The 114,049-nt window shown below is 71.3% G+C and carries 101 protein-coding genes and 2 pseudogenes (2 of these 103 only partly in view); 58 read left to right on the top strand and 45 right to left on the bottom strand.

Going from position 1 to position 114,049, the window contains the following annotated elements:
- The 7 genes from ACGFYY_RS16120 to ACGFYY_RS16090 form a co-directional block, all read left to right on the top strand.
- A protein-coding gene (locus tag ACGFYY_RS16120; protein WP_393709838.1) for an MFS transporter crosses the window boundary here: on the top strand, positions 1-627 show its 3' portion. 726 nt of this gene lie to the left of the window's left edge; 627 of the gene's 1,353 nt are visible here — the last part of the coding sequence; its start codon lies beyond the left edge, outside the window; it ends in the stop codon at positions 625-627.
- A 64-nt stretch (positions 628-691) separates the two neighbouring features.
- A complete protein-coding gene (locus tag ACGFYY_RS16115; protein WP_393709836.1) occupies positions 692-1,999 on the top strand; it encodes a condensation domain-containing protein in 1,308 nt (435 codons plus the stop codon).
- 214 nt (positions 2,000-2,213) lie between these two features.
- The gene (locus tag ACGFYY_RS16110; protein ID WP_393709834.1) at positions 2,214-5,402 is read left to right on the top strand and encodes an amino acid adenylation domain-containing protein; all 3,189 of its coding nucleotides are present in this window, start codon (positions 2,214-2,216) and stop codon (positions 5,400-5,402) included.
- Positions 5,402-7,408 carry a non-ribosomal peptide synthetase gene (locus tag ACGFYY_RS16105; protein WP_393709832.1) on the top strand — a complete coding sequence of 669 codons (2,007 nt, stop codon included), beginning with the start codon at positions 5,402-5,404 and terminating at the stop codon, positions 7,406-7,408. Before ACGFYY_RS16110 ends, ACGFYY_RS16105 begins: the two co-directional genes overlap by 1 nt.
- A 1-nt stretch (position 7,409) precedes the next feature.
- Positions 7,410-9,338, top strand: coding sequence for a non-ribosomal peptide synthetase (locus ACGFYY_RS16100; RefSeq protein ID WP_393709830.1), 1,929 nt, complete (start codon positions 7,410-7,412; stop codon positions 9,336-9,338).
- Positions 9,328-12,444 carry a condensation domain-containing protein gene (locus ACGFYY_RS16095; protein WP_393709828.1) on the top strand — a complete coding sequence of 1,039 codons (3,117 nt, stop codon included), beginning with the start codon at positions 9,328-9,330 and terminating at the stop codon, positions 12,442-12,444. The genes ACGFYY_RS16100 and ACGFYY_RS16095 overlap by 11 nt, the downstream gene beginning before the upstream one ends.
- A gap of 242 nt (positions 12,445-12,686) precedes the next feature.
- Positions 12,687-12,986 (top strand): DUF6342 family protein, encoded by a 300-nt coding sequence (locus ACGFYY_RS16090; protein WP_365280063.1) that lies wholly within the window; start codon positions 12,687-12,689, stop codon positions 12,984-12,986.
- Between the two features lie 548 nt (positions 12,987-13,534).
- Here ACGFYY_RS16090 and ACGFYY_RS16085 read toward each other — a convergent pair.
- From ACGFYY_RS16085 to ACGFYY_RS16065, 5 genes are all read right to left on the bottom strand, one after another.
- On the bottom strand, positions 13,535-13,786 hold the full coding sequence (locus tag ACGFYY_RS16085) for a hypothetical protein (RefSeq protein WP_393709826.1): 252 nt from the start codon (positions 13,784-13,786) through the stop codon (positions 13,535-13,537).
- Between the two features lie 160 nt (positions 13,787-13,946).
- On the bottom strand, positions 13,947-14,543 hold the full coding sequence (locus ACGFYY_RS16080) for an SMI1/KNR4 family protein (protein ID WP_393709824.1): 597 nt from the start codon (positions 14,541-14,543) through the stop codon (positions 13,947-13,949).
- Positions 14,544-14,817: 274 nt separating this feature from the next.
- The gene (locus ACGFYY_RS16075; protein ID WP_393709822.1) at positions 14,818-15,264 is read right to left on the bottom strand and encodes a DUF732 domain-containing protein; all 447 of its coding nucleotides are present in this window, start codon (positions 15,262-15,264) and stop codon (positions 14,818-14,820) included.
- 140 nt (positions 15,265-15,404) lie between these two features.
- Complete coding sequence (locus tag ACGFYY_RS16070; protein ID WP_393709820.1) at positions 15,405-15,896, bottom strand: hypothetical protein; 492 nt, start codon at positions 15,894-15,896, stop codon at positions 15,405-15,407.
- A 151-nt stretch (positions 15,897-16,047) separates the two neighbouring features.
- Complete coding sequence (locus ACGFYY_RS16065) at positions 16,048-16,713, bottom strand: hypothetical protein (RefSeq protein WP_393709818.1); 666 nt, start codon at positions 16,711-16,713, stop codon at positions 16,048-16,050.
- A gap of 404 nt (positions 16,714-17,117) precedes the next feature.
- Between ACGFYY_RS16065 and ACGFYY_RS16060 the strand changes: the two genes are divergently transcribed.
- Complete coding sequence (locus ACGFYY_RS16060; protein ID WP_393709815.1) at positions 17,118-17,930, top strand: PIG-L family deacetylase; 813 nt, start codon at positions 17,118-17,120, stop codon at positions 17,928-17,930.
- Between the two features lie 72 nt (positions 17,931-18,002).
- On the opposite strand, the gene ACGFYY_RS16055 is transcribed toward ACGFYY_RS16060, so the two are convergent.
- A complete protein-coding gene (locus tag ACGFYY_RS16055; protein ID WP_393709813.1) occupies positions 18,003-18,401 on the bottom strand; it encodes a VOC family protein in 399 nt (132 codons plus the stop codon).
- A gap of 93 nt (positions 18,402-18,494) precedes the next feature.
- Here ACGFYY_RS16055 and ACGFYY_RS16050 point away from each other — a divergent pair, with 93 nt between their 5' ends.
- Positions 18,495-19,490 (top strand): helix-turn-helix transcriptional regulator, encoded by a 996-nt coding sequence (locus tag ACGFYY_RS16050; RefSeq protein ID WP_393709811.1) that lies wholly within the window; start codon positions 18,495-18,497, stop codon positions 19,488-19,490.
- Positions 19,491-19,791: 301 nt separating this feature from the next.
- On the top strand, positions 19,792-20,598 hold the full coding sequence (locus tag ACGFYY_RS16045; RefSeq protein ID WP_393709967.1) for a methyltransferase domain-containing protein: 807 nt from the start codon (positions 19,792-19,794) through the stop codon (positions 20,596-20,598).
- A 122-nt stretch (positions 20,599-20,720) separates the two neighbouring features.
- On the opposite strand, the gene ACGFYY_RS16040 is transcribed toward ACGFYY_RS16045, so the two are convergent.
- Positions 20,721-20,909: a DUF4236 domain-containing protein gene (locus tag ACGFYY_RS16040; RefSeq protein WP_030390221.1), complete on the bottom strand. Its 189-nt coding sequence runs from the start codon at positions 20,907-20,909 to the stop codon at positions 20,721-20,723.
- Positions 20,910-21,187: 278 nt separating this feature from the next.
- On the opposite strand from ACGFYY_RS16040, the gene ACGFYY_RS16035 reads away from it, so the two are divergent.
- The 3 genes from ACGFYY_RS16035 (at position 21,188) to ACGFYY_RS16025 (ending at position 28,789) form a co-directional block, all read left to right on the top strand.
- Positions 21,188-21,643, top strand: a complete 456-nt coding sequence (locus ACGFYY_RS16035; RefSeq protein WP_393709809.1) for a hypothetical protein — start codon at positions 21,188-21,190, stop codon at positions 21,641-21,643.
- A 975-nt stretch (positions 21,644-22,618) separates the two neighbouring features.
- Positions 22,619-26,920 carry a hypothetical protein gene (locus ACGFYY_RS16030; RefSeq protein WP_393709807.1) on the top strand — a complete coding sequence of 1,434 codons (4,302 nt, stop codon included), beginning with the start codon at positions 22,619-22,621 and terminating at the stop codon, positions 26,918-26,920.
- 279 nt (positions 26,921-27,199) lie between these two features.
- Positions 27,200-28,789 (top strand): alpha/beta hydrolase, encoded by a 1,590-nt coding sequence (locus tag ACGFYY_RS16025; protein WP_393709805.1) that lies wholly within the window; start codon positions 27,200-27,202, stop codon positions 28,787-28,789.
- Between the two features lie 140 nt (positions 28,790-28,929).
- Here the strand turns inward: ACGFYY_RS16025 and ACGFYY_RS16020 are convergent, their stop codons facing one another.
- Complete coding sequence (locus tag ACGFYY_RS16020; RefSeq protein WP_393709803.1) at positions 28,930-29,376, bottom strand: anthrone oxygenase family protein; 447 nt, start codon at positions 29,374-29,376, stop codon at positions 28,930-28,932.
- 90 nt (positions 29,377-29,466) lie between these two features.
- Here ACGFYY_RS16020 and ACGFYY_RS16015 point away from each other — a divergent pair, with 90 nt between their 5' ends.
- The 9 genes from ACGFYY_RS16015 (at position 29,467) to ACGFYY_RS15975 (ending at position 38,801) form a co-directional block, all read left to right on the top strand.
- Positions 29,467-30,045 (top strand): TetR/AcrR family transcriptional regulator, encoded by a 579-nt coding sequence (locus ACGFYY_RS16015; RefSeq protein WP_393709801.1) that lies wholly within the window; start codon positions 29,467-29,469, stop codon positions 30,043-30,045.
- A 282-nt stretch (positions 30,046-30,327) separates the two neighbouring features.
- On the top strand, positions 30,328-31,521 hold the full coding sequence (locus ACGFYY_RS16010; protein ID WP_393709799.1) for a cytochrome P450: 1,194 nt from the start codon (positions 30,328-30,330) through the stop codon (positions 31,519-31,521).
- Positions 31,518-31,763, top strand: a complete 246-nt coding sequence (locus ACGFYY_RS16005) for a ferredoxin (protein ID WP_365271367.1) — start codon at positions 31,518-31,520, stop codon at positions 31,761-31,763. The genes ACGFYY_RS16010 and ACGFYY_RS16005 overlap by 4 nt, the downstream gene beginning before the upstream one ends.
- Positions 31,764-31,942: 179 nt before the next feature.
- Positions 31,943-33,172, top strand: a complete 1,230-nt coding sequence (locus ACGFYY_RS16000; RefSeq protein WP_393709797.1) for a hypothetical protein — start codon at positions 31,943-31,945, stop codon at positions 33,170-33,172.
- Between the two features lie 203 nt (positions 33,173-33,375).
- Positions 33,376-33,963, top strand: coding sequence for an Imm21 family immunity protein (locus ACGFYY_RS15995; protein ID WP_393709795.1), 588 nt, complete (start codon positions 33,376-33,378; stop codon positions 33,961-33,963).
- Positions 33,964-34,122: 159 nt separating this feature from the next.
- Entirely contained in the window at positions 34,123-34,374 is a 252-nt protein-coding gene (locus ACGFYY_RS15990; RefSeq protein WP_393709793.1) for a hypothetical protein, read from the top strand.
- 244 nt (positions 34,375-34,618) lie between these two features.
- Positions 34,619-35,788 (top strand): tyrosine-type recombinase/integrase, encoded by a 1,170-nt coding sequence (locus tag ACGFYY_RS15985; RefSeq protein ID WP_393709791.1) that lies wholly within the window; start codon positions 34,619-34,621, stop codon positions 35,786-35,788.
- A complete protein-coding gene (locus ACGFYY_RS15980; RefSeq protein WP_393709789.1) occupies positions 35,785-38,283 on the top strand; it encodes a hypothetical protein in 2,499 nt (832 codons plus the stop codon). Before ACGFYY_RS15985 ends, ACGFYY_RS15980 begins: the two co-directional genes overlap by 4 nt.
- Entirely contained in the window at positions 38,280-38,801 is a 522-nt protein-coding gene (locus ACGFYY_RS15975; RefSeq protein WP_393709787.1) for a hypothetical protein, read from the top strand. The genes ACGFYY_RS15980 and ACGFYY_RS15975 overlap by 4 nt, the downstream gene beginning before the upstream one ends.
- 80 nt (positions 38,802-38,881) lie before the next feature.
- On the opposite strand, the gene ACGFYY_RS15970 is transcribed toward ACGFYY_RS15975, so the two are convergent.
- The 10 genes from ACGFYY_RS15970 to ACGFYY_RS15925 form a co-directional block, all read right to left on the bottom strand.
- Positions 38,882-39,742: a 4'-phosphopantetheinyl transferase family protein gene (locus tag ACGFYY_RS15970; RefSeq protein ID WP_393709785.1), complete on the bottom strand. Its 861-nt coding sequence runs from the start codon at positions 39,740-39,742 to the stop codon at positions 38,882-38,884.
- Positions 39,743-39,812: 70 nt separating this feature from the next.
- Positions 39,813-40,328: a flavin reductase family protein gene (locus ACGFYY_RS15965; RefSeq protein ID WP_393709783.1), complete on the bottom strand. Its 516-nt coding sequence runs from the start codon at positions 40,326-40,328 to the stop codon at positions 39,813-39,815.
- Positions 40,328-41,998, bottom strand: a complete 1,671-nt coding sequence (locus ACGFYY_RS15960; RefSeq protein WP_393709781.1) for an AMP-binding protein — start codon at positions 41,996-41,998, stop codon at positions 40,328-40,330. Before ACGFYY_RS15960 ends, ACGFYY_RS15965 begins: the two co-directional genes overlap by 1 nt.
- A 10-nt stretch (positions 41,999-42,008) precedes the next feature.
- Positions 42,009-42,305: an acyl carrier protein gene (locus ACGFYY_RS15955; RefSeq protein ID WP_393709779.1), complete on the bottom strand. Its 297-nt coding sequence runs from the start codon at positions 42,303-42,305 to the stop codon at positions 42,009-42,011.
- Entirely contained in the window at positions 42,302-43,501 is a 1,200-nt protein-coding gene (locus ACGFYY_RS15950) for an acyl-CoA dehydrogenase family protein (protein ID WP_393709777.1), read from the bottom strand. Before ACGFYY_RS15950 ends, ACGFYY_RS15955 begins: the two co-directional genes overlap by 4 nt.
- Positions 43,502-43,510: 9 nt before the next feature.
- Entirely contained in the window at positions 43,511-44,350 is an 840-nt protein-coding gene (locus ACGFYY_RS15945; RefSeq protein ID WP_393709775.1) for a hypothetical protein, read from the bottom strand.
- 17 nt (positions 44,351-44,367) lie between these two features.
- Positions 44,368-45,411 carry a U32 family peptidase gene (locus ACGFYY_RS15940; RefSeq protein WP_393709773.1) on the bottom strand — a complete coding sequence of 348 codons (1,044 nt, stop codon included), beginning with the start codon at positions 45,409-45,411 and terminating at the stop codon, positions 44,368-44,370.
- On the bottom strand, positions 45,404-46,612 hold the full coding sequence (locus tag ACGFYY_RS15935) for a cysteine desulfurase family protein (protein WP_393709771.1): 1,209 nt from the start codon (positions 46,610-46,612) through the stop codon (positions 45,404-45,406). Before ACGFYY_RS15935 ends, ACGFYY_RS15940 begins: the two co-directional genes overlap by 8 nt.
- A complete protein-coding gene (locus tag ACGFYY_RS15930; RefSeq protein WP_393709769.1) occupies positions 46,587-46,985 on the bottom strand; it encodes an iron-sulfur cluster assembly scaffold protein in 399 nt (132 codons plus the stop codon). Before ACGFYY_RS15930 ends, ACGFYY_RS15935 begins: the two co-directional genes overlap by 26 nt.
- A 5-nt stretch (positions 46,986-46,990) precedes the next feature.
- Positions 46,991-48,142 carry a hypothetical protein gene (locus tag ACGFYY_RS15925; RefSeq protein WP_393709767.1) on the bottom strand — a complete coding sequence of 384 codons (1,152 nt, stop codon included), beginning with the start codon at positions 48,140-48,142 and terminating at the stop codon, positions 46,991-46,993.
- Positions 48,143-48,283: 141 nt separating this feature from the next.
- Between ACGFYY_RS15925 and ACGFYY_RS15920 the strand changes: the two genes are divergently transcribed.
- From ACGFYY_RS15920 to ACGFYY_RS15910, 3 genes are all read left to right on the top strand, one after another.
- The gene (locus tag ACGFYY_RS15920) at positions 48,284-48,655 is read left to right on the top strand and encodes a BlaI/MecI/CopY family transcriptional regulator (protein ID WP_393709765.1); all 372 of its coding nucleotides are present in this window, start codon (positions 48,284-48,286) and stop codon (positions 48,653-48,655) included.
- Positions 48,656-48,815: 160 nt separating this feature from the next.
- Positions 48,816-49,673 (top strand): M56 family metallopeptidase, encoded by an 858-nt coding sequence (locus ACGFYY_RS15915; RefSeq protein WP_393709763.1) that lies wholly within the window; start codon positions 48,816-48,818, stop codon positions 49,671-49,673.
- A gap of 100 nt (positions 49,674-49,773) precedes the next feature.
- Positions 49,774-50,253 (top strand): SRPBCC family protein, encoded by a 480-nt coding sequence (locus ACGFYY_RS15910; RefSeq protein WP_393709761.1) that lies wholly within the window; start codon positions 49,774-49,776, stop codon positions 50,251-50,253.
- A gap of 35 nt (positions 50,254-50,288) precedes the next feature.
- Here the strand turns inward: ACGFYY_RS15910 and ACGFYY_RS15905 are convergent, their stop codons facing one another.
- Positions 50,289-50,624 carry a metalloregulator ArsR/SmtB family transcription factor gene (locus ACGFYY_RS15905; protein WP_366694758.1) on the bottom strand — a complete coding sequence of 112 codons (336 nt, stop codon included), beginning with the start codon at positions 50,622-50,624 and terminating at the stop codon, positions 50,289-50,291.
- Positions 50,625-50,905: 281 nt separating this feature from the next.
- On the opposite strand from ACGFYY_RS15905, the gene ACGFYY_RS15900 reads away from it, so the two are divergent.
- The 3 genes from ACGFYY_RS15900 (at position 50,906) to ACGFYY_RS15890 (ending at position 54,065) form a co-directional block, all read left to right on the top strand.
- Entirely contained in the window at positions 50,906-51,628 is a 723-nt protein-coding gene (locus tag ACGFYY_RS15900; RefSeq protein WP_393709758.1) for a cation transporter, read from the top strand.
- Positions 51,629-51,766: 138 nt separating this feature from the next.
- Positions 51,767-53,344 (top strand): DHA2 family efflux MFS transporter permease subunit, encoded by a 1,578-nt coding sequence (locus tag ACGFYY_RS15895; protein WP_393709755.1) that lies wholly within the window; start codon positions 51,767-51,769, stop codon positions 53,342-53,344.
- A 226-nt stretch (positions 53,345-53,570) separates the two neighbouring features.
- Positions 53,571-54,065 (top strand): DUF6233 domain-containing protein, encoded by a 495-nt coding sequence (locus ACGFYY_RS15890; RefSeq protein ID WP_393709753.1) that lies wholly within the window; start codon positions 53,571-53,573, stop codon positions 54,063-54,065.
- A 78-nt stretch (positions 54,066-54,143) separates the two neighbouring features.
- Here the strand turns inward: ACGFYY_RS15890 and ACGFYY_RS15885 are convergent, their stop codons facing one another.
- A complete protein-coding gene (locus tag ACGFYY_RS15885) occupies positions 54,144-54,278 on the bottom strand; it encodes a hypothetical protein (protein ID WP_393709751.1) in 135 nt (44 codons plus the stop codon).
- On the opposite strand from ACGFYY_RS15885, the gene ACGFYY_RS15880 reads away from it, so the two are divergent.
- Positions 54,259-54,681: a hypothetical protein gene (locus ACGFYY_RS15880; RefSeq protein ID WP_393709749.1), complete on the top strand. Its 423-nt coding sequence runs from the start codon at positions 54,259-54,261 to the stop codon at positions 54,679-54,681. The genes ACGFYY_RS15885 and ACGFYY_RS15880 overlap by 20 nt on opposite strands.
- A gap of 836 nt (positions 54,682-55,517) precedes the next feature.
- Entirely contained in the window at positions 55,518-56,054 is a 537-nt protein-coding gene (locus tag ACGFYY_RS15875) for an EF-hand domain-containing protein (RefSeq protein ID WP_393709747.1), read from the top strand.
- Between the two features lie 171 nt (positions 56,055-56,225).
- On the opposite strand, the gene ACGFYY_RS15870 is transcribed toward ACGFYY_RS15875, so the two are convergent.
- The 3 genes from ACGFYY_RS15870 to ACGFYY_RS15860 all read right to left on the bottom strand — a co-directional run bounded on the left by ACGFYY_RS15870 (position 56,226) and on the right by ACGFYY_RS15860 (position 60,399).
- Entirely contained in the window at positions 56,226-58,724 is a 2,499-nt protein-coding gene (locus ACGFYY_RS15870; protein WP_393709745.1) for a WD40 repeat domain-containing protein, read from the bottom strand.
- A 182-nt stretch (positions 58,725-58,906) separates the two neighbouring features.
- The gene (locus ACGFYY_RS15865; RefSeq protein ID WP_393709743.1) at positions 58,907-59,428 is read right to left on the bottom strand and encodes a putative immunity protein; all 522 of its coding nucleotides are present in this window, start codon (positions 59,426-59,428) and stop codon (positions 58,907-58,909) included.
- A 122-nt stretch (positions 59,429-59,550) separates the two neighbouring features.
- Positions 59,551-60,399 (bottom strand): SDR family NAD(P)-dependent oxidoreductase, encoded by an 849-nt coding sequence (locus ACGFYY_RS15860; protein WP_393709741.1) that lies wholly within the window; start codon positions 60,397-60,399, stop codon positions 59,551-59,553.
- A 103-nt stretch (positions 60,400-60,502) separates the two neighbouring features.
- Between ACGFYY_RS15860 and ACGFYY_RS15855 the strand changes: the two genes are divergently transcribed.
- A complete protein-coding gene (locus ACGFYY_RS15855; RefSeq protein ID WP_393709739.1) occupies positions 60,503-61,114 on the top strand; it encodes a CGNR zinc finger domain-containing protein in 612 nt (203 codons plus the stop codon).
- 100 nt (positions 61,115-61,214) lie between these two features.
- Here the strand turns inward: ACGFYY_RS15855 and ACGFYY_RS15850 are convergent, their stop codons facing one another.
- The 4 genes from ACGFYY_RS15850 to soxR form a co-directional block, all read right to left on the bottom strand.
- Positions 61,215-62,489 (bottom strand): sensor histidine kinase, encoded by a 1,275-nt coding sequence (locus ACGFYY_RS15850; RefSeq protein WP_393709737.1) that lies wholly within the window; start codon positions 62,487-62,489, stop codon positions 61,215-61,217.
- A 17-nt stretch (positions 62,490-62,506) separates the two neighbouring features.
- Positions 62,507-63,295, bottom strand: coding sequence for a two-component system response regulator CseB (gene cseB / locus ACGFYY_RS15845; RefSeq protein WP_393709735.1), 789 nt, complete (start codon positions 63,293-63,295; stop codon positions 62,507-62,509).
- Positions 63,296-63,333: 38 nt separating this feature from the next.
- Positions 63,334-64,251 carry an endonuclease/exonuclease/phosphatase family protein gene (locus ACGFYY_RS15840; protein WP_393709965.1) on the bottom strand — a complete coding sequence of 306 codons (918 nt, stop codon included), beginning with the start codon at positions 64,249-64,251 and terminating at the stop codon, positions 63,334-63,336.
- Positions 64,252-65,102: 851 nt separating this feature from the next.
- Positions 65,103-65,567, bottom strand: coding sequence for a redox-sensitive transcriptional activator SoxR (gene soxR, locus ACGFYY_RS15835; protein WP_393709733.1), 465 nt, complete (start codon positions 65,565-65,567; stop codon positions 65,103-65,105).
- 95 nt (positions 65,568-65,662) lie between these two features.
- Between soxR and fdxA the strand changes: the two genes are divergently transcribed.
- Positions 65,663-65,986: a ferredoxin gene (fdxA, locus tag ACGFYY_RS15830; RefSeq protein WP_393709731.1), complete on the top strand. Its 324-nt coding sequence runs from the start codon at positions 65,663-65,665 to the stop codon at positions 65,984-65,986.
- A 672-nt stretch (positions 65,987-66,658) separates the two neighbouring features.
- Here fdxA and ACGFYY_RS15825 read toward each other — a convergent pair.
- Complete coding sequence (locus ACGFYY_RS15825; protein ID WP_393709729.1) at positions 66,659-68,659, bottom strand: trypsin-like serine protease; 2,001 nt, start codon at positions 68,657-68,659, stop codon at positions 66,659-66,661.
- A gap of 596 nt (positions 68,660-69,255) precedes the next feature.
- On the opposite strand from ACGFYY_RS15825, the gene ACGFYY_RS15820 reads away from it, so the two are divergent.
- Entirely contained in the window at positions 69,256-73,248 is a 3,993-nt protein-coding gene (locus ACGFYY_RS15820) for a polymorphic toxin-type HINT domain-containing protein (RefSeq protein ID WP_393709727.1), read from the top strand.
- A gap of 3 nt (positions 73,249-73,251) precedes the next feature.
- Complete coding sequence (locus tag ACGFYY_RS15815) at positions 73,252-73,665, top strand: hypothetical protein (protein WP_393709725.1); 414 nt, start codon at positions 73,252-73,254, stop codon at positions 73,663-73,665.
- Positions 73,666-74,087: 422 nt separating this feature from the next.
- Here the strand turns inward: ACGFYY_RS15815 and ACGFYY_RS15810 are convergent, their stop codons facing one another.
- A complete protein-coding gene (locus ACGFYY_RS15810) occupies positions 74,088-75,821 on the bottom strand; it encodes an immunity 49 family protein (RefSeq protein ID WP_393709963.1) in 1,734 nt (577 codons plus the stop codon).
- Between the two features lie 109 nt (positions 75,822-75,930).
- On the opposite strand from ACGFYY_RS15810, the gene ACGFYY_RS15805 reads away from it, so the two are divergent.
- From ACGFYY_RS15805 to ACGFYY_RS15795, 3 genes are read left to right on the top strand one after another with little or no spacing between them, the layout of a single operon-like run.
- On the top strand, positions 75,931-76,515 hold the full coding sequence (locus ACGFYY_RS15805) for a hypothetical protein (RefSeq protein WP_393709723.1): 585 nt from the start codon (positions 75,931-75,933) through the stop codon (positions 76,513-76,515).
- 17 nt (positions 76,516-76,532) lie between these two features.
- Complete coding sequence (locus ACGFYY_RS15800) at positions 76,533-76,865, top strand: hypothetical protein (protein WP_393709721.1); 333 nt, start codon at positions 76,533-76,535, stop codon at positions 76,863-76,865.
- A gap of 36 nt (positions 76,866-76,901) precedes the next feature.
- On the top strand, positions 76,902-77,207 hold the full coding sequence (locus ACGFYY_RS15795) for a MerR family DNA-binding protein (RefSeq protein ID WP_393709719.1): 306 nt from the start codon (positions 76,902-76,904) through the stop codon (positions 77,205-77,207).
- Between the two features lie 283 nt (positions 77,208-77,490).
- On the opposite strand, the gene ACGFYY_RS15790 is transcribed toward ACGFYY_RS15795, so the two are convergent.
- From ACGFYY_RS15790 to ACGFYY_RS15775, 4 genes are all read right to left on the bottom strand, one after another.
- On the bottom strand, positions 77,491-78,075 hold the full coding sequence (locus tag ACGFYY_RS15790) for a DUF4396 domain-containing protein (RefSeq protein WP_393709961.1): 585 nt from the start codon (positions 78,073-78,075) through the stop codon (positions 77,491-77,493).
- Positions 78,076-78,491: 416 nt separating this feature from the next.
- Positions 78,492-79,145: a DUF305 domain-containing protein gene (locus tag ACGFYY_RS15785; RefSeq protein WP_393709717.1), complete on the bottom strand. Its 654-nt coding sequence runs from the start codon at positions 79,143-79,145 to the stop codon at positions 78,492-78,494.
- Between the two features lie 117 nt (positions 79,146-79,262).
- Positions 79,263-79,700, bottom strand: a complete 438-nt coding sequence (locus ACGFYY_RS15780; RefSeq protein WP_393709715.1) for a DUF6153 family protein — start codon at positions 79,698-79,700, stop codon at positions 79,263-79,265.
- A gap of 105 nt (positions 79,701-79,805) precedes the next feature.
- Positions 79,806-80,393, bottom strand: coding sequence for a TetR family transcriptional regulator (locus ACGFYY_RS15775; RefSeq protein ID WP_393709713.1), 588 nt, complete (start codon positions 80,391-80,393; stop codon positions 79,806-79,808).
- Positions 80,394-80,509: 116 nt separating this feature from the next.
- Between ACGFYY_RS15775 and ACGFYY_RS15770 the strand changes: the two genes are divergently transcribed.
- From ACGFYY_RS15770 to ACGFYY_RS15760, 3 genes are all read left to right on the top strand, one after another.
- Positions 80,510-81,367 (top strand): class I SAM-dependent methyltransferase, encoded by an 858-nt coding sequence (locus ACGFYY_RS15770; protein WP_393709711.1) that lies wholly within the window; start codon positions 80,510-80,512, stop codon positions 81,365-81,367.
- A gap of 245 nt (positions 81,368-81,612) precedes the next feature.
- A complete protein-coding gene (locus ACGFYY_RS15765) occupies positions 81,613-82,251 on the top strand; it encodes an ATP-dependent Clp protease proteolytic subunit (RefSeq protein WP_365267185.1) in 639 nt (212 codons plus the stop codon).
- Between the two features lies 1 nt (position 82,252).
- Positions 82,253-82,855 (top strand): ATP-dependent Clp protease proteolytic subunit, encoded by a 603-nt coding sequence (locus ACGFYY_RS15760; RefSeq protein WP_365267183.1) that lies wholly within the window; start codon positions 82,253-82,255, stop codon positions 82,853-82,855.
- A 130-nt stretch (positions 82,856-82,985) separates the two neighbouring features.
- On the opposite strand, the gene ACGFYY_RS15755 is transcribed toward ACGFYY_RS15760, so the two are convergent.
- Positions 82,986-83,426, bottom strand: coding sequence for a helix-turn-helix domain-containing protein (locus tag ACGFYY_RS15755; protein WP_393709708.1), 441 nt, complete (start codon positions 83,424-83,426; stop codon positions 82,986-82,988).
- A 382-nt stretch (positions 83,427-83,808) separates the two neighbouring features.
- Positions 83,809-84,453 carry a LysE family translocator gene (locus ACGFYY_RS15750; RefSeq protein WP_393709706.1) on the bottom strand — a complete coding sequence of 215 codons (645 nt, stop codon included), beginning with the start codon at positions 84,451-84,453 and terminating at the stop codon, positions 83,809-83,811.
- Between the two features lie 446 nt (positions 84,454-84,899).
- On the opposite strand from ACGFYY_RS15750, the gene ACGFYY_RS15745 reads away from it, so the two are divergent.
- Both ACGFYY_RS15745 and ACGFYY_RS15740 read left to right on the top strand, forming a co-directional pair.
- A complete protein-coding gene (locus tag ACGFYY_RS15745; protein WP_393709704.1) occupies positions 84,900-85,049 on the top strand; it encodes a hypothetical protein in 150 nt (49 codons plus the stop codon).
- 161 nt (positions 85,050-85,210) lie between these two features.
- Complete coding sequence (locus ACGFYY_RS15740) at positions 85,211-87,211, top strand: calcium-binding protein (protein WP_393709702.1); 2,001 nt, start codon at positions 85,211-85,213, stop codon at positions 87,209-87,211.
- Positions 87,212-87,958: 747 nt separating this feature from the next.
- On the opposite strand, the gene ACGFYY_RS15735 is transcribed toward ACGFYY_RS15740, so the two are convergent.
- The gene (locus tag ACGFYY_RS15735; RefSeq protein ID WP_365267175.1) at positions 87,959-88,462 is read right to left on the bottom strand and encodes an N-acetyltransferase; all 504 of its coding nucleotides are present in this window, start codon (positions 88,460-88,462) and stop codon (positions 87,959-87,961) included.
- 73 nt (positions 88,463-88,535) lie between these two features.
- On the opposite strand from ACGFYY_RS15735, the gene ACGFYY_RS15730 reads away from it, so the two are divergent.
- Positions 88,536-88,679, top strand: coding sequence for a hypothetical protein (locus tag ACGFYY_RS15730; protein WP_393709699.1), 144 nt, complete (start codon positions 88,536-88,538; stop codon positions 88,677-88,679).
- Positions 88,680-88,725: 46 nt separating this feature from the next.
- On the opposite strand, the pseudogene ACGFYY_RS15725 reads toward ACGFYY_RS15730, so the two are convergent.
- Positions 88,726-89,535: pseudogene (locus tag ACGFYY_RS15725) on the bottom strand (hypothetical protein); the annotation flags it as partial.
- Here ACGFYY_RS15725 and ACGFYY_RS15720 point away from each other — a divergent pair.
- From ACGFYY_RS15720 to ACGFYY_RS15710, 3 genes are all read left to right on the top strand, one after another.
- Positions 89,418-90,590, top strand: coding sequence for a S1 family peptidase (locus ACGFYY_RS15720; protein WP_393709697.1), 1,173 nt, complete (start codon positions 89,418-89,420; stop codon positions 90,588-90,590). The pseudogene ACGFYY_RS15725 and the gene ACGFYY_RS15720 overlap by 118 nt on opposite strands.
- Before the next feature lie 524 nt (positions 90,591-91,114).
- Positions 91,115-92,377 carry a family 16 glycosylhydrolase gene (locus tag ACGFYY_RS15715; RefSeq protein ID WP_393709695.1) on the top strand — a complete coding sequence of 421 codons (1,263 nt, stop codon included), beginning with the start codon at positions 91,115-91,117 and terminating at the stop codon, positions 92,375-92,377.
- Between the two features lie 129 nt (positions 92,378-92,506).
- On the top strand, positions 92,507-94,171 hold the full coding sequence (locus ACGFYY_RS15710) for a beta-1,3-glucanase family protein (RefSeq protein ID WP_393709693.1): 1,665 nt from the start codon (positions 92,507-92,509) through the stop codon (positions 94,169-94,171).
- A 108-nt stretch (positions 94,172-94,279) separates the two neighbouring features.
- On the opposite strand, the gene ACGFYY_RS15705 is transcribed toward ACGFYY_RS15710, so the two are convergent.
- The 3 genes from ACGFYY_RS15705 to ACGFYY_RS15695 form a co-directional block, all read right to left on the bottom strand.
- The gene (locus ACGFYY_RS15705) at positions 94,280-94,543 is read right to left on the bottom strand and encodes a hypothetical protein (protein ID WP_393709691.1); all 264 of its coding nucleotides are present in this window, start codon (positions 94,541-94,543) and stop codon (positions 94,280-94,282) included.
- Between the two features lie 132 nt (positions 94,544-94,675).
- Positions 94,676-95,416 (bottom strand): maleylpyruvate isomerase N-terminal domain-containing protein, encoded by a 741-nt coding sequence (locus ACGFYY_RS15700; RefSeq protein ID WP_393709689.1) that lies wholly within the window; start codon positions 95,414-95,416, stop codon positions 94,676-94,678.
- A 49-nt stretch (positions 95,417-95,465) separates the two neighbouring features.
- On the bottom strand, positions 95,466-95,963 hold the full coding sequence (locus ACGFYY_RS15695; RefSeq protein WP_393709687.1) for a MarR family winged helix-turn-helix transcriptional regulator: 498 nt from the start codon (positions 95,961-95,963) through the stop codon (positions 95,466-95,468).
- Positions 95,964-96,072: 109 nt separating this feature from the next.
- Between ACGFYY_RS15695 and ACGFYY_RS15690 the strand changes: the two genes are divergently transcribed.
- The gene (locus tag ACGFYY_RS15690) at positions 96,073-98,220 is read left to right on the top strand and encodes an MMPL family transporter (protein WP_393709685.1); all 2,148 of its coding nucleotides are present in this window, start codon (positions 96,073-96,075) and stop codon (positions 98,218-98,220) included.
- A 222-nt stretch (positions 98,221-98,442) separates the two neighbouring features.
- Positions 98,443-100,263, top strand: coding sequence for an FG-GAP-like repeat-containing protein (locus ACGFYY_RS15685; protein ID WP_393709683.1), 1,821 nt, complete (start codon positions 98,443-98,445; stop codon positions 100,261-100,263).
- A 230-nt stretch (positions 100,264-100,493) separates the two neighbouring features.
- Here the strand turns inward: ACGFYY_RS15685 and ACGFYY_RS15680 are convergent, their stop codons facing one another.
- A complete protein-coding gene (locus ACGFYY_RS15680) occupies positions 100,494-100,904 on the bottom strand; it encodes a RidA family protein (protein ID WP_229315252.1) in 411 nt (136 codons plus the stop codon).
- Positions 100,905-101,406: 502 nt separating this feature from the next.
- On the opposite strand from ACGFYY_RS15680, the gene ACGFYY_RS15675 reads away from it, so the two are divergent.
- From ACGFYY_RS15675 to ACGFYY_RS15650, 6 genes are all read left to right on the top strand, one after another.
- Entirely contained in the window at positions 101,407-103,104 is a 1,698-nt protein-coding gene (locus tag ACGFYY_RS15675; RefSeq protein ID WP_393709680.1) for a right-handed parallel beta-helix repeat-containing protein, read from the top strand.
- A 403-nt stretch (positions 103,105-103,507) separates the two neighbouring features.
- Positions 103,508-103,924, top strand: coding sequence for a hypothetical protein (locus ACGFYY_RS15670; protein ID WP_393709678.1), 417 nt, complete (start codon positions 103,508-103,510; stop codon positions 103,922-103,924).
- Positions 103,925-104,145: 221 nt separating this feature from the next.
- A complete protein-coding gene (locus ACGFYY_RS15665) occupies positions 104,146-104,583 on the top strand; it encodes a DUF4259 domain-containing protein (protein WP_365267147.1) in 438 nt (145 codons plus the stop codon).
- Positions 104,584-104,586: 3 nt separating this feature from the next.
- Complete coding sequence (locus ACGFYY_RS15660) at positions 104,587-104,739, top strand: hypothetical protein (protein WP_393709676.1); 153 nt, start codon at positions 104,587-104,589, stop codon at positions 104,737-104,739.
- Between the two features lie 374 nt (positions 104,740-105,113).
- Complete coding sequence (locus ACGFYY_RS15655) at positions 105,114-105,503, top strand: hypothetical protein (protein WP_393709674.1); 390 nt, start codon at positions 105,114-105,116, stop codon at positions 105,501-105,503.
- 180 nt (positions 105,504-105,683) lie between these two features.
- On the top strand, positions 105,684-106,229 hold the full coding sequence (locus ACGFYY_RS15650) for a hypothetical protein (protein ID WP_393709672.1): 546 nt from the start codon (positions 105,684-105,686) through the stop codon (positions 106,227-106,229).
- 287 nt (positions 106,230-106,516) lie between these two features.
- On the opposite strand, the gene ACGFYY_RS15645 is transcribed toward ACGFYY_RS15650, so the two are convergent.
- Complete coding sequence (locus ACGFYY_RS15645; RefSeq protein ID WP_393709959.1) at positions 106,517-107,620, bottom strand: pentapeptide repeat-containing protein; 1,104 nt, start codon at positions 107,618-107,620, stop codon at positions 106,517-106,519.
- Positions 107,621-107,869: 249 nt separating this feature from the next.
- Between ACGFYY_RS15645 and ACGFYY_RS15640 the strand changes: the two genes are divergently transcribed.
- The 4 genes from ACGFYY_RS15640 (at position 107,870) to ACGFYY_RS15625 (ending at position 112,132) form a co-directional block, all read left to right on the top strand.
- Positions 107,870-108,319: a spore-associated protein gene (locus ACGFYY_RS15640; protein ID WP_365267135.1), complete on the top strand. Its 450-nt coding sequence runs from the start codon at positions 107,870-107,872 to the stop codon at positions 108,317-108,319.
- Positions 108,320-108,669: 350 nt separating this feature from the next.
- The gene (locus ACGFYY_RS15635) at positions 108,670-109,584 is read left to right on the top strand and encodes a SigB/SigF/SigG family RNA polymerase sigma factor (protein ID WP_393709669.1); all 915 of its coding nucleotides are present in this window, start codon (positions 108,670-108,672) and stop codon (positions 109,582-109,584) included.
- Between the two features lie 369 nt (positions 109,585-109,953).
- Positions 109,954-110,322 (top strand): ATP-binding protein, encoded by a 369-nt coding sequence (locus ACGFYY_RS15630; RefSeq protein WP_393709667.1) that lies wholly within the window; start codon positions 109,954-109,956, stop codon positions 110,320-110,322.
- A gap of 262 nt (positions 110,323-110,584) precedes the next feature.
- Entirely contained in the window at positions 110,585-112,132 is a 1,548-nt protein-coding gene (locus ACGFYY_RS15625) for an alpha/beta hydrolase (RefSeq protein WP_393709665.1), read from the top strand.
- 457 nt (positions 112,133-112,589) lie between these two features.
- Here ACGFYY_RS15625 and ACGFYY_RS15620 read toward each other — a convergent pair.
- From ACGFYY_RS15620 to ACGFYY_RS15610, 3 genes and pseudogenes are all read right to left on the bottom strand, one after another.
- Positions 112,590-113,099: pseudogene (locus ACGFYY_RS15620) on the bottom strand (GNAT family N-acetyltransferase).
- A complete protein-coding gene (locus ACGFYY_RS15615) occupies positions 113,096-113,452 on the bottom strand; it encodes an arsenate reductase ArsC (protein WP_393709663.1) in 357 nt (118 codons plus the stop codon). The pseudogene ACGFYY_RS15620 and the gene ACGFYY_RS15615 overlap by 4 nt, the downstream one beginning before the upstream one ends.
- On the bottom strand, positions 113,371-114,049 hold the 3' portion of the coding sequence (locus tag ACGFYY_RS15610; RefSeq protein WP_393709661.1) for an aquaporin. Its footprint extends 101 nt past the window's final position; 679 of the gene's 780 nt are visible here — the last part of the coding sequence; the start codon falls outside the window, past its right edge; its stop codon occupies positions 113,371-113,373. Before ACGFYY_RS15610 ends, ACGFYY_RS15615 begins: the two co-directional genes overlap by 82 nt.

The raw sequence follows: 114,049 nt of genomic DNA, 5'->3' as shown, positions 1-114,049 counted from the left end.
ACGGCCGTCCTCATGGCGACCCAGACCGTGCACCTCGTCCGTGTCGTCGGACTGCGGGCCGGCGGGCTCGGACTGGTGCTGTCCGCGTCGGCCGTGGGAGGTCTCCTGGGCGCCGTGTGCGCCGGACGCCTCGCGGCCGGCCTGGGGCAGGCCCGGGTCATGCTCCTGTCCGTTCTCGTGACCGGCCCGTTCGCGCTGCTGTGGCCCCTGTCCGGGCACGGGCTGCTCGGAGCCGTCCTGTTCGCCGCCGGATCGGCGGTCGTCTCCTTCGGCGCGGTCGTCTACAACGTCACCCAGGTCAGCTTCCGCCAGGGCATGTGCCCGCCGCGGCTGCTCGGCCGGATGAACGCCACCCTGCGCTTCCTCATGTGGGGCACCCTGCCGCTGGGCGCCCTCCTCGGCGGAGCCCTCGCCCAGTCCTACGGATCGCGCACGGCCCTCGCCTGGTGCGCCGTCGGCATCCTCGCCGTACCCCTGCCGCTGCTGTTCTCCCCGCTGCGCCGCATGCGGGACCTGCCCGGACCGCACGACGACGGGGACGCCGGCGCCGAACCCGGGGGACCGCGCGCCACCGCCACCGCCACCGCCGACGGTGACGAACGTCCCACCCCCGCGCCCACCCCCTGACCGCTCCGTCCGCAGGGGCCGCGCCACCCGTCCGCGCGACTGCGGCAACGACGAAGAGGACCACGTGCTCAGCATCACGAGTCAGTACCTCGCCCGCTACCGGCGCCTCACCGGCGACCGGTCCGACACCGTACTACCGGTCACCGGAGCGCAGCGCCGCTTCCTGCTGGTGCGTTCGCTGGACCCGTCCGGACGCCCCGACCTGGTGCCGATGTTCTTCGCGTTCCCGTACGGAACCGTCGACCCCGAACGCCTGCGGGCAGCGGCGTCCAGGCTCGCCGCACGGCACACGGCCCTGCGCTCACGGCCCGCCGTCACCCGCGGCACACCCGTCCTGCGCGTCGCCGACCCGGACGTCGACCTGGCGCGCCCGGCCCTCCTGCCGGGCGAGTCGGCCGCCGACGCGCTGCGTCGCGCGCTGGACTCCTGGGACGGCCAGGGTCCCCCCTTGAGGCTCTTCCTCGTACGCGACGAGGAGCACGAGGAGGAGATCCTCGCCGTCGCCCTGGACCACGCCGTCTGCGACGGCCGCTCCCTGGCGCGGATCGTCGACGAACTCGGCGCCTCCTACAGCGAGGAGGCCATCGGTTCCCCCGTCGCACCGGCGGAGACGGACGCCGAACTCATGGCCTACCGCGTCGCGGTCCTGAGCCAACTCGCCGCCGAGGAAAGGGCGGATACGCCCGAGGCGGCCGCCTACTGGGCCGGCCGACTGCGCGCGCTGCGGGTCCACGCCCCGGCGCGCGTCCCGGCCCGCGTCCCCGAGGGCGCCCGGCCCAGCGGCGCCGCGCAGGCCCGGCTGCCCGCGCACGACGGCGGCGTGTCCTTCCCCGCACTGCTCGACGCCTGCCGCTCCGCGGCCCGCGAACTGTACGGCCCCGGCCGCACGGTCCCGCTGGGCTACCCCTGGGGCGGCCGGCCCCCGGGCGCGGAGCCGGTCGTCGGCTGCTTCCTGAACACGCTCGTCTTCCCGGCCGACACCGGGCAGGCGGAGGGACCGGGCAGCGGCACCGACCGGGAGGCGACGGCCGACGCCTGGTGGGACGACCTCGACCGGGCCGACGTACCGTTCGACGCCGTCGTGACCGCCGCGCGGGCCGCCGGCTCGGCCTGGACCGGAGGGCTCGACGGACTGCTCACCGTGGACGACGACAGCCGTCGTCCGCCGCTCGTACTGGCCGGTGTCGAGGGCCGGGAGGTCCATGTCGACGGCAGACCCGTCCGCGGCCCCTTCGCCGTCTCCGTCACCCAGGGGGCGGAGATCCGCCTGCGGATGGTGTGGGACCGGGCCGTGCTCGACGACGAGAGCGCGCACCGCGCGTTCGACGCGCTCACCCACGCGCTGCGCCCCTCGGAGCGCCCCATGCGGTGACCGCGCCACGCCGCCGCCCCCAGGCGTTGCCGACCCACGGACGCCGCGGCGAGGCGACCCGGCCTCCCGCGCCACCGCGTACCCCACGACTTCCCCCCATGGCATCCCCCCACGCAGAAAGCGGCACCGCGCGACCCGCGACGCCGTCCGCACGACCGCCGGACACGACCGTGACCCGGCACCGGTCACCGACCCACAACCTCAGGGATCGCCCATGCTTCCCCTCTCCTCCTCGCAGGAGATCGTCTGGCTGCACGAGCAGATGCAGCCCGGCAGTCGCGCCTACAACTTCACCGCCTCACTGGACCTGTGGGGCACGCTCGACACCGACGCGTTGCGCCTGGGTCTCGAAGCCACCCTCGCCCGCCACCCCGGCCTGCGGCTCGAACTCGTCGCCTCCGCCGGTTCCGTACCGGCGCAGCGGGTCGCCCGAGCGTGTGCGCCGAGGCTGCGCACGACCGACCTCGGCACGGAAGCGGATCCCGAGGCGGCCTTCGCGCGCCTCCTGCGCACCGAGGCCGAGACACCGCTCGACACGTTCGAGGCGCCGCTGATCCGCTGGACGCTCGTGCGCCTGGCCGAGCGCCACCACCGGCTGATCCACGTCGAGCACCACCTGATCCACGACGGGCACTCCTTCGCGATCCTGCTCGACGACGTCTTCCGCGTCTACCGCGCCCACGTCCTCGGCGAGACCCTCCAGCTCCCGCCCGCCTCCTCGTACGCGGACCACGTCCAGGAGCGCGCCGAGGCCGCGTACGCCCCCGGATCCCTCGACTTCTGGCGGGCCGAACTGCGCGACCAGCAGCACGACCTGCCGCTGCCCGGCCTGACCCGCCCCGGTGCCCGCCGCAAGCACCACGGCGGACAGCTGCGCCAGACGATCGGCGCCGATCTCGCCGAACGCCTGCGCGGGCACGCCCGTTCACGCGGTCTCACCCCCTTCTCCACGCTCCTGGGGCTGTTCGCCGAGCTCCTGCGCCGGCACAGCGGCCGCTCCCGGATGGTCATCGGCACCGCCGTCGGCAACCGCCCCCTCGGCTACGAGGACGCCGTGGGCATGTTCGTCAACACCATCCCGCTGCCGCTCGTCCTGGACGGCGCGGCACCCGCCCAGGACACCATGGACGAGGTCACCGACACCCTCATCCGGGCGCTTCCGCACCAGGACGTACCGGTCCAGGAGCTGACCCGGGCCCTGGGCATGCACACCTCCGGCGCCGACAACCCCCTCTTCTCGGTCATGTTCAGCGCCCACGACGCGCCGCTGCCCGAGATCGACGTACCCGGCCTCGACATCACCCTCTTCGAGGGCTTCAACACCGGCACCACCCGCTTCGACCTCGACGTGGTCCTGCTCCCGGACGACCGGCGCGGCGTCACCACGCGCCACGGCTCGCCCGGTATGACCCTGGTCTGGGACTACGACATGGACCTGTTCGGCGAGGACGTCGCCCGCTTGCTGTCCGGCCGCTTCCTGGACCTGCTGCGCGCCTACCTCGAGAGCCCCGAGACCCCGCTGGCCGACCTGGATCCCACCGTCGTCGAGCCGGCCGCCGAGCCCGTGCCCGTCCCCGCCGACCGTGATCCGCTGGATCCCGTCGCCGGGCGGCACCCGTCACAGCCGGCGCTGCTGTGCGGCGCCCGCCGGCTCACCTACGGCGAACTGGACGAGCGCGTAGGCTCCCTCGCCGAGCGGCTGCGCACCGCCGGCGTCACGCCCGGCCGTCCGGTGGCCGTCGTACTGCCCCGGGGCACCGACTCCCTCGTCGCCCTGCTCGCGTGCCTGCGGACCGGCGCCGTCTACTGCCCGCTCTCCCCGTCCGATCCGCCGGCCCGGCTCGGCCTGCTGCTGGAGCGGCTCGCCCCGGCGCTGGTCCTCACCGGTGACGGCACCCCGGCCCTGCCGCAAGGACTGCCGACCGCCCGGATCGACGCCCCGGTCCTGCCCCCGGCCCACGGAACCACCGAACTCCCCGGTACCGCGTACGTCATCCACACCTCCGGCTCCACCGGCACGCCCAAGCCGGTCGCCGTCGGCCACGCGGCGCTGGTGCACCACCTGACGGCGACCGCCGACCGCTTCGGCCTCACCACCTCGGACCGGGTGCTGATGTTCGCCCAGCCGTCCTTCGACGTCGCGCTCGAAGAGGTGCTGCCGGCCCTGTACGCCGGTGCGTGCCTGGTCCTGCCCGAGTACGAGGTGCCCACGGGCGCGGAGCTCGCCGAGGCGCTGGTGTCCGCCCGGGTCACCGTCGCCAACCTGCCCACCAGCTACTTCCTCGCCACCCGCGAGGACCTCCGCCCCGTACTGCGGGACGAGAGCTGGGCGCCCCGGCTCGTCGTCCTCGGCGGGGAGCGCCTCCCCGTCGAGGCACTGCGCGGCGTCCTCGCCGACACCGACGCCACCGTGCTCAACGTGTACGGCGTCACGGAGGCGGCCATCAGCTCGACCGTCCACGAGGTCTCCCGCGACGCCCTCGCCGCGGGCGCCGAGATCCCCCTGGGCACCGAGCTCCCGGGCGAGCGGATCCACGTCCTCGACGCCCACCACCGTCCTCTGCCGTCCGGCGCGGTCGGTGAACTCGCCGTCGCCGGCCCCGGTCTCGCCGAGGGCTACGCGGGCAACGCGGAGGCGACGGCCGCCCGGTTCGTCACCCTCGACGCGGCCGGCGGACAGCGCGTCTACCTCACCGGCGACCTCGGATACCGCGGCCTCGACGGCCTGCTCCACTTCCTCGGGCGCCGCGACAACCAGATCAAGCTGCGCGGCCACCGCATCGAGCTGGAGGAGATCGAGGCGGCCGCGTCCGCGGTCCTGGGCGGTCGGTCCTGCGCCGTCGTACTGGACCGGGAGGGCTCCGGCGGGCCCCGGCTCGTCGGGTTCCTCGAAGCCGGGGCCGACGACGCGGACTTCGACGAGAAGGCGCTGCACGCCGAGCTGAGCGGCCGGCTGCCCGGCCCCCTCGTGCCCGCCCGCTGGGTACGGCTGGACGTCATGCCGACCCTCGCCGGCGGCAAGCCCGACCGTACGGCTCTGTCCCGGTGTGCGGCGGCGCTCGACGCCGACACGGCTGCCGGGCCCGGCACCGGCACCGAAGGCGCCCCCGGCGCCCGGACCGACGCCGACCCCGAGCCCGAGCCCGCGGCCACCACCGGGTCCGACGACCCCATGACGGCGCTGCTCACCGAAGGCTGGCGCGAGGTCCTCGGCCACAGCCGTTTCGACGCCCGCTCCCACTTCTTCCACAGCGGGGGCCACTCCCTGCTGGCCGCCGAGCTGGCCGCCTGGCTCGAGCCCCGGCTGGGAACCCGGCCGCCGCTGCGGATCCTCTTCCGCAACCCCGTGCTCGCCGACCAGGCCGATGCCCTCGCCACCACCGCCCCCTCCACGGAGTCGTGATGATCCAGTCCCCGGCCGCGCCCGCCGCCCCCGCCCTGCCCCTCGACCCCGCCCTCGACCCCGCCCACGGCACCGCCCGCGCCACCGGCGTCGACTCCGCCCCCGCCGGCTCCGCGCCGAGCGTCGCCCACGGCCCCTGCGCCGAACCGACCCGGGTCCTCGCCCGCTTCGAGGACTGGGCCCGGAACACCCCGCAGGCCCCGGCCGTGATCGACGGCACGCGGATCTGGACCTACCGGGACCTCGACGCGGCGGCCGCGCTGGTCGCCGCCGACCTGGCGGACCGGGTCCGGCCCGGCGACCTCGTCGGCGTCTGCCTCGACCGGTCCACCGCCCTGGTGGTGACCGCCGTCGCGCTCGCCCGGCTCGGCGCCGTCTACCTGCCCCTCGGCCCCCGGCCCGGCGAACGCCGTATCCAGGCCGTCACCGAGGACCTCGACGTCGCCTGCCTCATCGGCGACCCCGGTGTGCTGCCCGAGGAGCACCGCGGCGGGCAACACCTCCCGCTCGCGCTGCCCACGGACGGAGTCAACGCCCCCGCCGTCGCCGTGGCGGCCGTCGCGGACTCCGTCCCCGGCACCCGGCGCGCCCCCGAAGGCGCCCTGTACGCCGTCCTCACCTCCGGTTCCACCGGCCGCCCCAAGGCGGTCGCCGTGGCCGAGTCCTCGCTCTCCGTCGCCCTCGACTGGTACCGCTCCGAGACCGGCCTCGCCCCCGGCGACCGCCAGTCCCTGCTCATCGGCGTCGCGTTCGACCCGCACCTGCTGGAACTGTGGGCGGCCCTCACCTCCGGCGCCGCCCTCGTCCCCGCACCGGACGACACCCGCTGGGACAGCCGCGTCCTCACCGACTGGTGGCGCGACACCGCCCTCACCCACGCCGTGGCGGCCACCCCCACCGTCGAGCCGCTCCTGGACCGCCCGTGGCCGCAGGACCTGAAGCTGCGGCATCTCGTCGTCGGCGGCGACCGCATGCGCCGCCGCCCCGGAGCCGATGTCACCGCCACCGTCCACAACGCCTACGGCCCCGCGGAAGCCACCGTCGTCACCACCACCCACACCATGCGCGGCACCGATCCGGAGGCCGGGGACCGGACCCCGCCGCCCATCGGCACCGCGCTGCCGGGCGTCACCCTCGTCGTCACGGACGAAGAGGGCCGCCCCGTCGCCCGCGGGCAGGAGGGCGAACTGCGCGTCGGAGGCCACTGCCTGGCACTGGGGTATCTCGACCCCGAGCTCACCGCACGCCGGTTCACCGCGCCGGTGCCGGACGCGGAGCTGACCGCCGTCGAGCGGCTCTACCGCACCGGCGACCGGGTACGGATGAACACCGACGGCAGCCTGGACTTCCTCGGCCGCCTCGACGACCAGGTGAAGATCAGCGGAGTCCGGATCGAACCGGCCGAGGTGGAGGCCGCCTTCGAGCAGGATCCCCGGGTACGCACCGCTGTCGTCACCGTCCTGCGCGACAGCTCCGGCCACGGCCGCCTCGTCGCCCACGTACGGCCCACCGACGGCGCCGAACCCGCGGCCGGGGACCTCCTCGACGCGGTCCGGTCCTGGCTCCCCGAGCAGGCCGTTCCCACCGCCGTACGGATCGTCGACGGCTTCCCGCTCGACGCCAACGGCAAGGTGGACCGCCTCGCCCTGGCGGCTCGGTCCCAGGCGGCTCGGGCCCAGGCGCCGCAATCGCCCCTGGCCGCCGCTTCGGGCGATCCCGCCGAGGCCGCGGCCGGCACCGGTGCGGACGCGGTCGTTGCCGTCACCGCCGCCGAACGGCTCGTGCTGACGACGGTGCGCGACCTCCTCGGCCGGCCCGACACCGGTCTCGGCGACCACTTCACCGACGCCGGCGGCACCTCCGTGGTCGCCGCACGGCTGCTGGCGACCGTCGAACGCGAGACGGGAGTGCGCCTGCGCGCGCCCGAGCTGCTGCGCAGCACGGACCTGCGCGCCTTCGCCGCCCTCCTCGACCAGCGCCTGACCGCGCGCCCGGAAGGAACCTGACATGACCACCGTCACCCCGCTGCCCGCCGACCCGGCGCGCGGCACCCCCGTGCCGCCGCCGGCCGCGGCCGTCGGCGCGCCCGTCCGGCCGTCGGCGCCGGCCACCGCCCTGCCCGCGCTCGTCGCGCGGCACGCCGAACGCACCCCCGACGCCCTCGCCGTGGTCGACGGCGACACCACCCTCACCTACGGTCGTCTCCTCGGCGCCGGCCGCGCCCTCGCGGCGTACCTGCGCGAGCACGGGGTCGAGCGCGGCGACCGGGTGGCGCTCCTGACGGCGCGGTCGTCCCGCACGATCGTCGCGCAGCTCGGCCTGTGGCTGGCCGGTGCCGTCTGCGTACCGCTCGATCCCGCCCAGCCGCGCCCGCGCACCGAGGCGATGATCGCCGACGCGGAGGTGACGCTCACCGTCGGCGACGCGAAGCTGCTGGACGCGGCGACCCTGCCCGGCCCCGTCCTCGCCCTGCCCGAGGCTCCGCTGACGACCGGTCGGCCGCTCGACGCGTCCGACGCCGACAGCCCGGCCTTCATCATGTTCACCTCCGGTTCCACCGGTCGCCCCAAGGGCGTCCTCGTGCCGCACGGGGCCATCGCCGAGCTGGTCACGGCACCGGACTACGTCACCGTCTCCGGCCGCGACCGCGTCCTGTTCCACTCCCCGATGACCTTCGACGCCTCGACGTTCGAAGTCTGGGTCGCGCTCGCCAACGGCGCGGCCGTCGTCGTCTGCACCGAGCAGCGGCCCTCCCTGGAGGACCTGGCCCGGCACGTGGAGCGGCACGGCGTGACCGTGGCGTTCTTCACCACGGCCCTCTTCCACCAGTTGGCCGCCCGCCGTTCCCGCGTCTTCGCCCAGCTCCGCTCGGTCGTCGTGGGCGGCGAGGCGATGGCCGCCGCACAAGCCCGCGAGGTGCTCACCGCCTTCCCCTGGCTGGAACTCGTCAACGGTTACGGGCCCACCGAGACGACCACCTTCGCGACCGCCCACCGGGTCACCGCACGGGACTGCGAGGGGCCCGTCCCGATCGGCCGGCCCATGGCCGGGGCCACGGCGCACGTCCTGGACGCCCACGGTCACCCGGTGGACGACGGCGACCGGGGCGAACTGTGGATCGGCGGCAGCCGGCTCGCCCACGGGTACACGGGCCTGCCCGAACTCACCGCCGAGCGGTTCGTCGAGCGGGCCGCCACCGGGCGGCTCTACCGTACGGGCGACATCGTCTCCCTCCGGACCGACGGCATCCTCCAGTTCCACGGCCGCAACGACGACCAGGTCAAGGTGCGCGGCTTCCGCATCGAACCCGCCGAGGTCGAACACGCCCTGCGCGAGCAGCCGGACGTGGACGACGCCGCCGTCACCGTCGACGGCGCCGGCACCCCCGAGGCGCGCCTCGTCGCGTTCGTCGTCGCCGCGCCCGGGCACGTCCCGCACGGCACGGCGCTGCGCGAGCGGCTCACCGCCGTCCTGCCGGGCCATCTCGTCCCCGACACGGTCACCTTGCTGGGGCGTCTGCCCCTCACCCCGGCCGGCAAGGTCGACCGGCGTGCCCTCTCCGGGCGGGCGCACGCCACCGAGGGCCGGTCCGCCGACGCGCCGGCGGTCCGGATGACACCACTGGAACAGGCCGTCGCCGAGGTGTGGAGCCAGGCACTGGGCATCGAGGTCACCCGCGCCGACACCGAGTTCCTCCTCGTCGGCGGCCACTCCCTCCTCGCCCTCGCCGTCACCGACGACCTCCGCGAGGAGCTCGGAGTGGAACTCTCCCTCGCCGACTTCTTCGCCGCCCCGACCGTCGCCGCGCAGGCCGCACTGGTCGAACGCCTGCTGATGGCCGCGCACGAAGACCTCCACCCCGAAGACCTCCATCCCGAAGACGTCCACCCCGAGGACCCCCACCCCGAGACCCCGGAGCACAGCGATGTCCACTGACACCGACTCCGCGGCCCGCAACCGCGAGGAACAGCTCCAGCAGGAGCTGCTGCGCCGGGCCCGCGCCGGGAAAGCCCGGCGGACGACGGACGGGCCCACCGGCGCCGCGGGCGCCGTCGACGACGGTCGGGCACCGCAGGACACCGCCGCATCCGCAACCGCCGCCCGGCCGGCCGCGGGCGTCGTCCCCCTGTCCCGCGCCCAGCGGCGCATGTGGCTGATGGAACGGCTCGGCGGAGCGGGCGACTCGTATCACGTACCGTTCGCCACCCGGGTGCGCGGCCCGTTCGACGTGTCCGCCCTCGCCACCGCCCTCACCCGGCTGGTGGCCCGGCACGCCATCCTGCGCACCCGCTACACGGAGCGCGACGGCGAGCCTTACCAGGAGGTCCTCCCGACGCCACGGACGATCCCCGTACACGTCGTCGACACCGACCCGGCGAACGCCCCGGGGCTGCTGCGGCGCGAGACGGCCCGGCCGTTCGACCTCGCCGCGGGCGACGCCGTACGGGCGCTGGTCCTGCGCCACGGCCCGCGTAACCACACCGTGCTGCTGACGTTCCACCACATCGCCGTGGACGGGGCCTCGCTGGAGACCGTGGCCGACGAACTCGCCGTCCTCTACGCGGAAGCCACCGACGGGAACGGCCCCACCACACTGCCCGCACCGCCCCAGTACGCCGACCACGCGCGCCGCGAGCACGAGGACCTGCCTGGCTTCGCGGCGGAACTGGACCGCTGGAGCGACCTGCTGGCCGACGCCGTCCCGCCGCGCCTGCCCCGGCCCGCGGCGGCGGCGCCGCGGTCGTCCGTACGTCCCGGAGCCGCGCGCGGCGTGCCGCTGGAGCCCGCCGTGCCCGACGCCCTGCGGGCGCTGGGTGCACAGCGGCAGGCCACCCTCTTCGCGGTATCGCTCACCGCGGCCTTCGCCGCACTGCACCGCCTCACCGGCGACGACGACCTCGTCATCGGCGTGGCGGGCACCCACCGCAGCGGAACCGCCATGCGCGGTCTGGTCGGCCTGTGCGTCAACACCCTGCCCGTACGGGTCGACGCCTCCGGCGACCCGACCTTCGCCCAGCTGCTGCGGCGCGTGCGCGACGCACTCCTCGAGGCCCAGCGCCATCGGCACGTCCCCTTCGACCTGGTCCTCGAACGCCTTGGCGCCGGAGCCCGCGGCGCGGACGGCACCGCGCTGGTCCGCGTCACCTCCGACGTCCTCGGCGAGCCGACCGTCCTGCGGCTGCCGGGTACGTCGGCCGAGTACGTCGACGTACCCTCCGACGGCGCGAAGTTCACCCTGTCCTACGGCCTGGTACCCGGCGACGGGGCAGTACAGCCCCGGGCGCTGGTCCAGTACGACCCGAACGCGCTGGACGACGGCGTGGCGGAAGCGGCCCTGAGGGACTACGCCGACCTGCTCCACGCGGTCGCGGCCGACCCGGAACGCGCTCTGAGCACGCTCGCGCTTCCCGGCCCGGTCGAGAGCGCCTGCGGTGCACGGGCCGGAGCCGGCACGGAGGGCGCCCGCGGCGGCGACCAGGAGGGCGCCGTTGCGGAGGGCGCCGGGGACGGAGCGGTTCCGGCAGGCGACCGGCGGGACGCGCCGGAAGGCGACCGCCACCCCGCCGCGCAGGCCCTGCGTGCCCACCCGGGCGTCGCCGACGCCACCGTGGTCCGGCCCGACCAGGGACCGCCCCTGGCCTACGCCGTCCTCCACGACAGCGTCGGCACGTCGGGCCACGAACTGCTGGGCCTGCTGCGCCGCTCGCTCGCACCCGAGGCCGTGCCCGCCTCGGTCACGCTCCTCGACGCGCTGCCCCGCACGACCGCCGGCCCGCTCGACCACGCCCGGCTCCCCGGACTGCCCGAGCCGTCCGCGCCGTCCGCGCCGTCCGCGCCGGGCGCCCCCACGGGCCCCACCGGCCCCACGGCCGATGCCGTCACGGAGACCTTCACCGAGGTCCTCGGCATCGCGCCGTCGCCGGACGACGACTTCTTCGCCCTCGGCGGCCATTCGCTGAAGGCCGTTCAGCTCGCCGAGCGGCTGCGTACGGACCTCGGACTGCCGCTCACCGGCCTCGACGTGCTCCAGGCCCGCACACCGCGGGCCCTGACCGCACTCCTCGACGAACGGGCGGCGCTGCAGAGCGCCGCGAAGACCGCGAGCAGGCCGGCTCCGCGCTCCCGCGACGTCCGCCCGGGCACGGTGCTGGTGACCGGCGCGACCGGTGGCGTGGGCGCGTTCGTCGTACGTGAACTCGTCGCGCAGGGCCGCCCCGTGCTCGCGCTGGCCCGGCCCGAGTCCGCCCATCTGATCGCCACCGAGGGCGTCGACGTCATCGAGGGCGACCTCTCCGACCTGGCCGGACTGCGGGACGCCGTGGCGCGGGCGGACGCGGTCGTCCACGCCGCCTGCACCTTCACCCGGCACGACATCGACAGGGCGGCGATGGAGACGATGGTCGACGCCTGGCGGCGCGGCCCCTTCGTCTTCGTCAGCAGCGTCGACGCCTACGGTCATCCCGCCACGGACCGGGTCGCCGAGGAGGCACCGTCCCACGAGCCCGTGAGCCCGTACGGCAGGACGAAGCTCGACTGCGAGGCCATGCTGCTGCGTGCCGCGGGCACCGAGGGGCGTGGTGGTGCGAGCGCCGTACGCTCACCGATCGTCTGGGGCGCGCACGACCGGCTGCGCGAACAGCTGCGCTGGGGCGCCATCGGCACGCTCTACCAGGCCGCCCGCCAGGGCCACCCGATCGACCTGCCGTGTCCCGGCACCGACGGCCACGACTGGTACGGAGCCGCCTGGGTACACGCCGCCGCCCTGGCCCGTGCGGTGGTCGCATGCCTGGACCGGCCCGTGCACGGGGTCGCCAACGCGTGCAGCGGCCACGTGTCCTGGCACGATCTGGCGCAGGACCTCACGGAACTGCTCGGCACCGGGGCGCGGTCCCGCACCACCGAAGCGGTGGCCCAGGACCTCGATCACCGCTGGCACTACGACAGCGCACGCCTGGCCCGTCCGCTCCGCCCCCGCCCGGGGGAGGAGCGGCGGACCGTGCTGGCAGAGATGATCGGCGCCATGGCTCCCGAGAACGCCTGACCCGCCGGCTGCGCCCACTCGACTGCGAGCAGCAGCGGCCTCACCTGTCACTGCTATATCCGGACGTTTCAGCCCTTGAGCGGTCTGAACGCTGTTTCAAGACCGTTTCGGCAGAAATCCAGTCATGCGCAGAACTCCGAGTGACGGCATATGCACTGTCCGCATAGATTCGGCCGCAGTTCGGGGCGCTCCACAGCGGCCCGAGCCGAAGACCCATTCACGGATCTGAAGGGGGACGTCACATGGCTGACATCGATCTCGGAGTGGCGACGGACTGGGAAGAGGGGGACACCCACGGCCGCGTCAAGCTACGGCAGAACCAGGTCTACCCCAACTCGCCCAAGAAGGACGTGCTCATCAGCTCCCCCGTGAGCATCGAGCTGTCCGTGAACTCGAACCTCTCCAGCTCGCAGGAGGCGGACAAGATCTACTTCACGACCCACCACGGCTCGACGAAGAAGATCATCGCGGTGCTCGACTCCGACGGAAACCTGCACATCGCCGGACGCCTGATCACCGAACAGAAGGACCTCCGCTACTAGACCCCCGAGACAGGAGGCGAGGCCGCGCCCCCAGATGAGCCGGCCCGCCTCCCACCCGCACAACACAAGGGCCCGCACGACCTCAGACCGGTCGCGCGGGCCCTTCTGGCGTCCGGAGATCAGGCGCGGGCATGCACGCCGAGCATGGGGCACCCAGTCGTCGAGGGCGCCCCGGATGTCCTCGCACAACCCGTCGACACCCGCTGGGCAGTCGAAGCGAGACGCTCCCTGCTCGCCGGGCGGGCGAGGCTGTGGGGCGCGGCGGAGGCCGGGGGCTTCGCCGTCAGCTCGCCGACGTGGACCGCGGGACATACGACCGGCGGCTGCCCGAGGACTGGCCGCCAGTCGTGCGGCACAACTCCGAACGGGCTGCCGCACTGGCCGAGCCGGTGCGCCGCAGCGCTCAGGCCCGATCTGCCACGGACTCGTCGGCCACTTAGTGACGACGCCGCTATCGGTGACCCGCCTCACCGAAGTCCGAACAGTCACAACGTGGTTCGACCGGCTCAACGAGATCACGCGCTCGGCCCGGCAAGGACGGCGCCGCCCTAGCGCATCCGGCGTCTCTCCTTACCGGTGGCCTTCGGCGCCTGGCCCCACATCCACGCGGCCCCTGCGAGGGTGACCAGCACGCCCAGCACGACCATGCAGGCGGTCCAGCCCACCGACTCCAGGACCTCGACGATCAGCCCCGCCAGCCCATATTCGCCGGGGTTCTCCCCCGGGGCCGATGACTCAACGGCCGCCGGCAGGCCGGATACCGCACCGTGCACCACCTGACCATCTGTCAGTACGGTCATCACAGTCTCCCCTTTCCACCTCCCGAGGGGCCCGTCCGGCAGACCGCCTCACAGCCTGCCGGCACTCCCCTGCGTGTGATCACTCCGCTCTGAGGCGTTGACGCCCCATCGGTCGCTCGGCCCGGTCGGCGCGCTGCCGGAGCGCGCGAAGGGGTCTGCCTCAGCACGGCTCGAAGCTCGGCCGGACCGGGCCGATCTCTCCTGCGGCAACCAATTCGTCCAAGTCCTCGGGCTCCAGGAACTCCAGGGCTTCCGGTTCGATGCCGTGGTACCGCTCGACATCGAGCAGCCGCCGCACGAACGCGACGGCGAAGCCTGAGAACGGGCCGTCGAAGGTCTGGCAGCCCTCCTCGTGAGCCATCGTGACGATCTTCCATCGGTCCGGATCCGGGTCGCAGGGCAGGAAGAAGTGCTCGTCGCCGCTGTAGTCGTATCCCCATGAGATCAACCCACCAGGCTCGGGGTGGAAGGGGTACGGGGTGTGCTCGGAGTCGCCACGGCTCAGGTCCCTGTCTCGGCGCTCGGCGAAGACCCCGTGGGTCTTGCGCATGCGCTCCAGCAGCGGGCTTGCTCCACGTGGGTGGAAGACGACGAGTTCGCCGGAGATGACCCCGCTGCCGTAGGCGTTGAGGAACTCCTTGAAGTCACTGGGGAGAGCGGACCCGACGTGTTGCTCGACCTCGGTCCAGTCATCCGGGCGGGACTGCCGGTGGGCCGGCTCGCCCAGCAAGTTCCGCAACTCATCCAACGAGGACACGCACCGCTCCCAAGCCCCAGCCACTCAACCTTCGATGGCACGACCCTAGTGGCCCTCGGCCTTCGGTCAAGTTTCTGATGGTTCCGCACGCCGGAGCCGCGGGACTTCATGGCGTGGCAGTTCGGGCAGAGGGCGGCCATCCGCTCGGGGTGGGTGCGGCCGCGCGTCGGCCCGTCCAAGGCTTCGACGCCCCCGATGCCGTCGGTGCCGGCATCGGGGCCCCGTCCCGGGCGGCCTGTCCGCGCCGACCCGCACCATGGTGACTGTGGCTCCGTCAGTACGTGGGGCAGAGGTTGGTCTGTACGGCGGCGAGGATGAAGGCGGCCTTGGTGGGGCCGAAGCCGTCCGGGTGGTCGGGGCTGATGAAGCGACGGTTCGTGGACTCGACGCGCTTGGTCGGGTCCTTCTCGTCCTTCATGGACTGGCACTGACTCAGCCCGCGGCTGACGGCCTTGTCGTCGTCGCCGTTGACGATCTCAGGGTCGATCGTGTTGAGCGCGGCGAGGTAGATGGCGCGCTGATCGGGGGCGGGGCTGGGCGGGATGCCTGCGGCTGCGGCTGTGGAGCTGGGCGCTTCGGGGGCGATGCTCGACTGCGATGCGGACGGTGAGGCGGCAACCTTGTCGTCGGGCTTGGGCTCGCTGGTGACGGCCTCGGAGCAGCCGGTGAGGGCGAGGAGGCCGGCGGCGGCGAGGAGGATGACAGTATGGTGTGTGCGCATCGCGTCATGGTGTCGGCTCCGGGCCCGGTGTGGGTGGGCTGTGGCAGATCTGTGACGCGCGGCAGCCACGCACGTCGGCGGGGCTACGGTGTCCGGGTAGTCGTGGTTTTCCCGCTGGGCACTCTTCAGCCTTCCTGGCCCTACTCCTCGATGACGAAGTAGATGGCCCGGTGCTCATCCACCTTCTCCAACAGGCCACTGTCCGCCAGTCGTCGGTAGACCTCCCGGATGTACTTCTCGGAGGGGTGGTAACCGGCGTCTCGCAGGGTCTGCATTCCGCGACTGGGGTCCCAGGTTCCGCCGAGCGCGCGTACGGACTTCTCCAGGGACTCCCGCTGGGTGTTCTCAGCCTTCTGCACCTTGGCCATGTGGTTGCGGATGCTGTCGGGAGCGCCCTTGTAGTCGCAGTGGTCGCACTTCTTCCAGGCGCCCGCTTCGACGGCTGCGTCGGTGACGGGGTTGTCGGGGCCGTAGCCCTTGCCCCTGAGGAGGTCGGCGACCGAGCCGTTGTGGTGGACGGCGAGATAGGCGGCTTCGGCGATCTTGTCATGGCCGGCGGCAAAGGTGCGTCCGTAGCCGATGGTGGTCTGGCAGCCGCAGTAGCAGCGGTTGGTGGGCGCAGTCTCTGTCATACCGTCAGATTAGCCACCGGCCACTGGCAAGGCTTGGAAACCCTTGGACCGGTGGGATGTTCGAAGATGGGGGGCGCTCCGTGCCCCCGGCTCGGCGCTCCCTGTCGGCCTCTGAGGAGGGTCGGATCGACCAGCGGCGACAACGGGCCGCTCAGCTTGCCGATGTCCACCGGCCCGACGGAGACTCGCCATGCGGTTGCGGTACCTCCGCCGTGAGGTTCCACGGCTTGTGGCCGTCGACATGGCAATCGACCCACAGGCGGAGGTCGGCGTCGCGCCACCTCCTCGCCCAGTGCTCCGCCCCCAAGCCGTAGTACTGGGGAGGCCTGGTCGGTTCCAAGGCCAGCCGGCACTCCTCACCCGGCGGTAGCGAGATCGGCGCCACGCTCCGACCGACCTCGTCAGCGCCGTTCGCGGAGTACTGGAATCGGTAGGGGCCGAAAATCGTGTCGGCGCGTTCCTCCGCGGTCGGACCAGCGCCCAGGACCGGGTCATGGCTGCGGTCCCGATCGTCGCGCACGCGCAGCTCGAGGGAGGTCAGCCTGCCGAGCGCCGAGGGCCCGCCGTACCGGATCAGCAGCTCCACGTAGCTGCGTTCCTCGGTCACCCGGAAATCGACCTTGGGTGTCAGTTCGCGGTGCCAACGGTCACGCTCGATCTGCGCCACCGACTCGGCGGTCCGGAACGCGAGGTCAGCGGTCCGGTTCGCCGTCTGCGAGTTGCGGTCCGCCGACTTCGCGGCCTTCATGGCAGCGAAAGCGGCCCACCCGCTGAATCCGGCGGCTACGGCCGCGATTCCGCCCTCGATGATGTCCATAGCGTCATTCAACAGGCGCTCGGCCGACGCCAAGGGCAGGTTGGCGATGAGGAACCGGCGATGAGGAACCGGCGATGAGGAACCCTCCGAGCGGCCGTCAGCCGGCGCGTGTCCGGGCGGTGGATTCCGACGCGTGGAGCCCCTCGTCCGTGGTGGCCTCGTCGGGGAGGTCCAGGGCGTCCCCTCGGTGCTTCCGGTCGGCCGCGACAGCGCGAGCAAGCCATCCAACCGCTGTTCGTACGTACCCCGCGCGCAGTGCCTGATGGCATGGGCTCCGACACTCCTCATCGACCATACGCCCGCCGATTTCCAGGCCTACACGGACGCCGGCCACGCGCAGGAAGATGTTCCACCGGCCGCGCGTCTCCACCACAACCTCAACCTTCAGGAAGGCACCACCTACCGTGTCACCAAGCCGTTCTTCCTCACTGCCGTCTCTTCTCGGTGTCTTCGGACACCCGGACGACGAATCCCTCCTGGCCGGCGGCGTGCTCGCGCAGCACGCGGCAGCAGGCGCGGCGACCGCGGTGGTCACCGCCACCTGGGCCCCCGACAGCCACCGGGCCGACGAACTCGCCGACGCCCTGGCCATCCTGGGGACGGGGAAGCCACGGATGCTCGGCTTCGCCGATGCTCGAGTCCCCGACTCCGCGCCCGGCCGGCCGCGGCTGTGCGACGCCCCGCTGGACGAGGTGGTGGAGGGAATCGTCGAGCACATCCGTGCTGCGAGGCCGCACGTCGTCATCACCCACGACGCCTACGGGCAGCTGACCGGTCACCCTGATCATGTCCGCACGCACCAGGCCACCGTCATCGCCTTCCATGCCGCCGGCCTCGAACACCGCTATCCGCGGGCAGGCGCACCCTGGCAGCCCGCTGCTCTGTACGCGGCCACGCACCCCCACGCGGGGATGGGCGAGCTCGGCGCGCTCCTCACGACGGTGGGGAAGAAGGTGCTGAGCGTGCCGGACGAGCACGTCACCGCGGTGGTCGACGTGACCGCCTGGTCGGAGCGGAAGATGGCCGCGATCTTGGCCCACCGCACTGAGGTGGCACGGCAGCGGTCCCTTCCCGGAATCCTGTCCCGCCTGTCGGCTCCTGCGCGGGAGTCGATCATCGCGACAGAGTTCTACACCCGTCTCGATGCCGCACCGGGACTCGGCGTGCAACGACAGCTCACCGTGTCTTCGTCAACTGGTGTCGTAAGGCTGCCATAGGCCGGTTCGCCGGCAGGTGGGACCGGGAGCCCTGGGATCTCAGGGCTCACCCGTGAGGGGCTGTGCGTGACATCAGCGGGCGAACTTTTCGATGGCCTCCGGGGTGACGGGCGTGAAGAAGTTGACGAGGTTGCCGTCGGGGTCGCGGAACAGCAGAGACCGGTTTCCCCAGGGCATCGTGGTGGGCTCGCTGACGAAGTCGGTGACGAGGCCGGTCAGATTCCGGTGAACGCGGTCCACGTCGTCGACGAGGAACTCGGTGATCACGCTGTGGTTGTCCGCCGGCCGGGCAGAGCCCGGGGCGAACAGCGGGACGGTGCGGGTGCCGGCGATCGCGAGGGTGGCGCCCGAGGTCCGGAGTTCGGCGAATTCCTCGGTGGCCCACGTCGCCCTCGCCCCTGTGGCTCGCTCGTAGAAGTCGACGAGGCGTGCGACGTCGCCGGTGATGATGCGGATCGAGACGAAGTGCATGGGAATCTCCTTGGCTGTGCTGGAGGCGTACTCGTCGCAGGCTAGGAGAAATAGTGGACAGAATCGGTCCTCTATTCGAGCTAGGCTGCCATCATGCCCAGACCGACCGGCCGTGTGCTGACACTCCTGGAGCTGCTGCAGTCGGGCGGCACCCGGACGGTGGCGGAACTCGCCGACCGGCTCGGCGTCGAAGGGCGCACCGTGCGCCGATATGTGGACCAGCTGATCGACCTCGACGTGCCCGTGGAATCGGTGCGCGGCCGCTACGGCGGGTACCGGTTGGCTCCCGGGTACCGCTTGCCTCCGCTCATGCTCAGCGACGACGAGGCGCTGGCCGTGCTTCTCGGCCTGGTCGCGGGCCGCCGAGCGGGGTTGACGACGACGGGGCGCACGGCGAGCGAGACGGCGTCGGCGAAGATCCGGCGGGTGCTGCCCCAGCACCTCGCCCGTCGGCTCGACACGCTCCTGGAAGCTCTCGCGTTCACGGATCAGCCCGGCGAGTTCGACACCCCGGACGCTGGGGTCCTCCTCACGATCGCCGATGCGGTGCGCCACCACCGACCGGTCTCGATCCGTTACACCGACCGTGACGGACGGCGCAGCGAACGCACGCTGCACGCGTACGGGATCGTCGCCCATGCGGGCCGGTGGTACGTCACGGGCAACGACGCCCGGATCGGCGAGGACCGAACCTTCCGGCTCGATCGCATCGCGGACCCGCGGACCCTGCCCGGCTCGTTCGAAGCGCCCGTGGGTCCCGATCCGGCACAGCGGGTGTTGTCAGGATTCGCCACGGCCGAATACCGGCATGAGGTGACCTTGCGCGTCCACGGGACGGTCGAGCAGATCCGCGCCCGCCTTCCGGCCGGCGTCGCGAGCCTGGACGAACACGAATCCGCGGCAGGCGAGGACCGCGCGACCGAGCGCTGGCTGCGCGTCGAGCTGCGGGCGGAGCGGCTCGACTGGTTGCCCCCGGTACTCGCCTCGCTCGACCGGCCGTTCGTCATCGAGCGTCCCGATGAACTCCGGGACCTCGTCATCGCGCTCGCCGATCGCCTCACGTCCTACGCCGCCGAGCCTGAGCACTAGGGTCTGTTGCGAAGGTGGATCTTGTTCGTTGTTGATCACCTGTTGTGGGGCGTGGAGATCCGACGAACGGCCCGTGGGCCCGGCTCGAGCCGTTGCTGCCGCAGGGCATCGAGCCGGGCCGTCCGCAGGTGTGGACGCGGCGGCAGTTGACAGACGGCTCGTGCCGGCGATGTCCAGGAATTCGGAGGCGCCGCTGCACGCCCGTCTCATACCATCGGCCCGCCCGAACCCGTCGAGTATCACCAAGGACCTTGTGACCCCCTCAGATCTCCTCGCCAAAGCCGCCTCCCTCGCGGCCGGCATGGCCGCCGCCGACCACAGCCCCGACGTCCAGCTGTCCCAGACTCGCCACCGCGCCGCGCTCGTGGCGAGCTGGCACATCGCACCAGGCTCAACCGTCCTCGAAGTGGGCTGCGGCCAAGGCGACATGACCGCCGTCCTCGCGGAGGCGGTGGGCCCCGAAGGGCGCGTAGTGGCCGTCGACGTGGCGCCTCCCTCTTACGGGGCGCCGGTCACGATCGGAGAATCGGCGGCCCGGCTCGCGGCGGGCCCCCTCGGGCCACGCATCGACTTCCGCTTCGGCACCGACGTCCTCGACCCGTCGGTCGACTTTCCCGGAAGCACCTTCGACCACGTGGTGCTCGCGCATTGCTCCTGGTACTTCGCATCGCTCGGGCAACTGCGAGACACGCTGGCCCGGGTACGACCCTGGGCGCGGCGCCTCTGGTTCACGGAGTGGGACCTCACGCCTGCCTCCGACGACCAGGTGGCGCACCTGCTCGCCGTGCTGGTCCAGGGACAGATCGAGGCCGCGGGATCGCACGGCCAGGGCAACGTCCGCACACCGTTCTCCCGTGAGGGCCTGCTGAGGCTCCTGCCGGAGACCGGCTGGACGGCCGACGGCAGCGAGCCGGTCGACACCCAGGAACTTCAGGACGGCGACTGGGAGATCGCCGCTTGCCTCGACCTGCTGGGAAGGAAGGAGCGTCTGGCCGCGCTGCCCGAACCGGTGCGGCAGCTCGTCCTGAGCCAGGCCGACGTCATCCGGGCCATTGCCAAGCCGCGCGACAACCGAGCGCTCGCCGCGTATTCGGTCACCGCGCGCTGACGTACGACCGAGCGGGCGGCCCGGTCGCCGGTTCGCGAGGGCCGCGGCGAGGGCGGCACCCGCCCCTCGACGGTTCTCCGCGCAAGAGCCCCGTCGTGCCCGGGCCCTGCGGACGGACCTCCTCAGCTGCGGCGGGTCTTGCGCCAGCCGAAGGGACCGGGAAGGTTCATGGACGTGGTGCGGGATCCGTTGCTGCTCCGGGTGCGGCGGGGTCCGTGCTTGCCACCGGTGGTGATCGACCACGACTTGCGGTTGATGTTGAGCCGGACGCCGGGCAGGATCCTGAAGCTCTTACGGAAAGTCAGGGGCATGACCGTTCCTCCCTCGTGAACGCAGCGGCGGCCCGAACTGCTTGTATGTCGGACCGGTTGCCGTACGTGTGTCCCCTGCCGCCCACTCCATGCGCCGTCAGGCCGACAGGCCGACACCCAAGGTCGTGCTCCGACATGCGCCTCGGGGCCCACGGTCGTCCGGTGCAGCGCTCGGGCCACCCCACCTGCTGCTCCATCGGGTGGGGCGTGAAGATGAGCCTCCTGCTCGGCGAGCCGGCTCGCCGAGCGACCGGCTGCGGGGGTCGACTCCGGTCCCGGTGACCAGTGACGTTTCAGCGCTGGAACGCGCGGGGGCTTCCGGGGTCGTCCTCGAGGACCACGAAGGCTGCGCCCCGCGCCGCGGGCGACCCTCGCGGGCCGTGGTCTCGGCGGAACTCGCCGCCGCCTCGGTGGCGGCCGGGATCGCCGCGGGCCCGGTCCAGCCGGCCGAGGAGGGCGGGACGGCCGACTGCATCGCGGACTGGACCGGCGGCGGCCCCGCCGACGCGGCCTGGCTGGCCGCCCTGGAGACCGCGTCGGAGGAAAGCGGCCGGCAGGTCAGGGCCCGCGGCCGGGGCCCCGTCCCGGCGGTGGCCCTGAGCAGCGGCTCCTGGCGGCTGGAGCTGCACAACGGCGGCCTCCTGAACCGCGCCACCCTGGTCGCCCGGCGCTCCACGGGACCCTGCGACGAGGCCTTCCGCCGCGCGGAGGAAACCCGGGGGCCGCGAGGCTGACCCGTGCGGCAGGGGTAGCCGATGCTCTCCGCTCGCCGCCCTCACCTCACGCGTCGGAAGCGAGGACCGGGTGTGCGGCCGGCGGAGGCGGGGCGGATCGTCGGCGTGCGTCGGGCCGCGGCGAACCGGCGCTGCCGGCACGACGACCCTCCTGACCGGAGGGGCGGCACTGAGGCGAGCCCGGAGTTCGACCCGATTCGCGCGAGCACAAGGGCCTCAGGGGTCGTCAGACCCGGGCGCGCGTCCACCCCTCCGGCATGGCTTCCCGCTCGGCACGTCCGGGCGTGCCCTTCACGGCGGGCTCACGGCCCCGAGCCGAGGGCGCGTGGATCCGCGGCCCCCGCGACGCAGCCGTCGGGCAACTCCTCGGAGAGCGCGACCTCCTCGGCTTCGTATCCGCCGGCCGCCGCGGCCTACACGGTCACGTCACCTCTTCGGGCCCGGCCTCCCCCGTCTCCCACCGCGGCCTCGTCTCGGGCTGCCCTTCCCCGAGCAGGAACCCCGCGGCGCACGGCATCCGCCGTGATCCAGAACAATCCGGCCGTCGCCACGCGCCACGCTCCTGGTCGCCGGATGGTCCCACCGGCCCGGCCCGGCCGCCGGCCGCCACCCCTCCCGCGCCCAGTACTCCGCAATCACGACTCCGCAATCACGCCCCCCATGCCGGGCGTTGGCACCACCCCCGCGTCGGCGGGAGCACGTGCCGTGGTTCTCGGACGGGAGCCGCGGCACGCCGGTGTCCGCCGTCGCTACAGGCTGAGGCGTCCTCCGCGTCGCCGGCACGCCGATCGGGCCACCGGCGGCACGGGATTCCTGTCAGGGCCGGCCCCGGCGCCACGCCCGATCGGCCCGCCGGCTGCACCGTCCGCCTCATGCTTTCGAAGGAACGCCGGGGATGGCAACCCCCGGCGCACGGGTCCCTCCCAGAATGCTCGCGGTGACAACGACAGACCTCGATATTCCGGAGGCATAGTCATGACCCAGGCACCTGAATCGCTCACGATCCGCGTCCTGATCCAGCACGAGCCGACGGACCGACTGCTGTCGGAGGTCGCCGTCGAGGCGGTGTCGGGCGACCGGGTCGTTGCCGCGGCCCGGACCGACGGCGGGGGTTCCGCCGGCCTGGAAATCTGCGAAGACCTGTGGCGGGAGCCGCTCACCGTGCGGATCGACCACGGGGACCGGCGCAGCCAGGAGGTCCCGGTCACCAGAGAGGCACTGTTCGACGAGGAACCCATCAAGGTGGCCGTCTGTGGCGAGGACTACGTGGACCCGGGCCGGCTGGCCATACTGGCCGACCACCTGGTCGCCACGCGTCGGGTTCTCGCGGAGAACCTTGCCGATGACCTGACCTGCCCGCCCCCCGACAGCATGATCCGCCTCTTGACGCCCGGCGAGCGTGCCCGCCTGCTCGAGGACCTCAGTCGCGCGGACGGGGACGGGGACGGGGAGGCCGCCACACTCCTGGTGGATCCCGACGCTCTGCGTAACGGCACCGTCTCCTACCTCCAGCCGCCCGAGCTCGACACCCCATTCGACTTCGACACGATCGACCTGGACGATCCCACGTGGCCCAAGCCGATCTGGGGCCTCTACCCCTGGGGGTTGCCCGACGACCAGTCCTACCGCGACTACCTCCGCAGCGTGTTCGTGCTGTTCGCGCACCAGCAGAAGCTCGGGGCCTCAGCCGACGCCACGCAGTTCCCGACCGTCGTCGAGCAACAGCTGAAGCGCCGCTTCTTCCAGGACTTCGCCACCACCGACCGCACCGAGACCCCGCTCAACCAATTGCTCATCCCTCTCGTCACGGCGATCCTGACGGCACCGACCGGCAGTGGGTTCGGGTTCGGCGTACCGGCAGCGAACATCCCCGCGCAGGGCGGCCTGACCAGACGCGCCCACCTCGACGCCCTGCTCGCGCTGGCGCCGACCGCCCTCCCCGCCGAGTTCGCCAACCGCTACCGGCTCCCGCTGCACGAGCCCGACTCCGCGATCTCCTCGCCGGTGCTGCTCAACACCTACACGCTCTCGCGCATCCTCAGCGACACCGCGCAGGGCCCCGTCGAGCCGGCCGAGAACGTGATCGATCCCCAGCTTCCCGGCGCGACAGGCAAGCCGATCCTGTGGCCCGAGGTGGTCGGCTCGGCACCGTACTTCCTGCGCTTCGACGAGTGGCTGGGCCGGCAGAAGCCGTTCTTCCCCGAGAACCTCTTCGCCCTGCGCACCCAGGTCCACGGCATCGTCAGAGGCGTGTGGCTGAACGAGGACCGCAAGAAGTTCCTCAAGTTCCACGAGGAGATCGACTCCGGTCACAGCCTCAACGACTACAAGCCGTACTTCGACTCGATCGGCGAAGTGAAACGGTCGGCGGTCTTCCTGCGGAAGTACGGCGAGGCCGATGCCAAACTCACCGAACTCGTCCAGGCGATCGACCACAGCCAGTTCGCCACCGCGGCTCGCTTGGCCGACGAAGCCGAGTCGCTGCTCCTGGGCGCGACCCCGAACCCGGCCGGAAGCGAGAACTGGGAGCCGGACTTCACCGCCGGTAACTTCCCGCGCCCGGCCAGCTTCGCCCTCCGCCGGGCGGCGACGGTCACCAACATCGTCGAACTGACCGGTACCAGCACCACATACCTGCCGGACGGGTTCGAGCGGTTCTACGACCTGGCCCGTCCGATCGAGGTCTGGAACGACGTCGTTTCCTTCCGGATCGCCCGCGACCAGGCGACCCGGCTGTGCGTCTACCAGCAGAAGTTCCTGCTGCCGATGCTACGTGCGACGATCCGGTCCGGCCTTGGTGACATCCCCGGTGCCATCGACATCCTCTCCGGCGTGACCGGCTTCTACATCGGCATCGGCATGCTCGGCACACCCCCCGGCATGGTGAAGCACTGGCTTGCCGTCGATGCCAAGCGCGTGGTGGCCGGCCGGCAGCGATGGAACGACCCGCTGGGCGACCGCCCGTACACGGCTCGCCTGATGTTCGACGCCGAGCGCCGCCTCACCGGTCCGTTCACCCTCACGCCGCAGACCGTCTTCTCCGTCGACGCGACGACGCCCGTGACACCGATCCTGCACCCCCTGGAGGAGCGGTACGCCCGGCTCGCCCAGGCCGACGTTCTCCTCACCTGGGGCGAGATGCTGTACCGCAGCGACGACCCGGCGAGCTTGGAGCGGGCTCGTGAGCTCTACAAGGCGGTCCTCCTCCTGCACGGCAAAGACCCGGGAACGATGGCGTACCGGCCGAAGGACGTCCTGCCGCCCCCGCCCGTCGTCGTGCCGGTCGAGAACCCCCGCCGGCTCAACCAGCTCGACCGCGCACGCCTCGCCCTGCAGCAGCTGGACGCGGGGCTGAACTTCTACGGCTACGACGACGACACCGTGCCGACACTGCGCTACCAGACCCTTGTCGGCGCGGCGCAGCGCTGGGTGGCCGGAGCCAAGTCGGCCCAGAACGACTACCTCGCCTATCTCGGCCGGGTCGAGCAGCTCGACCTCGACCTGCTCGCCGCCAAGGCGCAGGAACGCAGGGCACAGGGAACCGTTGCGATCGCCACCGAGCAGGTCGAGATCGCGAAGGCGGGCGTGGTCGTCGCGCAGAAGCTGGTCACCGACGTCGAGAAGCTGATCCAGAAGAAGCAGGAGGAGATCGAGGACTCGAAGTCCATCTTCAACCAGTTCAAGGACTACTTCAGCGGCATGAAGTCCGGCGTCATGTCCATCGCCGACGTCGCCAAGGACGGCGCCTCGGCGTCGAAGGACCTGCAGGTGACCAGCGACGACGAACTCAAGGGCGTGGTCAAGACCGTTGGCAGCCAGGCGTGGGCCGGCAGTGGCACCGCCGGCGGCCTGGGCATCGTCGGCGCGTACGCCGCGTTCGCGGTGATCAGTACCACGACCCTTCAGGGCATGGCCGACGCCGCCACCAAGCGCGACGACGAACTGAAGGCGCTCACCCACGAGACGCTCCCCGCTGCCAAGGCCGCGGTCCAGGTGCAGCAGCGGCAACAGGCCATCGCCCAGTTCCAGGGCCAGATCGCCGCGAGCGAACTCGCCTACACCCGTGACCTGATCACCTACCAGAACGAGCGGTTCCTCAACCGCGACTTCTGGGACGCGCTGTCAGGTGTCGCCCGGCGCTCCCTGCACCGCTACCTCGACCTCGCCGGTCAGTCCGCATGGTTCGCCGAGCGGGCCCTCGCCTACGAGCTGGCCGCACCTCTGCGCGTGATCCGCCTGGGCTACTTCGATCCGCGCATGCGCGACCTGGGCGGCGTCGACCGGCTGGCCCTGGACCTCGCCGAGCTGGAGGCGGTACGCCTGGGCTCGGCCCGTCTCAGCCTGCCGCTCACCCGCACCCACTCCCTCGCCCGCGACCTGCCACTTGCATTCGGGCAGCTCAAGAAGACCGGCACCTGTACCTTCACCCTCACCGACGACGACCTGCTGGCAGGCCACCCAGGCACCTACGCGCACCGCATCCGCACCGTCGACGTCCTCGTGGACGTGCCGGGCACCACGGAGCGACCCCGCGGCATCCTCACCAACATGGGGTTCTCGCTGCTCCGCCGCTCCCCGTCGGCCCCGCGAGTCCCGCTGCTGCGCTTCGCCGACGCCTACCCGGTGAGCGACTTCCGCAGTCGGCGTGACCTGGAGCTGTTCGGCCTGCCCGGCGAACAGCTGCTCCCGTTCGAGGGCACCGCGTTCACGACCACCTGGACCTTGGTCCTGCCTCCGGGCACCAGCCCCGTCGGGCTCGACCGTGTCACCGACGTACTCCTCACCTTCGACATGCAAGCGGCGTACGACCCCGCCCCGGCCGACTCCGACACCCTCGCCGCGCCGTCCGCCACGACGGTGTCGCGCTCACTGTTCGTCTCGGCCCTGTCGGTCAACATCGCGGGGCTGGCGAGCCTGCGGACGGCGCCGCCGACCGCCAAGCTGTCCTTCGCGCTCAACAAGCTCCCGCTGCCTCCGACCGGCAAGATCACCAATCTGGCGGTGGTCCTTCCCGGCGTCACCGGCGGGAACTTCTCCGCCAAGCTCCGCTTCGGCACGGGAGCCTTCACGACGTTCCAGATCGCGGACGGCATCGCGATGTCCAACCTCGGTGTGCTCAGCGACGGCATCGCCGCCAACGCACAACCGCTGAACGGCGCCGCGGTCGGCTCGCCGGCCCGCGTGGTCGACCTGGAAATCACGAAGGGAAGCGACGCCGACAAGCTCGCCGCGGCGCGGGACGTGCTGCTGTGGGTCGAGTACGAGGTCACGGCATAGATCGGAAGGCAAGGCCTCGATGAACCACGGCGTGCTCTCGCAGAAGGCTGCGGGAGCACGCCGCGTCTCTCCGTCCTCCTTGTCCGCACCACGCGCCCCAAGGTGCGGGCCACGTACGAGAAGTGGCGTGCCGACAGGCAGCAACATATTGGCCAACTGTCCAAATATCGCGTGGTACGTGAGTTGTACAAGGAGTGGCCCTCAGGAGTGATTCGCCCTGCCCACCGATGCAACACGGTGGACGGCACGCACTCTCCGAATGAAGGGGGCACCGCACGGATGAAACGCCTCGCACCGCTGTTGGCCACCGCCGGACTCATCGCGACCACCCTGTCCCAGTTGTCCGTTCCCCAGGCTTCCGCTGACCAGCCTGCCCCCGGGTACATGAGCCAGAAGCCCGCCTGGCACCGCTGCAGCGCGGAGAGACCGGCGACCTACGAGTGCGCGACCCTCAAGGTTCCGCTCGACTACGAGCGCCCCCAGGGCCCCACGATCGACCTCGCGATATCCCGGGTGAAGAGCGGGAACCCGACCAAGCGGCACGGCGTCATGCTCATCAACCCGGGCGGACCCGGCACCAGCGGCCTGTACCGGCCGATGCGGCTGAGCACGGAGATGCCCGAGGACGTAAGGGACCGCTACGACCTCATCGGCTTCGACCCTCGGGGCGTCGGGGCGAGCAGCCCGATCACCTGTGGGCTGGACCCGACCGAGAAGGGCACCGGCGGGGCGTACCGGCCCGAGCGCTTCGCCTCGGACGTGGCGTGGGCGCGCGGCATCGCGGCCAAGTGCCGTGAGAAGGCCGGTGACGTGCTCCCGTACATCACCACGCGCAATACGGCCCGCGACATGGATGTGATCCGCGCCGTGCTGGGCGAGCGCAAGATCTCGTACCTGGGCTACTCCTACGGGACTTACCTGGGCACGGTGTATTCCCAGATGTTCCCCCAGCGGACGGACCGCTTCGTGCTGGACAGCGGCGTGGACCCGCACCGCATCTGGCGCGGCATGTACCAGGTGTGGGCGACCAGCGCCGGGCCGGCGTTCGAGCGGTGGACGCGCTGGGCGGCGGAGCGTTCGGCCGAATACGGCCTCGGCGCGACCCCCGAGGCGGTGTCCGACACCTTCTGGGCGCTGGTGGCGCGCGCCGACCGGGAACCGATCGACTACTTCGGGCAGAAGCTCACGGGTGACGACATCCGGGACCCCGCGGTGTTCTACTCCCCGGTCGAGGCCTCCACCATCACCCGGTCCCTCAAAGCCGCGGCCGAGCGAGCACCCCTGCCGGCGGACGCCGGGGTGCCGGACGTGAAGAGGCTGCTCGCCGGCGGCCGGGGGGCGACCGGACCGGCTCCCGACACGGCGGCCGCCCCCGCGCCGGGCGACGCGCCCGCCCCGGAAGGCGCCCCGGAAGACGTCCCCGCCGACAACGGCACCGCCGTCTACTGGTCCGTGGTGTGCGGGGATGCGGAGAACTGGCCGCGCGATCCCGAGCAGTACGCGCGGGACGCGGTTCAGGACAAGGTGAAGTACCCGCTGTACGGGGACTTCGCGTCGAACATCAAGCCTTGCGCCTTCTGGCAGCCGCCGTTGGAGGCCGCGACGCCCATCAGGCACCCGGCGAAGGTGCTGACCGTCCAGAACGAATGGGATCCGATGACCCCGCTCAGCAGTGGTCAAGGCCTGCACCGCGCGTTGAAGGGCTCGCGGATGGTGGTGGCGAAGGGCGGACAGGGTCACGGGGTGTACCTCATCGACGGCACGTCCTGCGCCGACGAGACCGTCGACACGTACCTCACCACGGGTCGGCTTCCCGCGAGGGACGTGACCTGTCGGACTCCGGCACGTGACCAGGAGCCGAAGGGGTAGCGGGCGCCCGGCCGAACCGCACGGCTCCCCGCGCCGTAGGGCGGGGAGCCGTGCCGTCTCTCGCCGTTCTCGTCGTTCTCGCCGTTCTCGCCGTTCTCGTCGACTCCCGCCCCCTGTGAGCTGCGGCGCCCGAAGCGGGCTCAGACGAGCGCGGTGACGAGCAGGGTGAAGGCGGCGACGATGACGGCGACGCGGACGTAGTGCCAGCGCTCCCAGCGGTTCAGCTGCTGCTTCCAGTCCTCGGGCCGGTTCTCCGGGGTCCACGCCCTGTTCCGGTTGTTGATCGGAACAAGGATCAGGACCGACATGACGACGCTGAGGATCAGCAGCGCGCCGGCGAGCACGACGAAGCCGACGCCGTCGTGCTGCCGGCCGGCGACAGCCCAGATACCGACCAGGACGAGCGAGCCGATGTACCAGACCGGCATCAGGGCGCCGAGCATCCGGCCCCCGTGGGCGTGACCGAGTTGGCCGCTGTCCTCCGGGAGCGCGTTGAGGATCCGGCTCGTGATGAAGGCGACGCAGAACTCCACCCCCACCATCAGACCGACGATCACGGTGGTGACGACCTCGATTGCGTCGAGCATGACGACCCCTCCAAAATCTAGCACCGCTAGCTGATGAGGCAACGCTATCTCTACTGTCGCTCGATTGTCTAGCGCTGCTAGGATCTGGTCATGTCGGTACAGGAACGCAAGCAACGGGAACGTGCGGAGCGCGAACGCCTCATCGTGGCGACGGCCCGCGAACTGGCCGAGCAGCAGGGCTGGGACGCGGTCACCACCCGCCGGCTCGCCGAGCGCATCGAATACAGCCAGCCCGTCCTCTACAGCCACTTCCGCGGCAAACGCGAGATCATCGGCGCCGTCGCCCTCCAGGGCGCCACCGAGTTGGCCGCAGCGGTGCGGGCCACGACCGTTGCCGTGGACGGCCCGCGCGAGCGGGTCGCCGCCCTCGCTCGCACCTACCTCGACTACGCCGCGCGCAATCCCGCGGTCTACGACGCCGTCTTCCAGCTCGACGGCGGCCTGGCCTACGCCCAGGAGGACACCCCGGAACCGCTCAAGGACGCCTTCTCCGCCCTGCTGGAGAGCCTCGCCGAGGTCGCCGGGGACGGCGTCCGGCCGGGACTGTTCACCGAGGTGTTCTGGGCGGCCCTGCACGGGCTGGCCACCCTGATCCGGGCGCGAAGGCTTCCGCCGGAGGACACCGAGCGGAGGGTCGAGCTGCTGGTGGACCGGCTCGCCGTGCTCTGACACACCGTCCGACGTCCGAGCCGGCGCGCGATCTCGGCACAGGGGAGGCCGTCGCCGAGTCCGGCCGAGACGGGCTGCCGTTGCCGCTGCCACTGCCACTGCCGCCGGCATTGCCTTCACTCGCATCCATTGCAATGCATCGTTGCATTCAACCGCAGATCATTGCATCAATTAGCCTTCATTGACCTGCGATTACACGACTTACTAGTTGACGACATAGTGAATGCAACGTAGCTTTCGAGAGACGTCAAACGCGTCATATCGCGAGATGAGGAGCGAGCGATGAACGAGTCCGTTCACACGGTCGAGGCGATGCCGACCGAGCGCCGGTCGGGCTGTCCGTTCGATCCGCCGGCAGGGCTGGTCGACGCCCAACGGCACGCACCCATCAGCCGCTTCACCCACGTCGGCGGGAAGCCCGGCTGGCTGATCACCGGGTACGACCTGGTCAGGTCGGTTCTGGCGGACCCGCGGTTCAGCTCACGCAAAGAACTGATGAACGTCGTCGACTTCGAGCTCCCGCCGGCCCCGCCCGGCGAGTTCCTCCTCATGGACGACCCGCAGCACAGCCGTTACCGCAAGCCGCTGGTGGGGAAGTTCACCGTACGGCGGATGCGCATGTTGACCGAGCGCATCGAGCGGATCACCGCCGACTGCCTCGACGCCATGGAGGAGGCCGGACCTTCGGCGGACCTGGTGACCGCGTTCGCCAAGCCGATCCCCACCATCGTGATCTGCGAGATCCTGGGCGTGCCCTACGAGGACCGGGCCTCCTTCCAGGAACAGATCGACGCCTTCATGGGTGGGGAGGTGAGCGACGAGGAACTGATCGCCGCCTACACCGCGACCCAGGAGTACCTCGCCCGGCTGGTCGCGGCCAAGCGCGCGCACCCCACCGACGACGTGCTGAGCGAACTCACCGACAGCGACCTCACCGACGAGGAACTGAAGGGGATCAGCCTCATCCTGCTCGCGGCCGGTTTCGACACCACCGCCAACATGCTCTCGCTCGGCACCTTCGCCCTCCTGCAGAACCCGGAGCAACTGGCCGCCCTGCGCGCCGACCCCTCGCTCACCGACGGCGCGGTGGAGGAACTGCTGCGGTACCTGAGCGTCGCCAAGACCTTCCACCGGACGGCGCTGGAGGACGTCGAGGTGGGCGGGCAGACCATCGAGGCCGGCACGACGGTCGTCCTGTCGTTCAACACCGCCAACCGCGACCCCGGCCGCTTCACCGACCCCGACACACTCGACCTGCGGCGGCCCTCCGACGGACACCTGGCGTTCAGCCACGGCATCCACCAATGCCTGGGCCAGCAGTTGGCCCGGACCGAGATGCGGGTGGCGTTCCGCGCTCTGATCGAACGCTTCCCCTCGCTGCGCCTGGACGTACCGGCCGCCGAGGTTCGCCTACGGCCGGAGAGCGCGGACATCTACGGGGTCAAGAGTCTGCCGGTCACCTGGGACGCGAAATGAGCACGGCCCGCCTGAGCGTCGACCGCGGGCGGTGCATCGGCGCCGGGATGTGCGCCATGACCGCCCCGGACGTCTTCGACCAGGACACCGAGGACGGCCTGGTGGTCCTGCTCCGGGCCGAGCCGGCCGCAGCCCGCCTCGCGGCCGCCCGTATGGCCACCGGCATGTGCCCCTCCGGGGCGATCTCCCTCAGCGAGCCGGAATCCGGAGGCTCTTCAGGGCACCGGCCCCCGTCCGGCTGAGCGCCACCAGGTGGCCGGCCGGCCCTGGTCGTTCGCGTACGCCTCCCGCCGCGCCGCCGTCCACGCCGATGCCCGGTCGTCGGGGCGCGTCGTTCCGAGCAAGCGACATTCGGAGGGCTTCGGCGGTCGGCGAGCCGTAGGGTTGGCGCGCCAAGACAGCCTGGTAGCAGGGGAGAAGCGTGCGGGCCGAGCAACATGTGGGGTGGGAGCGGGACTTCCCGGTCCGCTATCTCCTCGTGCGGGACGACATGAGCGGTGAGGAGGAGGATGAGGGCGTGCTGTGGGGGCGGTGCGCGGAGGTCGAAGGCCTGTTCATGGACGCGCCTCCGCTGCCGCGAGAGGTCCTGACGCTGCGCGGCTGCCCGCGCGAGAGCCCGCTGGTCCAGGCCGTGGCGGACAGCGCCGAGCCGGTGCGGCTGCTGGGGGACGGAATGCTCTCGATCGAGCCCGTGGATCCCTCGAACGACGGACCGGCCCGCTTCTGGGACCTGGAGGACACGACTGTCCTGGCCCAGTGGCCCACGCCGGGCGTTCCCGGGCGCGTGGACATCGTCGTGGGCACCGGCGTCAGGGAGGACGACTGCTGGGGCGGCAAGCGGCTGCCTTCGAGCCCGCGGTTCGGCCTATGGTTCCCCTCGATCCGCGGGGACAGCCCATCGGGCGGTTGCCGTTCCGTCGACGGCCTGTTCACCCCGCGCCCGCGGCGACCCACCCCGCCCGTGCACCTGATCGGCTGCGAACCCGCCGCACCGCTTCTGGCCCTGCTGTGCCGTCGTCCCCTTCCGCAGGAGGGCGCCCCGACCACGCTCCGGCCCCTCGACCGCCACGGCCGGACGATGACCAGGTACCGCCACGGCCGGACGATGACCAGGTACCGCCTCGACCTGCACACCGTCGAAGCACGCCCGTCCGTCCTCGGCGGAGCCCTGATCGACGTCACCATCACCGACCCCGGCGACAACCACCCCACCCTGGCCGCCCGCGCCGTCTGGGAGAGCTGGTCCGACGGCGTTCCCACGCGGCCCAACCGGTGGGCACGGTTCGACGCCGAGGGCCGGTCCGAGTGGCTGGACCTCACCAGCGTCGGCCCGTACGAGCCGGAGGGCCTGTCCGGCGGGACGTACCACCTGGACGGACAGCACGTCACCGACCGGACCGGCTTGCTCCTGGCCCTCGGCGAAGCCCTGCTCGGCCCCGGCGCCAACTACGGCGGATGTCTGGACTCGGTGGCGGACCACCTGTGCGGCGGTACCTCCGTCGTCCCCCCGTTCACCCTCGTCCGGCACCACGCCGACATCGCCCGCCACGCCCTCGCCGGACACGTCATGCACCACCTCGGCGGCCTGTCCTACTTCGAGGTGACCCTGAACCTCCTACGTGAGAAGGGCGTCACCGTCGTGCTCCGGTGAGGGAGGCGACGGACAAACCCGGGCCCCTCGAAGAGGGCGCCTGACCTGGAGGAGGCGCGGCGTGGGGCAACGGCCGACCGTGGCGGCGAGGCCGGCCAGGAGCCGGGAGGAGTGCGAGCTGCGGATCCGGTTCAGCGCGGTCCCCGGCTGCTCGCACTCGGCTCCCTCCGAGCGGTGTCGGTGGGAGGCGGCAGACTGAGCGCATGGATGTCTCTCGCGACGCGGATCGCTGTGACCCTGCTGGGCGGGTGTGGGTCCGGTCGATGGGCGGCCCCTTGATCGTCGCTCCGGAGTCCTCGGTGCACGCCTGGGGTGGATGCACGGAGGACGGTTCCGTTCTCGGTGATGCCGATGGCCGTGACGACTACGACCGCGCCTGCGAGGTGGAGGACCTGACCGGTGTGATCGCTGCGGGCGGGGGTGCCGGCACCGCGCTCGTCCTGGCCGATGAACCCGCGAAGACGTGCTTCGTGCCGGCGCAGCGGCTGTTCGTGCGGTGGCTGGCCGCGGACTCCGAGGCCGAGTTGTTCGCGGCAGCCGAGGCCGTCCTGGCCGATCCGGGCACCGTTTGGGAGGACGGTGGACTGTGGGTCACCGATGGCCCGGCGGTGTTGATGGACTCGGCCGAAGCGGGCGCCGATCTGGGAGTGGAGTATCCCGACGGGGGCCGGCCGGACCAGGCTCCCGTGCTACTGCCGGCAGGTCGGTGGCGGGTGCGTGCGGTCCATCGGACCGGCGAGTTCCCGTGGGTGGGTGTGGTGCGGCTCGTCGCCGAGGACGGCCGGACCTGACGGAACCGGCAGCACTCCGCGCCGCACCGTTCTGGGTGGCACGCGGCCGTCCGGCTGTCCGTGCCATCCCCGTTCGAGTGGTCACGTCTGCCAGGCCGAACACCCCGAGGTCCGGATCCGCACTCGCCCAATAAATCGAACACGTGTTTCACTTGCGGTGTGAGACCACCGTTCCACTTCCCCGAGGACCTGATCACGCTCCACAGGGCGTGGCAACAGACCTACGCCGAACTCGCGCAGGCCCCCGCCGGGTCCGGTACGACCGCGCTGCGGCGCCGGCTGATCACCCTCTCCGGAACCCTGTGCACCCATCCCCACTGGGCGACCCCCGCCGCCTGGCGGACCGGCGTCGTCGAGCTGCGGCTCGCCGCCCACATGTCCGAATCGGCAGAAAGGGAGGGTGCGGCATGAGCGCGCGGACCACCACCGAGCCCGGCCCGCGGGTCGCCACCCGGGCGCCCGGCCGGACCGGTCCCTGTGCCCGGTGCCGCACCTCCACGTGCCGCTACGGCGTGGGCGGCAGCCCCCTTTCTCTCGGGGTGGTCCAGCTGTGGTGTGACGTGGGGTGAGATGGGTTCGTTGAGCTCCTGGGACTCGTTCTCGGGGGGTGTGGCTCTGCGGCGGGTTGTTGCACGACTCGATGCAGGAGTTGCTGATGCGGGCGTTTCCCGTGGTGATGCCTTCCGGACAGAGGTACTGGACAGTTCTTGATGACGACCTGGAGGTCGTCCCCCTCGCCGATCAATGGCTGCGGAACCTTCGGTTCGGCCGGGACCGGGCCGAGCTGACGACAAAGTCGTACGCCGGCGGGGTCGCCCTGTACCTGAGGTGGTGCCGGGCGACGGGTCGGCAGTGGCCCGAGGCGGGCCGGGATCTGGGCCTGTTCATGGTCTGGCTGAAGTACACCCCGGCCGCCGGTGACGGGGTGGTGCCGGTGGTGCAGCCCGGGCCGGGGGCGGCGCCGGTGCGGGGCGAGCGGCGGATCAATCGGGTACTGGTCGCGGTGCGTGGGCTGCTGTCGTACGCGGTCGCTGCTGGTGAGGCACCGCGTGGCGTGCTGGGGCAGATCTACGAGCTCGCCGACAGCCGGGATCTTCCAACGGAGGCCACGGGCGAGGACGGAGGTCTGTTCTACCGGCTGCGACCGGTTCACCGCCTGCGGGAGCCGGTCGCCGAGGTGGACCGGGCATCCGACGCCGAGCTCGTGGCGATGTTCGTCGCGTGCCGCAGCGCGCGGGATCGCTTGATCGTCTTGCTGCTCGGGCGGGTGGGCCTGCGGCGCGGGCAGGTCGCCGGGCTGCGCCGCAGCGACGTACATCTGCTGCCGGACTCTCGGGCTCTGGGCTGCGAATACCCGGGGGCGCACGTGCATGTGCGGCGACGGGAGAACGTCAACGGTGCCTGGTCGAAGTCGCGGCACTCCTGGGTGGCACCGCTGGACTTCCTGACGGTGTCCGCGTTCGACCTGTACTACGAGGAACGGCACCGGCTGCAGGGGGACGGTGGCAGCGACTTCCTGCTGGTGAACCTGTTCCGAGCTCCGCTGGGAGCGCCAATGTCGCCGGAGGCGATCGGGGAGCTCTTCGAGCGGCTCGCAGAGCGGGCGGGGCTGGGACGGAGGGTGGGCCCGCACATGGCCCGGCGGGCGTTCGGGTCAAACGTCGCGGACGCGGGCGGCACGCCTGACGAGGTACAGGCCCTGCTCGGGCAGCGCAGCCCCGACTCGTCTGGGCCGTACCGGTTCCCTGATCCGGGCCGGGTGCGGGCGGCGGTCGAGCGGGTCCCAACTCCGCGTGCCGTCGGCAGGCCGGAGAAGAGCCGGTGAAGGCCGAGACGGTGGCCGTGTGGCCGGCGATCGAGGCACCGGCGGGCGATGCGCGCCTTGAGGCGATCGCTGGCGCCCTCGACCCGAAGTTCCTGGAGATGCTGGGCTGGTGCTGGGAGCGGCGGGTGATCACCTTCCCCCGGGTGCATCCAGTGATCGGCCTGGCGGACTGCCCAGTGCCGAACTGCCCGCTGGCCATCACGGTCTTCACACATCCGATGTGCCGGGGCTGCGTGGAGCGGTGGAGCAAGACCGACCTGCCGTTGGAGGAGTTCCGCCGCATTCCGAAGACCGTCTCCACCGGGGCGGGGCAGCAGCCGTGTGCTGTTGCCCGGTGCGAGCGGCCCCGTGACACCGCTGCCGCCATGCTGTGCGCGACGCATCGCCTCCAGCAGAGTCAGGCGCTGGGCGGGATCGCGCTGGAGGAGTTCCTGGCCCACCCGCGGGTCGTGGGCCTTGCCGGGTTCGGCCCGTGCCTGATCGCTGCCTGCTACCTGGACCGGGTCGGCAGCAAATATCCGTACTGCAAGACCCACACTCAGCGCCTGCGCGTGGTCCGTGAGGAACCCGGATTCGACGAGGCATGGTGGCGGCGGACGGAGAGGGCGGTCTCCTCCACACGGGAGGTGAGCCTGCGGGGTCTGCCGGATCTGCTGGTCGCCGAGGCCCTCTACGCGTTGTGGTCCCGGGTCGAGAAGGGCTACAAGCTGCGGCCCGAGTGCTTGCGGCCGCTCTACGACCGGCTGCGCGTTCTGCAGGCCACCAGCCTGGTGCGCGTGACCGACCCGGAGGCGGTGGGGTTCGGCCGTGAGCAGGCCACGATGATCCGTGCCGGACAGGTGGCGCTCGGCCGGTTGAACAGCACGCCGGAGACGGAGCGGGTCAAAGACGTGTGGGACATGGCCGTGTTCGGGCACACGAGCACGGTGCCGTTCACCGCCATCACGCAGTCGGCGCTGCGAGAAGCCATGAAGGTATGGGTCTACGACGATCTGCCCCGTCGGCGGAACAAGAACGCCGTCCACCACGCCCGCGCGGTCGTCGCAGCGGTAGCGATGCTGTCCGAAAGCCTGCGTCTGCAGCGCCCCGATCGCGGGGAGGAGCCGGCCGGGTGGGGGCGGGGCGACATCGTGGCGTTCACCAACCGCATGGGACACCTGACCGTGAGCGGGAAGCTGAGCGCGTCCCGGCGTCTGGCGTTCACCCGGTTCGTCCGCCGGGTCCTGCTGCGGTTTCGCACCCTGGGCCTGGCGGGGCCGGGCGGTCTGCTGGAGGGCATGCCGGTCGACTTCGCGCTCTGGCCGGAGGACATGCCCGACGAGCCGGAGGACACCGAAGCCGGCCGCGACCTGCCCGAGGAGGTGATGCGTGTCCTGTGCGCGAACCTCGACGTGCTGGAAGCGATGAGCAACACCGAGATCCGTGTGGCGACCGAACTCCTCATTGACACCGGCCGCCGCCCCGACGAGATCTACACCCTTGCCCTGGACTGCCTGGAAGCGGATCCCGACGGATCCCCCGTCCTGGTCTACGACAACCACAAGGCGTACCGGCTCGGCCGCCGACTGCCCATCGGCGGCGAGACCGCGGACGTGATCCGACGCCAGCAGCAACGCGTCCGGGCCCGCTTCCCCAACGTCGCACCGGCCCGCCTGAAGCTGTTGCCGCGACCGAAGACCAACCCCGAGGGCACCAAGCCGGTCAGCGACATCGCCAGCACCCACCGGAAGTGGGTGGACTCACTTCCCGACCTCACCGTTCCCGTCATCACCACGGAGGCCGGCACCCAGGTGACGCACCTGGTGCCGTTCGACAAGGCCCGCATCTTCACCTACGCCTACCGGCACTGCTACGCCCAACGGCACGCCGACGCCGGGGTTCCGCCGGACGTCCTCAAGGAGCTAATGGACCACCGGCTCATCACCACCACCCAGGGCTACTACCGCATCGGTGCCGAGCGGCGCCGCGAGGCCGTCGACCGGGTCACCGCCCTCCAGTTCGACCGGCACGGCAACCGGGTCTGGCGGACCGCGCAGAGCCTGCTGGACTCCGAGCACGTCCGGCGCGCGATCGGGGAGGTTGCCACCCCGTACGGGGTCTGCCGCGAACCGTCCAACGTTGCCGCCGGCGGTCACGCCTGCCCGCTGCGGTTCCGCTGCCTGGGCTGCGAACACTTCTCCACCGACGTCTCCTACCTCCCCGACCTGAAGGCCCACCTCGCCGACCTGCTGCGCAGCCGGGAGCGGCTGATGTCCGCGTTCGAAGCCGACGAATGGGCCCGGACCCAGGCCATGCCCAGCAACGAAGAGATCAGCCGCGTCCGCCGGCTCATCGACCGCGTCACCACCGACCTCGACCAGCTCACCTCCGAGGACCGCGCGCAGATCGAACAGGCCGTCACTCTCGTGCGCCGCTCCCGCACCGTCCACCTCGGCATGCCCCGCGTCGGCCAGCCCCTGCCCGACGTACGACCCCCAAGGACCCACCAGCCGTGACCACCACCATGAACGACGGCCGACAGGCCGACACCGAACGCCGCCGCACCCGCGTGGCAAACGCCATCACGGTCGCCCGGCGCGAGGGGGCGCCGCTGACTGCGTCGGCCATCGCCCGGGCCGCCCAAGTCGATCGCACCTTTCTCTACCGCCACCGCGACCTCCTCGAAGTCCTCCACACCGCGGCCCGTGAACCGGCCACCCCGGCCGCGGGCGGGCCGGCCGTCACCCGGTCGTCGCTACAAGCCGACCTGGCCAACGCAGCGGCACGTAGTGCCCGCCTGGCCGCCCGCGTCCAGCAGCTCGAAGAGCGCCTGTCGAAAGCGCTCGGTGAAGAAGTCTGGCGGACCTCCGGTCTCGGGCCCCCCGCCGATGTCGCCGAGCTCAACACCCGCATCACCCTGCTCGAACAACGCAATGTCGAGCTGGCTGGGGCGCTGGAGGAGCGGGAGGCCGAACTCAACGCAGCCCGCGCCGCGAACCGGGACCTGACCCGCGCTCTCAACCAGCGTGGCTGAGGCAAGCGCGGGGCAGTTGCCTCGTGCCGGTACCGAGGGCAGCTCTGCGATGCGGCGGTATCTGTCAGTCGGGCCCTCGGTCACACGGATCGCAGTGGTTCAGGCAATCGCGGCCGTGTGATGGTTCGGCGGGATGTAGTCGTCCCATTGGCCGCGAGGCGGGCGGTCTGGGGCGCGCGGGGGTGGGTGGTTCGCGTCCGAACCGTTGTGCGGTTGCGTGTTCCGGGTGGGAGCAGGAGGGCCAGGGAGGCTGCGTAGCCGGCTGGTGCGGTGATGGCGGTGAGGGTCCAGCCGTTTCTGGCGGCGAGTTCTTCGTCGTCTTGCTGGGCCAGGCCGGTACCGACGTTGACCTGGTTGGGTGGGGTGGCCAGCCCTGTTCCGAGGCCTTTGAGGTAGGCCTCTTTGCGTGTCCAGCATCTGACGAGTGCGTCGTGGCGCCGGGCCGCAGGGAGGGCTTCGATGGCGGCGTGTTCGGCCGGGTGGAGGCGGCGGGCCAGGGTCTCGTGGCGGACGCGGTCAGTGGCTTCGATGTCGACGCCGATCGGGGTTCGGGCCAGGCCGATCATGATCAGGTCGCGTACGTGGGAGAGGGAGAAGTGGAGTCCGGACGTGTGCTGCAGGATGGGTCGTCCGTGGGGTTCCTGGCACAGCGGACAGTCCGCCCGTGCGAAAGCGACCTCGGCTGGGGGCTGTCTGAGGCAGCTTCCGAGGAGAGTGCGCAGGGTCAGGTGGGCGACGAGGTAGGTGTCCTGGCTGTGCGGGGTGGGGAGTTGCCGGACGCGGTTCTGCTCTTCGGGGCTGAGGAGGGCAATGTCTCCTCGCGCGACGGCGGCGAGGTGGGGGGTGGCGCGCAGGAGCCATATGTCGGCGTGGCCTCCCGGGGGCCTGTATCCGCTGCGGGCGGGGAGGCCGAGGTGCCGGTGGAGCCTCTCGGTGCGCATGGGCTGCCTTCCTTGCTTCGGCCGTCGGCGCTTGTTCGGTGCGGGGTTGTTGGCTGCTCTGGCGTGCCGCTTACCGGATTCTGCGGTAGGCGGCGCGGTGGCGCAGGAGGGGGGATCCGTCGCCGTGGAGGGTGCGGGTCACGGTGGCGGTCAGGATGGTGTGGTCTCCGCCGGGGTGGGTGGCGGCGACGTGGCAGATAGCGGCTCCGGCTGTGCCGTCCAGCAGCGGGACGCCGTCAACGAGGTGGTGGGGCACGGCGGCGAAGCGTTCCAGGACCGGTCCGTTGGCGAAACGGTCGGAGGTGTCTTCCATGGCGTCGGTGAGGATGTTCACGGCGAAGGTTCGGTGGCTGAGGATGCGTGCCAGGGTGGCGGAGGTGCTTGTCAGGCAGGCCAGGATCATGGGCGGGTTCATCGACAGCGAGGTGACGGCGCTGGTGGTCATTCCCACAGGGCCCTCGGGTGACATCGTGGTGAGCACCGTGACCCCCGCGGGCAGTTCGCCCATCAGGCTGCGGAGATCCCGGTGCGCTTGGGGCGTGCTGGGGCCGTCGAGGTGGTGTCCGCGGGGGACGGTGCTGTGCATTAGGTCAGGCCTCCGGTGAGGTACTGCCGTCGGAGCTGGGCACGCTGCCGCTTGCCGCTGGTGGTGCGGGGTATCTGGCCTCGGCGGACGAGGATGATCTCGCGGGGGGTGAAACCGAAGGACTGGCGTACGAGGGTGGCGATTTCCAGGCGCAGTGCGGCGGCCTGGTCGGCGGGGGTGCGGGTCTCGATGACGGCGATGACGTGTTCGCCGTCGTTGTCGGCGTGGGAGAAGACGGCGCTGTTTCCCGCGCCGACGGCCGGGAGGGTTTCGATGGTCTGCTCGACGTCGTAGGGGGGCAGGTTGCGGCCGCGGACGACGATCATTTCCTTGAGGCGGCCGACGATGTAGAGGTCACCGTCGCGGTGGAAGCCGAGGTCTCCGGTGGCGTGGGTGCGCTCGGGGACGGGTGTGGGCCGGCCGTCGGGGTTGAGGTAACCGGCCATGACGGAGTCGCCGTGCAGGTGGATTTCGCCGATTTCGTTGTCGCCGCAGCGGGTGCCGTCGGGGTGGCGGATCTCGGCGGTGAGGCCGCCGACGGGCTGGCCGCAGGCGACGACGGTGATGTCGGGGCGGTCGTCGTGGGCGGGAGTGATCGTGTTGTGGTGGTGGAGGGCTTCGCGGTCGAGGCGGACGGCCTTGACGCGGCCCCATGAGTGTTCGGTGGCGGAGTACGGCTTAAGGGACATGGTGGCGCCCAGGACGGTCTCGGCCATGCCGTAGCAGGGCATGAGGGTGTCGGTGGCCAGTCCGTGGGCGGCGAAGGTGTCACGGAAGTCGACCAGGACGCTGTAGGGGATGGGTTCGGCGCCGACGTGGGCCTGCCTCAGCCGGGAGAGGTCCAGGTCTTGTGCGGGAGTGCGGCGGTAGCGCTCGACGGCGGTGCGGTAGCCGAAGGGCGGGCCACTGGTGATGGTGGCCCCGCGCTGGGATATGTGCCGCAGCCAGGACAGTGGGTCGCGTAGGAATCCCATGGGGGACATGGAGTCCAGCGGGGTGCCGCTGTGGAGCGCGGTGAGGGCGACGACGAAGCCCATGTCGTGGTGGAGCGGCAGCCAGTTGCAGATCCGGTCGTGGCCAGGGGTGAGCTGGAAGGCGGTCCGGATCCCGTTGACGTTGGCGCTGACCTGCGCGTAGGTGAGGGTGGCGGCCTTCGGGGCGGTGGTCGAGCCGGAGGTGAGCTGGATGTGGTGGACGGTGTCCGGGCCCGGGATGGCGGGCTGGACGGACTCCGGTGGGGCGTGCCGTAGGTCGTCGGGGTGCAGGTAGAGCGGGCCGGGAACCTGGGCGAGGGCCTTCGCGGTGTCCTCGTCTGCGGCGATGACGGCTGCCGGGCGGACGACGGAGAGGACGGCTGCGAACTGGCGCATGCCGGCGGATTGGACGTCCTGCGGGTTGGAGGGGATCACCACGGTGCATGGGGCGACGCCGGCGAGGAGGCAGGCGGCCAGCACGGTGAAGTAGTCGGGGCTGGAGGGCATGGGGAGGACGGCCCTGTCGCCTGGGCGCAGTCCACGCTCGTGCAGGGCTGCGGCGGCGGTGCGGGCGCGGGTGTCGAGGTCGGCGTAGGTGATTTCGCCGGTGACGCCGCGGGAATCGAGGAAGGCCAGGCCACTGCTGTGGGCTGCGAGGGCGGTGTAGTCCAGCAGGGGCTGGGTGGCGGTGGTCATGGGGCCCCTTTCACTGGGCGGTGCGGGCGGCTTTGGCCTGGACGCGTTCCTGGACGAACTCGGCGAGTTCGGCGACGGTCTTGAACGCGAACGCCTTCTGTTCGGGGATGAAGACGCGGTACTCGGTCTCGATGCGGCTCATGGCGCTTACGAGGGTGATCGAGTCCAGCGGCAGGCTGAGCAGCGGGGTGTGGGGGCCGACGGCGTCGAGGTCGACGTGGGCGAGGTCCGCGGGCTCCAGCACTTCGGTGAGGGCGGTCTTGAGGGTTGCGGTGATCTGCTCTTCGGTGGGCTGGACGGCGGTCACGGTCGGGTCTCTCCTGTGGGTGCGGTGATGGTGTCGCTGCGCGGGTCCAGGCCGAGGGCGGCCTTGCCGATCATGTCCCGCAGCGCGTCGAGGTTGCTGCCCATGACGGCGCCGGCGCGGGCGTCTCGGTAGTGGCGCTCCAGCGGGTTGGTTCGCAGGAAGCCGTGGCCGCCGGTGACCTGCATGGCGGTGTCGGCGACGTCGATGGCGGCCTTGTTGCAGATGTATTTGGTGGTGTTGAGGACGCTGAGGACTTCCAGGGGGTCGTTTTCGGCGGTCCAGGCTCCGTGCAGGAGCGCGAGGCGCGCGGTGTGGACCCGGGTGGCGATGTCGGCGATGTGCAGGCGTACGGCCTGGAACGCGGCGAGGGGCTGGCCGGTGGGGGCCAGGGTGCGGGTCATGACGTGGTGGTCGGCGAAGGCCTGGCAGGCGCGGGCGATGCCGAGGGAGGCCGCGGACAGTCCGAGGGTGAGGGCCGGCAGGGCGTGGGGCAGGTGTGCCATGCCGCCGCCGGGCCCGCCCACAGTGGCTTGGGCAGGGATGCGGCAGTCCAGCAGGAGGGTGTTGGCGCTGTTCGCGCGCATGCCCATGGCGTCCCAGACTTCCTTGACCTGCAGGCCGGGCTGGGCTGCAGGAATGATCGCCATGGTCTGGGAACGCCGGAAGTCGGTTTCGCCGCTGTGGCCGTTGATGACGTAGTAGTCGGCGTGGCCGGCGCCGGTGCAGAACGCCTTGGTGCCCTTGAGGTGAATCTGGTCGCCGTCGACGGTGGCGCGCAGCTGCGGGTTGAGGATGTTGCCGCCGGTGCCGGGTTCGGAGAAGCCGAAGCTGAGGAGTTTGCCTTCTGTGGTGACTTCCTTGAGGACTTGGGCGGCGTAGGGGTTGGTGGGTGCGTCGGCGGCCAGGAGGCGGGCGGCGCTGGAGTGCATGGCGAAGATCAGGGCGGTGGAGCCGCAGGCTTCGGCGAGTTCGGCGACGGCCAGTGCCCAGGACGTCAGGTCGGCACCGGTGCCGCCGTACTCGGTGGGGATGAGCAGGCCGAGCAGGCCCGCGTCGTGGAGATCGGTGATGTTGGCACGGGGGAAGGCGGCGTCGCGGTCGTACTGCGTGGCGCGGGGTGCGAGGAAGGCGCGGGCTGCCGCTCGGGCTTCGTCGACGATGTCTTGCTGATCGGTGCTCAGGGCGAGGTCGACCATGGCGTCCTCCTACAGGTGTGCTGCCAGGGCCGGGCGCAGGGCGGCGGTGCGCGCGGCGAGTTCTGGGGGTGTGTGGAAGCGGGCGTCGACGATGACGTCGCTCATCGTCGGCGTGGGTGGGGCGGTGGCCTGCGCGTATGCGGTGTTGCCGTAGACGATCAGGTGGGGCTGGTGCGTGCGGTCGGCGACCGGGATGGGTTCGCGGTGGCCGTGGCCGAGCTGCCAGCGGTGGGTGGCGGTGAGCCCGATCGGGCTGTCACAGGCGCTTGCGCAGTTGGGCGGGGCCAGGTGATGGTGGCGGGCGGTGGGGCAGGCGCGGGCCCAGGCCACCGGGGTGACGTCCGCCAGGCGGCGCACCGTCCAACCGGCAGGGGCATCGACGGCCGCTGCGCTGTCGGCTTCCAGGACTCGGACGCCGAAGGCGGCGTACTCGGTGAGGAAGGCGTCGTCGTAGGCGGTGGGCTCGGCAGGGTGGCGGGGCTCCTCGGCCGCGTCGTGCGCTCGGCCGGGACGCAGGGCCAGGCCGAGGACGAGTTCGCAGGTGGCGGGTGCGCGGTCGGCGAGGTGGGCGAGGGTGCCGAGGTCGTTGACGGTGCAGGTCAGCGGCCCGTCTTCGGCCAGGGCGAGCGCGGTGTCGGCCTGGATGGCGGCGTGGCGCTGCCAGGCGGTGGGCAGGACGAGGCCGGCGCGGAGTCCGGCGGTGCGGATGCGGTCCAGCGAGTGACGCAGTGTGTCGGTGTCGGGGAGCTTGTGGTGGCAGCCCTCCTGGCCGATGCTCACGGCGTCGATGTCCAGGGCGAGCACTTCGGTAAGGCGTGCGGGTGTGGTCAGGCGGATGTCGACCGGCATGGTGGTGTCCTCCTGTCTCACACGTGTGCTCGGCGGCGGGGGGTGTCGCGGAAGCGGCAGCGCTGCTGCTCGCACATCCGGGGTACCCAGCCCATCTGCCAGGTCAGTTCGATGCGGTCGATGTCCTCGATGGTCTGGCGGGTGCTCCAGCCCTTCTCGATGCCGTTGAGGGCACGCCGGTACATCTGTGTGATCTTGGCGTTCTGTCGGACGATGGGGCTTTCCCGGCCGGGGATCTGCAGGGCCTTGACGCCGAGGGCGGCCAGGGAGGGGATGTCGCACAGGGCGCAGTCGGAGGCGCCGTCGAGGAACCCGCCCAAGTCCCGGGTTGCAGCGCTGTCGTTGTCGTCCTGGTAGCCGGCGCGGCAGCCGAGGCCGGCCCCGCGCTGGTCGGGCAGGCGGCAGGAGTGGCAGTCGGCGCCGGATCCGGTCTGCACGGGCACTTCGACCTCGATGCCGTCGAGGCGGCAGAACGCGGCGATCTCATCGAGGCCGGCGGCGTGCGGGGTGACGATGCGGCCGATCCGGTAGGTGTCGCGCAGGTGCCGGGCGAAGGCGGTGGTGGTGACGCCCATGCCGCTGGCCGCGGTGAGCGGGATGGCGGGGTGGGCGTCACGGACCTGGCGGGCGGCGGGCAGGCAGGCGACCATGACGCTGTCCGCGCCCGCGTCGATGCCCTGGACGACGTGGGCGAGGTAGGCCTCGCGCAGGTCGGCGGGGATTGCGGGAGCGTCGGCGGCCAGATGGACGCGCAGGCCTGCGTCGTGTGCCTGCTTGATGATCGATTTCAGGAGGCGCGGGTTGGAGATCTGGGTGGGGTCGCCGTCCCGCCGGCCCGGCAGGGCGTCGAAGCTGACGCCTGCCGGGGAGCGGTGTGCGACGTAGACCTCGCTGGCGCCGCCCGCGATCTGCAGTTCCAGCATCTGCAGGTTGCGTACGGGGGCGTTGATCTCCACCTGCCGGGCGGTTGCCGGGTCGGGGTGGGAGACGAACGGTGCCTCGTGGGCGGTGTGCGGGGGTGCGAGCGCGAACTGGTCGCTGATGTGCGCGGTCTCAGACACGGCTCGCCTGCGGGGTGATCGGGCCGAGTGCGCGCAGCCGGCCGACCGCGGCCACGGTCAGGCGGGCGGCTTCCTCCACCTCGGTGAGGGTGGTGGTGTGGCCGGTGCTGAACCGGATGGCTGCCTTCGCCTGTTCCGGCGGGATGCCCATGGCGGTCAGGACATGGGAGGGGCTGTCGCTGCCGGCGTGGCAGGCGGATCCTGCGGAGACGCACACCCCGTGCACGGCCAGGACGTCGACGAGGGTGTCGCCGCGCAGGCCGGTGAAGGAGATGTTGAGGGTGTCGGGCAGGGTGGGTGCACCGTCGCCGTTGATGTGGAAGTCACCCGCGTGCCCGAGGCCGCGCAGGAGCGCGTCGCGCAGGGCGTAGCGGTGGGCCTGGACTGCGGGGTCGTCCAGGTGGGCGAGGGCGGTGCGGGCGGCCGCGGCCATGCCGAGGATGCCGGGGACGTTTTCGGTGCCGGCGCGCAGGCCGCGTTCCTGGCTGCCGCCGCGGATGAGCGGGGCGAGGCGGACGTGGTCTGCGACCTTGAGGGCTCCGATGCCCTTGGGACCGTAGAACTTGTGGGCCGAGACGGAGACGAGGTCGGCTTCTGCGGGGATCGGGAGCTTGCCGGCGGCCTGGACGGCGTCGGTGTGCAGGAGCGCGCCCGCCTGGTGGGCGATGGCGGCGATTTCGCTGATGGGCTGGATGACGCCGGTCTCGTTGTTGACCTGCATCACCGATATCAGGGCGGTGTTCGGCCGCAGCGCCTGGCGGATGGTGTCGGGGTCGATCCGGCCACGCCCGTCGGGGTTGACGATGGTGACCTCGGCACCGAGCTTGCGGGCGAGTTCGCAGGCTTCGAGGACGGCCGAGTGCTCGATGGCTGTGGTGATGAGGTGCACGGGCTGCTCGGCGGCCAGGACGGTTCCGCAGATCGCCAGGGCGTCGGACTCGGATCCGCCGGCGGTGAAGACGACCTCGGCCGGGGTGCAGTTCAGCAGGGCGGCGAGTTGCTCACGGGAGGCGTCGAGGGCTTCCTTGGCCTGGTCTCCGGCCTCGTGGCGGCTGGAGGGGTTCCCGGTGATCGTCATGCCGTCCAGGACGGCCTGGCGGGCCGGGGTGCAGATCGGGGTGGTGGCGGCGTTGTCGAGGTAGATGCCCGTCTCGTCCTCGCTGGGCAGGGACGGGCTAGGAACAGACGAGGGGCGCGTCATCGGCTACTCCTTCCCGGTGGTTGCGCAGGAGGCGCTGGGCGACCTGGCGGCCGAGCGCGGTCACGTGGCGCTGGTCGGGCGAGAGCCGGCCCAGGAGGGTCTCCACGTGTTCGTCGTTCCAGGCCTCGACGGAGTCGAGGGGCTGGCCGTGGAGGGCTTCGGTGATGACGCTGGCGGTGGCCAGGGAGGCGGCGCAGCCGTGGGCGCGGAAGCGGATGTCGGCGATGGTGCCGTCGGTGATGCGGGCGGTGAGCATGATCTGGTCGCCGCAGACGGGGTTGCCGATGAAGGCGGTGACGTCCGGGTTCTCGACCTCGCCGGGGTTGCGCGGGTTGGTGAAGTGGTCGACGACGGTGGGGCTGTAGCGGGGCATGATGCTCAGCCCTCCGTGCCGGTGGCCGGCTGGGGGACCTCGCACTCGGCGACGATCTCCTGGCTGTCGATGAACTTCTCGATGCTGACCGCGCAGCAGCCGAGTTCGGCGCCCTGCAGGCGGCGGCGGAAGGAGACGGTCTGGCCGGTTCGGCCGCAGGGGCAGGGGGTGTGGTCGACCTCGCCGACGTCCTCGCTGAGGATGAAGGCGGGGTAGCCGGTGCTGAGGGCGTCCAGGAGGGCGATGACGCCGGTCTTGCCAGGCTCCAGCTCGATGTCGGTGTTCTCGACGTCGCGAATGGAGATGTAGGACCACGGCGGCACGTGCTTGCGGTGGTGCTCGCACTCCATGGCCAGCATGTTCGACTCGATCATGCCGTACATGTCGCGGACGTTCTCGGCGGGGATGCCGAGGTAGGTCTCGATCTTGGAGTTGAACTCCTCGCGGCTGATGGACTCGCCGGTGTAGCGCTTCCAGCCGCCGAGGGTGATGACCAGGGAGTCGGGGTCGAGCTGGAGTCGGATGTCCTCCAGTTCCAGGAAGCGCAGGAGGCGGCCGACGAGGAAGGGCGGGCCGATGATGTGGCGGGTCATCGCGTCCTCCCACCCTTCGAGGCGGGCGAGGGCCTCGGCGGGGTCGAAGGCGTAGTCGCGCACGATGTAGGCGTGGTCGTCCAGGAGGCCGTTGAGGACGTTGAAGGCCTTGACCATGCCCATCTCGGGGGTCTCGGCGGTCGAGGGGCACAGGAAGAGGCCCGCGCCGTTGCCTACGCCGAAGAACTCGCGGTACTGGGCGAAGATCCCGGTCAGGACGCGGCTGGTGGTGGTGACGTCTCGGCGGGCCACGCTGGGCACGCCGCCGGTGCCGGTCGAGCGGATCTCCAGCTCGACGTCGGTCAGCGGGGCGGTCATCAGGACGTGCGCGTCGGGCTGCTTGAACATCCGCACCGGCAGCAGCGGGATCTTCGTGAGGTCGGCGAGCTGGGTGATCTCGCTCGGCTTGATGCCGGCGGCCTCGCACTGGGCGCGGTAGAAGGCGTTGTGCTCGGCGTGGTGGGCGAAGTTGTCGCGCAGCGCGGCGGTGACGGATGCCTGCCACTCGCCGTCGGCCTGCCGGAAGGCCGCTTCCGGGCAGCCGAGCATGGTGAAGAAGTCCATGAATCCCCCTTGTTTTCACGGCATTTGAAAAAGGCGTGCGGGAGGGAGGCGAGGCGCCGTCCGGCTCACCGCAGCGGCTCTACTATCGCAGTAGTACTACGGCGATAGTCAAGCAGGAATCGATCGCCTATGCTGTCGGCCATGGCGCAACTGGGTGACCTTGAGCGGACGGTGCTGGACTGCCTGTGGCGGTCCGAGCAGCCGCAGACGGTCCGCGAAGTACACGAAGCACTCGCAATGACGCGACGCATCGCGTACACGACCGTGCTGACCACGCTGCAGCGCCTGGCCCGCAAGGGCCTGGTCAAGCAGGACACCCAGACCCGGGCCCACCTCTTCAGTGCCGTCGCCACCCGCGAGGCGCTGTTCGCCGAGCTCATGAGCGACGCACTGGGCATCGCGGGCGACGACCACGAGGCGATGCTGCGGTTCGTCGACGTCATCAGCCCCGAGGCGCGCCAGGCACTGGCCGACACCCTCGGCCGGCAGGACAGGAATCACGACACGACCTGAGCCTGCGGCGCACGGGGCGCCGAAGGCTGTGCTCGAACGGACCGTTCCGGGGGCGGGACCAGTCCGACCGCAAAACGGGCACGAAAGAGACAAAACGTACGGGGGATATGTGGATGCGCTCTGTCTTGTGCTGTTGTCAGTAGTCCTCGCGGGAGCGACCATGTCGGTCGTCTCCGTTGCCGACTGGCCCTATCGGGCGCCGTGCGCGGCGCTGTCGTTGTGGGTCGCCGGCATGGTCGGGGCGCTCACGGCCCTGCTCGCCGGGACGTACGCGTTCGCCACGCACGTGGATACCACGCTGACCCACCGCGTGCTGAGCGTGCCGGCGGACATGGTGGCACTCGCCGCCGCGTGGCTGTTCGCCGGGCAAGTGGCGTACTCATTCCTGAAACTGCACCATGCCGCTTGCAAGCGGCGGTCCAAGCACCGGGCCCTGCTGGAACTGTTCGGCCGGCCTTCCAGGGGCCGCCGCGCGATGGTCCTGCCCAGCCGACAGCCCCTCGCCTACAGCGTCCCGGGGCCCGCGGGCGGGCACGCGGTGATCTCCGACTCGCTGCTGGACCGGTTCACCGGCGCCGAGGTCGACTCGATCCTGGCCCATGAACAGGCCCACCTCGAAGAGCGCCACCACCTGTTCACCGAGCTGTGCGAGGCGCTGCGCTCGGCGCTGCCCAAGGGACAGATGACCGTCCGCTTCGCGGAGCGGTTCGGCGCACTGATCGAAATGCGCGCCGACTGCGCGGCCCGCAACCAGTGCGGCCGGCACGTCACCGCCGACGCACTCGGCCGCTGGACCGCCGAACCCATCACGGATACGGCACCCGTGCCCGTCACCCGTGCGGCGGCCCGCACCTGCCAGGTGAGCGCCCGCCGCTACCACCTGATCAACCACCCCAAGTGCTGCAGCTCCATGACCGCCGCGGGCGCATTCGCCGCGGCCTGCTCGATCGCTGTGGCACCCGTCGTCCTGATAGGCGCCGGCGCACTCTCCGCCATCTGCAACCTGGTCTGCGGATAGCCCGCCGGGCCCAGACCGGGTGGTCCGGGCCCGGCCCGCGGGCGGGTGCCGGTGCACGTCACAGACCCGGTCCTACCCCTGTGAAAGGAAACCGTCCGTCATGTCGAAGACCGTCTCCGAGTCCATAGAGATCCAGGCTCCGCCGAAGGCGGTGTACGACGCCGTCACCAACGTCGCCGACATGGGCCGCTGGAGCCCTGAATGCACCGGCGCGGCCGTCGAGAGCCCCGCCGTCCGCGTCGGGATGCGCTTCACCGGCCACAACAACTCCGCCAAGGGCCGGCCATGGAACACCAACTGCACCGTCACCGCTGCGGACGAGGCACGGGAGTTCACCTTCGACGTCGAACGCATCGGCCTGTCGATCGCCACCTGGAGCTACACCTTCGAGCCCGTAGCAGGCGGCCAGGCCACCAAGGTGACCGAGACATGGACCGACTCCCGGGGCCGCGTCATGCACTTCATCGGCCCCCTCGTCAGCGGCATCCACGACCGCGCCACCCACAACCGCCAGACCATGAAGGTCACCCTCCAGCGACTGAAGGAAGCGCTGGAGAGCGCCGACCGCACCACCGCCTGACACCACGGGCTCCGGCCCCCGCCCGGTGGCGGGGGTCAGCAGCAGCCCTTCTCCTCCGCGTCCGGGCAGGTGCGGTCCGCCTCCACCGCGATCACGGCGGAACGCAGATCATCCAGCGCATGCCCCAGACGCTCATCGCTGAGCTCGTAGCGGGTACGGCGCCCCACCGGCACCGCCACCACCAGGCCGCAGTCGCGCAGGCACGCCAGATGGTTCGACAGCCGTGTCCGCGAGATCCCGAGCCGATCCGCCAGATCCGCCGGATGCGCCGGCGCCTCACGCAGAGCCAGCAGCAACTGGCAGCGGATCGGATCGGCCAGCGCACGGCCGAACCGGGCGAGAACCTCAACCTCGGGAGCGATAGTCAACATGCCCCCAGAGTACCCACATCCCTGAATTCAGCCATACCTGAAGTATCTATTTGCGCGCCGACCTGGGGAAACGTGCGCGGCAGCATCCTAAGTGCGGGCAAATCTAGTTCACCACCTTGTGAATTCAGCACATCCTGCACTAACTTCGAGGGGCGCCGGCCTCCAGCAGGCTGCCCGCATCCCCCTTCGCCACCCTCCCGCCCCCGGGACCGGCGGCACCACGCCGCTCCAAGACAGCGCGCCCCCTGACTCTCCCTCTGCACCGACGCGAAGGACCACCGATGGCCGCCGACATCTCACTAGGACCCGCCCCGGCACGGCGCGACCTGCTCGCCCGCCGCATACGGCTGCTGGTCGCCGCCACCATCACCTACAACGTCATCGAAGCCGTCGTCGCACTGACCGCCGGCACGATCGCCTCCTCCACCGCTCTGATCGGCTTCGGACTCGACTCCGTCATCGAGGTCTCCTCCGCCACCGCCGTCGCCTGGCAGTTCTCCGCCCGCGACCACGCCGTACGCCAGGCACGAGAGAAGAAGACCCTGCGCATCATCGCGGTCTCCTTCTTCGCGCTCGCCGCCTACGTCACCGTCGACTCCATACGTGCTCTGACCGGCAACGGCGAAGCCCAGACCTCCACCACCGGCATCATCCTGGCCGCCCTGTCACTGGCGATCATGCCGTTCCTGTCCGCCGCCCAACGGCGTACCGGACGTGAACTCGGCTCCGCCAGCGCGGTCGCCGACTCCAAGCAGACCCTGCTGTGCACCTACCTCTCCGCAGTCCTGCTCGTCGGCCTCCTCCTCAACACCGCATTCGGCTACACCTGGGCCGACCCCATAGCCGCCCTGATCATCGCCGCCATCGCCCTCCGCGAAGGCACCGAGGCCTGGCAGGGCAAGGGCTGCTGCGCCCCCACCACCACCCACGCACACACCCACGAGGCCGAGCCCGTGAAGACGGCCGACAGCTGCTGCGGCCCGAACTGCACCTGCTGCGGCTAACCACCGAACCGCCGTCCGGCCTGGTCTCCCCCGTCCGGGCCGGACGGCATTTGCACGCCCCCCACACACCACCCCGCCAGCTGCGGACCGCGCCCGCCCCGCATCCATCACACGACCCGTCACGTCCGAGGAGCACTCGTGCCATCGACCCGACCCACCACCGACCCGACCGCGGCCCCAGCTCCGGCCCGCCGACGCTGGCTCGCGCTCGCCGCACCCGTCTTCGGGCTGATGATCGTCGGCCTCGACGCGACCATTCTCACCGTCGCGCTGCCCACCCTCTCCAACGAGCTGTCCGCCACCACCACCGAACTCCAGTGGTTCACCGACGGCTACACCCTCCCCTTCGCCGGACTCCTGCTGCCCTTCGGCGCTCTCGGCGACCGCATCGGACGACGCAAGGTCCTCATCGGCGGCCTGCTCCTGTTCGGCCTGGGATCACTCATGGTCATGGGTGTCGACAGCTCCGAAGGCCTGATCATCGCCCGCGTCATCATGGGCGCCGGCGCGGCCGCCATCACCCCCCTCGCCCTGGCCATCGTGCCTCTGATGTTCCCCGCCGCCGAACGCGCCAAGGCCATGGCGATCACCACCGCCGGCTTCGCCCTCGGCGTCCCCCTCGGCCCCCTAGCCGGCGGCTGGCTCCTCGACAACTACTGGTGGGGCTCGATCTTCCTCATCAACGTCCCCGTCGTCGTCCTGGCCATCACGGGCATTGTGCTCTTCGTCCCCGAGACCAGGGCCGCCAACGCCAAGCGACTGGACCTCATCGGCGCCGCCCTGTCCATCGCCGGCGTCACTGCCTTCGTCTACGCCGTCATCGAAGTCCCCAACTCCGGCTGGAGCGACCCCGCCGTCCTGCTGCCCGGAATCGGCGGAATCATCCTCCTCGTCGCGCTGGTGATCTGGCTGCGCAAGACCGCAAGCCCCCTCGTCGACCTCGGCTTCTTCCGCAACAAGCGCTTCACCTGGGCCAGCATCACCGTCTCACACGTGATGTTCATCCTCTTCGGGGTCCTCTTCGTCGTCCCCCAGTTCTTCCAGCAGGTCCAGGGCAAGGACGCCTTCTCCACCGGCCTGCACCTGCTCCCCCTCATCCTCGCCCTCGTCGTCGCTGCCCGCCTCGGCGGCCGCATCGCCGAACGCTCCGGCCCCAAGGCCGTCATCACCGTCGGCATGATCATGTGGACCATCGGCCTGCTCGTCCTCGCAGGCGTCGACGCCGACACCGACTTCACCGTCACCGGCAGCGCGCTCGCGCTCATGGGAGCCGCCCTCGGCTTCACCATGCCCACCACCCTCGACATGATCCTCTCCTCACTCCCCGAGGAACACGTCGGCGCCGGCTCTGCCCTGGCCAACTCCATGCGCCAGATCGGCGCCTCCATCGGCGTCGCCATCCTCGGCTCCACCCTCAACGCCCTCTACCAGAGCGGCGTCGACCCCGACGTCCCCGCCCAGCTCCCCGCCGAGGCACAAGACGCCATCCGCGACAACGTCGCCGCAGCCGCAAAAGCCGCCGAGAAACTCCCCGCTCCCCAGGGCGGAACACTGCTGGAATCCGCACAAGACGCCTTCGTCTCCGGCATGAGCGCCGTCGCCTTCATCTGCGCCGGCCTCGCCGCCCTCACCACCATCCTCGTCATCACCTTCCTGCCCACCCGGGAAAAGAACACCGCCCCGCTGAAGACGGTCGAGGCACCGACAACCGCATAGCCGAAGCCGGGACCGTTCGCCGCACCGGCCGATGGTCCCGGCCCCACACGCGTCACCCCAAGCGGTGATAGCGCCACACCTGTTGCACCGAATACTCTGGGCACTCCGCGCGTTGAGCTGAACAAACTCACCGTCTGCTCCGTTGCACCACACCCCGCGCCCCAGAGAATCCGCTGTGCAAGGAGTGCCGAAAGGTCCGGCAGGAACCGCCGGCCCGCCCCTGACCGTGTCCGATGCCTCCCCGTCGGCCCCGATCACTTTGGTCCTCCCCGACGGGCAGGCCATCGAGCGGGTACGGCTCTACGAACGACAGCAGCTCGACACCGGACTGTGGATGTACCGCATCGGCGTGCCCCTGTGGCAGACCGCCGTGGGTGGCGGCGTCGAGCCGGCGGAGTACAGCACGTGGGTCACCGCCGAGCAGCTGCGCCCGCTACCCGGTGTCGACCTGGGCGGCATCCCGGCCCACCCACGTACCCGTACCTCGGTGCCGGCCCGGTGGGCGTGGCTCCTCGACGGCCGCGCCCACGGCCGGCCCGCCACCGTCCACGCCGAAGGCTGCCCGAACGCCACCGACCGCGCGCACCCGCTCGGCACCACGCAGGCACTCGACGAGCTCGCACGACCCGGCACCACCGCCTGCACCGAATGCGACGCCGCCGAGGCCCTTCTGCCGATCCTCGCCCACGGCCGGAACGACGTACCCACCCCCGATGACTGACCACAGGGCAGGGCCCGTGGGGGTGCAGCCCTGGCCGCGCGGTGGCCGTCCTGGCCGACGCCTACGCCGCCGCGGACCTCAGGCCTTCTCCACGATCACGCAGGACACCTTGCTGCGCAGGTCCGCCCCGACGCCCCCGAGGTCCGAGTTGAGAACGGCTGATTCCCCGCTGAAGCCCCCGTGCTCGAAGAGGGTGACCTTCAGTCCCGACATCGGTTGGAACGAGGCCCTGCCGTTGCTGACCGACCCGGCGAAAGAGGTGTCCCGGGCCGCGCGCGGCGCCTTGTGGGCCGCGCGCAGCGAGGTCACGGTGGCACAGCTCGTCGCTCTCACGGCATCGGGCGAGCCGCCGGAGAGACGATCACTGGCGATGCAGTTGCTGGCCCGCTCGTTCGAACCGGCGGCCCTGCTCACCGCCCTGCGCCTGCTGGACGACCCCCTGCCGGCCGTGCGAGCCGCCGCTCGCGACGATGCGCGCAGGGTCCTGTGGGACCGCACGGCCGCCGGCGGCCCGCACGCCGAGGAGATCCGCGCCCTCGCCGAGAGGCACCACGAACGCCTCACCGTCTGGCTCGCCGAGACGAGGAGACGGAATCGTGCCCTGAGGAACCGGTGAACTCCCGCACCGGCAAGCCGCTTCGGGCGCCCGTCCCGCCCAGGTTTCGCGGGGGCTTCGCACCAGGTCACTCGATCCAGGTCCGCCAACGCGCCGGCTCCTCGCACACCCCCGACTCAAGGGCCTGCCGATACGCCTCTTTCCAACTCGTCCCCCCGCCGTGCAACAGAACGCACTCCTGAGGGACCGGCTGCAGCCCGTACCAGCAGACGGATATCAGAAAGACCATCAGGAATGCGGCAAGGGCATGCCTCCATGTAGGAGGCCCCGTAAGAGGCTGGATCACCCCAAGACCATAAACACCACCCGGCACACACCGCTCCACGGGTGTCGCGGACTCATCACGCGGTCCCGGTCCACCACCACCCCCCGCCGGCAGATCGCGCCGTACGGGCGACCGGCGCCCTCGGGCCGGGTCGGCCGTCGATCCTCGGAGGCGAGGAGGTCCCCTGCCGCGTCACGACGACCGGCCGGGCTTGACCGACGCGTACCTCCAGCCGTCAAGGACACCACGGCCCAGACGCAAGCGTGGAGACCCCGACAACGGCGACCACCTCATCGAACGCCTCCGCACCTCCGACGACGAGGCACCCCACCCGGCCGTTCAGCGGTGATCCCCCGCACGCTCCAGGGCCCGGCACGTGTGGCCGGGCAGGGGCGGGCTCAGCGGTCACGCAAGCCTTTCGGGTGTACGTCGGGCGGGGCGGAGGCCGGCCGGCGGACGAACGTGATGATCTTGGCGGTGTCATCCCGCAGGCGCCCGCGCCCGCGCACCGCATGAGCCGAACGGGACGCGCGGGCCGACGGTCCCGTAGACGGCAGACAGGAACAGGACAGTGCCCGAGCAAGCCACCGCCACCATGACCGACGCAGCCAAGCAGCGCATCTTCGCCATGCTCGACAGGGACGGCGACGGCGCCATCACCCGTTCGGAATACCTCGCGCGGGTCGACCGTGCGGCGGCCGCCATGGGCCGGGGCGCCGACGACCCCGTGGTGCACACGGCACGCGCCGCGCACGAGGAGGTGTTCGCGGACATGGACGCCGACCACGACGGACGGGTCACGTTCGAGGAGTACCGCACCTGGGCCGGACACGACGCCTTCGAACGGTCCTGCCGGCCGGCCCTCGGCTCCCTCTTCGACATCGCCGACCACGACGGTGACGGCCGGCTCACCCGCGAGGAGTTCACCCGGCTGCGCATGGCGTCCAGCAACACCGAGGCCGACGCCGGTCAGGCCTTCGACGACCTCGACACCGACGCCGACGGCCTCCTCGACCGCGACGACTACCTCGCCGGCATCCACGACTACGTCACCACCGGCTCCTCCCGCATGGCAGCCGCCTACCGAACCCTGCCGAACCCCATCTGAGATGTCCCTGGGGCGACCGTGCGATCGGAAACAGGTACTCGCGCGCCTTGACGCACCACCGCCACCCCCGCACGGCGCGCCCGGCGGCGGCGGTCGCGTCCACCGGGGCCCCGCTGCCCGCCCGCGCCGCACGCGGCCTCGGGACGCGTCACCGTCCGCCCCGCCCCTGCCTCAGTGATCGCGGTCGAGTACGACCACGTCGTCGCCCATGCCGATGACGAGGTCCTGGCCGACGGCGATCACGCACTGGGCCCGCGTCGGCAGCGCGACCTTCTCCCGGAGCCGAGCCGGTAGGGGATCCCAGACATGGACCGTACCGCCGGCGTCCACGGTGACGGCGTCCGTGCGGTCGCCTCGCGTGGCGCAGGCCACCGCCAGGACTCCCGCGGGGTGTCCCGCCAGGGTGGATCGCAGGGTGCCGTCCGTCAGATCCCACACTTGTACCGCGGTGTCGTTCCCGCCCACGGTCAGCGCGTGGGGACGGCCCTCCAGGACGGTGCCGGCGAGTGCCCGTACCCAGTGGTGCCCTGTGTGGACGGTGGCGGTGACGCGTCGGCCCTTCTCCGTGAGCCTCCACAACCGCAGTACGGCGTCATCGCTGCCCGTGAGGAGGTGGGGGCGGCCGTCGACGGTGACGGGCTCCATCGCCCGCACCGCCGACCGGGTGCGGTCGCTGTGGATCGGGTGCTTCACTTCCTCGTCCAGATCCCACACGCGTACGGTGCGGTCCTGGTCGGAGGTGACCACGTAGGGACGGCCGTTGACGTCCGCCCACGCCAGGGTCTCCACCCGGCGGTCGGGCCCGGGAAGGTCCCGAAGCCCGGTCCCTGCGGCAAGGTCCCAGACCCGGGCGACGCCGCAGCAGCCTCCGACGGCGGCGTAGGGGCTGTCGTGAACCGTTGTGCACGCGAGCGCCTCCACACGGTGCCCGTGGGGCAGGGTGCGTCGTTCCGTCCCATCGGCCAGGTCCCAGACCCGTATGGTGGTGTCGCCTCCGGTGACGACGTGCGGACGGCCGTCGATCTCCACGGCGTCCACGACCTGCACGGTAGCGGTATGACCCTTGTGCCCCGCGGGCAGGGCGGCGTCACTCAGGTCCCACACGCGCGGGGGCGCGGAATGGCCGCCGCTCACGGCGTACGGGCGCCCGTCGATCACCGTGCAGGCCAACGTGTCCACGTAGCCGTGGTGTCCGGTCAGGACGGCGCGCTCCGTGTCCTCGGTCAGATCCCACACGCGCACCGTGCAGTCACCACCGGCGGTCAACACGTGGGGGCGTCCGTCACGTTCGAAACAGCTCACGGCAACGGTCCACGAGGTGGGCCCGCCCAGCACCGCGCGCTGCGAGCCGTCGGTCAGGCACCAGACCCGCGCCGCGTGCTCCCCGCCGCTCCCGGTGATGACGTGGGGGATGCCGTCGATCACGGTGCAGGCCACCGAGTGGACGGCAGAGGTGTGACCGGTGAGCACGGCCCGCTCGACGCCGTCCTCCAGGTCCCACAGTCTCACCGTGGTGTCATCGCCACCGGTCACGGCCACGGGCCGGCCGGCGATCTCGGTGATCGCCACCGTTCGTACGTCCTCGGTGTGGCCGGGCATCCGCGCACGTTCCGACCCGTCGACCAGGTCCCACAGCCGGACCAGACAGTCCTCTCCCGCCGTGACGGCGTGCGGCCGGCCGTCGATCACCGTGCAGCACACCGCGTGTATCCAGCCCTTGTGACCTCCGAGGGCGAACCGCTCGGCCCCGGTGTCCAGATCCCACACCCGTAGGCTGCCGGAGCAGGTTGCCGTGACGACATGGGGCCGCCCGTCGATCTCGACGCAGTCCAGTGCGTAGACCCCGTCGTCCTCGGTGATGACGAGGCGCTCGGTTCCGTCGACCAGGTCCCACACGCGGACGTTCGCGTCGTAGCAGCCGGTCACCGCGTGGGGATGCCCGTCGATGACGGTGCACGCGGCGGCGTCCACGCCCGATCCCGTCCTGGTGAAGCGCAGCGCCGGATGCACCATCGTGCCGGTCGCCCAACGCGGCCGCCACGGGCGGCCGCGGGACAGCTCCCGTGCGAGGCCGCTCTCACCGTGGCGCGCGGCGTCGACGGCGAGGATGTCCCGCCTTTCGGGCAGGGTCGCGGTGGCATGGACGTGGACGGATGCTCGGTAGATGCTTCGCCGCACCGTCCCCTGGGACGAGCCCGGGATGTTCAGCGCGCGGAGCAGCCCCCGCGGGTCCGCGTGCACGAGGTATTCGGCGTCATCGAGCATCTCGTCCAGGGCACCGGCCGCGGCGGCATGGGCGGCGAGATGGTCGACGATGTACGGTGCGGCAGCCGACCAGTCGCGGTGCCCGTCGTCGTCGAGGGGCACCTCGGCCAGCAACGCGTTCGTGACCGCCCGTTGCGTCTGCCGCTCGCCCGACCGAGCTCCCCGAGCACGCAACCGGTAGGCCGCGCCCTCCGGTGTCCGCGTCTCGACCAGGAGTTCACCCGCCCGGTCCCGGAACACGCTCACGTCCTGAGCCGTCCATGGGTGACCCGACAGGGCACGTGCCAGGGCCACCCACAGCGCGAGTGGCAGACCCCCGCCTTCGGCGAACGCCAACGGCCGCAACAGCGCGGCTTCGTCGTCGGAATCCGGCGTCGGTCCGACGGCCCTGTCACCGTTCGCCATCGCCACACGCTCCTCGCAGCCGTTCACGACCCCGTCCCTCCCCACTGGGGGTGGACCGGTCACCAACCTGGCCACGGATGCTACCTACCGACACTGACATCGATACCCGTACGCGGGTTCCGCCTGCGATGAAGAAGGAGTACGCGGGAGGTGGCGGGAGTGGCCGGCGCCCGGGTTCACGCTCAGCAGTCGAACACCGACCAGCAGATGTCGTTCCGCACTTGCTGATCATCAAGTACGAGTTCGCGGATCGCTTCCGGGAGCTGGTCACGCTGCCACCGGCACTCACGTCGCGCAGCCGCTTCGCCCTCGCCGTGGTCTTCCCGCGCGGCAGCACGTGCGGCCTTGATCGCATAGGCGGCCGCACCCAGCTCGTGGGCGGCGACGTGCGCGACGACCGCGGCCTGACCGGCGGCGTACGCGGCATGCCGTGCCGCGCCACGCAGGTCTCGGGCAGCGCCCATCGCATGGCCTCCGGCCGCGCGAGCTCGCATCATCTTGACTTCGCCGCGCGCCCAGGCACGGGCATGCTCGATCGCTCGACGCGGTCGTGGATCCTCGGGCCGAACCTGCTCGAAGAGGTCCAGGACGTGCTCCGCACACGATGCCGCCCACAGAGCGAGGAGACGGTGATCCGCGTCGGTGAGGGTCCCGCCCCGGCGGATCGTCACGAAACGAGGGTCCCGGATCTTCGGGAGGATCATGACTGGTACTCCTTCCGCCGGCATCGTAGCCGTCCGTCGTTCGGCCCGGACCCACGTGGTCATGGCCGGGCGGTGGGGGCCGCCTGCGCCAAGACCGTGTTCCCGGCGGGCTCGGTCGCCCACTACCTGTCGACGGCTTCGGTCACACGCTGCCAGTCGTCCAGGTCTGCGATCCGTGCCTCCAAGGCCGGGCGCATGCTTGTCGTGCTGGAGGCGCCGAGGGCCAGGCGCAGCGGGGGGTTGGGGGCATCGACCGCGGTGCGGATGCCTGTGGCGATGCGCGACGCGGCGGAGAACGCGGACGCCGGCAGCTCTCCGATGCCCTTCTGCACCTCGCGGACGGTTCGGTCGTAGTCGCCCAGGCCGGCGGCGACGTCGAGGTTGGCGAGGAAGGGGGTCGCGGTCAGCGCGGGCTGGATGATCGTGACCTTGATGCCGAGCGGTGCGACCTCGGCCGCGAGCGCGTCCGACAGCCCCTCGACCGCATGCTTGGTGGCGGCCAGCAGACCCACGCCGGGGTGGGCGGACTGCCCGTACACGGACGAGCCCTGGAGGATGTGCCCGGACCGCTGGGCTCGCAGTACCGGCAGCGTCGCGCGGAGCACGTTGAGCACTCCGAAGACGTTGGTGTCGAACACCGCGCGGACCTGTGTGTCGGAGGCCTCCTCAACGGCTCCGAACAGTCCGTATCCCGCGTTGTTGGCCACGACGTCGATACGGCCGAAGCGTGCGAGCGTGCCTTGCACCGCGTCCCGGACGGCTTGCTCGTCACGTACGTCCGCCTGGAGGAGAAGCAGGCGCTCGCGGTGTGCTTCCGCCAGTTCGTCCAGGCAGGAGGTGTCGCGGGCGAGAGCCGAGACGGCGTCGCCGTTCTCCAGCGCCTGCAGTGTCAGTTCGCGGCCGATGCCGGACGTCGCGCCGGTGATCAGCCACGTCCGGAGGGGGGTTTGGGGGTGAGGCGTCCTGTTCATGTTGCGACCGTAAGTCGTTAGCTCGCAACTAGTCAACCTCCATCGACCAGAAGGTTGCTTGCTAGCTGTATTAGTACCTAGCACCCTGCTGTACCGTGGGGGGATGACCACAGCGGCATCCGGAACCCCCCGCCCCAGCTCGCCCGCCGTCCCGCCGACGGCGCGGACCGTTCTCGCGTTCGTGAACACGCGCGCGGACGGATCGGGCCGTCACGAGCTGTTCGGGGACGGGGACTCGTTCGCGGCGTGGCTGGCGGAGCGCGACGAGTTCGGTGGCGAGACCGTGGTGACCGACGCTGACGCCGCGGTCGCACGCGAGCTGCGCGATGCCCTCGTGACCGTGTTGCTCGCGCACTCGGGCGACGAGGAGGGCCTGGGTGGACCGCTGCTGGGCGCCGAGCGGCACCTGCGACGTGTGGGGTCGCTCTACCCGCTGGCGACGGTGGTCACGGCCGACGGTGCACAGCTGACCTCCCCACAGACGGGGGTGCCGCGCGTGTTCGGAACCGTACTGGCCGCGGTGACGACGCTCGCGCAGAGCAGCGACTGGGGGCGCATCAAGGCATGCCGGAACCCCCCATGCCATTTCGGCTTCTTCGACCGCACCCGCAATGGGGGAGGGCTGTACTGCAGTACCGGCTGCGGCTCTCAGGTATCCATGCGCAAACACCGCCGGCGGCAGCGCCACGACGTGGGCACGCCACCCGAGGCGTGAGACCGCGCGGCCCACGAAGAAGGGTCACCCGCGGGGAGCCGCGCTTCCGGACCCGCGCGAGCCCGTTTCCGTCGCCGGGAAGGCCTGTCGCGGTTGTGCTTCAGCCGTCTGACGGAGCGCGTCCGCCGTCCAGGTCGAGGGTGGCGACCGCGCCCCCCTCCGGAGCGTTCGCGAAGGCCAGCCTGGCACCGAGGACGTCCGCCTGCCCGAGCGCGATGGTCAGCCCGAGTCCGTGCCCGCGCCCCCGTTCGGGGCTTCCCGTACGGAAGCGCTGCGGGCCTTCCGTGAGCAGCGCGGCGGGATAGCCGGGGCCCCGGTCCCGTACGAGGATCCGCGCGCCCGTGCCGGTGGCCTCCACGGCGACTTCGACGGGGTCGGCTCCGTGCCGGTGGGCGTTGGTGACGAGGTTGACCACGATCCGTTCCACCCGGCGCGGGTCGGTCTCCAGGATCGTGGTGGAACGGACCGCCACGGCGGTCGGCGTCCCCGTGCGGCGGACGATGTCGGTGACCAGTTCGTCCAGCGGCACCACGTCGGTCCGCGCCCGTTCGGCTCCGGCGTCGAGCCGGGAGATCTCCAGGAGGTCCTCGACCAGCCCGTTGAGGGCTCGGGCACGGTCCCGGACGAGCTCGGCCACCTCGTCGCCCTCCGGGAGGAGCCCGGCGGCGGTGGACAACCCCATCAACGGGGTGCGCAGTTCGTGCGCGACGTCCGCGGTGAAGCGGCGCTCGCCCTCCAGCTTCCGCTGCAGGGCGGCGGCCATCTCGTCCACCGCCGCCGACATCTCGGTGATCTCGTCACGGGCCCGGCCGCCCGGTCCGATCCGGGCGTCGAGGTCGCCGTCGGCGATGGCCCGGGCCGTACGCGATCCCCGGCGCAGCCTGCGGTTCATCGGTTCGGTGGCCAGGGCGGCGACCGGTACGACGACCAGGAGGGCGGCGAGCACGGCCTGGACGATGCTGCGGTCCAGGAGCTGGAGGCCACGTACCTCGGAGCTCATGTCCGTCCGGGCGACGAGTACCCGGCCGCCGTCGACGGGCATGGCCGCCCACATCCAGTACCAGTTGGGGGGTTTGCGGTCGTACCAGGTCGCGTACAGAGCGGCCGGGTCCTTGGCGGCCAGCGCCCGGGCGAGAGGTGCGTCGAGCCGCTCCGGAGTGAGGACTTCGACATCGAGCGGCGCGGTGCCCGTGCGGGTGTACTCGCGCTCCGCGGCTGCCAGGCGAGCGGAGAGGCGTTCGTTCCAGGTGTGGTCGCTTCGTTCGGCCATCGCCCGGTGGACGAGGACGCCGATCACGGCGGCCACCGCACAGCAGGCGGCCGCGGTCAGGGCGGCGATTTTCCAGCGCAGGGCGCGCGGGTTGAGGAGTGCCATGGGTGCGGCCGGCCCCCTCAGCCGCGGACGAGTTTGTAGCCGAAGCCCCGGACGGTCTCGATCCGCTCGGCTCCGATCTTCTTGCGCAGCCGCAGCACGCACAGGTCCACGACCCGGGTGTCGCCCTCCCAGCCGTAGTCCCACACGTCCCTCAGGAGACGCCGGCGGTCGAGCACGGCGCCGGGAGCCGCCGCGAACTCCAGCAGCAGCCGCAGCTCGGTGGGGGTCAGCGGGACGGGCCGTCCACCCCGGCGTACCTCCAGACCGAGGGTGTTCACGGACAGGTCCCCGAAGACCAGCTCCCCGGGGGGCGTCCCCGCATCCGCGGGGACGACTGCGGGATGCGCCGGTCCGGCCCCCCGCGCCGGCGTCGGCCCCGGTTCGGCGGGCCGGAAGGTGGCGCGGCGCAGCAGCGTCCGGATGCGGGCGACGAGGACGGGGGTGTCGACGGGTTTGACGACATAGTCGTCGGCGCCCGCCTCCAGTCCGGACACCACGTCGAGGGCGTCGCCGCGCGCGGACATCATCAGGACCGGGACCAGGCTCTCCTCGCGGATCCGGCGGCACAGCCCGATGCCGTCGAGTTCGGGCAGCATCACGTCCAGGATCAGCAGGTCGTGCCGGCCGGCTCGGAACGCCTCCAGGCCGTCGAGTCCGTTCTCGGCCACCTCGACCTGATAGCCGTACCGCTCCAGGGACAACTGGACGGCGCGGCGGATGGTGGCGTCGTCCTCGACGACGAGGACGCTGACGGGGTCCGGGACCCGGGGTGCCGACACGCGACCTACTTGCTCAGAAACGGACATTTGTGGGGTCATCCTAGTCAGTGGGGCCTGCGGTGCCGTCACAGCCGGAGGGCGGCCGCGACGGGGAGGTGGTCGCTGCCGGTGGCGGGAAGGGTCCACGCGGAGGTCACGCTCATCCCCTTCACCAGGATCTGGTCGATGCGGACCACGGGAAACGCGGCGGGCCAGGTGAAGCCGAAGCCGGCGCCCGCCTCGTGCTGCGCGGAGGTCAGCTGGGAGGTCACCGGTCGCAGGGCCGTGTCCTCCGCCGTCCCGTTGAAGTCGCCCATCACGACGACCCGGGCCAGCGACTCCGCCCGCACGGCCTCGGCCAGCTTCCGGGCCGCATCATTGCGGCGGGCGGTGGTGAATCCGGCGTCCGGGGTCACGCGTACCGAGGCGAGGTGGGCGGCGTAGACCGCGACGGGGCCGCCCGGGGTCTCGACGGTGGCCCGTACGGCACGCGTCCACGGCATGATCGGCACCGCTTCCACGCCGTTCAGGGGGTGCTTGCTCCAGAGTCCGACGCCGAGGGTGTCGGAGCGGTACGGATAGCCGGCGGCGAGCTCGCGCTCGTAGGCGGGCGTGGCCTTCGAGGACATCTCCTCCAGGGCCAGCACGTCCGCGCCCGATGCGGCGAGTGCTCGTGCGGTCCGCGCCGGATCGGGGTTCTCCTCGTCCACGTTGTGACTGACCACGGTGAAGTTCGCGCCGCCGGACCGCTCGGATCGCTCGGATCGCTTGTCGGTGAGGGTGCCGCCGAAAAGGCAGCCCCAGACGGTCAGGGGGGCCAGGACGGCGACGGCCGCGAGCCGGGAGCGGCGAACGGCGGCCGCCAGGAGGAGGACGGGGACGCTCAGCCCGGCCCAGGGGAGGAAGGTCTGGAACAGGCTGCCGAGGTTGACGGCCCCGTTCGGGATCCAGGTGTGCAAGGCCATCGTCAGGGCCGCGCACACCGCGCCGGCGGCGATCAGCAGGCCACGGCCGGTAGCCCGGACCGCGCGCCCTCGGGGGCGGCCGGCGGGACGGGGCGGAAGCGGGCCGGACGGCTCCACTCCCCCTGTGGCCTCAGAACGGTACGGGGTGCTCAGCACGGCAATTGCCTTCCGATAGCGCGTACGCGGTGATCCGGTACCGGCACAGCCTCGGCAACGCGCGCTTCCAGGGCGTCAGGAGAGCCCTTCGTGGGACCCGCGGTTGCGTTTCAGCCGGGTATCGGTCAGGCCTGTACGCACCCGGCGTCCGTTCAGCCGGCAGGGAGCGTCATTCGGTCCGTAGCCGCGGCGCAGCAGCGGAAGCGGCGCGGGGCGGCGGTCGAAGCGGGGCAGGGACCCGGCGGAGAGCGGCCCACGCGGCACCGGCCGTGCCCATGCGCGCAGCCGGCACGTCCCTCACCGGAACCGCGGCAGGGACCGCGGGAGCAGGTGTGCAGAAACGGCAACCTGCCCGACGTCGCACCCGACATGCTGAAGGACGGCGCCGTCATCGGCAAGTGGCTCCAGCGACCGAAGCAATCAGCCTCCTGGGCTCGACTCCTCCGCGCTGGGCGCACAGCCCGCCCGGGCACCGTCTCCCGCCCAGCGGCCAGTTGCCCAGCGAAGGGGCCCGCGCAAGCCGCAGCAAGCGTTGCAGCGGGGAGCCCTCTGCCCTCACGCAGGGGGTCGCGCGGGAAGGTCCGACCGACCGGTCCCTCGTAGCGACAGCGAGAGGATCGCGGTAGTGGGCACGACGGATCGTCGAGTTTCCGGCTGTGGGGCCAGAGTTCCGTCCGACGATCGCGGCGCAGGCCTCCGTCCCCGGCCCCGTGACGGACCTGGACCCGGAACCCCTACAGGCGTCGGGGTCCGGCACCGTCCTCGGCGAGTGCGTCGCCAGGGTTCAGCAGGGCGCAGGCCTTCATCGAGAGGCAGCCGCAGCCGATGCACCCCGTGAGTTCGGCCTCGAGTCGTTCGATGGTCTGCCGGCGCTCCTCAAGACGGCGCTTCCAGCCGCGCGAGGCGCGCTGCCACTCCTGGTGGCTCGGCGGCCGGTCGAGCGGTACGTCGACGAACGCCTCCCGGAGGTCCTGGAGCGGGATGCCGATCCGTTTCGCCACCGAGATCAGGGCGACCCGGCGCAGCATGTGCCGGGGGTAGCGGCGCTGGTTGCGCTCGTCGCGTTCGGACGCGATCAGGCCGAGTTCCTCGTAGAACCGCAGGGCGGACACCGCCGCCCCGGTCCGCACGCTGACCTCGCCGATGCCCAGCCAGTCGTCGGGGGTGGCCCAGGCGCCGCCGGGCTGATGAGTCGTCATGCACCGCCTCCTGTTGACCTCAAGTCTACTTGAGCCCCTACGGTCGGCCAGGCCAGAGCGGCAAGCAGCACCGACCCGGAGAGGACGGCAGCCCGATGACGTTTGTGATCGCCCTGCCCTGTGTGGACGTCAAGGACAAGGCATGCCTGGACGAGTGCCCCGTCGACTGCATCTACGAAGGGGAGCGGATGCTCTACATCCACCCCGACGAGTGCATCGACTGCGGCGCCTGCGAGCCGGCCTGCCCGGTCGAGGCGATCTACTTCGAGGACGACACCCCGGAGCCGTGGCAGCCGTTCAACGCGGCGAACGCCGAGTTCTTCACCGATCTCGGCTCCCCCGGCGGCAGCGCGAAGCTCGGCCTGATCGAGAAGGACCATCCGATGGTGGCGGCGCTGCCGGTCCAGAACACCGTCTGACCCGCCGGGGGCGCCAGGCCCCCTCTTCCAGACCTTGCCGGACCAACGCGCGCCGTCGGGCGCCTGGCAGGATCCGAAAGAGCGGGCCTGGACGTTGTACGTCGTGAAGCTGATGACGGCGTCCGCTTCACCCCGCCGTGCGTGCCACACGGCCGCCTGCCACTGCCCGGCCCCTGACGACGCCGGCAGCGCCGCAGACTCCAGCAGCCCGGCCCGGGAGCTTGACGGCTCCGCCCGGGGTCCCGGCACGTTCACCGCGCCCACGCGCAGTCCTCATCGCCTCCCTTGCCCGTCCTGTATCGACTGCCGGACCTCCCCGAGCATGAGACGGGTGACGGTCAGGTCGAATTCCGTCGGGTCGGGCGTCGTCGCGGGGATCAGCGGGGTCCGGGACTGCGCGGTGGTGATCGCCTGGATCCCGTCCGGCTGAGCCCTCGCCCACCGGTCCGTCGAGGACGGCGGTGCACTCGCCTCGTACCGCGTGCTCGCTGCGGCGGGTTGTGCCCCGGCCACGGACAGGCCGGCCCGGCCGAAGCGGCCGCGTCGCACCGTCGCGGAAAACGCTCGGGCCCCGCCATCGGCGGGGCCCGAGCACCACGTTCGAGAGTCAGGAGAGGCACTCGTTCGGGCTCCAGCCCCTGCGCCTCCCGCTTCTCGTAGAGCGGTTGTGGGTCAGAGTGTGCCGGTCAGCGCGGTGCCGCCGAGGCTTCCCGTGACGCCGTGAAGGTCGACCGGGGTGGTAGCCGACCACGTGCGGTCGGCACGCCGGATGACGTGCAGGAGCCGGTTGTCGGTGGTGGTGGCGGTGAGCTGGAGTGCGCCGTCCACGTGGGCGGCACCGAGGGACTTGACGGTGACAGAACCGAGGTAGCCCTTCAGATCACCGAACGAGTCCCACGTGCGGTCGGCCTTACGGATGGCGTGGTACTGGCGAGTGCCGTTGTCGGTGGCGATGACGATCTGTGCGTCGCCGCCGGTACCGGCCATGCTCACGGCAGTGATGGCGCCCGTGGTACCGGCTGCTTGGGCGACATTGCCCCAGGCGGTCCACTGTCCGGCGGTGTTGCGGACGGTGTGGAACGCCTTGCCGTTGTTGATCGCGATGACCTGGAGCTCGCCGCCGACGCCGGCGGTGGCGGCGGCGGTCACGGTGCCGATCGGTCCGGCGGCTCCGGAGAGGTCGCCGAAGCGGGACCAGTGGCCGGTCGAGTTGCGGAGGGTGTGGAAGATCTTTCCGTCGGCGACGGCCACGACGTGGAGGTCGTTACCGGTGGAAACGGCCGACACCTGGGTGACGTTGCCGAGGACACCGGCGACGGAGCCGACATCGCCGAAGCTCGACCAGCTGCCGTCCGCCTTGCGGAGGGTGTGGTGGATGATGCCGTCACCGCCGAGGGCCACGACATGGGTGTCGGCGTTGATGCCGGCGGCTGCGGCCGACCGTACGCCCTTGATGTCGCCGGCCTTGGCCTGGACGTCGGTGAAGCCGGTCCAGGAACCGTCCGCCAGACGAATGCCCTGGTAGAGGCTCGAGGCGGTCTGAACGAGGGCCTCCGCCTTCCAGCCCGGAGCGAGGGCACGGGTCTGCAGGACCCACTGGCCGACGTCGTCGACCCGGGTGGCGAACGCGCCTCGCCGGGTCTCGTCGGTTCCCAGGCAGTCGCCCTGCCAAGACCGGCTGGTGACACCGAAGAGGGTGTACTTGTTGATGCCGTCCTGATGCAGCGCCGGGCCTCCCGCGTCGCCCGCGCACACGGTCGCGTCGGCGGGCGTCTTCGCCGTGAGGTCGAAGCCGGACGCGGCTACCGCCCCGGTGGTGAAGGCAGCCTCGTGGCGCATGCCGGGCGCCCATTCGCCGGTGGTCCGTCCGAAGCCCGCGACGGTCAGCTGCTGTCCCGTGGCCGGGGCGGCCGAGGCCAGGGGGACAGGCGCGATGTTGGTGGCCGGCTTGTCCAGCCGGGCCATGACGAGGTCCCGGTCCGGATGCGGAACCAACTGCACGATCTCGCTGGTGTGGCCACCGAGCAGGTTGATGTGCGGCTTGCCCAGGACGACGGTGGTCTTCTCCTTGGGGGCCCCCGCGGCGACGGTGTTGTTCTCGGCCGGATTGTCTGCGAAGCAGCTCTTGGCGGAGATGACCCACTGCGCGTCGATCAGCGCGGAGGAACAGCGCTTGGTCTCGCCGATGAGGAGCTTTCCGTTGAAGCCGAGGCCCTTGATGTCCGCGGAGACACCGGGAGGCGTCGTGGACCCGGTACCGGTGACCCGCAGGTCGAGCACCACGGCCTGCTTGGGGTCGCTGGGGTCGGCCTCACCGAAGCCCTTGGACGTGTCCTTGGGAACGTTGAGCTGCTGGGTGGTGTTCGCGATGGACACCGATGCCTTGATGTCGCGGCCGAACGTGCGGATCCGGTACGCCCTCGGGATGCTCACCTTCAGGTAGCCGGTGTCGGCGGCCTTGAAGCAGACCTTGGAGTCGTTGGGGGCGGGCAGGTTCAGGGCCCACACCTGGATCTGATGGTCCCCGCCGCAGGGGGTCTGGATGATGTTCCCGTCGCCGGCGATCAGGTCGGCACCGGTGGCGGCCAGGGCGGCAGCGCGGTTCGGGTAGGCGCCGTCCTCGGCCGCGTACGGGGCGGTGGCGTTCTCGGGTCCGTCGCCGGCGACGGACATGGCCGGCAGCGGTGTCCCCAGGACAACGGCGGCGGAAAGAACGGCTGCGGCTGGCAGCGATCTGCGTATGCGCACGGGTTGGTGTCTTCTCTTTCGTGAAACGCCCACTGCTGCTGTGTCAGGCAGGGTGGGATCGAGTCGGCCGGTCCACTTCCATGTGGCCGAACATGAACGCCTGGGGAGGCCGGTGAGCAGGATAACCCGACGTGGGAGAGCTTGTTGGCCACAAGGATGGTCGCCGAGGGCCGCCGCCGAGGGCGCGCCCGGACCGTTGGTTAACGGATCAGTAACGCTGCCGTTCCGGCTACAACCCTCACGCCGGTGGCACGGTCTGCGTTTTCTGAACCAGCAGTTCTGGCCCCCGGTGCGCCGGGGGACGGGGGCCGCTGCCCTCCGGCCTGGGGAAGCCGATTCAAGGGGGGCAGCAGTCCCGACGCCGCACGCCCACGGGCAATGGAGCCCGTCCGCACCCGGTCGCAGACCAGGGCGCGGCTCCGGCATGCCGCGGACTGCCTCAGCAACATCTTTGAGGGGAACAACACTCCGTGCTTCGCAACAGAAGCCGGCGTACCACGGTATGGGGAAGCGGACGCGCCATGGCCACACAGGCCGGCCGCGTTCTGCTCCCCCTCACCATGCTCGCCGGACTGGTCTCCGCGGCGCCCGCCGCCGCGGACGAACCAGCCACACCTCAGCTGTCCGACCGTCAACGTGTGGTCGACAGTTGGAAGGCAGGAGGCCCGGCCGTCAAGGCGGCCGCCGGATCCGCCCTCGTCGGCACCGATGAGCAACTCCGCGCGTACCTGGCCCAAGGCCAGAAGATCGCCGACGACCTCGACCTGCGAGAAGCCGCGCTCAAGCTGGTCACCGAAGCCGGTCCCGGCGTGGGTGAAGCGGCCCGCAGGGCGCTCGACGGGACGCCCGAGCAGCTGGCCGCCTTCATGAAGGACGGCTGGAAGGCGCCGCTCGCCGACGACCAACGCCTCGAGGCCGCCCGCATCACCGAAGCGGGAGGCGCCAGCACCCGGGAGGCCGGCGACAAGGCCATGGCCGGGAGCCTTGAGGACATCAAGGCATTCCTGACGGAGGGCCAGTACAAGCAGCGTGACGACGACGCCCGCCTCCGCGTCGCGCAGATCGAGGCCGACGGCGGGCCGGCCACCAAACGGGCCGCCGGCGACGCGCTGAGCGGCTCGATCGACGACGTCCGCGACTTCCTGACCTATGGGCAGCACATCACCCGTGCCCAGGACCAGGAACACGCCACCATCACGGACCTGGCTGAGCAGACCAAGAACGCCCAGGCCGCAGCCGAGAAGGCCCGCAGGAGCGCGGAGGAGCAGGCACAGAAGGCCAAGACTTCCGCGGCCCTCGCCAAGCAGGAGACCGCCAAGGCGGCCGCGGAGACCAAGGCCGCCAAGGGCGACGCCCTGCGGGCAGCGGACGCCGCACGCCGAGCAGCCGAGTCCGCCCGCCGCGCCGCGTCGGCAGCCCGTACGGCTGTCGCGGCCGCCCGGGCCGCGAACGCGGCCGCGCAGGCGGCGGCGACGGCGGCCCACAACGCCTCCACCGCGGCCCTGTACGCCTCACAGGCCGCCGACGGTGCCTGGGCCGCCGCGAACTCGGGCAAGGTGCACGAGGACATAGCTGCCGCGGCTGACCGTGCCGCCGCCGACGCGATGAAGATCGCGGACTCCGCCGACGCCATGCGCGAGACCCTGAAGCAGTCCAACGCGGCGCTGGAAGCCGCGCTTTCGGCGATCAACGACATGACCGCCTCCGCCGGTCAGGCCGACGACGCCGACAAGTGGGCCAGGGAATCCGGCGTGCACTACGGCGAGGCCAAGGTCGCCGCCAACTCCGCCCGTCGCCACGCCGCCGAGGCCAAGCGTGCCTCCGAGCAGGCCCGTGCGCACGCCAACGCCGCGGCGACCGCCGCCCAGGAGTCGGCCACAGCCGCCCGCTCGGCCGCGGCCCACGCCCGGAACGCGGCCACGGCCGCCCGTAAAGCCGCGGAACACGCCGGCGACGCCCAAGCCGCCGCTGACAAGGCCAAGGCGAATGCCGCCGAAGCCCTCGCCGCCGCCCAGAGGTCCGGGGAGGCTGTCAAGCAGATCCAGTCCGTGCAGGACAAGGCCCGCGCACGCGAGGCCGAGGAAGTCATGGCCCGCACGGCCACCCAGGTGAACGAGGCCGCCGACGCCAAGGAGCTCTACGACCTGGCCAAGGCGGAAATGAACCGTCTGCTGCAGGATCGGAACAAGCTCGAGAGCGACTTCGCCCAGCTCACCATCCAGGCCGAACAGCCCGGAGCCAACCGCACGCAGATCGCCGCCACCGGCCGCAAGATGGCCCTCACCGCCCTTCAGGTCCGCGGCCCCTGGTCCCGAACGGCCGCCGAAGCCGCCCTCGCCGGCGACGACGCGGCCGTCATCGCCTACGCCACCGACGGCTGGAAAAGGGCAACCGAGCAGGACGAACGCCAGCAGGTCAACCAGATCGCGCTGACAGGTGCCTACGAGAGCCTCCGCACGGCCGCCACCACCGCCCTCACGGGCGATGCCGCGCAGGTGCGCGCCTTCTTGGCCACCGGGCAGTACCAGGCGGCAGCCCCCGACCGACGGATCGAGGTCGCTCGCATCGAAGAGGCGGGCGGCACGATGGTGAAGGGGGCGGCCTCGGCGGCACTGGACAATCCCAATCCCAAGGCCCTGAACGACTTCCTCGAGGCCGGCCAGCACCGGGCACGCCTGGAGGACGACCGGGTCACCGCAGCAAGCCTGGCCGAGGGTGGAACCCCCGAGGTCAAGGCCGCCGCCGAAACGGCGCTGGCCAGCCCCGACACCCAGCTTCGTACCTTCGTCGAATCCGGCCGGCACCGCGCCAAGCGCCGCGACCTGCTCAACACGGCCCACATCGCCCAGATCAAGGCGATCACGGCCGCGGCCCACGAAGTCTCCTCCCGCGCCTACGAGGACGCGTTCAAGGCCGCGCAAGCCGCATCGGACGCGCAGAAGGACGCCAACGCGGCCAAGGAACACGCCCAACAGGCCACCAAATACGCCAACGAGGCCGGCGGCTACGCCGCCCAGGCCAAGCAGTCCGCCGACAACGCCCGCACATCCTCCAGCGAAGCCGCAGCCTCCGCGGCCACCGCACGCAACGCTGAAGTCCAGGCCTCGCGCAGCGCGGCGAGCGCCGAGCAATCGGTCGCCTCGGCCTACGCGAGCTCCCTGGCCGCCGCTGACTACGCCGCGAGCGCGTTCCAGGCCGCCGAAGCCGCCAAGACCTCCGCGATCAACGCAGGCATGAGCAACGACGCCGCGCAGGTCAAGCATGGACAGACCGTCCAGCGCTTCATGATCGACGAGTACAACAAGGAGGTCCAGAAGCGGCAGGCCGAGGAGGCCGCGGCCAAGAAGCGCAACCTCATCAAGATCGGCGCCGGCGTCATCACCTTCCTCACGACCGGCATGCTCCCCCCGGACATGCCGCTCGGGGTGCGGCTCGACCTGCTCCACGGCACGCTGGACATCCTCGGCATGGTCCCGGGCTTCGGCGAGGTCGCCGACGGTGCGAACTGCGCCATCTACGCGGTGGAAGGCACGGTGCAGTACTTCCACCCCATCGGCCGCGAAGGCGCCTGGCTCGATGCCGGCCTCGCCTGCGCCTCGATGATCCCCTTCGCCGGCTGGGGAACCACCCCGATGAAGTGGGCCCGCTACGGCGAGAAGTACGGCCCGGACGCCAAGAAGCTCTTCGACGACCTCTCCGAGGTGTTCCGCAAGGCGCCGCCCGTCTGCGCGGTCGGACGGAACAGTTTCCCTGCCGGTACTCCTGTCCTGATGGGTGACGGATCCTCGCGTCCCATCGAAAAGGTCCGTGTCGGCGACTTCGTCCAGGCCGCAGACCCGGAAACAGGCACGTCCGGACCTCGTCGTGTCGAAGCCACCATCTACACGCCGGACGACCGCGACTTCACCGACATCACCCTGGAGGGGAAGAAAGCGGCGTCCGTCACCGCGACGGACCACCACCCGTTCTGGTCCCGGAGCGCACGGGCCTGGACCGACGCAGCCGACCTCAAGGCCGGCGACACCCTCCTCACCGCTCAGGGCGCGACGGCGAAGATCGCGGAGGTGCGTCACCGGAAGACCTTGCAGCCCGCCTACAACCTGACCGTTGACGATCTGCACACCTACTACGTGCTCGCAGGCCGAACTCCTGTCCTGGTACACAACACGGGTGGGCCCGTTCCCTGCCCGCAGGTTCCCTGGATAACCGGCAGGTTGCCCGCAGCGGAAGAAACCGCACTCAACGACACGCTGGCGCACATCACCGCCAACACGGTGCCCACCGGCCCGACCAGCATCAAGTGGGGGACGAAGTTCAACAACCGTGACGTCGACCTCCCCGGTGGTGTCGGGGAACACTCTCCCTACCTGGAGTACCGTGTCGCACCGCCTGCCGGAACCTCGGGGCCGGGTCCACTGCGGGTGGTCCGCAACCAGTACACGGGCGAGACGTACTACACGTGGACTCACTACGGTGACGGTGGCAGGCGGCCAGCCTTCGTAAGGGTTCGGTGAGACGTGGAATTCGAATCGGGTGTGACCTTCGTCGGCGAGGAGGAAGTCAGCCGTATTCTGACGGACGCCTCTCTCGAAAAGGTGTGCCTCCTACGGTTGAGGACCAACGGATCGGGCGACCGCGATGCGATCTTCGAGGCGTTTCGCCGAGATCTGCCCATGGACCCACCCGTGCAGAGTGCGCGTAGTTGGGAAGCGCTTTCGGATTCCCTCTTCGGTGGCCTCTTCAGCCTGACATCCACCCGCGTCGTCATCCTCTGGGAGGATGACGCACGGCATGAATCCATTCGTGCGGGCGCCGCAGCGGAAGCGCTGTCCATCCTGACCGAGGTGGCGGAACTCCTGGGCAGTCCCCAAGTGACCGGTGGACATACGAAACTGGTCGCGGTGCTGATTCCGGTAGTTGTGAAGCACTAGCCGGCGGGATCGCCAGACCCGAGCCGATCTGGCCCGCACGAGGCCCCTCTTTCCCGACCAGCCGGGAAAGAGGGGCCTCTTCGTTCGACCGTTCGGGGTGTTCCTCCCCGCACAGCCGACCGGTTGCCTCTGCTGCTGGTGGGACGGCTTCGGCATCGGCATCCAGGCCGGAAGGCTTCGGACGATCGCCAGGTGCTGTGCGGAATTCCGGTGGGGGAACCGTCAAGGCGCTCCGGCGCCCAATGAAGTCACGGCTCACACGGGCCCACCCGGAAAGGGCTGACCCTCGGTCCCCGACGAGACAGTCGTTCTTCACCCAGCGGCGGGTGATGCCGGACTTCTTGCCGGAGGCCCGAGGCGATGGGCGAGGCGCCGGCCGGTCCGGTCCGGCTGGGCGGGCCAGGTGACGACCTGCCGGGCTTCTACAAGGGTTCGGCGGCCCGCAGGAGGTACTGCGGCAGGTAGGGGGATTCGACGCGGATGGTCCAACCGCGGCGGCGGGCATGGCAGGCCAGGGCCAGGACGTCGAGGTTGACGGAGACTTCGGGGCCGTCGGCGCGGTCGGCTACCTGGTAGTAGGCGCGGTGGGCTTCGAGCGCGTCGGCCAGGGCGAGATTGAAGCTCTCCTCGTCGCCGTCCACCAGCTGCGACAGCAGCACGGCCGGCGGCATCGCGAAGCCCCAGTCCTTGGCCTTCTCCGCCTCCTGCAGCGCCCGCTGCGCGGCCGCTTCGGGCTCGGCGCCCTTCAGGTAGGCGTGGAGGGCTTCGCGGTACGCGGTGAACGCGGAGCCGTCCGGACCGGCGAAGGTGGGGCCGGAAAGGACCAGGGGGGCGAGGTCCTCGCGCACGCCGGTGATCAGGGCGAAGGAGACGGCCATCTGCCAGTACCCGGCACCGGCTTCCCTCCCCCGCTTGGCCGGGTAGCGCAGGCTGCGCCCGTCGATGGACACCTCGACCTCGGTGTCGGGCTCCGCCAGCGCGATGCGGAACAGGGCCGCCCCCGTCCGAGAGGCCAGCCGGAGCGTGGCGAGCTGCGCTTCCGCGATGTCGCCGGGGTTCCCCGACCGCCACTGGAACAGGCGCCTCTGGTCCTCCAGGACGCTGCCCAGACGCGAGACAGGAAGAGGCTTGCCGTCGACGGCGGTGAGCGCCTCCTGGAGGTGTTCCTCGAACATGGCCTCGACCCGCGGGATCCCCTCTCGCTCGCAGGCCGGCCGGTCCACCACCAACGGGCCCGCGGCGAGCGCGGCGACAGCGTCCGGCCGCCGGTTCCGGCCGAATCCCGCGACCCGCGGTCCCCGCGTCTCGAAGCCGGTGACCAGCGCGTGCGGAAGGTAGTCCGTACGGACAGCGGGTGCCCAGCCCAGCGTCCGGTACGCGAGCGCGGCAAGTGCGATGGGGACCACGGGGAGGAGGGTGCTCGGTGTGGACGTCGGGCCGTGCAGGGCAGCGTGCCGGTTCAGGAGGTCGGCCAGTGCGGCATCGAAGGCCTCCCGGTCCTCGGCGACCAGTGCGCGCAGCGTGCGCAGCGCCATGCTGTCGGGCCGGTCAAAGAGGGGCTCGCCGGTCTGTTCGGCACGGGTACGGATCCGGTCCAGAGCCGCGTCGACGGCAGCCAGCTTCGCCTGTGCGCTCGGCGGGTACTCCCCGTCGCCGGCGTCGTCCAGGACCAAGGCCGTCAAACCGGTGGCGAGCTCACCGACGGGCGTTCCCTCCGCCTGCTCGGCGAACTTCCGTCGGGCGAAGGTGAATTCCTCCCCGTGCCACTTCGCCTTGTCCCGGAGCGCCGACAGGCACAGCGCGTCGATCCACTCCCCCGGTGTGACGCTCTCCTCGGGGGCGTCGTCACCCGGGTCGTAGCTCATGCCGAAGTTCACGTACTCCAGGAAGACGTGGAACGTGCAGTGCGGGTGGTACGCGGCGTAGGCGACGGCGCCGGCGGCGGCTTCGGAGGCGTCCTTGAGGGCGGCCTCGGCCTCCGGGGTGTCTAGATCGGGTGTCTCGACGGAGAGGGCTCCGAGGTAGTCGAGGAACTCGTCCGCGATCGACTGCCATTCGTACGTGGCCATCCGGCCGGCCCTCGACATGGAATGCACCTGACGCCCGATGCGGTTGGTGAAGTCCTCGTGCGCTGCCGACACGGCCGCATGGCCCACCTGGTGACGTTCTATTCGCACTGCCCTGCTCCTTGATCGAATCTGTACGACAGCCTAGGCGCGGACTCTGACAGGCCGGCGACGTGACCACGGCCCCTTGCCGTGCCGGGTGGCCACGGGAGCCCGGCACGGTGTGCGGGCGGGCGGGACACGAAGGGCGTCGCAGTGGAGAGTGCACCTCTCACTACGTGTCGAGCCGATACCGGCCCGCTCCCGCACGACAGCAAGCCGGGAGCACCCGGCGGCGGGCAAGGCACCCCCGTGCCCGTGGCCCTCCCCCGGCCTGACCCCCACCCCGTGTCGGACCGTCCGCAGTGTGCGGGCGCAGCGGCACAGTGGGCCGGACGTCCTGGCCACCAGTGACCTCGACGACCGCACCTCTTCCCAGGGAGTCGTCGAAGATGCGCAGGCCCCCATGGCCGAGGCCGTCGGCGCCGAGCACGCGTTCATCCCCACGTGCGACAGCTCGCTGTCCGTGAAGTCGGCCATGCTCTCGATGGCCGGGCCCCACGAGAAGCTGGTGGTGGGACGTGACACGCGCAAGTCGGTCGTCTCCGGGCTCGTCCTGTCCGGCACCCTCGACCGTGCTGACGATCGCCCGCTGCCGCCAACCCACCCCTTCCACAGTCCGGGGCTTGCAACCGGTACCCAGGTACAGGTTTACCGTCGGAGGTGTGCCCCCGCAGGGATGTGACGACGGGAGTGAGTGCGATGAGTGATCCGGCGTGGGTGCCGCAGTCCTGCACGTTGCCCACCGCGGAGCGGCCTCTGCGGGTCGCGGAGTGGGACGCGTTGTTCGCCGAGCGGGCGGGCTCGCTGTCGCGGCCGGGACCACTGCGGCTGCGCCTGGAACTGGCTGCCGGAGCGGGCGTCGAGGAGCGGGTACGGGACCTCGTAGCCCGTGAGAGCGGCTGCTGCTCGTTCTTCTCCTTCACCGTCACTCCCGGCACGGAGTTGATCGGCCTGGAAATCGGGGTGGACCAGGAGCACGCTGCGATCCTGGAGGCCCTGGCCGCGCGGACCACCCGCGGAGGGCTGCGGTGAGCGCGGTGCTGCGCAGCGGGCAGGTCGCCGGGGAGGGTGACGGCGCTGCGGGTGATCAAGGCCGCCCAGAGGCTGGGGTTCACGCTGGAGGAGGTCGCCGAGCTGCTGGAGGCCGGCCGTCACCGCCACGGCCGCGCCGTCGCCTGGCTCCAGAAGCGAGCCGCGGCCAAGCTCGCCGAGGTCGACGCGAAGATCGCCGACCTCACCACCATCCGCTCGACACTGGCCGCGGCCGTCGAGGCCGGGTGCGACGACCTGACCGTCTGCGCGGGAAGTTCCTGCTGCCCCATCCCGTTCACCGACCTCGCCGAGGAGAACCGCCATACCGGCCCCTGCTGCTGAGCCGCACCCCACCTCACCCCCCAAAGCCCCCGGGGGTCTGGCCGCCCTGGCCTGCGCGGCGTGCTGTGCGCTGCCCGCCCTGAGTACGGCCGGACTGGTCGGGACCGCATCTTCTTCCGGGCGGAGGAGTGCACCCAACCCGGCCGGCCGGTGATCGGTGCCTTCGGTATGCCTGAGATCGACGCAGTCCCAGAGATCGATGACCGGTATCGAGAACGCCCCGCGGACGACTGCGCCCGGCCGCACCTCACGGTGCGGCCGGGCGCGGTGCCGGGGAACTCGGTCAGTGGTAGGCGTGCACGACGGCGTGGCCCTTGCCGCGGCCGATCATCCACTTGTTGACCGGCGTCGTGATCACGAAGGCCACGGCGAGCCCGCCCAGCAGCGCTCCCCAGAACAGCCCGTCCGAGAGATGGGCGTCCATGGCTCCCGGGACCAGGGCGATGATGCCGTTGTCGACGAGCTCCATCACGGCGATCGAGACGGTGTCCGCGGCCAGCGCGACCTTGACCGCGGACTTGAAGTCCAGGCCGGCCTTGCGGACCGCGAACAGGGTGAACGAGTAGCCGAACACGAAGGCCAGCGCGATCGCCAGAATCATGGTCGCCACGTTGCCCCACATCAGAGCCGTGCCGATGACCATGCCGAGGATCTCGCCGATGGCGCATCCGGTCAGGCAGTGCAGCGTCGCCTTGGCGGCGGCCCCCCAGGTCACCCCGCCCATCTGGTGCCCCGCGTGATTCGCGTGCGCGGCGTGATTCGCGTGCGCGGCGTGATTCGCGTGCGCGGCGTGATTCGCGTGCGCGGCGTGATTCGCGTGCGCGGCGTGGTCGTGTGCGGTGCCCGTCTGGTGCGCGCCGTGGTCCATGGCCGTCATCCCCAATCCCGGATTCCAGTGTGCGGGCCTCTCTCCTCGGCCGCACACCGCAGACCATATACCCCCCGGGGGTATGTGGTCCATAGTTTCCGGCGCTGCGAGCACCCCCGACCTCTTCCCGGCCGTCGAGCGCCGTCGGTACGACGGCGACGAGCAGGCCGGGCTCCGGCTGCTCGCCGACAACGGCTACGGCTACGGGTGCACCGGTGGCGGGCCGGAAGGAAGGTGTCGATGCCGGCGTCACCGCGGAGCGGGCCCGTGCCGGTGGCCGCCCGCACTGCCGCTGGGCGGCGTGGGTGGGGAGTACCTGTCCCGGCTGCGGCCGTCTTCGGCGCCGGCCCGGGCCCGGCGGCTCCGACCGAGGCCGGGCAGGGACGGTGTGTGCCGTCCCTGCCGGGCGGTATGGGTCAGCTCCTGCCGAGGAGCTTGTTCATCTGCTCGATCTCCGCGGACTGCGAGGTGATGATCGCGTCCGCCATGGTCTTGGCGTCAGGGAAAGCGCCCTGGGCCTTTTCCGTCTTCGCCATGTCCACGGCGCCTTCGTGGTGCTTGATCATCAACTCCATGAAGGCGGTGTCGAACGCCTTACCGGAGGAGCTCCTCAGCTTCTCCATCTCCTGCGGGCTCATCATCCCGCCCATGCCATGGGCCGAGTGGTCCATCTCGCCCTCGGCGGGCACCTGCTCACCCCAGGAGGTCAGCCACCCCGAAAGAGTCTTGATCTCCGGGTCCTGGGCCTTCTTGACGTCCTCGGCGAGCTTCTTCACCTCGGCCGACTGTGCGCGCGAGGGGGCCAGACCGGCCATCTCGACGGCCTGGCGGTGGTGCGGGATCATGCCCTTCGCGAACGCCGCGTCGGCGGCGTTGTGCTGTCCCTGCGCCTGGTGCGAGGCCGGTGCCGAGACGGACGGCGACGGGGCGATGTGGCCGTTGTGGCCGGCCGAGGCGTCGCTGCCGTTGCCGTTGCCGTTGCCGTTGCCGCAGGCAGCCAGTACGAGGGCGGCTGACGCGGCGACGGTGGCGGTGGCGCTGCGGCGCAGGAGGGAACGCTTGCCGATCATGGTGGTGGTACTCCTTGCTGCGCGGCCCGGTCAGCGGACACACGCGAGGAACGGATGAAGAGAGCCCGGAGCACGAACCCGCCACCGGTCAGGAGGCACGGGGCCGTGCGGGCGGTTCTATATCCGCAGGAGTTGCAGCTCGGCCAGATCAGGCGGCGCACGGCCGATCCACGCGCCGGCCTCGGCACGGCCCGGCAGCGCCGGGGGCGCCGATACCGCGTCGAGAGCCGCGGCCAGTGGCGGCGGCGCGTACGCAGATCCGACACCGGCGGCCGCGCACGTCCCGTCCGCGTGGTCCAGATGTTCCGTGCCGCCGGCCGAGTGCGAGCACGCCGCGTCCATCACGGCCTCATGCGCGTGGGAGCCCGGGGCGCCGTCGGGCGCGTCGGCAGATACGGCGTGCCGGGCCGGACCGGGGTGGCCCGGGGCGGCCGGCACGGGGGCCGGGCCGAAGCCGTGCATGGCCAGCACGCCGGTCAGGACCGCCAGCACCAGCAGCACGAAGCCGCGCCCGGCAGGGCGGCGGCTCGGCGTGCGCTGGACGGCGGCGATCATAGGCTCATCGTAGAGGCGGCCGGCGCCGCGCGTTCAGGGGCGAACCATCCGGACCATCCGGGCGGCGCCTCGCACGCTCCCCCCACCTCGGCGCGGGCACGCCGGTCAGCCGCCGAGGAGTACGGCGAGCAGCCGCCGCGTGGTCGCCGCAGTGTCCGTCGCCTCCGCGGGGCCGCGGGTCATCAGCAGGTGGTGGGTCGTGCCGACGAGCGCGAGCGCGATGGCGCCGGCGTCACTGACTGCGGGGATCCGACCGGCGGCCTGTTCGGCTTGGAGGTAGGCGGTGACGGCGTGCTGGATCGCGTCGAACGCGGGCGCGCCGGACCGGAAGCCCTCGCGGGTGTGCGACGCGGCCGCGGGGCGGGTCATCGCCAGGCCCACCACCGCGGGCGGCAGGGATTCCAGCAGGGTCCCGACGACCCCTTGGAGGTTCTCGGCGACCGTGGCCCGCCCCACTTCGGCCCGCAGCGCCTCGGCCTGGCGGGCGCTTCGCGCGAACCGGTCCAGGACCAGCTCGGCGACGAACTCGTCCAGGCCGGAGAAGTGCGTGTGCAGGACGCCCTTGGCGCAGTCGGCCTCCGAAGTGACCGCGCGGCTGGTCAGGGCTGCGGCTCCGTCACGGGCCACCACCCGTTCCGCGGCCGAGAACAGCCGCTCCCGTAGGTCCGGAATCGCCACTCCGCGAGGTGACACAACAGCCCCTCCCCTTCGATCGATTGCAAGTATGGGCGTTCGCCCATAGTGTTTGGGCGCTCGCCCATTCTAGGGCCGGGGTGCCCTGCCGCGCCTCGGCGGGAGGGAGTTCACCCATGGGGCAATTCGCCAACACCGCGCAGGCCGAGGCGTGGAACGGATACGAGGGCGCACAGTGGGCCCGGAGCCAGGAGCGCTGGGACGCCGTCAACGACGGCTTCAACCAGCCCCTGCTGGACGCCGCAGCAGTGCTCGGGGGCGACCGGGTCCTGGACGTCGGCTGCGGCGCCGGCCGCACCACCCGCCTCGCGGCCCGGCGCGCCACACACGGCCGTGCACTCGGCCTGGACCTGTCAGGGCCGATGCTGGACAAGGCTCGGGAGAGCGCCGTACGCGAAGAGGTCCAGAACGTGGCCTACGTGCAGGGCGACGCCCAGGTCCACCCCCTGGACTCCGAGTCGTTCGATACGGTCATCAGCCGGTACGGCATGACCTTCTTCACCGACCCGGTCGCCGCGTTCGCCAACCTCCACCGCGCGCTGCGCCCCGGCGGCCGGCTGGCCTTCGTCTGCGCGGCCGAGGCGGAGGCCAACGAGTGGCTCGCCGCGCTGGCCTCGCTCGAGGACATCCTGCCGCTCGGCGGCTTCGGGCAGCCCGGCGGCCACGGCATGTTCTCGCTCACCGATCCCGGCCGCATCCGCGAACTGCTCGCCGCGGGCGGGTTCGGCGGGGTGGACGTCCAGCGGGTCGAGGCGTCGGGGAATTGGGGTTCGGACGCGTCGGACGCCGCGGCCTTCCTCCTGGACTCCGGCCCCGGACGTCACCTCCTCGACCAGGTGGCCCCGCCCGCGCGGGACGCCGCGCGCCAGGCGCTGACGGCCGCACTGCGGCGCCACGAGACCGACACGGGGGTGTGGCTGCGCAGCAGCTCCTGGCTGGTCACCGCCGAACGCGGCGGCGCGGCACGCGGTTGACCGCGGCGGGAGCCGCCGCGCCCCGGCCCGGGACCCACCGTGCCGGCCCGGGCCGGGACCCAACGCACCCCGGACCGGGCGGGGCTCAGGTGCGGACCATGCGGGCGAGGCCCGGGACGCTTCGGCGATCTTGTCCTCGTGGTGTCCGCCCGTGGCTGATCTGCCAGGGGCAGAGGAACGGCGTTCGGGGGGTTCCCGAGGTCAAGAGTGGAGTCGACGGCACCCCGCCTCGACAAGGAGAAGAGATGACTCCCCTCACCATGCTCGCGCCCCGCGCGGAGGAGGGCGACACACCGCCCGGCCCCTTCGACGACCACCTCGCGGCAAGGCTGCTCGACCAGCGGATCGTCTTCCTCGGCACCCAGGTCGACGAGGTGTCGGCCAACCGGGTGTGCGCGCAGTTGTTGCTGCTGTCGGCGCAGGACCCGCGTTCCGACATCAGCCTGTACGTCAACAGCCCTGGCGGGTCGGTCACCGCGGGTCTCGCCATCTACGACACCATGCGGCTCATCCCGAACGACGTCTCGACGCTGGCGATGGGCTTCGCCGCCAGCATGGGCCAGTTCCTGCTCACCGTGGGGACGCACGGCAAGCGGTTCGCGCTGCCGAACGCGCGGATCATGATGCACCAGCCCTCGGCGGGCATCGGCGGTACCGCCGCGGACATCGAGATCCAGGCGGAGAACCTCCAGTTCACCAAGAAGGCCGTGGAGCGGATCACCGCCCAGCACACCGGGCAGAGCGAGGAGACGATCGCGCGGGACGGCGACCGGGACCGCTGGTTCACGGCCGAACAGGCCAGGGAGTACGGGATGGTGGACCATGTGGTGGAGTCGCTCGCCGACATCCGCCCGGCCACGCCGCGCCGACGGACGGGGCTGTGACATGGGGTCGTACACGGTTCCCTACGTGATCGAGCGGACCGCGCAGGGCGAGCGGTCCTACGACGTCTTCAGCCGGCTGCTGAACGAGCGGATCGTCTTCCTCGGCACCGAGATCGACGACGGGGTCGCCAACGTGGTCATCGCGCAGCTCCTGCACCTGGAGTCGGCGAATCCGGAGCAGGAGATCTCGATCTACCTCAACTCGCCCGGCGGATCGTTCACCTCGCTGATGGCGATCTACGACACCATGACGTTCGTGCAGGCGCCGATCTCCACCTTCTGCGTCGGTCAGGCGTCGTCGACGGCGGCGGTGCTGCTGGCGGGCGGAGATCCCGGGCGACGGTTCGTACTCCGGCACGCGCGGGTGCTGCTCGGCCAGCCGGCCAGCGGTGGCCGGCAGGGGACGGTCTCCGACCTCAGCCTCGCGGCCAAGGAGATGGTCCGGATCCGCTCGCAGGTGGAGGAGGTCCTGTCCCGGCACACGCACCACGACGTGGCGACGCTGCGCGCGGACATGGACCGGGAGAAGGTGTTCACCGCCGAGGAGGCCGTGGCCTACGGGCTCGCCGACGAGGTGCTGAGCCGACGGTTCGCGTTCGTCTGAGCCCGGGCGGCCGTGGCCGAGGGTCGCCGAGGCGGCCGGTACGGCGGGGGCGCGCCCCGTCGTACCGGCCGTCGACCCGGCCGTCGACCCGGTCCGGGCAGGGGCCGGCCAGGCCCGGGTCAGGCCCGCGTCAGGCGGCGAGGCAGAGGCCGTCGTACCGGGCCGTGGGCGGCGTCGGTGACGTACGACCCCGGACCACCCGGCTCCGGGCGTGCCGGGCCAGCTCGTCACCGGCGAGCAGGAGCAGGTCGGCGAGGCCGAGCCCGAGGGCCTGGGCGGCGGCCGCGAGCACCTCGGAGGATGCCTCCTTGCGGCCGCGCTCCACCTCCGACAGGTACGGCATCGAGATCCGGGCCGCTTCCGAGACGTCCTTCAACGTGCGTTCCTGGGCGAGCCGCTCGCGCCGCAGCACGTCGCCGACGAGGTCACGCCACAGCGGCTCCCTCGGCGCGCGTGGCTGTGGACCCCCGACGGGTCGCCGCGGGGCGCCGGCCGCCCCGCCGGAACCGGGCGACGGGGCCTGCGGGCGCGGGGAGATGACGCGGGACTCGTTCGACGCGTGAGTGCTCATCCCCTCACCGTAGGGATCCGGGGCGCGGGGGGAAGGGAGCGGCCTTCTGCCCTGGGTGAAGCGAAGCCGCACCGAAGCCCGGGGCGACGCGGGTCCGGCGCCGGAGCGTGCCGCAACGCCCGGTAGGAACCGGACAGCCGACCCGACATACGGCTCCCTCCCGGCATGGTGCCGTACGCCCGGTCGGTGCTGCTGTCACGGACGGCACCGTCGGGGCGGCCGGAGCCGTGGAACGATGCGCCGGCGACGGTGAGGCCGACTCGGCATCGAGGTCACCGTCTTGGGCGCCGGGTCGATTTCACCCGGACCGAGTGCTCGCGTCCAGGTGCGACGCTGCCGGCCGATCACAGCGGGACCGGTGTCACAGGCGCGCGTTCAGGGCTCAGGCCGAGACGGGCGTACGGGACAGGGCGGTGCGCAGCGCGAAGACGCCGAGCAAGCCGCCCGACGCGAACCGCTGAGCGGTCATCACGCGGGGCCGGGTGGCCAGGAACCCCGAGACGCGCGCCGCGCCCAGCATGATGAGTGCGTTGACGGAGAGCCCCACGACGATCTGCACACCACCGAGCTGGAGCAGTTGCGCCCAGTCCGGACCCGCCTGTGGAGCCATGAACTGGGGCAGTAGAGCGGCGTACATGAGGGCGATCTTGGGGTTGAGCAGGTTGGTCAGGAGCCCCATCGAGAACAGGCGGACGTCGGAGACCGGAGGCAGGTCCTGGGCCGGGGCGAAGGGCGAGCGGCCACCCGGCTTGAGCATGTCCCAGGCCAGGTAGGCCAGGTAGGCAGCCCCGGCGAGCTTGACCACCGTGAACGCGACCGGCACGGCGGCGAACAACGCGGACAGGCCCGCGGCCGCGGCCAGCAGGTAGCACAGGAAGCCCACGGCGGTCCCGCTCAGGCTGACCAGGCCCGCCCTGCGGCCTTGGGTGATCGCGCGAGAGGCGAGATGGATCATGTTGGGACCCGGAGTCAGGGCCATGCCCAGTTCGACCAGGGCCACTCCCCCTGCCGCGGCCAGACTGATCACTGGTCAACTCCCGATCGTTTGCCGGGTATCCGATACCCGGAATGGGGCGCCGTCCGGCTACGACGGACGGTTGCGACGCATCGGTAGTACCTTCGGCGTCCGCCCAAGAATACGGACCGGCCGTTCTGCGTGTCATCGGGCCCCTGACTCTTGGCGGAGGGCCTGCCCCGGGGCTACGGGCCGGAAAGCGCTCAACCCTGTCACGAGCGATCCGTGGGGAGCGGCCGCACGGTCACGGCGCCGCCTGCGGCAAGCGGCTTCGAGTGTGTCGGCGGCCAGGGAGGTGCCCAGGTGGTGGCCGGCTCCACCTCGCGACCGTCATCGACGTCTCCACCCGTGAAGTCATCGGCTGGGCCACCGCCGAGCCCAGATCTCCGGGTGTCCGCCACACCGGAACGACCTCACCGTGCGCCTGGACCGCATCCGCGTGCACGCACCGGGGCGACATGCTGCGGGTGGCCGGCTCCCTGACACTCGGCGAGGTCCGCGGCCACGGCCTGATCCGCATGCTCTCCCCCGGCCCCCGGCCCCCGGCCTCGGCGTTCCCGTTGCACGCGCGGGCCGCGACCGCCCGGTTCGCCGGCCGCTACGGATGACGGCAGTCGTACCGGGCCGTTCGGATGACCGGTCCGTCACTCCTGGGGGTGGAACACGGCGGTCCAGTGGGCGCAGCCCCGGCCCGCCGCGACCCCGTCCCGACCCGGTGTCCCAGAAAGCTGGGGCACCCAAGGTACCGACGGACGGAAGTGGTTCGCGCATGCCCCAGCACTCCCCACGGCGCCGGGCCCGGCGCGCCGCCGCCGCCGGCGCCGCCGGTGCCGCCGCTCTGGCGCTCGTACTCGGCCTGCCCACGGCGGCCGCGGCCGCTCCCGGCGATCTGGACCCCGCCTTCAGCGGCGACGGCAAGGTCGTCACGGACGTGACCGGCTACGAGAACGTCTCGGGCATGGCCGTCCAACCCGACGGCAAGATCATCACGGTGGGCGACGGCTACTTCGACGAGACCAGCGGTGACTTCGTACTGGTGCGCTACAACGCCGACGGCAGCCTGGACACGACGTTCGGCGGCGACGGCATCGTCAACACCGACTTCGACTTCAACAACGACGAGGCCAGGGCGCTGGCCCTGCAACCCGACGGCAAGATCATCGCGGTCGGCGGGTCCACCTCGATCGCCGGCAACGGCGACTGGGTGGCCGCCCGCTACAACCCCGACGGCAGCCTCGACCCGACCTTCGGCACGGGCGGCAGGGCGGTCACCGACATCGACCCGGACGCGATCGAGACCGCCATGACCGTGGCCGTGCAGCCCGACGGCCGCATCGTGGCGGCCGGCCAGAGCCTCGCGAGCTGGGTCGTGGTCCGCTGGAACGCCAACGGCTCCTTGGACCCGACCTTCGACGGCGACGGCAAGGCCGTCACCACCTTCCCGGGCGGAACCTTCGCCTCGGCCGCCGACCTGGCCCTCCGTCCCGACGGCCGGGTCGTCGTCGCCGGGGCCGGCCCCGGCGGCGTCACGCTCGCCCGCTACAACACCGACGGCAGCCTCGACCCGACCTTCGACGGCGACGGCCGGGCGACCCCCGGCTTCGGGGCCAGGGCCCGGGGCGTGGCCCTGCAGTCCGACGGCCGGATCGTCGTCGCGACCGGCGATGACAACGTCTTCGGGCTGGCGCGATTCACCGCCGCAGGCGCCCTGGACCCGACGTTCGGCAGCGCCGGCCGGGTCACCACCACCTTCGGACCGGACAGCGCCGACGCCGCGGACGTCGCCCTGCAGTCCGACGGCCGGATCGTCGTCGCGGGCCGGTACGCGGGCGACTGGGCGCTGGCCCGGTACAACACCAACGGCGCCGCGGACACCTCCTTCGACGGTGACGGCCGGCTGACGACCGACTTCGGCGGCCCCTCCGAGCAGGCCTCCCAGGTGGCCCTTCAGCCCGACGGGAAGATCGTCGCCGGCGGGGTCGTCGGCCAGGCCAACAGCCTCGCCGCCGACCGCGGCGTGGCCCGCTACCTCGGTGGTGGCGGCACCACGCCCCCGCCGCCGTCGGCGGACCTGTCCGTCACCAAGTCCGGTACGACGACGGTGAGCATCGGCGACCAGGCGACGTACACGGTCCGGGTGACCAACGCGGCCTCCTCCACGGCGACCGCGACGGGCGTCTCCCTGACCGACTCCCTCTCCGGAGCCGGCGGCACCCTGATCTCGGCCGTGCCCTCCCAGGGCACCTGCACCACCACCGCGACGGGCGCGACCTGTGCCCTGGGCAGCCTGGCCCCCGGCGCGAGCGCCACGGTCACCGTGACCGCCGAACCGCGCGCGACCGGCACCCTCCGGGACACCGCGTCCGTGACCGGCTCCCCGCAGGACCCGAACAGCGGCGACAACAGCGCCACCGCCACCACCTCGGTCAACAATGCCCGGGGCTGCACGATCATCGGCACGTCCGGCACCGACACCCTCACCGGTGGCTACGGCAACGACGTCATCTGCGCGCTGTCCGGCAACGACACGGTGCGTGCGGGCTTCGGCAACGACACCGTCCACGGCGGCCCGGGCAACGACAACCTCGACGGCGGCTTCGGTGACGACACCATGAACGGCGACCGCGGCAACGACGTCCTCACCGGCTACTACGGCAACGACCGCCTGACCACCACCGACGGCGTGAGCGCCAACGACACCGCCAACGGCGGCTCCGGCTCCGACACCTGCACCACCGACACCGGCGACACCCGCATCAGCTGCCCGTGACGGACAGCCGACCGCGCACCCCCACCAGCGCCGGCCGGGCGAAACCCCGGCCGGCGCCGGGGCGCAGCCCCGCCGGGCAGGCTGTCCCCCCACGCCCTTCTCCCCCGGCCCGTCCCTTCTCCGGCGCCACCGGCACCCCCGCCCCCGCCGCCGCCGCCCCAGTCCGTCCTCCCGCGTCACCACCACCTGCCCGGCCCGCCACCGGACCGCGAACCGCTCCACCTCAGGCACGTCGAACCCGTCCCCGGCGTCCCCCACCAGCAGTCCGCCCCCGGCTCGAGCACCGGTGCCACCAGCAGCGCGCCCCCAGCGGGAAGGCGTCCTCGCGGTCGCGCAGCCTGCGGTCCTCGGGCGCGTTCCACCACGGCAGCCGCACGTACGGCGTCCTCGTCCGCCGCGCCAGATGCGCCAGATGCGCCAGATGCTCAAGCGTCACGAAGTACGGCCGCAGCCGCTCGAGTTCGGCCGGTTCCGCCCGCGCGTGCTCCGGCACCTGAGGACGTTCTTTCCGGCGCCGGTCGTGCGCCCTGATGGCCTGCCGGGTGCGCTGCGTGTGCGGGGGTGTGCCGGACGGGACGGGACGGCGGGGCCGCAAGGGGTGCGTGTGTTGTCGGGTGGTTGCCACGCACAATCGGTCGGTGGATCTGCCCTTGCTACTGGCCGCTGTCGAACGCGAAGACGACGACGCGGCGCTCGAACTCCTCTATGACGCCGCTGCGGACGACCTGGCCGGCGATGACGCGGTCACTACGCGTCGGGATGCTTCGGCAGGGCGAGCCAGTCCGACCAGGAGATCTCACGACCCAGGAGGCGCGGCTGCTCGAACGGCCAGTCGGCGGCGATCCACTGCGGCACCAGCGCGTCGAGGGCCTGCTCGACCTCGCTGCCCACCAGCTCGTCCACCACCCACCAGGAGATCTCGCCGTCCGCGCCGGCCCTCTCCGGCGGGTCGATGTACACACAACCGAGCAGAGCCGTCTCCGCCGCGTCGAACAGCGCGTAGTTGAACGACTGGTGCGCGGCGATCTCCTTCTCGTGCCGCAACAGGTCGGCCTGGTCGGCCTCGTACGTCATGGTGGCCGCGGGCCAACCCCAGGCCGGGCCGAACATGGTCCACAGCCGCTCGCGCGAACCCATCACAGCCGGATAGTCGAGCGGGGTGTCCGCCTCCCGGATCGGCCGTAGGTGATGACCACTGCCCGGCAGCGGTATCAGGACGGGGTGGACGAAGTCATCGGGAAGCCAGCTCATAGCGCCCGACCGTAGCAGCGCTCGGCCATCCGCTCCCCTGGATTTCCCCCGCACACCGCCAGGCCCTGCTCTCATGTCGGGCAAGGCCCGCGGTCACCCGGTCGAGGACCAGGAAACCGGCGGGCGTCTCCTCGCCCGGTACGACAACGACCCGATCCACGACCCGTTCTTCGTCGTGATCGGCGACCGCTCGACCCCGCACCCCCGCACGCCCTGACTCCCGACGGTGGTCCGCAGTGGTCGAGCCTGAGCGTTCCGTCCAGGAGGTCCCCACCGTCGTGACGCAACAACGACTCCCTCAGATCTGACGGGAAGGTCACCCCCAGCCGGAATTCGGCCGCCGCGATGTCCGCCAGGAGGGCCGGCGGTCGCAGCAGCCCGTGGGTGACGGGGGCGTACCGCTCGAGCCAACTCTCGATGCGGTCCCAAGTCTCTTCGACGGCGAACGTGATCACGCCAAGCACCCGGGGCGTAGGCACTGACACCCGGTCACCCAGTACCGACGGCCGGGCGACTGGATGATCGGTGGCTTCACCTGCCGGCAGCCGCGGGCCTGAGCAACGCCGACGGCGCTTGGGGCGGAGGGAGAAACACACGATCGCCTGACGCAGAGCATCTGTCCTGCGCCGCGCCGGCGGAACTTCGCCCAGCTTCGCCGTCCGTCGCGCGCACGCCTCGCCGGTCGATCCGAGCGTGTGGTGCCGCCGACCCTTCGGCCGTGTGGTCCACCGACCATGACCGTGAACGTGACCGTCACCGCCCCGACGTCCGTCGGGCCGGTGGCGGAGTCGGCCCTCGGCGCCGGGGCGGGCCTCGGTGACCGAGGGGTCGCGCGGGTCTTGCCGCGACGGAACCGGAACTTGGTATGGACCTGACAAATAGGGTCGGCTAGCGTAGCGCTCGACACTCTGTGAGAGCGCTCTCAAGCGTTCAACCCCCCACACCAGGAGGTCTCGTGAAACACACCACCCCCTTACGCACCGCCTTCGCCGCCCTGCTCCTGACCGTCGGCCTGGGCGCCGCCGACGCCGGCGTGGCGAGCGCCGTCCCGCTTCCGGAGCCCGCCGCGGCATCGTCCGCCACAGCGCCGTCCGCCTCGGCCGGACTGCTCGACGCGATGCGCCGGGACCTCGGGCTCACCGCGTCGCAGGCCGAGGAACGGCTGAGCGCGGAAAGGGCCGCCGCGACCGTGGAGAAGGCCGCACGGCAGGCCACGGGTGGTGCGTACGGCGGCTCGTGGTACGAGCCGTCCACCGGTCGGCTCGTCGTCGCGGTGACCGACCGCGCGCAGGAATCCGAGGCGCGGGCGCTGGGCGCCGACACCCGCCTCGTCCGGCACAGCGCCGCCGCGCTGGACCGCGCCAAGGCGCGCCTGGACACGCTGCGCGCCCCCGCCGGTGTGGCCGGCTGGCACGTCGACCCGCGGACCAACAGCGTCGTCGTCACGGTCGTGGGTGCCGAGCGGGAAGCCCCCGCCGTACGGGAGTTCGTCGACCGGGCCCGGGCCGGCGAATCCGTCACCGTCACCGTCGCCGAGACGGCGCAGGCTCCCCGTACGTACGCCGCCGGCACCGTCGGCGGCGACCCGTACTACACCGGCAACGTCCGCTGTTCGATCGGCTTCTCCGTGTACGGCGGCTTCGTGACGGCTGGGCACTGCGCGCAGGCGGGGGCCGCCGTGCGCGGCTGGGACGGGTCCGCGATGGGCACCTTCCAGGGGTCCTCGTTCCCCGGCAACGACTACGCGTACGTCGGCATCCACAGCGGCTGGTGGACCGTACCGGTGGTGCTCGGCTGGGGCACCATCCCGGACCAGCTGGTAGGCGGCTCCGCCGAGGCTCCCGTGGGCGCCTCGATCTGCCGGTCGGGGTCCACGACGCACTGGCACTGCGGCACCGTCCTCGCCAAGAACGAGACCGTCAACTACAGCCAGGGCGCCGTCCACCAGATGACGAAGACCAGCGTCTGCGCCGAGGGAGGCGACTCCGGCGGCTCGTTCCTCAGCGGGGACCAGGCCCAGGGCGTCACCTCCGGCGGCTGGGGCAACTGCTCGTCCGGCGGCCAGACGTGGTTCCAGCCGATCAACGAGATCCTCGGCCGCTACAGCCTGACGCTGCACACCGCCTGACCCTGGCTCCGCACCAGGTCCTTCCGGGCACGAGCACCCGGAAGGGCCTGTCGCCCCGCTTCCCGTACGGGGTCGGCGGCGCTGCTCGTCGACCTGTCCGGCGTCCGGCGTCGCGGGCCGACGGCGGTACACCCATCGATGGGCTGTGCCGCTCCGGACACCTCCACGTGACGCCCGGCGCGGAGTACCCGCGGCGGCCGACCGGCTGTCGATCGCGTGAGGCTCCGCTTCACACCTCTCTGCATCAAGCCAGCCTTAAGGGACCGTTAAGCCGAAGGCCACAAGAGAAAACCCCAGGTCAGGGGCGTGCAAGGAGGGCGGCTGACGTTGCCATGACAGTTACCCCTCCGTAATACTCACTGCCTCGGGGGACATCGCGTCACGTTTGAGAGCGCTCTCGCACCCCTCCCCGTCACTCTTCACGGCTCGCCCGGCCTGGCCCCCCTCCTCCTCCCCTCCTCCGCCCCTCCTCCCCTTCCTTCTCCTCCTCCCCGCCTCCCCCCTCCAGACAAGGAACGATGCCCATGTCTGCTGCTGCTCATCGCGCACGTCGCCGCTCTCTCGGCGGAGTGGTGCTCCTCGTGACCACCGCCCTGGTCGCGGCGGTGCTCATGTCCTTCACCCGTTCGGTCGCCCCGACCGCCGGTGCCGCAGTTGTCGCGCAGAACTGGTCCGACGAGTTCGACGGCGCGGCCGGTCGCGCCCCTGACGCCGCCAAGTGGACCCTCGAGACCGGCGGTTCGGGCTTCGGCAACCACGAGCTGCAGTACTACACGAACAGCACCTCGAACGCCGCGCTCGACGGCCAGGGCAACCTCGTCATCACCGCGCGGAAGAACACCGACGCCGGCCTCGGCTGCTGGTACGGGCAGTGCCAATACACCTCGGCCCGGCTGAACACCGCCAAAACCTTCACCCAGGCGTACGGCCGCTTCGAGGCCCGCATCAAGATCCCGCGCGGCCAGGGCATCTGGCCCGCCTTCTGGATGCTCGGCAACGACCTCGGCAGCGTGGGCTGGCCGGGCAGCGGCGAGATCGACATCATGGAGAACATCGGCCGCGAACCGAACACCGTGCACGGTACGGTGCACGGCCCCGGCTACTCCGGAGCGGGCGGCCTCGGCGCCGCGTACAGCCTGCCCGGCGGCCGCGCCTTCGCCGACGACTTCCACGTGTTCGCCGTCGACTGGAGCCCGAACTCCCTCATCTGGTCGGTGGACGGCACCACGTACAAGACCCTCACGCCGGCCGACACCGGCGGCAACAAGTGGGTCTTCGACCACCCGTTCTTCATCATCCTCAACCTGGCCGTCGGTGGGGACTGGCCCGGCAGCCCGGACGCCTCCACGTCCTTCCCGCAGACGATGACCATCGACTACGTCCGCGCCTCCTCCGCCGGCGCCCCCGCCGCACGCCCGATCCGTGGCATCGGCGGCATGTGCGTCGACGTCGCCGGCGGCTCCGACGCCGACCGCACCCCCATCCAGTTGCACGACTGCACCGGCAACGCGGCCCAGCAGTGGACCATCGGCGGCGACGGCACCGTCCGCGCCCTCGGCAAGTGCCTGGACGTCGCGGGCGGCTCCACCGCCGACGGCGCCGTCGTCCAGCTCTACACCTGCAACGGCACCAACGCCCAGAAGTGGACGTACACCGCCGCCCGTGACCTCACCAACATCGGTGCGGGCAAGTGCCTGGATGCCAAGGGCAACTCCTCCGCCGACGGCACCCGGTTGCAGACCTGGACCTGCAGCGGCGCCGCCAACCAGAAGTGGACGGTCGGCTGAGGCCGACCCACCAGCCCCGCCGCCCTCCCCACTCCCCCTCCCCCGGTCCCTGCCTGCGTCCGACCGCTCCCCCGCCCGACCTCACGAAGAACGGACCCCCACCCCGTGACGGCTCGCCACCAACGAACCATGCCCCGTAGAAAACTCCTCGCCGTGACAGCGGGCCTGGCCCTGGCCGTGCCCGCCGCGGCCGCCTGGCTCGAGATGAGCGCGAACGCGACCACCACCGCCACGCTCCCCCTGGACCTGGTGAACACCACCGGCAACAACACGGTGTACGCCTATGTGCTCGGCCGTGACCCCGCGGCCGGCGGCTCCTGGGCCTTCATCCAGGCCAACGGCTCCAGCCTGTACCACCCGCCGGCTCCGGCCGCCGATCAGACCCCGCTCGGGGTCGACTGCGCCATCCCGCTCAACGCGTCCGGCGCCGGAGCTCGGCGGGTGACGCTGCCGCGCCTGGACAGCGGCCGCATCTACTTCTCCGTCGGCACGAAGCTCACCTTCCTGGTGAACCGCGGCGGCGGTCTGGCCCTGCCGTCGGTGAGCAACCCCACCGACCCCAACGCGAACGTCGCCCACGACTTCTGCGAGTTCACCTTCAACAGCGACCAGCTGTACGCCAACATCACGTTCGTCGACATGGTCTCGCTGCCGATCGCCTTCCAGCTGGAGACCGGGCAGGGCACCCAGACGGTGCGCGGGCTGCCCGCCGACGGACTGTCCCGGGTCGCCGCCGCGCTACGGGCCCAGTCCGCCGCCGACGGCAGCGACTGGAGCCGACTGATCGTCACCGCGGGCGGCCGCGACCTGCGCGTACTCAGCCCCAACCTGGCGATCCGCGGCAACAGCGCCTTGTTCCGCGGCTACTTCGACGGCTACGTGGACGAGGTGTGGAACAAGTACCGCTCCACCGACCTGCGCATCGACACCCAGTTCACCTGGGGAACCGTCACCGGCCGGGTGAACGGCGACGTCCTCACCTTCCCCGGAGTCGGCAGCTTCGCCAAGCCGTCCACCCTGTCGATCTTCTCCTGCAGCGACGCGCCCTTCACCACGGGCAACGACCTGATGGGCAATCTCAGCGCACGGCTCGCCGCCGCCTTCAACCGCACCACCCTGCTGGACAACCCCCACCAGCCGACCGCCGAGAATCCCGCCGCCTTCTACACCCGGCCGCGCACCAACCACTACTCCCGCATCCTGCACAACGCCACCCCCGACCATCTCGGGTACGCCTTCCCGTACGACGACGTGCACCCGGCCGGAGTCGACTTCGAGGGCAAGGTGCAGTCCGGCACCCCCGGCCGCTGGACCATCACGGTCGGCGGTGTGGCCGGCGGCGGCACACCGGAGCCGACGCCGACCGCCACCGCCCCGGGCGGCGGGGTCAGCGCCTTCAGCACCATCCAGGCCGAGGCGTTCAACGCCCAGTCCGGAGCCCAGGTCGAGGCCTGCTCCGACGGCGGCGGCGGATCCGACGTCGGCCATCTGTCGAACGGCGACTGGCTCAAGTACTCGGCCGTCGCCTTCGGCTCCACCGGTGCCACCCGCTTCGACGCCCGCGTCGCCTCCGGGGCCGCCGGCGGAGTCAGCGGCCTGGTCCAGGTCCGCCTCGACAGCCCCACGGCCACCCCGGTCGGCGGCTTCGCCGTCGCCAACACCGGCGGCTGGCAGGCGTGGCGCACCGTCCCCACCGACATCCGCCGCACCACCGGAACCCACGACGTCTATCTGACCTTCGACAGCGGCCAGCCCTCCGACTTCGTCAACGTCAACTGGTTCTCCTTCGCCTAGCTGGGCGGGAGCCCGATCGTCGCGACCGCAGCGGCCCCCGTACCCGGAAAGGGGACGGGGGCCGCTTGTGTGGATCCGACCGGAACGGCCCGGGGCCTGTCCTTCGGATCAGGCCGGATCGGTGGGCGGTGCCTGGTGCGTGCGATCGCAAGGCGGAGGAGGGAGTCGACGCGGAGCGTCGGCGACCGACGACAGCGCGTCCACCGCCGGCTCGGGCGGGGGTGCCGGGAGCAGGCCGAGTATGTCCAGCAGCCGCGCCAGGTCCTCAGGATCGGTGGCGTGCGCGGCCACCGCTCGGCGGGCCGCCGCCCGGTCTGCCGTGGCGCCGAGCGCCAGCAGGGACGGATCATCACAGCCGAAGGGATCCTTCACCCGGCCGATCTCAGCACGGACGACGCAGCACCGCACCCGCACCACTCCGGATTCACCGGGCGACGACACGACCCGGGGGTGCCGCCGAGCGGGTCGGAGCTGGGGAGGGCGGCCTGTGGAACACCGGTGCCGTCACCCGAACAGGGGGAAGGACGCGGCGTCCGGTCCCAGTGCGCGTGCTTCGGCGTCCGTGAGGGGCAGGCGGCCTGTGGCGGCGCGTGCGTAGTGCTCGTCGTTCCAATCGAGCGGGAGCGGGCGGCCGAGCAGCCCGTCCAGGGTGTCACGTACGCGGGCCAGTCCGGACGGGGACGGCCCGGGAGCGTGTGGGAATGAGGCGACGAGGTCGAGGTGATGGATGGTCGCCTCGACGGTGAGGGTGCTCATCAGGTCGCCGGCGGTCAGGGTGTGGCCCTGGGTCGAGACGAGGAGGCCGGGGTCGGTCGCGGCGGCGGCGTGCAGGGTGGCTGCCGCGGTCTCCAGGTACAGCCCGCGCAACTGGTCGAAGTACAGGAACATGCTCGCGCTGACCCGCGCCCATCGCCGGCCGTTGGCCGCGCCCTCGGTACCGGGGCGCCAGTCGCTCCAGTAGGTGACGGCGTCCCGGTCGACCGGTCCGGGGGCGGGGGTGTGGAGTGCCACGAGGCCGCGCTCGCAGTCCATGAGGCAGTGGTGGAGCAGGTCCCGGACGGCCCAGCCCGTACAGCCGGTGGGCTGCCAGGAGTCCTCGTCCTCCAGCGGGGCCACCACGGCCGCGAGGGCCTGGTAGGCGGCGTGCAGAGCCCGGACCGGTTCGGTCCGGACGCGTTCCGGGGGCTGGGGCGGGGGCGGGGGCCCGGGCGGGTACTGGTCCTGAGTCGGCTCGGCATCGGTCACCGTGGGCGGATGCCCGTCGGCCGGAACCCGTATGCGTACCGCGCGGCGTTCAGCTGCTGCGCAGCCGGGCGAGCTGACGGTTCATCTCGGCCATGAACCGCACCACGACGTGGAGTTCGTCGGCGCTGAAATGCGATCGAGCGGCGTCGGTGGAGCGAGCCAGGGGGCGGAAGTACTCGCGTGCGGCCTCCCTGCCCGCCTTGGTGTAGTGCAGGTGGACGACCCGCCGGTCATCGGCCGCGCGAACGCGGCGCAGGTGGCCTGCCTTCTCCAGCCGGTCCAGGCATGCCGTCACCGCACCCGAGGTCAGGTTCATCCGGGCACCCAGCCGCCCGGGGGTCATGGGCACCGCACTCTCGTCACGCTCGGCGTCGAGTACGGCGATCAGCGCCTGCACATCGGTCAGGTGCAGGCCCTGAGCATGGGCGAACTCCTGGGCGATCCGGTTGAAGTCGGCGTTCATCGCGCGCAACAGCACGGCGAAGGTCTGCAACCCGATCGGGTCTTCGAGGGGAGGTTCGTCCAGGGGGCGGTCGGCGCTGCGCATGGCACCAGCATAAGATCTCTCGATGATTGAGATACTTCATCATTGAGTAATTGGACCAATCGGAGTGATTGGGGTGATGGGAGTGATGGGAGCGATGGAAGTGATTGCTGTGACGCGCACACCACGCTGGGCCCGGCGGCTGGTGCCCGTACTGCTGCTGCTGGTCTGGCTGGGCATCGGCGGAGCCCTCGGCCCCTACGCGGGAAAGCTCGGCGAGGTGGCCACCAACGACCAGGCGGCGTTCCTCCCGCAGAGCGCGGAGTCCACCCAGGTCCTCGAGGCCCGCCGAGCCTTCGAGCGCTCCGAGTCGGTCCCCGCGATCATCGTCTGGCAGGCATCCGACGCCGGCGCGATCAGCGACACCCAGCAGCGCGCAGCGACCGCCGCGGTCACCGCGCTGGCCGGTAGGGCCGGCATCACGGGGCAGCCTTCGCCCGCGCTGCGCTCCGCGGACGGCCTGGCCCTGCAGGCCGTCGTCCCCCTGGCTCCCGACCTCGGAAAGGACCTCCCCGCGGTGCTGGACGAGGTACGGACGGCCGCCACCTCCGTGCCGCAACTGACCGCGCAGATCGCCGGCCCCGCCGCCACCCAGGCGGACCTCGCAGACGCTTTCGCCGGCATCGACGGCCTCCTGCTGGGGGTCGCGCTCGGTGCGGTCCTGCTGATCCTGCTCCTGGTCTACCGCAGCCTGCTGCTGCCCTTCGTGATCATCATCAGCGCCGTCTTCGCCCTCGGCCTCGCCTGCGCGGTCGTCTACGCCTTGGCCGACCGGGGTGTCGTACGCGTCGACGGCCAGGTCCAGGGCATCCTGTCCATCCTGGTCATCGGAGCGGCGACGGACTACGCACTGCTGCTGGCCGCCCGGTTCCGGGAGGAACTCGCGGCCCGGGGCGACCGCATGGCCGCGGCCGCCGCCTCGGTGCGACGCTCCGCCGGGGCGATCACGGCCAGCGCCGCCACCGTGGCCCTCGGCCTCCTCGCGCTCCTCGCAAGCGACCTGACCAACAACAGGGCCCTCGGCCCGGTCGGCGCGATCGGCATCCTCTGCTCGCTGCTGACCACCCTGACGTTCCTGCCCGCCGTCCTGGCCCTCGTCGGCCGCGCCGCCTTCTGGCCCGCCACGCCCAAACCTGCCGATGCCACGGCGGAAGGGCACCGGATCTGGCGCCGCGTCGCCGGCCTCATCGACCGGGCACCGCGCCGGGTCTGGGTCTCGACGACCCTGCTCATGCTGGTCCTCGCAGCCTTCGCCCCCACCCTGTCCTCGCGGGGAGTGCCCCTCGACGAGATCTTCGTCAAGGACGCACCCTCCGTCGCGGCCCAGGAGACACTCGGCAGGCACTTCCCCGGCGGTTCCGGCCAGCCCGCGGTGATCATCGCCGATGCCGACAAGGCCAAGGAGGTGCGAGCGGCCGTCCAGGCCACGGACGGCGTCGCCTCGGCCGCCCCTTCCACCGCCTCCGGGCGCCCCGGCGACGAGGCTCTGGTCGTCGACGGCCGGATCCGCATCGACGCCACCCTCACCGCGACCGCGGACAGCGACCGGGCGAAGACCACCATCCGGGAACTGCGCGATCGCGTCCACGCCGTGCCCGGGGCCGACGCCCTGGTCGGCGGCTACACCGCCCAGCAGTACGACACCGAACGAACCGCGGCCCGCGACCGTACCCTCATCGTCCCCGTCGTCCTGGTCATCATCCTGCTCATCCTCGTCCTGCTCCTGCGCTCCGTACTGATCCCCGTGCTGCTGGTGGCCACCGTCGCCCTGAACTTCCTGGCCACGCTCGGCGTTTCCGCGCTCGTCTTCCAGCACCTGCTCGGCTTCAGCGGAACGGACGCTTCCGTCCCCCTCTACGGCTTCGTGTTCCTGGTCGCCCTCGGCGTCGACTACAACATCTTCCTCATGTCCCGGGTCCGCGAGGAATCCCTCACCCATGGCGTCCGCCGGGGCGTCCTGCGCGGCCTCACCACCACCGGCGGCGTCATCACCTCGGCCGGTGTCGTCCTCGCCGCCACCTTCGCCGCCCTGATGGTCATCCCGCTCGCCTTCCTCGTCCAGATCGCCTTCATCGTCGCGTTCGGCGTCCTCCTCGACACCCTCGTCGTGCGCTCCCTCCTCGTCCCCGCTCTCGTGATCGACATCGGCCCCCGCAGCTGGTGGCCCAGCTCCCTCTCCCGCCGACAGACCGCCTCCTCCGGCGACAGCAGCAGCACCGGCAGCACCACGACCAGCACCACCACCACGGAGCACGTCTAGCCGGACACGACCGCCACGGGTGTCCGTACCGGTCGAATCCCTCACCCACCCCAACTACACCTACGCGAAAAGGAGTTGATGCAGACCGTCCGGCGGCGTGGTCAATGGCGCGCGGCATGCGCGACACGGCGGGAAGTGGGAACCGTTCACGCGTGATGGGTGTCTCCAGGCAAGCAGTGAGACGTGTCCGGGCGAGTCCCGGCTCGATCCTCAGGGGGGATCTTGACTTCATCACACCGCGGAAGACTGAGTGCACTGGCCGCCGCCGGCGGCGTACTGGCCCTGGCCGTCAGCGCCCTGGCCGCCGCCCCGAGCAACGCCGCCCCGGGCAGCCTCGCCCCGGGCAGCCTCGCCCCGGGCAGCGCCGCCCCGACCAGCGTCGCCCCGCCGCCCGGCATACCCGACTCCGCCACCGCCCGGCCACCGGCCGGCCCGGCGGCGGAGTCGGTCTCGGCCGACGCACCGGGCAGCGATCACGCGTACCCGAGCGTCGTCCTGCCCGGCCGCGTCACGCCGCCGGCGCCGTCGGCCGCCGCCAAACCGCGGCACGACGTCGACGGCGACGGCATCAGCGACATGATCGTCATGGAGTACGACCAGACCACGGCCGTCTATCTGTCGTCGATCTCGTCCTGGAGCGAATACGCGATCTACAAGACCGACCCCGACCCCTCGGCCTCGTTCAAGGACCTGCTGCCGGTGGGCGACGTGGGCGGCACCAACAAGGCGGAGCTGCTCTCGCTCTCCTTCGACGGTGTGCTCACGCTCTACGAGGCCGGCCTGACGAGCACGTCGGCGCCCCTCTGGTCGGGACGCGGATGGCAGATCTACAACCGCGTCATGGCCACCGGCGACGTCACCGGGGACCGCCACCCCGACCTGCTGGCCCGCGACTACGCCGGCGACCTGTGGCTGTACACCGGCACCGGAAGCGTCGGCAAACCCTTCAACACGCGGGTCAAGGTCGGCTCCGGCTGGGGGATCTACGACCAACTGGTCGGGGCCGGCGATGCCGACGGCGACGGCCTCGGCGATGTCTTCACCCGTACGCTGAGCGGTGAGTTGTGGTTCCACAAGGGGGCCGGCAGCGCCACCGCCCCGCTCAAGGCCCGTGTCAAGGTCGGCACCGGCTGGAACGCGTACAACGTGATCACCGGCTCGGACGACGGTGACGGCGACGGCCTGAGCGACCTGCTCGCCCGCGACCGCGACGGCGTGGAGTACTGGTTCAAGTCGGTCGGTGGCGGCAAGTTCGCCGCACCCGAGTACTTCGGCAGTGGCTACGAACTCAACAAGTTCATCGTCGGCGCGGGCACCACGCCGCTCTACGGCAAGGCACAGAACCTCGGCACCGAGGCGGACAACGACCTCGCCAAGTACAGCGCCCTGGCCAACGGCGACTACCGGACGCCGCCGGTCTGGGCCGGCAAGGAGACGCCCGGCTCCCGCAACACGTACGCCACCGGGCTCAACAGCCGCAACCACGCGACCTACGTACAGAACATCGGCAGCGACCTGTACATCCAGGGCGAGCGGGTCAGCACGACGTGGAACTACGCCTTGACGGTCGGCCCCGGTGACCTCACCGGCGACGGCAAGGGCGACCTCCTCGGCCGCGACTCCGCCGGCACGCTGTGGCTCCACCCCGGCGACGGTGCGCTGGTGACCAGGTTCGGCGCGCGCGTCAAGGTCGGCACCGGGTGGAACGGCTACGACACCCTCGTCGGCGCGGGCGACTACTCCGGCGACGGTCGACCCGACCTGCTCGCCCGGGACGCTTCAGGCCGGCTGTTCCTCTTCAAGGGCACGGGCACGGCCACCGCGCCGTTCGCCACCCGGGAGCAGGTCGGCAGCGGCTTCGACCAGTACGACAAGCTGTTCGTCCCGGGTGACATCGACGGCGACAGCAAGGGCGACCTGCTCTGCCGTCTTCCGAACGGCGTCGTGTACCGGTACTCCTCGACGGGCAAGGCGGGTACCGAGACCTTCACCGCCCGGGTGAAGTTCGGTACCGGTTGGAACCTCTACAAGAACATCATCTGAATCCCGCGACCGCCCGGTCGCGAAGCGGCGACAGCGCCGGCCCGGCCCACCGGCACCAGCCGGCGGGCCGGGCCGGTGTCCTACGGCTGGTGCGGCCACCCGGGGAGGAGCAGCGCAGCTTCCGTGCCGACGATGTGTTACGCCCGTCCCGGGGTGTGCCCGGGAGGGGCGCTGCGCCGGCTCGGCCAACTCGGCGGACTCGGCCGGCTCGGCGGGGATGGCCCGTCGGCTCAGGAATCGAGCACGGCGGCGACGGCTTCGATCTCCACGAGCTGGCCGTCATAGCCGAGCACGGTCACACCCATCAATGTGCTGGGCACGTCGTGGTCACCGAACGCGTCCCGGACGACCTCCCACGCCGTCACCAGATCCTCCCGCCGGTGAGAGGCAACGAGAACACGGGTGCTGATGACATCGTGCAGTGACGCGCCCGAGTCCGTCAGGGCGGTCCGCATGTTCTCCACGGCCCTGGCCGCCTGCCCCGCGACGTCCCCGATCGCCGCAGTGGAGCCGTCCTCGTTCAGAGGACATGCTCCGGCCAGGAAGATCAGCCGCGACTCGGCCGGGGCAGTGGCCGCGTAGGCGTACTCCGCGACATCGGACAGGGAGGCAGAACGAATCAAGGTGACGGCACGCGGCACGGGCTTCCTCTCGCAGCAGTTCCAGGGCACTCAGGACCTTCTCAAAGGTCGACTCCGCGTTCGACACATTTTCCTCGCCCGTCGCCCGTCGCCGGCCGTGCGGCCGCCGAAGTGGGCAGCGCGGCACCGCGGATCCCGCCTGCGGTATGCCAACACCGCCCCCACCGCCACGCCGTGCTCGGTACATCAGGAGACGGGGACAGGACCAGTGCTTTCGAGCGGGTGGTGACCGAGGCGGTGGCCACCGCCTCGGCGGGCCCGCCGCCGACCGCGTCCGCGGCCCCGGCCTCCCGCCCGACCCGGGCGGGAGCCGCTCATCTCATCACCGCATTCGCCCCTCCGGGCACGGCCGGCCGTGCAGGCGGTACCACCGTGCCGGTGGATCCTCCTGCCCTCCCAGCGGGGCAGCTTGCCCCGGGGCTCCAGCGATCACACAGTGCGGTCCGGCGGTGCACCCCGACCCGCGCCGTTCTGCCATGCTCGCTGATCGACAGGTGAGGAAATGCGAACGCTCTACGCCCTTCTGCCGGCGGTGGCGGTGGTGGCCACGGCGTTCCCGGCCACACCCAGCTACGCCGCGTCCACCCTCGTCGTCTCCGCGGCCGGAGTCACGGCCCACTGCCCGAACGCCACCTACACCACGATCGGGGCCGCCGTCGCCGCGGCCGTGGCCGGTGACACCGTCCATGTCTGCCCCGGCATCTACAACGAGATCGTCGAGGTGAACAAGGCGAACCTCATCCTGGAGGGCGAGAGCACCCTCCCCGCGAACTGCGACCAGTTCGCCGCGCCCGACCCCGCGGTCGATTCCGTCATCGAGGCCACGAGCCCCAGCGGCGAGGGCATCGTCAACCTCCGCGAGGACGGCATCCGCTTCCAGGGCTTCACCGTCCAGAACAACCAGGGCTCCACCCTCGGCGGCTACGGCATCAACACCGTCGTGGGCCACTCCGGCTACCTGATCACAGGCAACGTGATCCAGGGCAACCCGGCCGGGATGTACTACAACACCAGCGGCGCCACCCAGTCCCAGGTCACGCGCAACTGCATCCGCCTGAACAACACCGGATTCCAGTCCCAGCCGGCCGCCGGCAACGGCATCTACTCCGACCAGGGCCTGGACAACGCGCTGATCGACAACAACGCCTTCTTCCAGAACAGGAAGGGCGCGATCACCCTCGACAAGTTCCAGAACGTCGTGCGGGTCAACATCCACCACAACGTCTCGCACCAGGACGATGCCCTCCTGAACATCTTCCGCTCCAACGACAGCGTGGTGGCCGACAACCAGGCCGTCGGCAACACCGGCGTCGCCGTCTTCGTCGGCGACGACAACCACAACCTCCAGATCCTGCGGAACACCCTCCAGAACAGCTACGACGGTATCCGCACGCAGACCTTCTCCACCGCGGGCAGCGACCAGGTCACGATCGCCGGCAACACCGTCCAGAACGCCACCCACGACGGCATCTCCGCCGGCCCGAACTCGCTGACGGCCTCGACCGTCTCCGACAACACCGTCACCGGCAGCGGGCGGGACGGCGTCCTCATCGAGAACAACGGCGGAAACAACGGCAACACCGTCACCCGCAACCTGCTGCAGAGCAGCGTCCGGTACGACTGCGAAGACCTCACCACCGGCACCGGCACGGCCGGAACGGCCAACACCTGGACCGACAACCGGGCCACGACCAGCAATCCGGCCGCCCTCTGCCCCGCGAAGCCGACCCTGACGATCAGCAAGACGCACCAGGGCGACTTCACCGGCGGGACCAAGGGCAGGTACACGATCACGGTCGGCAACGCCGGGCCGGGCGCCACGGACGGCAGCACGGTCACGGTCCACGACGTCCTGCCCCAGGGGCTGAGCGCCGTGAGCCTGTCGGGCACCGGATGGGCCTGCTCCGTGGCCACGCTCACCTGCACGCGCAGCGACGTACTGGCGGCCGGCGCCCGCTATCCGGTCATCACGCTCACCGTCCGGGTGCCGTGCCCGCGCACGACGCGGCACGGGATCGACACGGTGACGGTCACCGGTGGCGGCGACACCGCGACGCACACCGCGACGGACCCCACCACCATCAAGCGCGGCAAGCAGTGCGAAAAGCACACGCCCCACAAGCCCCACAAGCCCCACAAGCCGGGGAAGCAGCACAAGCCCCACAAGCCGGGCCACCACCGCCCGGCCGACGCCCACTGAGCCACGCCGCGAGGCGGGAAAGCCACCGGTGTTCCCTTCGGGGATGAAGCGCCCTCCGCCAGATTCCTGACGGAGGGCGCTTCCGTGGGGTGCCGGTGGGTCAGGGACCGGCGATGAGCCCGGGGGCGGCCCGACGAGGGAGCCCAACCCACCTCCGGGCTCTGGCCTGTGCGCGAGGGCCACCGTCCGGCGAGCCGCGCACCGCCGCGACCGCGGCGCACGTGCGGGTACACGGGGCCGGTGGTCCCTCGTGCAGGCCAGGATCGACGGGGCGGCCTGACGGGTCGACAGGATCACGACTCCGTATCCGAACAGAAAACGGAAAGGAAGAGTCCGTTTTGCGTGCTCAGGAGCCGGTAGCGTACGCGCGTTCGATCATGCACACGTCCCGAAGGAACTCTCCATGGCCACGCCTCCCGCGCCGCAGACCCCCGAGCAGCCCGCCACCCCCGGCACGTTCGGCGCCCCCGTCGCGCCGTCCGAGCCCGCGAAGAAGAAGGGCGGCCTGGGGAAGAAGATCCTCGGCGTCGTCGTGGCGATCGCGGTCATACTGTTCTGGCGCCTGGGCCTGCCCTACCTGACGGGCGAGGCCCCGGTGCACGCGGAGGCCGGCGACTGCGTCGTCGTCACCGGCCCGGAGAACGACCCCAAGGTCGAGAGCAAGGGCTGCACCGAAAAGGTGGCCGACCTCTACAAGGTCGTCAAGGTCATCGACAACACCTTCGACATCGACAAGTGCGAGGGCGTGGCCGACGTCGCCCTCGCGCAGCAGCTCGAATCGGACAAGTTCGTCCTCTGCATGAAGCCCGTCGAGAACTGACGCCCCCACACACGCGGCCGCAGGGGCTGGACCCACCGAATCCGACCCCTGCGGCCTCGTCGATGTCCGAGCGAGAAGGCCCGGCCCTCGCGGGCGGTGGTGGCCTGGTGCGGATGTACGGACGCGGCGGCGGCGAGCTCCTACGCAAGCGGGTGCTGCCTCCGGGCCTCGTTGTCGGTGGCTGGTGCGACGATCCCCGGACCGATCGCGCGAGGAGAGACATGGGCACCTGGGACATCGGCCCCTTCGACAATGACACCGCCGCCGACTTTGCCGGCGACCTGGACGAGGCAGCCATGGAAGAACGCGAGTCCATGATCCGTAGAGTGCTCGAACGTGCCGCCGATCCTGCGGGCCACCTCATCACCCCCGACGCCGAGCGAGCAGTTGCCGCAGCAGCCCTGGTGGTCGCACAGCACCCTGGCGGTGAGCCCGCGTGCTCGAACTACGGCCCATCGGAGCCGCTGCCGGAGTTGCCCCCAGACTTTCGGACGCTCGCCGTCGGAGCCCTGGACCGCGTGGTCGACGAGCGATCCGAAATCGCCGAACTGTGGCACGAGGCCACGAACGGGCCGAGATGGCGCCAAGACATCACCCGCCTCCGTGACGTCCTCGATCCGCCGTTCCCACCGCAAGAGGAAGCCCTCTTCGAGGTATGACCGGTGAACGACGCCACGGTGGGCCCGCCGGATCACGTGGCCGGTGAGGGGTGGCTCCGGGTGTCAGCGAGTGTCGCGGTGCCGACCATGATGCTGATGGCCGGCCGTCGTCACCAGGACGAGGGCGAGCGCCACAGGAAGCAGGAACAGGCGTAAAAGGGTCATGAGGCACTCATGCCCGCAGTGAGGCGATGGATTCCTCTGCCGCCGCCCGTTGCTCCTCCCACTGTCGACGGGTCTACGAACAAGCAGCCCGCCGCGCCGAACGGCACCCGGGCACACCGGTGCTCCCAGCGGACCTGGTTCCGGGGGGCCGCCCGCCCTCCTTCCTCGCCGACACCATGGCAACGGGCGTCAGCCACGAGGGACACTACGGATCACGCACGTTCAGTGACGGCTGTGCCGCTCAGAGTGCCTGGAGTCGTGGAGGTCGACCATGCGGTCGGAACCACGAAAGGAAGGCGGCAGCATGAGCGAGCGACCACCCACCGCCCGATGGCCCCCTCGGACCGCACCACCAGGAGGAACCAGTGTCAGACCTGCGACTGCTCACCCCCGAGGAGAAGCTCGCCGACGCGAAGGAGCTGTTGAGCCTCCCGCCCATCGTCGCGATCTGCGGCTCCACCCGCTTCATGGCCGAGATGAACGAAGCCGATCTGCGGGAGACCGCAGCCGGGCGGATCGTCGTCAAACCGGGCTGTGACATGAAGTCGCCGCACGCACTCTGGGCCGATCCTGTCGAGGGCGCGGGGCTGAAGGCTCGGCTCGACGAGCTGCACCGGGCGAAGATCCGGCTCGCCGATGAGGTGCTCGTGGTCGGCAACTACATCGGAGACAGCACCCGAGCCGAAATCGCCTACGCCCGGTCGCTGCGCAAGCCCGTACGGTTCACGCACCCCGAAGTCGACCCTGACGCCTGACCGCCCGCCGCCCCTCTGCGACCAGGGCCGGCAGCCCACCGCCTGACCATCTCGCGGTGGCTTCGGCCACCGCCACGCCACGCCCTCGGCGGTCATCTCTTGGAATCGATCGTCCAGCTGCCGAGCCTCGGCCCTACGATGGCAGCACAGGTGACGCATGCTTCCGCGCGAGGAGACCGAGTGGATTCCTTCAGCGCCGAGTTGTCCTCGTTCACCGATCATCTGAGTGTTCTGGCGCCGCGGAGTCTGGCCGCGCTGCGGCCGCCCGCCCCGAGGCCGGTACTCGAGGAGGCCTGCAGGGAGCTGGGCGTGAGACCGGCGCCGGATCTCGTACATCTCTATCAGGCCCATGACGGCGCCGAGGCCTCCGAGGCAGGGTGGTTTCTGCCGTCGGAGCGCAGACTCCTCCCGCTGATGGACGCGAGGGCGGTGGGTCGGCGTCTGACGGCGATGATCGACGGCGAGGACGTGCTGGGGACGTGGTGGCATCCTCAGTGGTTCCCGTTCGCGGCCAACCACGACGCGTGGAGCGTCGAGTTCGTCGACCTTCGCGAAGGCGCCGCGTTCGGCAGCGTCGGCAGTTTCTTCGGTGAGGGTGCGAGTCCCGGTATCTGGCCGTCCCTGGGCGCTTACTTCAAGGAGCTGACTCACGCCCTCGAAGGGGGCGACGCGCCGATACAACGCCGTACCCCTGTCGTGAAGGACGACGTGCTGAGCTGGGAGTAGAGGGGCCGGGCGAGGCGCCCACGGCACGTGGCCGTGAGCCCACGTCCGAGCGTGTCTCACGGCACACGGCACCCGGACAGGTCGAGGTCTCGCCGGCCTGCTGGGTCGTCGACAGGGACACAGCCCGCTACTTCGGCAGCAACCCACCGAGTGAGGACGAAGCGCGGCCTCCCACAGGGGGCGCAGCCATACCGGACGAGTCACTCACCAGCCGCGTGATCGGCCGCGTGGCCACCCGGATGAATGCTCTCGATGCCCCTCGACCCGACGATGACGGGCATGCGCTCTCAGGGCAGGTGGGACATGTGCGTACCGGGTGGCAGCAGGAGTCCTTCGGGCGCGGTGTGCAGGCCGAACCGCGGGGGGTGTGTGAATGTCGCGGTACGGGACAGATCGACCGTGCCGCCGGTGAAGCGGGCCGGCGGGGCGGTGACGTGGAGGCTCTCCAAGCGGTGCTCACCGAAGCTCACGCTGGTTCCGGTGAAGGCGGAGCCGGCGAAGTCGACGAGACCGTCGGAGAACTCCGCGTCCTCGAAGCGGACCTCTCCGGCGCTGAAGGCGGCATCACGGAAGTTCACACGGGCCCCGGTGAATCGGGTGGAGTCGAAGGTGACCCAGCCGCCGCTGAACACAGCCCGGTCGAAGCGGACGGTTCCGCTGCGGAACTCGGCGAGGCGGAAGTAGACGTAACTCCCGTCGGCGAATTCGACCTCGTCGAATATCACTTGGTTGCGGTCGTGGCCGACGAAGAGCGTCTTGATGAAGATGATGTCGCCGCCGGTGAAGCGGGCGCCGCGGAAGTCCGCCTCGTCGAGCACGGCGCCGGTGAAGTCGAGGTCGTACCCCTGCCAGGATTCGGGAGAGTCGTCTCGCAGATGGGTGCCGATGAGCCGCAGGACGGTTTTTCGTATCTCACGTTCGCGTTGCCAGGTGGTCAAGCCCGGCTCGTCGGCCGGAGGATCGGGCACATGGGGCATCCTGAGGTAGCCGCACAGCACGTCGATACACGTCTGACGCTCCTGAAGCCACTCATCGGCGAGTCGGGCCATGGCGTACGCACCCGCCATCCGGACCGCTGGTCGATCCGCTCCGAGCTGATCCGCTGCGGCCCCGAACCGATCGGCGAAGTACTTCCCGTGCTCGCGCTCCTCACTCACCTCGTTGAGGTGCTGGCGCCGGTAGGCGACCACCAGAGCGACCACACCGCCGGCTCCGGCGACGGTCGCCAGTGCGATCTTGATGCCGTCGTAGACCTCTCCTGGCTTGAGCGCTCCGGCTACAGGCAGCAGAGGCCTACCCAGGAGCAGCCAGAGCACCACCGCGACGACGCCGGCGGCGAAGGCGGACACCAGCAGCACAACAGCAACATGCAGGGTCAGCGACCACCGCATCACGCTCCGAGTCTCCGGACCTGAACGGTCCCCCCTGCCCGCCACACCATCAGCGTAGAACCGACATCAAGATCAAGGGGCGGCCGAAGCAAAAGCTCTCCGGTTCGGCCTTCCCCGATGCGGGAGCGTCGTGGCGGTACCCGTCCGGCGGGGCGGCCGCCTCGTGTGCGGACGAGGTGCAACCGTTCCGCCGTCGCGCACGTCACAGCATGCGGGAGCGACCAACTCCCATGGCGACCTGGGGGAAACATGAAAATCACCCGTTCCGTCCTTACCACCACCGCATTCGCCGCCCTGGCCCTGGCGGCCACGACCGCGCTGGCGGCGCCCGCCACCGCCGCGCCCAACACCACGCCGCAGAAGGTCTGCGGAAGCGCCTACAAGACCGTGAACTCGGCCGCCATCGGCTCGCTGGGCACCGTCTACCTGACGTACAACGCTTCGAACGGCAAGAACTGCGTCGCGACCATCCGCAACAACCCGGGTGCGGCCGTGGACATGGCCCTCTGGATCGAAGTCAACGCAACCTCTGAGCGGGGCGAGGACTACGGCCGGTACACGTCGTACGCGGGCCCGGCCTACGTGTACGGCAAGGGCCACTGCGTCGACTGGGGCGGGGGCATCAGCAACGTGCACGTGCAGGTGTACAACTCCAACTGTGGTGCGCTCAAGGAGCACCGGGTCACCGAGGTCCGCTGACCTGAGCTCCTCCTGACCGCGACGTTCTGTTCCGTCGTTTCAGTCGTGCAGGCGTGCAGTCGTCGGGGCAAGACCTTACGACCCGACGGCTGCACGGGAACCGCCGTGTCGCGGCTCGCCCCGGCAGACTCGCCGAGTTCTGCCGGGACCGGGACCGGGCTCGAGCCGGCCTGCTCCGCACCCGCACCCGCGGCCGAGGCCGAGGCCGAGGCCGAGGCCGGACCGCTCGGAGACTTCGGACCGGCCGCCTGAGGCGCCGGGCAGCGGTCGACCCGGAGGGTGAATAGAACCGCGAAGCCGGGGCAGGAGGGGCGGGGACAGCGTCAGTCAACCGGGAGGGAGCGGTCGTCATGTCCCACACGACCACCGTGATCGGCGTCGATCAGGCAAGAGACGCGCAGGCTACGGGTACTCAGGAGTGGTCGGCGCGGGACCTGAAGCAGGCCGGGGTGGAGAACCCCCGTGAGATGGCGCCGAGCGACGCACGTGAGCTGTCACGTGTCTTCTTCCGGGAGCTGCGCTCGCTGGAGGAGGGCACGCGTGAGTACCAGTACACGCGCAACACCCTGATCGAGATGAACCTCTCCCTCGTGCAGTTCGCCGCGCGGCGCTTCCGCGCCCGCGTGCTGGGCGGCGGCCTCGACATGGACGACATCATCCAGGTGGGGACCATCGGCCTCATCAAGGCCATCGACCGCTACGACCTGGAACGCGAGGTCGAATTCTCCACCTTGGCCCTCCCCTACATCGTCGGTGAGATCAAGCGCCACTTCCGTGACACCACCTGGGCCGTGCACGTGCCGCGCCGGCTGCAGGAACTGCGTTCGGAGCTGGCCAAGGCCCAGGAGTCGCTGACCGATGTCCTGGGCCGGGCCCCGACCGTCAAGGAGGTCGCCGCGCATCTCGAGCTGACCGAGGAGCAGGTCGTCGACGGCCTGGTCGCCGCGAACGGGTACACCAGCGGTTCCCTCGACACCGCCGCCGGGGAGAGCGACGTAGCGTCTCCCACCAGCCGGGGCGGCCGGCCGCTGGCGGAGCTCGTGGGCGACGTCGACCCCGCCATGGAACTCTTCGAGGACCTGCACACCCTCGCGCCTCTGGTGGAGCATCTGGACGAACGGGATCGGCGCATCCTGCAGATGCGCTTCGGCGAGGACAAGACCCAGGCCGAGATCGGCGCCGAACTGGGCATCTCCCAGATGCAGGTCTCCCGCCTCCTGTCCCGTACTCTCACCCGGCTGCGTGCCGGCATGCTGACGGCGTAGGAGCGATCAATGACGCCTCCACCGAGGAACCCGGCGACGGGGACCGAGATCGGACCATTCGCTGTGCGATCGGCTCGGCTCCCTCACCTCCGCAAGCAGCTCCATGCTGCGGAACTCCAGGGCATCACCCCGCGACAGAGGATCCCCCACCCTGTCACGACCGTGCTCGGCCTTCCCGCGCCGCATGCGGCTTACGATCGTGCCCCGGGCGGCGGCCGTGGCCCGGGGCCGGTAGCAGAGGCCAGGGGCGAACACGGGGGCGGCATCGCAGTGGAAACCAGGGAACCAGAGGCTGACCGTCCATCGAGCGCTGACCGTCCCGCTGGGCGGCAGCGCCGTCGGCTGGCCCTCGCGGGCGTTCCCGGGCACGTGGCCAAGGGCCGAACGTTCACGCGCCGAGCGCTCCAGGACTGGGGCTGGGACGACACCGAGACCTCCGAGGACACCCTCCTCGTCGCGTCCGAACTCCTGACCAACGCGTCGCTGCACGCGGACGGCTGTCACGAGCTCGTCGTGGCCGCCACCGAAACGGGCCTGCGCATCGAGGTCCATGACGGCACTACGGTCCTGCCCGTCCGCCACCCGGCGCCGAAGCCCGGCATCCCGGGCGGCCGCGGCCTCCACATCGTGGAGCGTCTGTCCGATCGCTGGGGCACCCACACGTACGGGACCAGGAAGGCCGTGTGGGCCGAGATCGAGGCCTCCCGGCTGGAGTCCGGCACACCGGTGACACCCTGACCGCTCCGGACTCGAACTGCTCGAGCGGCGAGGCGAACCCGTTCGGGGAGTCGAAGCGGGGTCGGGCGGGCGCAGAGTGCTCCGGCCGCCCACGCGCCGGCTCGCAGCACGGTGCCGGCCTCGACGGGGTCGAGGCGGCCTGGCCGGGGCGGGGTGATGCTTGCACCACCCCGGATACGGGCAGAGGGGGGATCGTCCGGTGAGCCGGGTTCTCCGAGGATCGGGGTGTAACCGAACCGCTCCGACCGGGGGAACCAGCCACATGCACCTCTTCAAGAAGCCCGCGCGGTGGGCCACGGCCGCCGCGTGCGGACTGCTCGCCCTCGCCGCCCTACCCGCGTCGCCGGCGAGCGCCGCCGGCGCGAAGGACGGCGCGCCGGCCGTGCCGGCGCGGTACGCGCAGCAGCGCCTCGACTGGCGGCCCTGCCAGTCCGGTGCGCTGGAATGCGCCGACATGACGGTGCCGCGCGACTGGTACCGCCCGGGCACGGGGGCGGACCTGACCGTCGCGGTGTCCCGGCACCGGGCCGCGGACCCCGCCGCGCGGCGGGGCGTGCTGATGATGGCGGCCGGCGGGCCGGGTGCCTCGGGGCTGGGCCGGCCGGCGGGACTGGCGGCGTACTCGCCCGAGCTGGCGGCCGCGTACGACATCGTCGGCTTCGACCAGCGCGGGGTCGGGGCCTCCACGCGAGTGGTCTGCTCCGACCAGGACACGGTGGACGCCCTGTTCACCAGCGGCGACCTGCGCGACCACTCGCGCCGGGCCGTGGACGCCACCGTGGCGCGGGCGCGGAACTTCGTACGGGACTGTGAGCGGCGGTCCGGCGACCTGCTCCCGTACGTCACCACCGACCAGGCCGTGCACGACATGGACCTGTTCCGGGCGCTGCTCGGCGCGTCGAAGGTGTCCTACTACGGCCCCTCGTACGCCACCTTCCTCGGCGCCTACTACGCGACCGAGTTCCCGCGCCGGGTCGACCGGGTGGTGCTCGACAGCAACATCGGTTTCACGGGCAGTTGGCAGGAGTTCCTGACGGGCCAGCCGATGAGCTTCCAGCGCCGGTTCGAACAGGACTTCCTGCCGTGGCTCGCCGCGAACGACGCGACGTACCACCGGGGCCGTACCGCCGAGGAGGCCAAGGCCTCGTACGAGCGGGTGCGGCGCGCGCTGGGCGAGCACCCGCTGGACCTGGAGGGGACGACGGTCACCCCCAACCACCTCGACGCCGCCGCAACCTCCCTCATCTACAGCGGCGACCGCTTCCCCGACCTTGCGATGCTGCTCGGTGTCCTGGAGCACCCGGAGACGGCTCCGTCGGCCACCCGCAAAGCCCTGGCCGAGAAGCTGAAGCACCCGCTGGGGGCGCAGTTCGCGGCGGACTTCTTCTCCGTCATCTGCCAGGACACCCCGTGGAACCACGACAGCGCCTACTGGGTCCGCCGGAGCGCGGCCGACGGCGCCGCGTACCCGATGGCCGGGGCCCGTGAGCTGACCTTCGCCTCGGTCTGCGCCGCCTGGCCGCGTTCCCGGGCGCCCCGGGTGCAGGTCACCGGGCGGGGGCTGCCGCCGATCATGATGCTCAACTCGCTCCACGACCCGGCCACTCACTACGAGGGCGCGCTGCGGGCCCACCGGGGGACGGGCGGATCCCGGCTGATCACCGTCGGCGGCGGCGACCACGGCGTCTACCAGTCGCACAACCCCTGCGTGGACGCGTACGTCGAGGGCTTCCTCGTCGACGGCCGGATGCCGACCGAGGATGCCTCGTGCGAGGGCAAGCCGTTGCCCGACCCCACCGCCGGCCGGTAGGTCCTCTCTTCCGGATCGCCGGTCGAACTCGCGTCGTCCGGTGGCGGGCATGGGAGCGTCGCCCCGCCGATGCGGCGGGGGAAGAGGCGGCCTGTCCGTCGGGTCGTGCCGGGCGTCGCGACCCGGTGAACCTTCCCGGCCACAGCACCAGGCAGTGTCCGGCCGCTCGGTCGCGGCGTCGGGGATCGTGACGGCGATACCCCGACGCCGCACGGACGCGGTGGCGTCGTCGACATGGCCGGGCGTGAGCACGACGGACAGGGGGCGGCCCCGGGCGTCGGCGGCGAGGTGGACCTGATCCACCCGCGCAGTCCGTCAGAACCGTCTCGCACAACACGTGGGTCTTGAGAGGGTTCTGAGAACGGCGACCTGCGGATTCGTGAGCGGCTCCGGGGTGTTCGCAGAACTCTCGCAACTGGTCATTTTTGAGAATGACCCTCCGTGGTGGCCGTCACGCTCAGTTCACGCTGGGGCTGCGGCGCTCGACGAGGACGACGTCGCGCCAGGCGTCGTGGTGGCGTCCGATACGTTCGCGGGTGCCGATGACACGGAACCCGGCGCGCTGGTGCAGGGCGAGGCCGGCGGTGTTCTCCGGGAAGATGCCGGACTGCACCGTCCAGATGCCGGCGGCGTCGGTGGAGGCGAGCAGGGCGGTCAACAGGGCCAGGCCCACCCTGCGGCCGCGGGCGTCGGGGTGGACCTAGACGGAGTGCTCGACGACGCCGGCGTACGCGCACCGGTCGGAGACCGGTACCACGGCGGCCCAGCCCAGCACCTGGCCGTCCTCGTGCAGGGCGACCAAGCGGTGGGCGGGCAGCTTGGCGCTGTCGAATGCTTCCCAAGTCGGGGCGGCGGCCTCGAAGGTGGCGTTGCCCTCGTCGATGCCGAGTTGGTAGATCGCCAGGACCTGCTCGGCGTGCTCCGGCCGCAGCTGTGCGATGCGCACGCCGGTGCCGGTGCCCGTCACGCCGCAGGCTCGATGTCGAGTTCGGAGAGCAGGCCGCGGATGCGCCGCTCGATTTCGTCACGGATCGGCCGGACTGCCGCGACGCCCTGACCGGCCGGATCCTCCAGCTGCCAGTCCAGGTACCGCTGGCCGGGGAAGTAGGGGCAGGCGTCGCCGCAGCCCATGGTGATCACCACGTCGGACGCCTGCACGGCCTCCGCGGTGAGGACCTTGGGCGTCTCGGCCGAGATGTCGATGCCGACCTCGGCCAGGGCCTCCACGACAGCCGTGTTCACCGTGGCGGCGGGGGCGGATCCGGCCGAGCGGACCTGGACGCGGTTGCCGCCGAGGTGGGTGAGGAAAGCGGCGGCCATCTGGGACGCGCGACGGCCGGGCGGCCGAAGCAGACGACGACCAGGCAGAGACCGGCGGCGGCACCGATCAGCTGGGCGGCGAGGAAGGGCAGCACGGAGGTGGGGGCGATGCCGGCGAAGGTGTCGGTGAACGCCCGGCCGATCGTGACGGCCGGGTTGGCGAAGGAGGTGGAGGAGGTGAACCAGTACGCCGTCCCGATGTAGGCGGCGACCAGCAGCGGCGCCAGGTGCGCGCGGCTCGCGCGGGTCAGGCCGAAGATGAGCCAGACCAGCCCTGCGGTGGCCACGACCTCGGCCAGCCACAGGTGCCCGGCCCACCGCTCGTGCGTGGAGAAGGCCACCAACGGCTTGCCGAACATCGCGTCGGCCAGCACCGCCCCGCCGATCGCGCCGACAACCTGGGCAGGTATGTACGCGGCAACCTCACGCAGGTCGGGGCCGTCACCGGTGCGGCAGCCGGTGAACCAGGCGGCCAGGGTGACCGCGGGGTTGAAGTGCGCCCCGGACACCGGGCCCAGGAAGGCGATGAGCACGCCGAGCCCGAAGACGGTGGCCAGGGAGTTGGCCAGCAGCTGCGTCCCGACGTCGCGGGTCAGT

It is taken from the genome of Streptomyces sp. NPDC048331 (assembly GCF_043201215.1).
Lineage (GTDB): Bacteria > Actinomycetota > Actinomycetes > Streptomycetales > Streptomycetaceae > Streptomyces.
This window is presented reverse-complemented; position numbering and strand designations above follow the sequence as displayed.

Excerpts from the sequence above, each read along its gene's own strand:
- ACGFYY_RS15825 (WP_393709729.1), bottom strand. The coding sequence starts at position 68,659 with ATGTCCGTCGCCGGCGACGGACCCGAGAACGCCACCGCCCCGTACGCG.
- ACGFYY_RS15785 (WP_393709717.1), bottom strand. The coding sequence starts at position 79,145 with ATGATCGGCAAGCGTTCCCTCCTGCGCCGCAGCGCCACCGCCACCGTC.
- ACGFYY_RS15715 (WP_393709695.1), top strand. The coding sequence starts at position 91,115 with ATGTCTGCTGCTGCTCATCGCGCACGTCGCCGCTCTCTCGGCGGAGTG.
- ACGFYY_RS15625 (WP_393709665.1), top strand. The coding sequence starts at position 110,585 with ATGCACCTCTTCAAGAAGCCCGCGCGGTGGGCCACGGCCGCCGCGTGC.
- ACGFYY_RS15885 (WP_393709751.1), bottom strand. The coding sequence starts at position 54,278 with ATGTCGGGACTGAAGGTCACCCTCTTCGAGCACGGGGGCTTCAGCGGG.
- ACGFYY_RS15765 (WP_365267185.1), top strand. The coding sequence starts at position 81,613 with ATGACTCCCCTCACCATGCTCGCGCCCCGCGCGGAGGAGGGCGACACA.
- ACGFYY_RS16110 (WP_393709834.1), top strand. The coding sequence starts at position 2,214 with ATGCTTCCCCTCTCCTCCTCGCAGGAGATCGTCTGGCTGCACGAGCAG.
- ACGFYY_RS15925 (WP_393709767.1), bottom strand. The coding sequence starts at position 48,142 with ATGGACTTCTTCACCATGCTCGGCTGCCCGGAAGCGGCCTTCCGGCAG.
- ACGFYY_RS16070 (WP_393709820.1), bottom strand. The coding sequence starts at position 15,896 with ATGACAGAGACTGCGCCCACCAACCGCTGCTACTGCGGCTGCCAGACC.
- ACGFYY_RS15995 (WP_393709795.1), top strand. The coding sequence starts at position 33,376 with ATGGATGTCTCTCGCGACGCGGATCGCTGTGACCCTGCTGGGCGGGTG.
- ACGFYY_RS15755 (WP_393709708.1), bottom strand. The coding sequence starts at position 83,426 with ATGAGCACTCACGCGTCGAACGAGTCCCGCGTCATCTCCCCGCGCCCG.
- ACGFYY_RS15850 (WP_393709737.1), bottom strand. The coding sequence starts at position 62,489 with ATGGCACTCCTCAACCCGCGCGCCCTGCGCTGGAAAATCGCCGCCCTG.
- ACGFYY_RS15945 (WP_393709775.1), bottom strand. The coding sequence starts at position 44,350 with ATGCCGGTCGACATCCGCCTGACCACACCCGCACGCCTTACCGAAGTG.
- ACGFYY_RS15780 (WP_393709715.1), bottom strand. The coding sequence starts at position 79,700 with ATGATCGCCGCCGTCCAGCGCACGCCGAGCCGCCGCCCTGCCGGGCGC.
- ACGFYY_RS16030 (WP_393709807.1), top strand. The coding sequence starts at position 22,619 with ATGACCCAGGCACCTGAATCGCTCACGATCCGCGTCCTGATCCAGCAC.
- ACGFYY_RS15670 (WP_393709678.1), top strand. The coding sequence starts at position 103,508 with ATGGCCACGCCTCCCGCGCCGCAGACCCCCGAGCAGCCCGCCACCCCC.
- ACGFYY_RS16100 (WP_393709830.1), top strand. The coding sequence starts at position 7,410 with ATGACCACCGTCACCCCGCTGCCCGCCGACCCGGCGCGCGGCACCCCC.
- ACGFYY_RS15860 (WP_393709741.1), bottom strand. The coding sequence starts at position 60,399 with ATGAACAGGACGCCTCACCCCCAAACCCCCCTCCGGACGTGGCTGATC.
- ACGFYY_RS15695 (WP_393709687.1), bottom strand. The coding sequence starts at position 95,963 with ATGCGCAGCGCCGACCGCCCCCTGGACGAACCTCCCCTCGAAGACCCG.
- ACGFYY_RS16090 (WP_365280063.1), top strand. The coding sequence starts at position 12,687 with ATGGCTGACATCGATCTCGGAGTGGCGACGGACTGGGAAGAGGGGGAC.
- ACGFYY_RS15920 (WP_393709765.1), top strand. The coding sequence starts at position 48,284 with ATGGCGCAACTGGGTGACCTTGAGCGGACGGTGCTGGACTGCCTGTGG.
- ACGFYY_RS15730 (WP_393709699.1), top strand. The coding sequence starts at position 88,536 with ATGTCGGGCAAGGCCCGCGGTCACCCGGTCGAGGACCAGGAAACCGGC.
- ACGFYY_RS15950 (WP_393709777.1), bottom strand. The coding sequence starts at position 43,501 with ATGGTCGACCTCGCCCTGAGCACCGATCAGCAAGACATCGTCGACGAA.
- ACGFYY_RS15640 (WP_365267135.1), top strand. The coding sequence starts at position 107,870 with ATGAAAATCACCCGTTCCGTCCTTACCACCACCGCATTCGCCGCCCTG.
- ACGFYY_RS15710 (WP_393709693.1), top strand. The coding sequence starts at position 92,507 with ATGCCCCGTAGAAAACTCCTCGCCGTGACAGCGGGCCTGGCCCTGGCC.
- ACGFYY_RS15635 (WP_393709669.1), top strand. The coding sequence starts at position 108,670 with ATGTCCCACACGACCACCGTGATCGGCGTCGATCAGGCAAGAGACGCG.
- ACGFYY_RS15855 (WP_393709739.1), top strand. The coding sequence starts at position 60,503 with ATGACCACAGCGGCATCCGGAACCCCCCGCCCCAGCTCGCCCGCCGTC.
- ACGFYY_RS16085 (WP_393709826.1), bottom strand. The coding sequence starts at position 13,786 with ATGACCGTACTGACAGATGGTCAGGTGGTGCACGGTGCGGTATCCGGC.
- ACGFYY_RS16015 (WP_393709801.1), top strand. The coding sequence starts at position 29,467 with ATGTCGGTACAGGAACGCAAGCAACGGGAACGTGCGGAGCGCGAACGC.
- ACGFYY_RS15915 (WP_393709763.1), top strand. The coding sequence starts at position 48,816 with ATGTCGGTCGTCTCCGTTGCCGACTGGCCCTATCGGGCGCCGTGCGCG.
- ACGFYY_RS15970 (WP_393709785.1), bottom strand. The coding sequence starts at position 39,742 with ATGCGCACCGAGAGGCTCCACCGGCACCTCGGCCTCCCCGCCCGCAGC.
- ACGFYY_RS15910 (WP_393709761.1), top strand. The coding sequence starts at position 49,774 with ATGTCGAAGACCGTCTCCGAGTCCATAGAGATCCAGGCTCCGCCGAAG.
- ACGFYY_RS15745 (WP_393709704.1), top strand. The coding sequence starts at position 84,900 with ATGCTGCGGGTGGCCGGCTCCCTGACACTCGGCGAGGTCCGCGGCCAC.
- ACGFYY_RS15965 (WP_393709783.1), bottom strand. The coding sequence starts at position 40,328 with ATGCACAGCACCGTCCCCCGCGGACACCACCTCGACGGCCCCAGCACG.
- ACGFYY_RS15645 (WP_393709959.1), bottom strand. The coding sequence starts at position 107,620 with ATGCGGTGGTCGCTGACCCTGCATGTTGCTGTTGTGCTGCTGGTGTCC.
- ACGFYY_RS15820 (WP_393709727.1), top strand. The coding sequence starts at position 69,256 with ATGGCCACACAGGCCGGCCGCGTTCTGCTCCCCCTCACCATGCTCGCC.
- ACGFYY_RS15905 (WP_366694758.1), bottom strand. The coding sequence starts at position 50,624 with ATGTTGACTATCGCTCCCGAGGTTGAGGTTCTCGCCCGGTTCGGCCGT.
- ACGFYY_RS15770 (WP_393709711.1), top strand. The coding sequence starts at position 80,510 with ATGGGGCAATTCGCCAACACCGCGCAGGCCGAGGCGTGGAACGGATAC.
- ACGFYY_RS16055 (WP_393709813.1), bottom strand. The coding sequence starts at position 18,401 with ATGCACTTCGTCTCGATCCGCATCATCACCGGCGACGTCGCACGCCTC.
- soxR (WP_393709733.1), bottom strand. The coding sequence starts at position 65,567 with ATGACGACTCATCAGCCCGGCGGCGCCTGGGCCACCCCCGACGACTGG.
- fdxA (WP_393709731.1), top strand. The coding sequence starts at position 65,663 with ATGACGTTTGTGATCGCCCTGCCCTGTGTGGACGTCAAGGACAAGGCA.
- ACGFYY_RS16005 (WP_365271367.1), top strand. The coding sequence starts at position 31,518 with ATGAGCACGGCCCGCCTGAGCGTCGACCGCGGGCGGTGCATCGGCGCC.
- ACGFYY_RS15675 (WP_393709680.1), top strand. The coding sequence starts at position 101,407 with ATGCGAACGCTCTACGCCCTTCTGCCGGCGGTGGCGGTGGTGGCCACG.
- ACGFYY_RS15615 (WP_393709663.1), bottom strand. The coding sequence starts at position 113,452 with ATGGCCGCCGCTTTCCTCACCCACCTCGGCGGCAACCGCGTCCAGGTC.
- ACGFYY_RS16025 (WP_393709805.1), top strand. The coding sequence starts at position 27,200 with ATGAAACGCCTCGCACCGCTGTTGGCCACCGCCGGACTCATCGCGACC.
- ACGFYY_RS16105 (WP_393709832.1), top strand. The coding sequence starts at position 5,402 with ATGATCCAGTCCCCGGCCGCGCCCGCCGCCCCCGCCCTGCCCCTCGAC.
- ACGFYY_RS16040 (WP_030390221.1), bottom strand. The coding sequence starts at position 20,909 with ATGCCCCTGACTTTCCGTAAGAGCTTCAGGATCCTGCCCGGCGTCCGG.
- ACGFYY_RS16045 (WP_393709967.1), top strand. The coding sequence starts at position 19,792 with ATGGCCGCCGCCGACCACAGCCCCGACGTCCAGCTGTCCCAGACTCGC.
- ACGFYY_RS16020 (WP_393709803.1), bottom strand. The coding sequence starts at position 29,376 with ATGCTCGACGCAATCGAGGTCGTCACCACCGTGATCGTCGGTCTGATG.
- ACGFYY_RS15800 (WP_393709721.1), top strand. The coding sequence starts at position 76,533 with ATGAGTGATCCGGCGTGGGTGCCGCAGTCCTGCACGTTGCCCACCGCG.
- ACGFYY_RS15870 (WP_393709745.1), bottom strand. The coding sequence starts at position 58,724 with ATGGCGAACGGTGACAGGGCCGTCGGACCGACGCCGGATTCCGACGAC.
- cseB (WP_393709735.1), bottom strand. The coding sequence starts at position 63,295 with ATGTCCGTTTCTGAGCAAGTAGGTCGCGTGTCGGCACCCCGGGTCCCG.
- ACGFYY_RS16095 (WP_393709828.1), top strand. The coding sequence starts at position 9,328 with ATGTCCACTGACACCGACTCCGCGGCCCGCAACCGCGAGGAACAGCTC.
- ACGFYY_RS15760 (WP_365267183.1), top strand. The coding sequence starts at position 82,253 with ATGGGGTCGTACACGGTTCCCTACGTGATCGAGCGGACCGCGCAGGGC.
- ACGFYY_RS15740 (WP_393709702.1), top strand. The coding sequence starts at position 85,211 with ATGCCCCAGCACTCCCCACGGCGCCGGGCCCGGCGCGCCGCCGCCGCC.
- ACGFYY_RS15935 (WP_393709771.1), bottom strand. The coding sequence starts at position 46,612 with ATGACGCGCCCCTCGTCTGTTCCTAGCCCGTCCCTGCCCAGCGAGGAC.
- ACGFYY_RS15930 (WP_393709769.1), bottom strand. The coding sequence starts at position 46,985 with ATGCCCCGCTACAGCCCCACCGTCGTCGACCACTTCACCAACCCGCGC.
- ACGFYY_RS15960 (WP_393709781.1), bottom strand. The coding sequence starts at position 41,998 with ATGACCACCGCCACCCAGCCCCTGCTGGACTACACCGCCCTCGCAGCC.
- ACGFYY_RS15735 (WP_365267175.1), bottom strand. The coding sequence starts at position 88,462 with ATGAGCTGGCTTCCCGATGACTTCGTCCACCCCGTCCTGATACCGCTG.
- ACGFYY_RS16075 (WP_393709822.1), bottom strand. The coding sequence starts at position 15,264 with ATGCGCACACACCATACTGTCATCCTCCTCGCCGCCGCCGGCCTCCTC.
- ACGFYY_RS15665 (WP_365267147.1), top strand. The coding sequence starts at position 104,146 with ATGGGCACCTGGGACATCGGCCCCTTCGACAATGACACCGCCGCCGAC.
- ACGFYY_RS16065 (WP_393709818.1), bottom strand. The coding sequence starts at position 16,713 with ATGGACATCATCGAGGGCGGAATCGCGGCCGTAGCCGCCGGATTCAGC.
- ACGFYY_RS15900 (WP_393709758.1), top strand. The coding sequence starts at position 50,906 with ATGGCCGCCGACATCTCACTAGGACCCGCCCCGGCACGGCGCGACCTG.
- ACGFYY_RS15790 (WP_393709961.1), bottom strand. The coding sequence starts at position 78,075 with ATGGACCACGGCGCGCACCAGACGGGCACCGCACACGACCACGCCGCG.
- ACGFYY_RS16010 (WP_393709799.1), top strand. The coding sequence starts at position 30,328 with ATGAACGAGTCCGTTCACACGGTCGAGGCGATGCCGACCGAGCGCCGG.
- ACGFYY_RS15865 (WP_393709743.1), bottom strand. The coding sequence starts at position 59,428 with ATGATCCTCCCGAAGATCCGGGACCCTCGTTTCGTGACGATCCGCCGG.
- ACGFYY_RS16050 (WP_393709811.1), top strand. The coding sequence starts at position 18,495 with ATGCCCAGACCGACCGGCCGTGTGCTGACACTCCTGGAGCTGCTGCAG.
- ACGFYY_RS15985 (WP_393709791.1), top strand. The coding sequence starts at position 34,619 with ATGCGGGCGTTTCCCGTGGTGATGCCTTCCGGACAGAGGTACTGGACA.